Below are 81306 nucleotides of genomic sequence, written 5' to 3'. Positions count from 1 at the left end.
TGATCCCGCACGGTTGAGGGCTCAACCGTGCGGGATCACCACCAGAGGGGGCATCACGACATCGACGTGAGAGCGAGATCGCCGATCGGCCGTCACGGCGCGGACCGCGGCACGTCCGGGACGCGCTGCAGGTGCCGATCGTGCCGCTGCGAGGCGTCGGTGCGAGGTGCTCGCAGTCGGCGTGGACCGCCGGCAGGCAGGGGCCGTGCGGGGGAATGCCGGTGCGGTGGTGGTGCTCGTAGAGGGTGGTCGCTCCGCTGCACGTCCCCGGGCCTCACCTCCAGCCGCTTCGAGCGGCCGCTCGCCGAGAGGCGACTGCCGGATCGACCGTCACGTCCACGGCCGCCGGGTCCTTCGACCCGGCGGCCGTCGTGCGTGCAGGCGTGCTCAGACGGTGCCGCGCGGGCCCCGCAACTGCCCGCTGGAGGTCAGCTCGTGGGCCAGGTCGCGCAGCTTGACGCCGCGGTGCTGGCTGACGCTGGTCAGCAGGTCGAAGGCCTGCGCGGCGGTGAGCTTGTGCCGCTCCATCAGGATGCCCTTGGCCTGCCCGATCAGGTCGCGGCTGTCGATCGCGGCCAGCAGGTGCTCGCGCTGCTGCACCTGCGCCAGCGCCACCGCGGCGTGCGCGAAGGGCAGCCCCACCTGTCGCGACTCCCCGGTGAAGGCGCGCGGGGTGCGCGCGTACAGGTTCAGCGCGCCCAGGTCGTCGCCGGAGACGAACAGGCGGAAGCACAGCATGCTGCCGGCGCCCAGCTGCGCGGCGCCTTCGGCGAAGCGCCGCCAGCGCACCTCGCCGGCGACGTCGGGCACGTCGACGACCTCGGCCTCGAAGGCGGCGTCCAGGCAGGGGCCCTCACCGGTCTCGCTCTGCAGCTCGTCGACCGAGCGGGGCAGCTCGCACGAGGCGGCCCAGGCCTGCACCTGGGTGCGCTTGACCACGACGCTGATCGAGCCCTCCTGCGCGCCGGGGACCATCGCGATCGCCGCGGCCACGGCCTTCTCCAGCGTCGCCTCGGAGCCGGACTGCTGCTGCATCTGCCGGGCCAGGTCGGCCAGGGCGGCGACCAGGTCGCCCGGGCCTCCTGCGGAGCTGGGCCCGCCGGCGTGCTGGTCCTCAGCTGCTGCGCTCACGTGCCGCGCCTCCTTCCACGGGGACCCGGTGATCCGTTCACCCGGTGTCCCTGTGCCATCACACCACCGCCGGTAGCTGGAAGCCGCTGGCCTGCTCCCGTGGCCCTCGACTCACCGAGGGGCCGTGGAAGCGGTGACGGTGGGTGGAGGGGGCGGCTGGGACCGACTGACCGCTCGGGCCTCCTCGACGGTGCGCTCCAGGCGGGCGCGGGTGGTCGGGTGGGGAGCTCCGCGGTCCACGGAGCGCACGAGCGGAAGCCCTCCTGAGCCCCGCTCACCGCGAGGACCAGCCGCCGTCGGAGGCGATGGTCTGCCCCGTGACCCACTCCGCTTCGTCGCTGAGCAGCCAGGCGACGAGGCGGGCGGTGTCGGTGGGGGTGCTCCACCGCGCCCCGGGGTTCGCCTCGGCCACCGCGGCGCGCGTCCGGTCGTCGGCGTAGCCGGTGTCGTTGGGTCCGGGGTCGATGCAGTTCACCGTGATCGCACGGGGCACGAGGTGCACGGCCAGGGAGCGGGTCAGCTCGTGCAGCGCTGCCTTGGAGGCGATGTACGGCAGCTCGGCGGGCATGGCGCCGTGGTACTGCCCGGAGGTGAACAGCAGCACCCGCCCCCCGGGGCGGGTGTCGTCGTGCTGGGCGGCGAAGGCCTGGACGAGCAGCAGGCTGGCGCGGGTGTTGACCGCCCAGCTGAGGTCCAGTTCGGTGGCGGTGAGGTGTTCGAGGTCCTGGGCGCTGCTGCGGGCGTGGTTGGCGACGAGGGCGTCGACGTGGCCGAAGGCGTCGCGGGCGGCGGCGAGCACGGCCGCGGGTGCGTCGGGGTCGGCCAGGTCGGCGCTGAGGTGCTCGACGCGACCCTCCGCCCGCCGCAGCTCGTCGAGCAGGGCCTGCGGGCCGCCGGGGTCGGCGCCCCAGGGCTGCTCGGCGTCGTGGGGGGACCAGGAGTGCAGCAGCACCGAGGCGCCGTCGGCGACGGCGCGGCGGGCGACGGCGGCGCCGATGGCGGCGCGCCGGCTGGCCCCGGTGACGACGACGACGCGCCCGTGCAGGGTTGCGCTCACCCCCGGATCGTCCCCCTCCCCGGTGCGGCTCGCGACGGGCGAGGGGTGCGCGTCGACGGCGACGGGGGCGAGCGGTGGCGTTGCTAGGGTCGGACGACTCGTCCGGGTGTCCCGGACCCCGGCGGGCCGGCGAGGTCGGCCGGTCCGCCGCGCCCGCCCTCCCCGACCGTCCTGGAGACGCTCCGTGATCGACGCCCTCGGCAACCCCCGCTCCGTGCTGCTGCTCGGAGGCACCTCGGACATCGGCCTCGCCGTCGTGGAGCGGCTCAGCCCGCAGCGGCCGCTGGAGGTCACGCTGGCCGCCCGCCCGGGCGAGCGCCGCGACGCCGCCGTGGACCGCCTGCACCGGCGCGGTCACGTGGTGCGCACCGTGGACTTCGAGGCCACCGACACCGCCTCGCACGAGGGGGTCGTCGCCGAGGCGTTCGCCGCGGGGGACGTGGACGTGACGGTGCTGGCCTTCGGGGTGCTGGGCGACAACGAGCAGTCCTGGCAGGACGCGGACGCCGCCGAGCTGGTGGCGACGGTGAACTACACCGCCCCGGTGCGCCTGGGCGTGCTGCTGTCGCAGCGGCTGCGCGCGCAGGGCCACGGGGTGCTGGTGGCGCTGTCGTCGGTGGCGGGCGAGCGCGCGCGCCGCTCCAACTTCGTCTACGGCTCCTCCAAGGCGGGCTTCGACGCGTTCTTCACGGGGCTGCGCGAGGCGCTGCGCCCGTCGGGGGTGCGGGTCGTCGTGGTGCGCCCGGGCTTCGTCACCACGAAGATGACGGAGGGGCTGAAGGCGGCCCCGCTGTCCGTGTCCGCGGAGCAGGTGGCGGAGGTCGCCGTCGACGCCGTGCGCACCGGCAAGGAGACCGTGTGGGCTCCGGAGCCGATGCGCTGGGTGATGTCGGCCCTGCGCCACGTGCCCGCGCCGGTGTTCCGCAGGCTGCCGCTGTGACGGCTGCACGCGGGGGGCAGCAGCGCGGACGGTGACGAGCGAGGTCGATCTGAGCACTGAGGCGCGCACGCAGCAGGCGGCACGCGTCCCCCGGGCGCGCACCCGGGCGGGTGCCACCGCGCACCGCCCGCCCGAGGTGGTGCGCTCCAGGCGCTCCCGGCCCGGGCCGGACGCGGTGCTGGGGCTCCTCTGGGCGCTGGTGGGCCTGGGGGTGTTCTCCTGGCGGGTGGGCGTGCCGAGCCCGTGGCGCGACGAGGCCGTGACGGTGGCGGTGGCGAACCGCAGCGCCGAGCAGATCTGGCGGCTGGTGCAGCACGTGGACCTGGTGCACGCGCCGTTCTACTTCCTCGTGCACGCCCTGTCCGGGGCGTCGGCGACGGTGGTGCAGGCGCGCTGGCCCTCGGTGCTGGCGGCGGCGGCCACGGCCCCGCTGCTGCACGGGCTGGCCCGGCGCCTGGCGCTGCCGGCGACGGGCCCGCGCACGGCGCGGCTGGTCGGGGCGACGGCGGCGGCGCTGTGGCTGGCCACCCCCCTGGTGAGCCGCTACGCGCAGGAGGCGCGGCCGTACGCGCTGGCGACGCTGGTGGCGACGGCCTCGGCGTACCTGCTGGTGCGGGCGTCCGGTTCGGCGCGGCGCGGCTGGTGGGTGGGGTACGCCCTGAGCCTGCCGCTGCTGACGGCGCTGAACACGCTGGCGCTGATGGTGCTGCCCGCGCACGCCGGGTTGCTCCTGCTGCGCGGGACCGGTGCGCTCGCGCGGCGCCGCGGGGCCGCGGCCGGCGGGGCGGGCCTGCTGCTGGCGCTGCCCCTGCTGCTGGCGCAGAGCACCCAGCAGGGGCAGGTGGCGTTCCTGCGCCCGCCGCTGCTGCGGCAGCTGGGCGAGCACGTCGTCTTCGCGCTGGGTTCGCCGCTCACCGTGGCGCTGGCGGCGGGTGCGGTGGTGCTGGCGGTGTGGCGGGCGCGGGCCCGGGCGCTGCTGGCGGTGGGCCTGCTGTGGGGCGCGGCGCCGGTGCCGGCGCTGTGGCTGCTCTCGCAGGTGCACCCGCTGTGGACGACGCGCTACCTGGTGGTGGTGGTCCCGGGGACGTGCCTGCTGCTGGCGGCGGCGGTGACCGCGGCGCTGCCCGCTGCGCGCCGGGGGCGGTGGGTGCGGGGGCTGCCGGCGGCGGTGGCGCTGGTGCTGGTGGCCGGCGCGGCGCTGGCGGGGCTGCGGATGCAGCTGGTGTTCCGCGACGCGCGACTGGGTCACGCCGAGGACCTGCGCGGCACGGCGGCGTACCTGGCCGAGCACGCCCGTCCCGGCGACGGGCTGCTGTTCGTGCCGGACGGCGAGTACCGCTACCGGGTGCTGACCCAGCTGTACCCGGAGGCGTTCGCGGGGCTGCGGGACCTGGCCCTGGACCGGCCGGCGGCGGAGTCGGCGACCCTGGTGGGCACGGTGCTCCCGCCGCAGGAGCTGGCGGGGGCGCTGGAGGGCACCGGGCGGGTGTGGGTCGTCGGCGGCTCCGGGCCGGTGGTCACGGCCAGCGAGCAGGACCGCGAGACGCTGCGGCTGCTGCAGGAGGGGTACCGGGTGGCGCGGGAGCAGCACCTGCGGGCCTTCGGGGTGCGGCTGTACGTGGCGCGGGACCGGCCCGGGGCGGTGCTGGCGGCCTGACGGGGACGCCCGCCGACCCCCTCCGCCGCCCCACCCGTCCCTCCCGCCTCGTTCACAACACTTCCACCGTCGTCTAGTTTTCGTCCCTGGTGGAGCGTCGCCGACCGGCGGCCCCTCGCAACGACGGACGGAGCGCCCCGGCGATGACCCCTGAACCGCAGCGACGACGACCCCTGCCGGAGGCCCGCCGCGGCGGGGTCCCGGTGAGCCGCCGCGCGGCCCTGAGCGGCACCGGGGCCGGGCTGCTGGCCCTGCTGGCCGCACGGCCGGCGCAGGCCGCGCCGGCCGCGGTGGGCGGTGCGGGCCTCAACAGCGCCTCGGCGCTGCCGCTGCCGGTGTCGGGTTCCACGCGCTCGCTGCCGCTGGCGGCGGCCGGTGACGGCTCGGCACCGCTGCTGCGCACCGCTCCCGGCGGGGGTGCGGCCACGGCCCTGCCGGGCGACGGCGCCTCCGCGGGTGCCGAGCTGACCGAGGTCACCGTGGACGTCGACGGGGGCAGCCTGCTGGGCGTGGTGCTCGGCGGCGCGACCGCGGACGGGGCCGGGCCGGTGGCGGTGCGGGTGCGCCCCGCGGGCGGCGAGTGGGGTGCGTGGAACGAGCTGACGCTCGTGGACAGCGGCCCCGACGCGACCGCCGACGGGGTGGGCGCCGCCGGCGTCGTCGCCACGGAACCGCTGTGGACGGGCCCGCTGGGCGCCGCGCAGGTGCAGGTGCGGCTGCGCGCCGCCGACGCGGCCACGGCGCGCCTGGAGGTCGTCGACCCCGGTGAGCGCGACGGCGACGCACCCGCGGCGGTGGGGGTGGCGCGGCTCGCGGCGGCGTCGGGTGCGCAGTCGGTGGACGAGCGCGTCACGCTGGCCGCGCCCACCATCCGCACCCGCGCGGCCTGGGGCGCCGACGAGACCCTGCGCAAGTCCTCCGCCTCCTACAGCGGCACCCTCAAGGCCGCCGTGGTCCACCACACCGCCGACCCCGGCAGCTACACCCAGGCCCAGGTCCCCGCCGTCATCCGCGGCATGTACCGCTACCACACCGTCACCCTCGGCTGGGCCGACCTGGGCTACAACTTCGTCGTCGACCGCTTCGGCGGCATCTGGGAAGGCCGCGCCGGCGGCACCACCCGCCCCGTCGTCGGCGCCCACGCCGGCGGCTTCAACGTCGACACCTTCGGGGTGTCCATGATGGGCGACTACACCTCGGTGGCCCCCTCGGCGGCCTGCCTGGAATCCGTCGCGCAGGTCATCGCCTGGAAGTTCTCCCTGCACGGCATCGACCCCGCCGGCACCACCCGGCTGACCAGCGCCGGCGGCGGCACCGCCCGCTACGCCAAGGGCACCACCGTGACCCTGCGCACCGTCAGCGCCCACCGCGACGTCGGCTACACCGCCTGCCCGGGCAACGTCGGCTTCACCAAGATGGACGCCATCCGCACCCGCGTGGCCCAGCTCACCGCCGGCGGCGGCGCCAGCGCCTCCGAGGTCGCGGCCAAGTACGCCGCGGTCGGCGCGGGCGTGCTCGGCGCCCCCACCAGCGACGAGGGACCCGCCAAGAGCGGCGGGCGCTACCGCCACTACGCCATCGGCTCGATCTACTCGCACCCGTCCGCGGGGACGCACGCGGTGCTCGGGCTGATCCGGGACAAGTACGCCTCGCTGGGCTGGGAGAACTCCTTCCTGGGGTACCCGCTGACCGACGAGGTGGCGCTGCCCGGGGGGGCGTTCAGCCACTTCCAGGGCGGCTCGATCTACTTCTCGCCGCGCACGGGCGCGCACGTGGTGTTCGGCGCGATCCGCGACAAGTGGGCCTCCCTGGGCTGGGAGACCGGCCGCCTGGGCTACCCCCGCAGCGACGAGTACGACGTCGCGGGCGGCCGGCGCAGCGACTTCACCAGCGGCAGCATCACGTGGCGGGCGAGCGACGGGCGCCTGACCGTGCGCTGACGGTGCTGGGCGCTCCGCGGGGTGCGCGGCCCCGCGGAGCCCAGCACGTCACTACGCACAGTGATGCTGCCATGAGCGCTTCGTTACCGACTCGTGCCCTGTGGCACCTTGAGCCTCGGCCGTCGCTCGGGGAGGGTGGCAGGCGATGTCGGTCCCCGCTCAAGCTCCAGCCGTCAGGTGCCGATGCCCGTGACGTGCGTTGACCCGTGTGGGTGCGACCGCCTCTGTCGTCGAACGAAGGACCGAGCTGTCATGCGGTGGACCGCGAGTGCCCAGGAGACCGGCAACCGTCCCGGGACGGGCGGCGCGCTCTCACGACGCGCCCTGCTGCGCGCCGGGGGTGGTGCCGGGGCGCTGTCCGCCCTGGTCTGCCTGGCCGGCGCCACCGCCCGCCCCGCCGCGGCGGCCCCGGGCACGGCGCTGAGCAGCGGCACCCCGGCCGTCGGCGGCTCGACCACCAGCTACCCGCTGGCCCAGCACCCCGGCACCGCCGCCACCGCGGCGGTGCCCGCCCCGCGCGGGGCGACGACCCGCTCCCTGCACGCCGGTGCCGCGCTGAGCGTCGTGCGCGTCGAGGTCGCCGGCGGCCGGATGGTCGGCGTCACCTTCCCCCGCGGCACCGCCGCCGAGTCCGTCGCGGTGCGCACCCGCAACGGCGAGGGCGCCTGGTCGGCGTGGAGCGAGCTGCCGCTGAACGACAACGAGGCCGACCCCGGCACCTCCGAGGCCGACGGCCGGGTCACCGGCTCCGACCCCCTGTGGGTCGGGTCGCAGGGCGCCCTGACCACCGTCGAGGTGCGCCTGCCCGCCGCGGACGTCGCCCACGCCGAGCTGCACGTCGTCGACCCCGGGCACAGCGCCGCCGACGAGCTCGCCGCCACCTCGGCGAGCACCGTCCCCGCCGACACGTCCGAGGTGCTGCTGCGCAGCACCGGTGCGCAGTCGGTGGACGAGCGCGTCACGCTGGCCGCGCCCACCATCCGCACCCGCGCGGCCTGGGGCGCCGACGAGACCCTGCGCAAGTCCTCCGCCTCCTACAGCGGCACCCTCAAGGCCGCCGTGGTCCACCACACCGCCGACCCCGGCAGCTACACCCAGGCCCAGGTCCCCGCCGTCATCCGCGGCATGTACCGCTACCACACCGTCACCCTCGGCTGGGCCGACCTGGGCTACAACTTCGTCGTCGACCGCTTCGGCGGCATCTGGGAAGGCCGCGCCGGCGGCACCACCCGCCCCGTCGTCGGCGCCCACGCCGGCGGCTTCAACGTCGACACCTTCGGGGTGTCCATGATGGGCGACTACACCTCGGTGGCCCCCTCGGCGGCCTGCCTGGAATCCGTCGCGCAGGTCATCGCCTGGAAGTTCTCCCTGCACGGCATCGACCCCGCCGGCACCACCCGGCTGACCAGCGCCGGCGGCGGCACCGCCCGCTACGCCAAGGGCACCACCGTGACCCTGCGCACCGTCAGCGCCCACCGCGACGTCGGCTACACCGCCTGCCCGGGCAACGTCGGCTTCACCAAGATGGACGCCATCCGCACCCGCGTGGCCCAGCTCACCGCCGGCGGCGGCGCCAGCGCCTCCGAGGTCGCGGCCAAGTACGCCGCGGTCGGCGCGGGCGTGCTCGGCGCCCCCACCAGCGACGAGGGACCCGCCAAGAGCGGCGGGCGCTACCGCCACTACGCCATCGGCTCGATCTACTTCCTGCCCGCCACCGGCGCCCACTTCGTCAAGGGCCTCATCCGCGACAAGTGGAAGGCGATGGGCTGGGAGGGGTCCTACCTCGGCTTCCCGGTCACCGACGAGATCGCCCTGCCCGGGGGGGCGTTCAGCCACTTCCAGGGCGGCTCGATCTACTTCTCCCCGCGCACCGGCGCGCACGCCGTGCGCGGCCTCATCCGCGACAAGTGGGCCTCCCTGGGCTGGGAGACCGGGTTCCTCGGCTACCCCACCACCGACGAGAACCCCCTGCCCGGCGGCGCGTTCACCCACTTCGCCGGCGGCTCGATCTACTTCTCGCCCAAGGCCGGCACGCACGTGGTGCGCGGTGCGATCCGCGACGCGTGGGCGCGCCAGGGCTGGGAGACCGGCCGGCTGGGCTACCCCACCTCCGACGAGTACGACGTCGCCGGCGGCAAGCGCAGCGACTTCCAGGGCGGCTCGATCACCTGGACCCCGGCGCGCGGCGCGGTGGTCAGCTACCGCTGAACCGGCCCGAACCCCTCAAGGCCGGGCGCGCACGTGCCGATGACCGGCACGTAAGCCACGCACCCGACCCGGAGGTACCCGTGCGTCCCACGTCCCGACTGCGCCGACTCGTCACGGGCCTCGCCGCCGGCGTGACCGCCGCCGTGGCGGCCTGCACGCTGGCCGGGGGCACCGGCACGGCCGCGGCCGCCGAACCCACCTGGTTCGAGCCGGGCGCCACCTGGACCGGCGACTTCGGCGACCCCACCGTGGTGCGCGTCGGGAACACCTACTACGCCTACGCCTCGCCGGTGGGTGGTCGCGTGCTGCCCGTGCTGACCAGCACCGACCTGGTGACGTGGAAGGTGCGCGCGCGCTACTCCGACGACGGCCCGCCCGGCCGACCCGGTTACTCCGTGGCCGCCGATCCGAAGATCCCCGCCGAGATCAAGGCCGCCGCCCTGGACGACTGGGGCAAGTACGACACCAACGACGCGCTGGTGCGCCCGGCCTCGTGGGGCCTGGTCCACCAGCAGGGCCCGTGGATCAACCGGGACTACTGGGCGCCGGGTGTGTTCAGCATCGGCTCGACCTGGTTCGCGTACTCGCCGGTGCGCGTCTCCCCCTCCCGGTTCTGCCTCACGGTCGCCTCGTCGTCCTCCCCGCTGGGGCCGTTCCGCGACATCAGCGGCGGCGGGCCCATCCAGTGCGAGGACGTCAACGTGAACCCGGGCGGGTCGATCGACCCGATGCCGTACCACGACGCGGCCACCGGCAAGAACTACCTGCTGTGGAAGTCCTCCGGGAAGATCGACTCCCACCCGTCCTCGATCAAGGCGGTGGAGCTGGCCGCCAACGGGTTCCCCAAGGCGGGCGCACCGGTCGTGAAGCTGCTGGAGACCGCCCCGAACTCCTGGGAGGGCGACACCATCGAGAACCCGTCGATGGTCTCCTTCGGCGGCACGACGTACCTGTTCTACTCGGGCAACCTGTCCGACCCGCTGGACGCGCAGGGCCACAGCAGCTACGCCTCCGGGTACGCCGTCTGCCCGTCCGGGCCGCTGGCGGCGTGCCACCGCGTCTCGTCCGTGCCGCTGCTGGCCAGCGCCGGATCGGCGCAGGGCCCGGGCGGGTCGTCGGGTTTCGTCGACGCGAACGGGAAGCTGCGGATGGCGTACGCCACGTTCCGCCTCGGTGAGAACGTCGGCGGTCCCGTGCCGCACCCGCGCCGCATGAGCATCGCCACGCTGGTGCGCAACGGCGACGGCACGCTGCGCGTGGAGGGCGCCCCCGTCGCGGCGACGCCCGACATCGCGACCAAGTGGAGCTCCGTGGGCGGGGCCTCCGGGTTCCTCGGCTCCCCCACCAGCGCGATCCTGCCCACCCCGCGCGCGGGCGGCTACTACCAGCACTTCCAGGGCGGGTCGGTGTACTTCTCGCCGGCGACCGGCTCGCACGTCGTGCGCGGGCTGATCCGGGACCGCTGGGCCTCGATCGGCTGGGAGAACTCCCCGCTGGGCTTCCCCGTCAACGACGAGACGGCCCTGCGCGGCGGGGCGTTCAACCACTTCCAGGGCGGCTCGATCTACTTCTCGCCGGGCACCGGCGCCCACGTGGTGCGCGGCCTGATCCGCGACAAGTGGGCCTCCACGGGCTGGGAGAACGGGTTCCTCGGCTACCCGACCACCGACGAGCTGCCGCTGCGTGCCGGCGGGGCCTTCAACCACTTCGCCGGCGGCTCGGTCTACTTCTCCCCCGCCTCCGGCACGCACGTGGTGCGCGGCGCGATCCGCGACGCGTGGGCGGCGCAGGGCTGGGAGACCGGCCGGCTGGGCTACCCCACCTCCGACGAGTACGACGTCGCCGGCGGCAAGCGCAGCGACTTCCAGGGCGGCTCGATCACCTGGACCCCGGCGCGCGGCGCGGTGGTCAGCTACCGCTGAGCCACCCCGGCGCGGTGCGCGCCGGACGGGCGAGGGCCCCGCCACCCCGGGTGCCGGGGCGGCGGGGCCCTCGCTCGTCCGGCGCGCACCGCGTTCGCCTGCGATCCTGGACGCGTGCCGAACCGTCGTCGCCGGCCCGCCCGGTGCGCCCTGCTCGCAGCGGCGCTCTGCGCCGCGCTCACCTCCTGCACCGGCGGCGCGCCGACGGGGCCGGACGGCGACCCCGCCGGCGCGGGGACCGGCACGCCGCCCGCCGCCGCCCCCGGCCAGGCGGGCTCGACGACCGGCGGTGGGCCACCGCAGGAGGGCTGGTTCGAGCCGGGCACCACGTGGGTCGGCGACTTCGGCGACCCCAGCGTCGTCGTCCACGAGGGCACGTACTACGCGTACGCCTCGCCGGTGGGCGGGCGGTACCTGCCGGTGCTGACGAGCACCGACCTGGAGACCTGGACGGTGCGGCCGCGCTACAGCGACGACGGGCCGCCGGGGGCGCCGGGCTACGACGTGTTCGCGGACGAGCAGATCCCCGAGGAGATCCGCGAGGCGGGCCTGGACGCGTGGGCCGCCTACGACACCAACGACGCCCTCGTGCGCGACGCGAGCTGGGGCCTGGTCCACCAGCAGGGCCCGTGGATCGACCGCGACTACTGGGCGCCGGGCGTGGGGACGGCCGAGGGCACCTGGTTCGCGTACTCGGCGGTGCGGGTGGCCCCGGACCGCTTCTGCCTGACGCTGGCCACGGCCACCTCACCGCTGGGGCCGTTCCGCGACGTCAGCGGCGACGCGCCGATCCAGTGCCAGCCCGCCGAGCGCGATCCGCAGGGGTCCATCGACCCCAGCCCCTACACCGACCCGGCCTCGGGCCGGCGGTACCTGCTGTGGAAGGCCGCGGGGAAGCTCGACGTGCGCGAGTCCTCGATCCAGGCCGTCGAGGTCGGCGACGACGGGCTCCCCCTGCCCGGTGCCGCGCCCGTGACGCTGCTGGAGACGAACCGGGCCGCGGCGTGGGAGGGCAGCACGATCGAGAACCCGTCGATGGTGACCTTCGAGGGCACGACGTACCTGTTCTACTCGGCGAACTACTCCGGGGTGCTGGACGCCAGCGGCCGCAGCAACTACGCCAGCGGGTACGCGGTGTGCCCCGCCGGGCCGACCGCGCCGTGCGACCGCCCCGAACCCGCCTCCCCGCTGCTCGCCAGCCAGGGCACCGTCCAGGGCCCCGGCGGCTCCAACGGGTTCGTCGACACCTCCGGCACCCTGCGCCTGGCCTACGCGTCCTTCTGGCTCGGCGAGAACCTCGGCGGGCAGCAGCCGCACCCGCGCCGGCTGGGCATCGCCACGCTGCAGCGCCTCCCGGACGGGACCCTGGACGTCGTGGACGGCCCGGCGCCGGTCGAGCACGAGGTGCGCGGGGCGATCCGGGAGAAGTGGCTGGCCACCGGCGGGGCCGACGGCCCGCTGGGCCCGCCCACCACCGACGAGGTCGCCACCCCCGGCGGCCGGGGCGCCTACAGCCACTTCCTCGGCGGCTCGATCTACTTCTCCCCCGCCAGCGGCGCGCACGTGGTGCGCGGGGCGATCCAGACGGCGTGGGGCGACACCGGCTGGGAGGCGGGGCCGCTGGGGTTCCCCGTCAGCGACGAGTACGACGTGCCCGGCGGCAAGCGCAGCGACTTCGAGAACGGCTCCCTGGTGTGGGACGCCGCGACGGGCCGGGTCACGCGCGGCTGAGGCCCGTCAGCCGTCCGCGGCACCGTCCAGGACGCTCTGCGGGCTGGGCCCCGGCCCGGCGCCGTCCCACCAGCGCCAGCCGGGCACGGTGCGCTCGCCCGCGCTGACGTCGTAGCCGCCGGTGGGGAGCTCGTACTCCACGCGCACCAGGTCGCCCCACTCGCGGTACGGCGCGCCGGGCAGGAAACCCCGGTAGGGCGTCAGGGTCGCCACCTCCGGCAGCGTGGCGTAGGAACCGCCGCCGTCGATGAGGGCCAGCGGCGGGGTGACCTCGAAGGTGGCGCTGCGCACCATCCACGTCACCGGCTCGACCATCCCGCCCGCGACGACCGGGGGTTCGTAGCAGGGCAGGTGCAGGCCGATCGGCCAGTCCAGCAGCACGCGGGTGCCGGCGGGCACGACCTCCGAGACGCTCTGCCCGGTGCGCCGGTACACGTCGGTGACCGCGGGGACGGGCTCCGACCCCGTGCCCGCCGCCTCGTCGGTCCGCAACCGCACCCGCACCGCCACCGCTCCCGGTGGGGCGTCGGCGACCGGGCCGAAGCCGACCCGGCGCCACCCCTCCCCGGCGGGCGGCACCGCCGGCACCGGCAGCGGTTCGCCGTCGGCGCCGGCGAACTCGACGGTGACCGCGGCGGGAGCGCCCAGCACGTCGAAGGCCAGGGTGTCGGAGGCGCTGCGCTCCCCCAGGGACAGCCACGGCGTGCTGACCTCCGCACCCGGCACGCCGGACCAGACGCCCACCCCGTCGGGAGCGGTGTCCAGCAGCCCGGCCGTCTGCTCCCCGTCCGCCGCGGGGGCGGTGCCGCCGGGCGCGTCGGCCGCGGCGGCACCGCCCGGAGCGGCGGTGGGGTCCAGGGTGCGCTGACCCGTCAGGGCGACCGCCGCGTCGGCGAACCCGCAGGAGGCCCCCGTCAGGGCGGGCAGGGCGTCGGAGGCCACCGACCAGGAGTCGCGCAGCCGGTACGCGGCGGCGGCGACGCTGCCCGCCTGCACCAGCACCGACCCCGCCAGCACCACCGCGACCGCGGCCGCCACCAGCTCCGGCCACGCGTCGCGCACCGGAGCGCTCGCCCCACCGCTCGCCCCACCGGGCACGGCCGCCCGGGGGCGCCGGCGGCGGCGCAGCAGGACGGGCAGCACCACCAGCGCCGACAGCGCCGCCCACAGCAGCGGCTGGCCCAGCAGCGCCGGCAGCTCGGGGTCCACGCCGTACGCGGAGTACTCCACCTGCGCGTCGGGACCGTGGAACGCGGCGCCCGCCACGGCGACGACGACGACCCACAGCGCCAGCAGCGCCCAGCGGGTGGGCCGGCGCCGCACCAGGACCACCGCCGCGACGACCGCCAGCAACGTCCCCACGCCCGCCAGCGCGCCGAAGTGGTGCGACCACTTCGTCGGCGAGACGGCCAGGACGCCGAACCCGGTCAGGGCTGCGGCCACGGGCACCACCCACGAGGTGCGGGGCCCGCGCGCGCGGGTGGCCCGCAGCAGCGCCGCGGTGACGCCGGTGAGCAGCACGAGCGTCAGCAGCACGACCACCTGGCGGGCGTAGCCGCGCTGGTTGGGGTCCACCCCGACCGTCAGGGCGGCGTAGCGCTCGGCCTCCTGCCACCACGCCAGGTTCGGCCCCACCTCGTCGTGCACGCGCAGCGCGGTCAGGGCGGCGGCCAGGCTCGCGTCGGCGAACACCAGCGGCGAGGCGACGCTGGCGCACGCCAGCAGCAGACCCGCGGTGGGCAACGCGCCCAGCCGGCTCTCGCGCAGCAGGGGCCACCACCGCGGCGCCAGCACCAGCAGCAGCCCGGCGGACAGCAGGCCGGAGGCCGTCACCGCCACCGCAGCGCCCGCGGTGGCGGCAGCCAGCCCGAGCAGCCACACCCGCCGGCGGGCCACCGCCTCCAGCACCAGTGCGAGGGTGGCGGTGGAGACGAGCACGACCAGGCTCTCGGGGCGGGCGGAGGTGTTGAACGGCCACCACCAGGCGAGCAGGACCACCGCGGCCAGGGGGCGGGTCCACAGCGGCGGGTCCTGCACCAGGCGCGGCAGCACCACCCGCGTCAGCAGCAGCCAGGTGCCGATCCCGCACAGCGCGGCGGGCAGCCGCACCGCCCACGGCGCCGCGGACACCTGCACCACCGCGGCCAGCAGCAGCTGCTGCAGCGTGAAGGGGATCTCCGGGACGGAGAAGTAGCGCACGACGTTGCCGACGGTCCCCGTCAGCTCGACGCTGCGCGCCTCCAGCACGTAGTAGAAGTCGTCGGTGTGCAGCGGGCCGACACCGGCCCACAGCACCAGCGCGGCGCTGACCACCGCGTCGCAGGTGAGCGCCGCCCCGCGGCGCCACCGGCCCGGCACCGCCGGGTCCAGGCGCGCGGGACGCTCCCCCGGGTGCCCGCGCCCGGCTCGCCGGCGCCGGGGCGCCGGGCCCGCGGCGAGCAGCAGCACGAGCACGGCCAGCAGGGCGGTGACGGCGTGGGCGACCAGGACGGCGACCTTCAGCGCCCCGGGCCGGCTCTCGAAGCGCGCGTCGGGGTGCGCCACCACGGACGGCGCCGCGCCGCCCGCACCGGTCCCGGCGGTGACGTCGGTGACGAAGGCGGTGACCTCCGGCACGGGCAGCCCGGGCGCGGACGCCAGCGGCTGCCCGGCGGAGCCGTCGGTGACGGTGGTGCCGTCCTGGTCGGCGACCACCCGCAGCACGCAGCCGGGGGTGGCCAGGCGCGGGTCGTCCACCGCGAGGTCGAGCAGCTCGCGCCCCGAGGACCGGACGAGCAGCCGCCCGTCGGCGACGGAGACGCTCAGCGACCGCTGCCGGCCGCGCTCGGAGCCGGTGGGGGCGGTGGCGACCAGGACCGCCTGCTCCCCCGGCGCGGTGCGCCCGGCGAGCGCGCCGACCGCCGCGCACGGCACCTCGGCGGTGACGTCCAGGGGCCGGTACGGCATGAACAGCGCCGTGGTCGAGGTGGGCGCCTGCCCGGCCCGCGGCCAGGTCACCTCGGGGGTGCTGACGACCACCGGGGCCAGCGGGACGGCCACGGACAGCAGGCAGGTCAGGGCCGCCAGGACGAGCGCGAGCAGGCGGCCCCGGGCGGGGGCGGTGGAGCTCAAGGGACGTCAGCCGACCGCGGTGGTGGTGGGGGCGACGGCGGTCGCCGCGCCGGGTGCGGCGGGGTCCACGCCGACGACCACGAACGGTCCGACGTCGGTGAGCGTGAACGCCGGGTCCTCGAACAGCGCGGGGTCGAAGGTCGTGGTCGTCCAGTCGGCGTTCGGCTCGGCGGGGAAGACGTCGCGGGCCAGGCCCACCTGGTACCCGTCGTCCGCCCGGCGCAGGACGAGCACGTCGGGCGCCTCGAAGGGGCCGTCCGCCATGCGGCTCAGCAGGTCGGCGGGGCCGGTGGCGGCGGCCCAGGACTCCACCTCGGCGCGGCGGGCGTCGTAGTCGGAGAGCGGGTTGGCGTAGTGCGGGGTGATCTGCTGGAAGCCGCGGTAGGGCCGGAAGGAGAAGACCTCGTAGTAGGCGCTGAGCACGACCGTCTCGTCGGGGGTCAGGCCCTGCGCGGCCGCGGCGGCGTCGACGGCGGCGAGGAGGTCGTCGGTCCAGGCGCCGTCCACGCTCTCGTCGCTCTCCCCCAGGGCGTTGGTGCCGTCCGCGGTGTAGTCGGTGTAGGCCTTCTCGATCTGGGGCGCGAGGTTCTGGCCGGTGGCCTGCAGCGGCACGACGAGCACGGCCGCACCGGCGAGCGCCGTGAGGACCTGCACCTCGCGCAGCCGCCCAGCCAGCGGTGAGCGGGTCAGCACCCCGGGCAGCGCGCGCCACAGCGCGGCGGCGCCCATCACGCCGGCGACGGCCGTCGTCTCCACCAGCACGGCCTCCATGCGGAAGGCGAGCAGGGTGGTGCGGGCGAGCAGCGCCGCCGTGGACAGCAGGTACCACAGGTAGGCGACGGCGACGACGAGCAGCAGCGGGGGCGCGACGGGGTCGCGGCGCACCGCGAGCACCAGCCACAGGGTTCCCAGCAGGAGGAAGGCGCCCCAGGGCGTGGGGGCCAGCATCGGCGTGGGCAACTGGGCGGAGATCAGCGGCAGGAAGTGCTGCGCGGCGGCGCGGCCACCGCCGCCGGTGACGACCTCCACGACGTAGGGCGCCCAGACGAGCAGGGCCAGCAGCGCGGAGACCACGGCGGCGAGCACGAGGGCGGGGACCCGGGTGCGCAGCGCGGCGGGACCGGCCCCGGCGCGCCAGGCGGCGCCGGCGCGCCAGGCGCAGGCGAGGGCCACCAGCAGCGCGGCGAACCCCGCGTAGAGGGTGTACGTCATGGCGCCCAGCCCCAGGGCGACGCCGACGGCGACCGCGGCGGCGGTGCGGGTGCGCGCGGGCACGTCCCCGAAGGCGCGCCAGGCGACCACGGCCACGACGGGCACGAACGCGGCCAGGCACCACGAGTACGGCTCGTCGACGAACGGCCCGGCCAGGGCCGGGTAGACGCCGACGGCCGTGGTGGCCAGCCCGGCGAGCAGGCCCCGCCGGGGGCCGACCAGCCGCGACCAGGCGAGCATCGCGAGCACCGGCACGATCGCGGAGGTCGCGATCCCGGCGGGCTTGAACGCCTCCCACGCCGGGGTGCCGGTCAGGTCCGCGAAGCGGCCGGCGAGCCAGAACCAGCCCGCGGGGTAGAAGGAGGGCAGGCCGGCGTAGTTCATGTCGGCCAGGTGCCAGTCGTCGGTGAGGCGCCCCAGGAACTGGGTGCGGAACACCTGGTCGTTCGTGTTGCCGCCGAGGTAGAAGCGGGTGCCCGCCAGCGGCAGGGCGAGCAGCAGCGTCGCCAGGGCGGCGACGACCACGGCGGCGACGGCCTCCGTGCCCCGCCACCAGCGCCGCCGCACGCACATGCCGAGGGCGGCAGCGACCACGGCGACGAGCACGGCGGTCGTGGCGGCGGTGCCCGCGTACGAGGGGGTGGTCGAGGAGAAGGCCGGCGCGTCGCCGCCGGCGCTCGCGCCCGCGAAGCGCAGGACGAGCGCGGTCGTCACCCGCTGCACGACGAGGCTGACGAGGCCGGCGACGACGGTGCCGGCCAGCAGGACCAGCCCGAGCCGGAGGAAACCGCCGCGCACCACCGCGTCGCGGCTGCGCACCCGGACCGCGGCGGCGTGCGCCGTCCGCTCCGAGAGGTCGTCGTCCTCGCGCGTCGCCTGCGTCACCCGTCACCCACCACCTCGAGCGCCGGTCACGGTGACCGACCGGTACCCGAGGGTAGGCCACGGCGCACCCGCTCCCCGCCCGCGCCGCGCGGGGGTGGGGAGGCGTCAGCGGGCGGTGATCACCGCACCGCCGGCGGGGGTCCAGGTGATCGAGCCGCCCTGGAAGTCGCTGCGCTTGCCGCCGGGCACGTCGTACTCGTCGGAGGTGGGGTAGCCCAGCCGGCCGGTCTCCCAGCCCTGCGCCGCCCACGCGTCGCGGATCGCGCCGCGCACCGCGTGCGCGCCGGTGGCCGGGGACCAGTAGACCGAGCCGCCCTCGAAGAGGGAGTACGCCCCGCCCGCGAGCCGGCGCTCGTCGGAGACGGGGTAGCCCAGCCAGCCGCGCTCCCAGCCCAGCGCGATCCAGCGGTCGCGGATCGCGCCGTGCACCTCGTGGGCGCCGGTGGCCGGGGACCAGTAGAGCGAGCCGCCGAGGAACTGCTGGCCGACGCCGCCGCGCAGGCCCAGGGCCCCCTCCTCGGTGGTCGGGAAGCCCAGGACGGAGGACTCCCAGCCCAGCCGGCCCCACGCGTCGCGGATCGCGCCGCGGATCGCGTGCGCGCCCGAGCGCGGGGACCAGTAGACCGAGCCGTTCTGGAAGAGCTGGTAGGACCCCTCCACCTGGGGCAGCGCCCACACCGGGCCGGTGGGTGCGCCGAGCACCCCGCCGGCGGCGCCGAGGGCGCGCCAGGTGGCGTCGATCTGGGCGGTGCCGCCGGGCACGACGGCCCACCAGCTGGAGCGCAGGGCTCCGCTGAAGCGGGCGACGGAGGCGCCGCTCAGGGTGGCGTCGCCGGTGGTGCAGCGCACCACGAGCTCGGTGATGCGCCCGCCCCACTCGCCGTTGCCGTCGCGGCGGGTGATCGACAGGGCACGGGGCTGCCCCCCGGCGGGGCAGCGGGAGGCGACGGTGGACACCGGCAGCTGGGCGGTCCAGCCGGCCACCGTGTCCTGCGGGACCTTCCCGGCCGGCGAGGAGAACTGGTCCTCCGCGGCGCGCAGGTACGGCTTGCTGCCGGTGGCGGACCAGCCGCCGTTGCTGGAGGAGAACTGGGTGAAGGCGGGGGCACCGGCGTACTCGCGGATCTCCCCGGCGGTGGCCCGCACGGCCGCGGTGGTCGCCGCCGGCTGCAGGTCGGTGACCGCTCCGGCGGCGGTGCGGGAGGCGGCGCCCTGGTACACCTGGCACGCCTCGGTGTCGCAGATGTCGTACGCGGAGGAGGGGGCGCGCAGGGTGGACAGCGCGTAGCTGCGCGCGGCGACGGCCTGGGCCTGCAGCGCCTCGGGCGCGAACCAGGCGGGCGACTCGCGGGGCACCACGCCGAGCAGGTAGTCCTCCAGGCTCAGGGTGTTGATCGGCGTGACGGGGGTGCTCAGCGGGAAGGAGATCGTCCCCGCGTAGCGGTTCCCGGAACCGTCCAGGCGCTCGACCCACACGCCGTCGGCGCCGGTGACCGTCGGCACGCTGGTCCAGCGCTGGGTCCAGACCTCCTGCCAGCCGGGCAGGAACGCCGTCAGGACGAGCGCCGTGCCGTCCCAGGTCACGCGCAGCCGCTGGCCCTGCGGGACGGTGCGGTCCCCCACCCGCAGCGGTGCGGCGCTGCGGGACTCAAGGAACACCTCCGGGCCGCTGAAGCGCGAGAGCTGCACGCGCACGGTGCGATCGGCGCGCGTGGCGGCGGTGGTGCCCGGGTAGTACGCCTCGAGGATCTGCCGGTGGTCCTGGCCGGCGACGGCCCGGGACTGCGCGCCCCACTGGGACATGCCGTAGCCGTGGCCGTAGCCGCGGCCGGTGACGGTCCAGGCGCCGGAGGCGGGGGCGGGGAAGGTCTCGGCGGCCTGCGCGGCGGAGACCGGCAGGGCGGAGAGCAGGAGGCCGGCGGTGAGGGCGGTGGGGACGAGGCGGCGACGACGCACGATCACCGAGTGTTAGTTAGTTGATACGCATCGTCAAGCGTCGTCCGCCACTCGTGACCCACCCGTGACGCGCGGGACCGCTCAGCACCAGCAGCCCCACCAGCACCAGCGCCGACAGGGGCCGCACCTGCGCCAGCAGCGCCCCGCCCGCCCCGCCCAGGGCCGCCGCCCACTGCAGCACCGGCAGCAGCCAGGGCACCAGCGCGACGGCGGCGGCCGCGCGCACCGCCCGGGCCCCGGCCGGCGCGAGGAGCAGCACCACGGCCGCCAGCGGGGCGGCCAGCACGTGGTGGCTCCAGGTGACCGGGCTGACCAGGCAGCTGAGCAGGCTCACCACCAGCCCCCACCGCACCCCCTCACCCGGCGCGGGGTCCCCGCCCGACGAGCGGCCCCGACCCGGCGACGGGTGCGGACCCGCACCGCGGCGCAGCACGACCACGGCGGCCACCACCAGCACCGCCCCCAGCGCCACCCCCGCGACCGAGGCGACCCCCGCCGGCACCCCCGCGTGGGCGAACGCCCCCGCCAGCGAGTTGTTGCTCGTCGTGCCCGGCGGCGCCACCCGCCCCGAGCGCCACAGCAGGTCGAGGAAGTAGCTGCGCCACGACGCCGGAGCCGCCAGCGCGCCCGCCGCGGTCAGCACCGCCCCCGCCACCAGGACCCGCACCGCGAACCGGCGCCACGGCCGCACGGCACCCAGCACCAGCACCAGCGCCGGCGTCACCTTCACCGCCGCCGCCGCACCGGCCAGCGCACCGCCCGTCCCCGGCGCGCGCCCGGCCAGCGAGGCACCGCCCACCAGGGCCAGCACCACCAGCGGGCTGACCTGCCCCAGCACCAGCGCCTCGCGGAACGGGTCGCTCACCACGACCACCGCCAGCGCCGCCGGCACCAGCGCCCGCGGCGCGCCGGCCGCGCGCAGCAGCCGGTGCCCGGCCGCGACCAGCACCAGCACCAGCACCGCGTCCCACACCAGCAGGCCGGCCCCCACCGGCACCAGCAGCAGCGGCGCGAACAGGACCGCCGCCACCGGCGGGTACACGAAGTAGTGCCCACGCTCGGTGACGCGGGCGTAGAGGTCCCGCCCGGCCAGCAGGTCCGCGGCGCCGTGCCGGTACACCGCCAGGTCGTACCCGCGCTGCCAGCCCTCGGCGCCGGCCCCCGTCGCCAGCAGCAGGGCGGACCACGCCAGGGCGGCGGCCAGCGGCGCCCAGCGCAGGACGGGCCCGGCCGCCCGCCTCACGCCCGGTCGGGGAAGACGAGCGAGCGGAACGTCAGGAAGCGGAAGACCGTCGCGATCGCCATGCCGACCACGTTGGAGGAGATGTTGTCGGCCAGCGGCGACGTCAGGCCCAGCACGTGCCGGGAGAACCACAGGCAGGCCAGCTGCAGCAGCGCGGCGATCACGCTGAGCAGCAGGAACATCGCGTACTCGCGGCCCGGGTGCTCGCTGCGCCGGTCGCGCCAGGTGTAGTAGCGGCTGCCGAGGAAGGCGACCGCGATGGCGACGACGCTGGAGACGACCTTCGACCACAGCGAGGGCACGTCCAGGACCAGCAGCAGCAGGTTGAACACCGCCACGTCCACGAGGTAGGCCGCACCACCGGTGACGAGGAAGCGCAGCACCTCCTGGACCCGGTGGTGGCGCAGCAGCGCGCTCGCGCCGCCGACGCCCCCCTGCCCGCTCACGCGTACACCGCCAGCAGCAGGACGGCCACCCACGTCAGCGCCAGCGCCAGCAGCACCCGGTCGTGCAGCGCCAGCTCCTCCGGCTCCTCCGCCTGGCCCCGGTCCACGTCCACCGCGTAGCGCAGCACCGCCAGCACGAACGGCACGACCGAGACGACCCCCCACCGGGGGCTGGACTCGTTGAGGAAGGTGAACGACCACAGCGAGTACGCCGTGACCAGCACCGTCGCGGACAGCGTCCACACGAACCGCAGGTAGGTCTGGGTGTACTTCTGGACGACCTTGCGCACCTGCCGCCCGGTCGCCTCGCCCTGGCGGGCCTCGGCGTAGCGCTTGCCCGCCGCCATGAACAACGAGCCGAACGCGGTGGTCAGCAGGAACCACGACGACAGCGGGATCCCGGCGGCCACCCCCCCGGCCAGCGCCCGCAGCAGGAACCCCGAGGCCACGCTGGCCAGCTCCACCACCGGCTCGTGCTTCAGGCCGAAGCAGTAGGCCAGCTGGATCGCCGCGTACACCGCCATGACGACGAGCAGGTCCAGGTCCCACAGGGCCGAGCCGACCAGCCCCGCGGCGAACAGCAGCACAGCCGTCGCGTACGCCGCGCGCGGGGAGACCACGCCCGCGGCGATGGGGCGGAAGCGCTTCTTGGGGTGGGCGCGGTCGGCCTCGACGTCCTTGGCGTCGTTGACCAGGTAGACGGCGCTGGCCACCACGCAGAAGGCGGCGAAGGCGATGGCCGCACCGAGGAAGGCGTGCGCGTCGAGCTGCGCGGCACCGGCCGGCAGCAGGGGCGCGACGACGAGGACGTTCTTGACCCACTGGTGCGGGCGCGCGGTCCTGACGAGCCCGGCGACCGCGTTCACCGGCGCACCCGCCGCAGCACCCGCGGGACGAGCGCGGCCACGGTCGCGCCGAGCGCGCTGCCGGCGACGACGTCGGTCGGGTAGTGCACGCCCACGACGACGCGCGAGAGCGCCATCGCCGGCACCAGCGGCGCGAGCGCGCCGCGGCCGACGAGGCGGCCGAAGGCCACGGCCGCCGCGGTCGTGGACGTCGCGTGCGAGCTGGGCAGGCTGAAGCGGCTGGGGGTGCCGGCGTGCACGAGCACCTGCGGGTGCGAGGGCCGCACCCGGCGGGTGATCCGCTTGAGCACGACGCTGGCGCCGTGGGCGGCGACGACCGCGGCGGTCGCCTCCACCCACTCGCGGCGGCGGGGCGCGTCGACCGCCGCGCCCACCGCGCCCGCCGCGATCCACACGGCGGCGTGCTCGCCGGCGAGGCTCATGGCGCGCGCGACCTGCACGACCGGTGCGTGGCGCAGGCGGCGCTGGACGGCGATCATCAGTCGGACTTCGGCGGTGGTGGGCACCGGGCCTTCGGGCTGCACGTCGCTCTCCGGGTCGTGGGGGGGACCGGCCGGGGTGGGCGCGGTAGGAGTGGGGGCGGTCGGGGTGGGTGCGCCGCTCATCCGCGCAGCCGCTCGACGGCCGCGGTGATGCCCTCGTCCGCGACGACCCGGCCGTGCTCCAGGACGACGCCGCGGTCGCACAGCTTCTCGACCATGTCGAGGTCGTGGCTGACGACGACGAGGGTCCGGCCCTCGTCGCGCAGCTGCCGCACCCGAGCCAGGCACTTCTGCTGGAACGGGGCGTCGCCGACGGCGAGGATCTCGTCGATGAGGAAGATCTCCGGGTCGGTGTGCACGGCCACGGCGAACGCCAGCCGCAGGAACATCCCGGAGGAGTAGAACTTCACCTCGGTGTCGATGAAGCGCTCGATCTCGCTGAACGCCACGATGTCGTCGAAGCGCCGGGCCGTGGTGGCCTCGTCCATGCCGAGGATCGCCGCGTTGAGGTAGACGTTCTCCCGGCCGGTGAGGTCGGGGTGGAAGCCGGCGCCGACCTCGATGAGCCCGGCGATGCGACCGCGGACCAGCACGCGCCCGGTGTCCGGGCTCATGACGCCGGAGATCAGCTTGAGCAGGGTGGACTTGCCGGACCCGTTCAGGCCCAGCAGGGCGACGGTCTCCCCCTCCCGCACGGTCAGGTCGACGTCGTCCAGGGCGTTGAAGGAGTCGCCGAGGTCCTTGCCGCGGAAGGCGGAGACCACGAGGTTCTTCAGGCTGCGGTCGTGCCGCAGGTGGAACCGCTTGCCGACGCCCTCGACCCGGATGCTGGTCCGGGTGCGGGGCCGGGCGGTGAGGGGTCCGGTCATCACAGCTCCTGCGCGAAGCGGCCCTCGAGCCGCCGGAAGGTGAACTGCCCCACCGCCAGCACGACCAGCGCGATCAGCAGCGACAGGGCGCCGTGCCACAGCAGGTTCGGGGGCAGCGTCGCGGCGGGTCCCGCACCCGGGCGGGTGGCGCCGTACCAGAACGCGTAGTGGAACAGCTCCACGGCGCTGGTCACGGGGTTCAGCTGGTACACCTGCCACAGCCAGCCCGGCAGCTCCTGGCGCACGAGGCTCCACTGGTACAGCACGGGCGAGGTCCAGGTCACCACGAGCAGCATGAGGTCGACGATGTTCTCGAAGTCGCGGAACAGGACGTTGATCGACCCGAAGAACAGCCCCAGCCCCGTCGCGAGGACCGCCACGACCACGAAGCCCAGGACGCCCGCCAGCAACTGCCAGGCGGTCGGCCGCCAGCCGGACACGAGCGTGCCCAGCAGCAGGATCACCAGCTGCGGCAGGAAGTGCACGGCCGCCACCCACGCGGAGCTCACCGGGAACAGCTCGCGCGGCAGGTAGATCTTCTTGACCAGCGCCGCGTTGCCGGTGACCGCCCGGGTGGCGTTGCCGAAGGTCTCCGAGAAGAAGTTGATGACGACGATCCCGGAGAACAGGTAGACCGCGTAGTCCTGGATCGCCTCGTTCTGCTGCAGGAACACCCCGAGCGCGAAGTAGAAGACGGCGAACTGCACGGCCGGCTTCACGTAGCTCCACAGCAGCCCCAGGAACGAGCCCTGGTAGCGCACGCGCAGCTCCTTGCGCACCAGCAGCTTCAGCAGGTAGCGCCGCTCGAGGACGTCGAGGAGGCCCCGCCCCCTGCCGGGGACGGTGAAACCGTCGAGGTCGTCGTCGTCCGCGCGGTGCCCGGCCGCTCCCGGCGACCCCGCCACCACCCCGCTCAGCGCTCCTCTCCCGCGCCCGCGCGGGCGACGTCCCCGTCCGCGGGCGCCGGCGACCGGGACTCGGCCCGGGCGCCGGGCACGGTGCTGGCGTCGAAGACCTCGTCCCACGCCTGCGGGGAGGTGAAGCCGGGCAGCGCCGCGCGGTAGGCGGCGGCCAGCTCGTCCCAGCGCGCCCACAGCTGCCGGTGCGCGTCGGCGCTGCGGCGCAGCAGGTCGCGGAAGGCGCGCGGATCGCGCTTGTACCAGGCCGCGGCCGTGCCGTCGGCCGTGGACACCACGGCGGAGTCGTAGTGCGCCAGGCGCCACCACGTGGAGTCCATCGCCGCGACCTGCTTCTCGGGGCGCGCCAGCGCCTCGGGGTCGGGAGCGGTCAGGTGCCGGGCCACGACCGCCGCCGCCCACGGCAGCAGCGTGAAGCGGTTCGGCGAGGTCGGCTCCTTGCCCTTGCGCGGGGGCTTGCGCTGGTGCGGGGCGGGGAAGGCGTCGACGTCGGTGGAGGTGCGCGCGTCGACGAAGTCCTTGCGCGCCGCGCGCACCTCGGCGGTGCGCGTGGGCAGCGTGGCGAGCAGGTGCTCCGGGCCGGACAGGACGTCCTGCAACGCCATCAGGCGCAGCACCTCGGTGGAGTACTGCATCGAGATGAGGTGCTTGACGTCGGTGAAGACGCTCTCGCGGAAGATCCGCCCACCGTGCGGGTACGGCGAGTGCAGCAGGGCCGCCACCAGGCGGTTGCGCTCGTGGAAGTACGCCTGCCAGTCCGTGCCGTCGTCCTTGTCGATCCAGGACACGTGCCAGACGGCCGCACCGGGCAGGCTCACGGTCGGGAAACCCGCCGCCGCCGCGCGCAGGCCGTACTCGGCGTCGTCCCACTTGATGAACACCGGCAGCGACAGACCGACCTCGCGGATCACCGAGACGGGGATCAGGCACATCCACCAGCCGTTGTAGTCCACGTCGACGCGCTTGTGCATCCACGGCGTCGAGCGCAGGTTCTGCGCCGACAGGTCGTGGCGCTCCTGCACGCCGGGCACCGACCCCCAGAAGAAGCGGTACCTGTCGATGCGCTCGCCGAAGGAGTGCATGACGCTGCGGTCGAACATGTCGAACATGTGGCCGCCGACCACGGTGGGCGTGCGGCAGGACTGCGCGAACTGCAGGGCGCGCAGCACGCCCTCCGGTTCCACGACGATGTCGTCGTCCAGCAGCAGGACGTGGTCGCTGCGGCCCTCGCGCAGCGTCTCGCGCATGCCGCGGGAGAAGCCGCCCGAGCCGCCCAGGTTGCCCTGGCGGACGATGCGCAGCTGATCGCCCAGCGCCGCGGCCACCTCGGCGAAGCCGGGCTCGTCGGCCACCAGCTGCGTGCCCTGGTCCATGACGTAGACGTGGTCCAGCACCGCCCGCACGTCCTCGGCGCCGGCCAGCGTCCGCAGCAGCGACAGGCAGTAGTCGGGGCGGTTGAACGTGGTGACGGCGATCGACAGCGTCGACGCCGGCGGCGGGGCCTCCTCGGCGACCTGCCAGTCCGCGCTGACCAGCGCGGTCTCCTCGGCGCCGGCGGCCACGTCGAACCAGTACCAGCCGCCGTCGCCGAAGGTCGCCAGCGACAGGTCCGCCACCAGCGGCTGCCCCGGCTGCACGGTGCTGGAGGTCACCCGCTGGCGCAGGCCGCGCGCGTTGGACTTGTAGACGGTGACGGTGCCGGGCGCGGCCAGCTCCACGCGCAGGCGCACCGCGCTCGCGGTGGTCCAGCGCCGCCAGTAGCTGGCCGGGAAGGCGTTGAAGTAGGTGCCGAACGACACGCGCGAGCGGGCGTCCACGACGAGGCCGCGGCGGCCGCGGACGTTCTCGCTGCGGCCCTCGTGCCGCAGCGCGAACGCCGCCGGGCCCACCTCGGTGGCCGTGGTGCCCGAGAGCTGGCCCCCGTCGTCGCCGGGGCGGCCGCCGGAGGCCCCCGGGGTGGAGACGGCGGAGTCGTGGTCGACGTACAGGGCCAGGTCGTCGGCGTCCGGGTCCTGCGGCAGGACGACCCGGTGCACGGTGCGCCAGGTCGCGCCGGGCAGCTCCACCAGCGTCGTGCTCACGCGTCCACCCCACCGCTCGTCAGCTTCGTGCTCCCGCCGAAGTGCGGGGCGAGCTTGTTGTCCACCGTGGACAGCGCGGCGCCGATGGCCATGTGCATGTCCAGGTACTTGTAGGTCCCCAGGCGGCCGCCGAACAGCACGCCCTCCTCGCCCCGGGCCAGGTCGCGGTAGGCCAGCAGGCGCTTGCGGTCCGCGGGGGTGTTCACCGGGTAGTACGGCTCGTCACCGCGCGCGGCGAAGCGGGAGTACTCCTTGACCACGACGGTCGCCTCGCGCGTGTAGTCGCGCTCGGGGTGGAAGTGCCGGAACTCGTGGATGCGCGTGTAGGGCACGTCCTCGTCGGCGTAGTTCATCACCGGGGTGCCCTGGAAGTCGCCCACCGGCAGCACCTCCTGCTCGAAGTCGAGCGTGCGCCACGTCAGCTCGCCCTCGGCACCGCCGAAGTACTCGTCCACCGGGCCGGTGTAGACGACCGGCACCTGCCCCACGACCGCGTCCCGGGAGAACTCCCCGTCGCGCAGGAAGTCGGTGTCCAGGCGGACCTCGATGCCCGGGTGGTCGGCCAGTCGCTCCAGCCACGCGGTGTAGCCGTCCACCGGCAGGCCCTCGTAGGTGTCGTTGAAGTACCGGTTGTCGTACGTGTACCGCACGGGGAGCCGGGTGACCGTCTCGCCGGGCAGCTCGCGCGGGTCGGTCTGCCACTGCTTGGCGGTGTAGCCGCGGAAGAACGCCTCGTAGAGGGGGCGGCCGATCAGCGAGATCGCCTTGTCCTCGAAGTTGTCCGCGCTCGCGGTGTCGACCTCGCCGGCCTGCTCGGCCACCAGGGCGCGCGCCTCCGCGGGGGACATCGCCTTGCGGAAGTACTGGTTGATCGTCGCCAGGCTCACCGGCATCGGGTAGACCTCACCGCGGTACGTCGAGTAGACGCGGTGGACGTAGTTCGTGAACCTCGTGAAGCGGTTGCAGTACTCCCACACCCGCTCGTTGGAGGTGTGGAACAGGTGCGCGCCGTAGCGGTGCACCTCGATGCCGGTGGTGGGCTCCGCCTCCGAGTAGGCGTTGCCGCCGATGTGGGAGCGGCGCTCCAGGACGAGGACCTTCAGCCCCAGCTCCTCGGCGCACCGCCGCGCGACGGTCAGTCCGTAGAAGCCCGACCCGACGACGACGAGGTCGGCGTTCACAGCGCCCCCCGACGTCGCGACGGGGCGGGCGCGTGCAGCAGCGGCAGGCTGTACCTAGGCATGATGCCGCTCAGGGTAACGGCCCTCCGCCGGGCCGAGGGCCAGGCGCGCCCGCCGCCCGGCGGCGCGCACACGGCACGCACACGGCGCTCACCCGGCGCGCACGCACCCCGCGCGACCTCAGCCGCAGGCCGTGATCCGGTACAGGGTGACCCCGCCCCCCGCGGCCACCGGCTCGAAGCCCGGCCGCCCCTGGAAGGCGCGGAAGGCGGTGTAGCCGGCGGGCTCCAGCCGGGGCGGGCGCCACAGCGGCCCGTCGTCGAGCACCCAGCGCACCCGGTTCCGCTCCAGGACCGGGCAGACCGCCGGGTCCACGCCGGCGTCCTGCAGGTGGTCGGCGAGGAACACCCAGTCGTCCGGGTAGTTCCCGCGCAGGTGCGGGTAGAGCACCTCCACCCCCGACAGGGCGTAGGCGAACGCGCTGCCGTCCCACGGCGTGCCCGCCACCACGTCCCCCTCGGGCACGTAGCGGTCCAGCCGCTCCAGGAACCGCTGCTCGGCCAGCGTGACCAGCGAGTTCCTCGGGTGCTCGGCGGCGTCGACGTTGCTCTTGGCCAGCTGGGCGGCGTTGCCCCGCACCTGCGGCACCGCCGCGCCCAGGGCCACCAGCACCGCGACCACCCGGACGGCGCGCCGGGCCCGCGCCGGGGCCCGCACGGCGCGGGCGGCGGCGGCGCCGGCCCAGCAGGTGCCCAGCACGGCCAGCGCCACGCCGGTCACCGGCAGGCTGGCGGCCAGCCGGCCGCGGTCGTTGTACCAGGGGGCCGTCAGCGCCGAGGAGAGCGGCGAGTCCACGGAGGCGGCCAGCACGTCCAGGGCCGCCACCACCACGTGGCCGACGACCAGCCAGCGCCACCGCACGCGGGTGCAGGCGCGCACCGCACCGAGCAGCACGAGCACCCCCACCAGCCAGCCGGCCCCCGAGCTCGCCGGCGCCCCGCGCAGCGCCTCCGCGACCGCGCGGGCCACCGAGCGGGTGGCCGGCCAGTCCGCCGTGGCCATGCCCCGCAGCGACGGCCACGCCAACACCACGGCACCCGCGGCCCCCAGCACGGTCAGCGCCGCGACCAGCAGCACCACGCCGTGCTGCCGGGCACCGCGCCAGGGCAGCAGCAGCGCCGGCAGCACGGAGACCACCGCCAGGACGGTCGTCAGCAGCAGCACCACGAAGAAGGCCCCCGGGTGCGCCAGCGCGCACCCGGTGGCCGCCGCCGCGGCCACCACGAGGGCGCGCGGACGCTCCCCCGGCACGGGCGGGCCGGGCGAGCCGCGCCCCCCCGCGGCCAGCGCCAGGCCCCCCAGCACGGCCGGCACCAGGGCGGTGCCGAGCACGAAGGGCCACAGCCCCCCGCGGTCCACGTACCACGGGAAGGCCACGAAGCCCTGCGCCAGCACCGGCGCCAGCAGCATCGGCAGCGGGCGCGGGCCCAGCACGGCGCGCACCAGCGACGCGGCCGACAGCGCCCACACCACCCCCGGCACCACGGCCACCAGCGCGTTGGAGGCCAGCACCGGGGACGTCGGCCCGGCCACCAGGGCCGCCAGCCCGTGCCACGCGGACGGGTAGAAGCCGCCCGACTGCGGGGAGGTCAACCGGGCCACGTCGAAGGGCGAGGCGCTGCCGGTGTCCAGCACCCGGCGCACCGCGTTGAGGTGGAAGATCGTGTCGAAGGCCTGCGAGACGACGTCCGGCCGGCCCAGCCCGCGCACCGACGTCGCCACGGCCAGGGCCGTGGCGATCGCGGTGCCGGCCAGCAGCGCCGCCACCGACCGCCCCTGCGGGGCCGCCGGGGGCGGCGCGGGCAGCCGCCGGCGCAGCAGCCGCGGCACCAGCCGGCCCGCGAGCGCGGCGGCACCGGCCACCAGCAGCGTCCCCGCGGCCACCGGGCCCAGGCCCCAGCGCACCCCGGCGAGCGGGGTCACCAGCGAGCAGGCGCCCACCACCGCCACCGTCAGGGCCGGGGCGGCGCTGACCAGCAGGACCCCGCGCAGGCGCAGCGCCCACCCGACGGCCAGGCCCGGCGCGAGGACCACCGCCACGGCCAGCGCCAGCACGGGCAGCGCGGCCAGCCACTGCCCCGCGCTCGCCGTGCTCGCGCTGCTCGCGGTGCCGACCACCGCCTCCCCCAGGGTCGTGCCCGCGATCACCGGGGCAGCTGCTCCGGCCGGGAGCGGGCGATCAGGCGGCGGTACGCGACGGTGCGCACCCGCGCGGGCACGAAGCGGTACCCGCCGCGCACCACGACGTTGCGCACGGCCTGCGCGGGGGTGGTGAAGCCCTCGGCGCGCAGGTGCCGCTGCAGCCGCAGCTCCGAGCGCCACAGCCGCAGCCCGCCGCGACGGGCGTAGGAACCCGCCGCGGCGTCGGCGCCCACGCGGTACTTGACGAGCGGGTCGGGCAGGTTCTCGCAGCGCGCCCCGGCCGCGATCATCCGGGCGAACAGCCAGTAGTCCTCCATCAGCGGCAGGTCGCGGTACCCGCCCGCCGCGGCCACCGCCGAGCGGCGGTACACCACCGTGGGGTGGTTGAAGGGGTCGTGGAACCGGGCGTAGGGGGCGATGCGCTCACCGGTCGGGGGGGTGCGCCTGCCCACCACGTCGTCCTCGTCGGCACCGATCTCCCACAGGCCCGTGCCGACCAGGTCCGCCCCGGCCGCCAGCAGCGGCAGCTGCCGCGCGAAGCGCTCCGGCAGGCTGACGTCGTCGGCGTCCATGCGGGCCACCACGTCGTGGCGGCAGGCCGCCAGGCCCGCCTCCAGCGCCGAGGCCAGGCCGACGTTGCGCTCCAGCGGCACCAGCCGCACCGGCACGCCGGCCGCACCGCCGCGCTCCAGCGCGGCCAGCAGCTCGTCCAGCTCGGCCGGCACGGGACCGTCGCGCACCACGACGACCTCGTCGGGGCGCAGCTCCTGGTCCGCGGTGACGCTGCGCACGGCGCGGTGCACCAGGGCGGCGTCGTCGGCCGCCCACACCGGCAGCAGCACCGAGAACGGCGGCAGCCGCCCCGGCGGCAGCGGCGCGACCGCCCCGACGCGCCCGGCGCGGCCCGCGGCGGCGTCCTCCACGGCCACGACGTCGGCGCTGACCTCGCCCAGCCCCGCCAGCACGTCCGCGGTGGCGGCCGGCGGGCGCGCCGCCTCGGCCAGGCCGCGCACCAGGCCGCGCACCAGCACCCCGCGCGCGGACGACCGGCGCAGGGTGCGCCCCCAGCGCAGCAGCGTCGCGCCGCCGTACAGGACGGTGTCGCGCGCGCCGAGGGTGCGGTACCGCGTGAACAACCACGCCTTGTTGCGCACCTCGAAGCGGAAGCGCTCGCCCGGGTCGGCGTCGGTGCCGCCGAAGACGCGGGTGCGGTGCTCCACCACGCTCGCCGGCGCCGCCACGCCCCGCGCGTGCCGCAGCAGGCGGGTGGTGAACTCGAAGTCGTCGTTCCACAGGAAGAACGCCGCGCGCGGCAGGCCCGAGGAGCGCACCGCCGCCGCCTCCACCAGCAGCGCCACGAAGGACGCCGAGCGGATCGGCACGCAGCCCGCCGCCGCGGCGGCCCGGCGCTCGGCGCGCGAGGCGCCCGCGCGCGGACGGGGGGTGTTCATCGGGTGCTCGCGCCCGTCGTGCCACACCACGCGGCTGGCGACCACGACGGCACCGGTGGCCGCGCGCGCGGCCAGCGCGGCGGCCAGCGCACCGGGGCGCGGGACGGTGTCGTCGTCCATCAGCCACACCAGGTCCGCGGCGTGCCGGCGCAGCGCGCGCGCCAGGCCGGCGGCGAAGCCGCCCGCCCCGCCGGTGTTGCGCTCCAGGCGCACCAGGTCCACCAGCAGGGGGGCGTCGGCGGCCCACGCCCGCACCGCCTCGCCGGTGCCGTCGGTGGAGGCGTTGTCCACCACGACGACCGCGTCCGGGCGCCGGGTCTGCGCCGCCAGCGCCGCCAGCGCCTCCACCAGCAGGTCCCGGCGCTGGTGGGCGACCACGACGGCGACCACGCGGGGACCGGGGGGTGCGGCGGGGGGCGCGGCGGGGACGTCGGGCACGGTGCCAGCCTCCCAGGCGGGCGGGGCGGAACCGCTCACGACCCGCTCCCGGCGCGCGGCGCGGGTGCCCCGGCCACCTGCAGCACGGCGCTCGCGGCCCGGTCGGCGGCGGCGGCCAGCGACCCGTGCCGCAGCGCCCAGGCCCGCAGCCGCTCCCGCTGCGCCGCGTCCGGGCGCCGCCAGCCGCTCAGCGCCCGCGCAACCGCCGCGACGTCGTGCTCGACGGCCGCGCCCAGGTCGCCGGCCAGCACGGCGTCGCGGCCGCTGCCCACCCCGGCGAACAGCACGGGGGTGCCGCAGGCCGCCGCGGCGGCGATCTTCGTGGGGGCCATGAGGTCGTAGCCGCTGCCGGGCACCAGGGACGCCAGCGCCACGTCCGCCTCCCGGAGCAGGCGGGCGGACTCGGCGGGGGCCACCGTGCCGGGCAGCTCGACCGCGCCGGGGGCCAGCTCGGCGGCCAGCGCCCGCAGCCGGGAGGCGTCGACCCCGCCGCCCACCATCACCAGCCGGGCGGCGGGGTCGGTGCGGGCCACCTGCGCGAAGGCGCGCACGAACACCTCCGCGCCCTGCCACTGCGACATGGTGCCGCTGTAGACGGCGCGCAGCCCGGGCGCGTCCGGCACCCGGTCGGCGGGCCGGAAGACGTCGACGTCCACGCCGTTGCCGACGACGTGCACGCGCTCGCGGTCCACGCCGGCGCGCACGACCTCCTCGGCCATGCCGTCCGTGACGGCCAGCACGGCCGCCGCCCCGCGCAGCGCGGTGGCCTCGGCGGTGCGCAGCGCCGCCAGCACCGGGCGCGGCGCCCCGGCGGCCACCGCGCCCAGCGACCACACGTCCGGCACGTAGGAGACGTAGGGCACGGCGCGCAGCCGGCTCGTCAGCCGCGTCGCCAGGCCGGTCGTCGGCGGCGGCTCGTGCACGACGACGTCGGGGCGCCGGCCCAGCAGCAGCCGGCCGGTCAGCGGCACGTCGAAGCTGAGGTACGGCAGGTAGCCGCGCACCGCGCCGTCGGCGTCGCGCAGCACGGGGGCGCGGCGGGTGCGCACGCCGTCCTCGTCGGGCGGGACGGGCCCGCGGGGGGCGGTGGTGAGGACCTCCACGTCGCAGCCGGCGGCGGTCAGGGCGCGGGCCAGTGCGCGCAGCCGGAACGGGGCGGCGCCCACGTCGGGCGCCCAGGTCCGGGTGGCGATGCGGACCAGGGGCGACACGGAGCGGGACCCTACCCGGACGCGCCACGGTCCCCGGACGGGCGCGCGGCAGGATCGCCGAGTGCGCATCGCCGTCGTGACCACCTGGTACCCCAGCAGCGCCGACGGCGTGGAGGGCGTGTTCGTGCGCCGGCACGTCGAGGCGCTGCGGCGCGGGCACGAGGTGCGCGTGCTGCACCTGGCGTCCCGGCCGGCGGCGCCCGAGCCGGGCGTGGACCGGCTGGTGCTGGACCGGCGCTCCCCGCGGTCGGTGCGGGCCGCGCTGGCGGCGGCGCGGGAGGCGGCGCGCGGCGCGGACGTCCTGCACACGCACGTGTTCTCCACGCTGCTGCTGCTGAGCCCGCTGGCCGGGCCGTGGCGCCCGGCGGTGCCGTGGCTGCACACCGAGCACTGGTCGGGCGTGTCCGACCCGGCGTCGGCCGGGCCGCTGTGGCGGCGGGCGGCCGGTGCGCGGCGGGTGCTGGGGCGCCCGGACGCGGTGACGGCGGTCAGCCGGTACCTCGCGGACGCGGTCGTGCCCTTCCGCCGGGACGGCACCTGCCACGTCGTGCCCAACGTGGTGCCGGCCCCGGCGGCGGTGGTGCCGCCGCCGGGCGGGCCGGTCCTGCGGCTGCTGGCCGTGGGGAACCTGCGGCCGGTGAAGGACCCGCTGCTGGCGGTGGGGGTGCTGGCCGAGCTGCGCCGGCGGGGGGTGGACGCGCGCCTGCGCTGGGTGGGGGCCGGGCCGCTGGAGGCGGCGGTGCGCGAGCGGGCCGCACGGCTGGGGGTGAGCGGGTCGCTGGAACTGCTGGGGCGGCGCGCGCCGGCGGAGTTCGCCGGCGAGTGGGCGGCGTGCGACGTGTTCCTGCTGCCCAGCCGGCACGAGACGTTCTGCGTGGCGGGCGCGGAGGCGCTGGCGGCGGGGCGCCCGGCCGTCCTGGGCGCCCGGGGCGGCGCGCGGGACTTCACCGGACCCGGCGTGCACCTGGTGGGCGAGCGCGGCCCGGCCACGTTCGCGGACGCGGTGCAGCGCGCCGCGGCCGAGCGCCTGCCGCCGCAGCGGATCGCGGCGCCGGTGCGCGAGCGCTTCTCGCCCGCCGCCGTCGCCGCCGCCTTCGACGAGGTCCTGGCCACCCTGCCGCCCCGCCGCTGACCCGTCCCCACCCCCACCCCGCCACACCCCACGGTGATCATGCACGGTTGAGCACTCAACCGTGCATGATCACGGTGGAGTGGGGGTGGGGCGAGCGGGGTCAGGCGAGGCCGGACAGCTCGGCCTGGACGGCGAAGTCGGGCACGGCGGCGACGACCTCGTCGAAGGTGCCCACGGCGCGCACCCGCCCGGCTTCCAGCACGACGACGGCGTCGCAGTCGCGCACGGTCGACAGCCGGTGGGCCACCACGAGCACGGTGACGCCCCGCAGCCCGGTGACGGTCTCGGTGACGGCGGCCTCCGTGGCGGCGTCCAGGGCGCTGGTGGCCTCGTCGAGCACGAGCACGTGCGGATCGGCGTACAGGGCGCGGGCGATGCCGAGGCGCTGGCGCTGCCCGCCGGACAGGCGCAGCCCCCGCTCCCCCACCGGGGTGCGCACCCCCTGCGGCAGCGCGGCGACCACCTCGGTCAGCTGCGCGGCGGCCAGCGCCCGTTCCACGCGGGCGAGGTCGACGTCCTCCTCGCTCCAGCTCAGGGCGACGTTGCGGGCCACGTCGGCGTCCAGCAGGGCGACGTCCTGGGGCACGTACCCGACGCGCTGCCGCCACGCTCCGGTGACCTCCTCCAGCGGGCGCCCGCCGACGAGCAGGCGGCCGCCGGTGGGCAGCAGCAGCCCCAGCACGAGGTCCACCAGCGTCGACTTGCCCGACCCGGAGCGCCCCACGACCGCGACGCGCGAGCCGGCGGGCACAACGAGGTCGACCCCGTCCAGCGCCGGCGACGCGCTGCCGGGGTAGGTGAAGGAGACGTCCTCCAGGCGCACCTCGACCGCCCCCGCGGGCAGTCCGTCGGCGTCGCCGGTGGGGGTCAGCGCCGGCGCCGGCCCCTCGGAGGCGCCGGTCTCGCGCAGCGCGTCGAGCACCTCGTGGGCGTTCGGCTGGTGGGCGTGCATGGTCGCGAAGACGGACTGCAGGCGCGTCAGGCACGGCACGACGCGGAAACCGGCCACGGCGAACAGGCCGATCGCCGTGACGGCCTGCGTCAGGCCCTGGGTCAGCACGGCGACGGCGCCGACGACGAGGAACCCGCCCAGCAGCGCCGCCTCGAGCACGAACCGCGGGCCCACCGAGTAGAAGAAGGCCATGCCGCGGGCGCGGGCGCTGCGGGTGCGCACGTCGCGGGCCACGCCGGCGAGCTGCTCGCCGCGCCCGCGCAGGGTGATCTCCTTCGTCGCCGCGAACGACTCCTGCACCAGCCGGACGGTGTCGACGCTGGTGCTGACGGCGGTGCGCCCGGCCGCGGCGGCCCGGCGGGCGATGACCGCGTAGAGCACGAACGCGACGACGGCGAAGTACGCGGCGGCCACCAGGGCGGTCTGCCAGGCGGCGACGAGCACGACCAGGCCCACCGCGGCGAGGCTGGCGACCTCGGCCACCAGGCTGGAGAACGGCATGAGGAAGCCGTTGAACGCCTGGTTGAGGGACTCGTCCACGGTGCGCACGGCGCGTGCGGAGCTCGCCCGCAACCGGTAGCTCCAGGACGCGGACAGGTAGGCGCGCACGAGCCGGTCGGCGACGTCGACCTCGTGCGCGGCGAAGCGCACGACGCCCCAGCGCACGAGCACGAGGCTGGCCACGCTCTTGACGACGAGCAGCGCGCTGACGACGACGACCAGGAGCACGAGCGTCCCGGTGCCGATCTCCCGCCCGACCCCGGGCAGGGCGACGGCCAGCCGCCCGCCGCCGCCCACGGCGACGGGCAGCAGCACCGCCAGCAGGCCCAGAGCGACGACGTCGAGCACCGCCAGGGCCGCCTGGGCTGCGCTGTAGAGCGTGACGAAGCGCCCGCTGCCGGCCGGCAGCAGCCTCAGCAGGGCCTGGACGGTCCGGAGCAGCTCGCGCACGCCGGCCATCCTCCCCGACGCCGCGGGTGCGACCGGCCATGATGGTGCGGTGACGAGCACCCCGCACGACACGCCGCGCGGCGCGGACCCCCGCCCGGACCGGCACCCGGCACCGTGCGCCGACCCGCACCCCGGCACGTGGGTGGTGGTGCCGCTGTACCGGGAGGCGGGCGTGGTGGGCGACGTGGTGCGCGAGGTGCGCACCCGCTTCGCGCACGTGGTGTGCGTCGACGACGGCAGCCCGGACGACTCGGCCGCCGTGGCGGAGGCGGCGGGCGCGACGGTGGTGCGCCACGGCGTGAACCTGGGCCAGGGGGCGGCGCTGCAGACCGGCATCGCCTACGCCCTGCGCGACGAGCTGATGACGTCGGTGGTGACCTTCGACGCGGACGGCCAGCACCGGGTGGAGGACGCCGAGGAGATGGTGCGCCGCCTGGAGCGCGAGGAGCTGGACGTCGTGTTCGGCTCGCGCTTCCTGGACCGGCGCACGCAGCTGGACCCGCTGCGCCGGGTGGTGCTGCGCCTGGCGACGGTCTACACGAACCGCTCCACGGGGGTGCGCCTGACCGACGCCCACAACGGCCTGCGGGTGCTCTCGCGGCGGGGTGCGGCGCACCTGCGCCTGCGGCACGACCGGATGGCGCACGCCAGCGAGATCGTGGAGCAGGTGGGCCGGGGGGGTCTGCGCTGGGCCGAGCACCCGGTGGAGATCCGCTACACCGACTACTCGCGCTCGAAGGGGCAGTCGCTGCTGAACAGCGTCAACATCCTCGTCGAGACGCTGCTGGGCTGAGGGGACGCCGACGTGGGAGGGACGCCGTGCTGCTGATCCAGCTGCTGCTCATCGCCGCCGTGCTGGCCGTCGGGGTGCTCCTAGTGCGCAGCACCGCGGGTGCCCGGCACCAGGCGGTGCGCCGGCTGCTGCTGGGGGGCCTGGTGCTGCTGGCGGTGGCCAGCATCCTGGCGCCGGGGGCCGTGACGGCGGTGGCGCAGGCGCTGGGCGTGGGCCGCGGCACCGACCTGCTGCTGTACGGGTTGGTGGTGGCCTTCCTGGGGGTGCTGGTCTCCTCGTACCGGCACCGGCGCTCCATGGAGGAGCGGCTGACGCAGCTGACGCGGCGCCTGGCGCTGGACGAGGCGGAGCCGCCGTCGCTGGCGAGGGTGCGCCACGAGCGGGCACCGGCTCCCGGGCCGGAGCAGACACCGCCCCCCGCCTGAGCCGGGCTCGGGCGGGGGGCGGGCTCGCCGGTGGCCGGTTCAGGCCAGGGCGGAGCGCACCTGCTCGAGGACGACGTCCTGGACGGCGCCCGTGCCGCCGAAGACGAGGGCGGTGCCGACCTCGAGGGGGTCGCCCTCCTCGTCCAGCGTGGCGCGCGCGTCGGCCTGCAGGTCCCGCAGCACGTCGGCGCTGGCGGTGGGCAGCTGGTCGGGCCGGGTCAGCAGCAGCGGCCCGCCGCCGTAGGCGAGGAGCGCGGAGCCGGCCAGGGCGTCGGCCCACCCCTCGCCGGTGGCGATGCCGACGATGGTGGTGGCGTCCTCGAAGAAGCTGCTGGAGGTGAACTGCCGGGCGATGCGGGCGGAGGTGTCGTAGCGGTCCGCTCCCGCGATGGGCGCCCAGCCGCTCTGGCTGGACACGGCGACGGCCGCGGGCCCGCCGATGGCGATCTTGGTGGCGAAGTCCCGCTCCGCGAGGTAGCCCGCGGTGGCGCCGCCCAGGGAGTTGCCGTCGCTGAGCAGGACGACGCCGACGCTGTGCTCGGTCTCGTCGTCGACGACGCCCATGAGGGCCCCGGCGGCCAGGCCGTCGGGGAAGTTCCAGCCCGTCACGAGGGAGACGGTGCTCGCCTCGGGCAGCCGCCGGGCGACCTCGACGGCGGTGCCGAAGCGGTCCGCGCCGGCGATGCGGGTGACGGTGCCCGCGACCCCGAGGGAGCGGACGGACTGCTCCACCGAGGGCGACAGCGCGGCGGCGCCGCCCAGCAGGTAGACGGTGCCGCCGGGGGCGAGGACGTCGCGGATCGCGGCCGCGACGGAGGCGTCCAGCCCGCCGCTGGGGGTCAGCAGGAGCGGGCCGCCGGCGTCGGAGGCGAGGGGGGCCGCGGCGAGGGAGTCGGCGAAGGAGTCGGACCGGGCCAGGACCACGGCGTCCGCGCGCTGCCCGGAGAACGAGCCGGCGGCGGCCACGGCGGTGGCGATGCGGTCGGGCCCGGCGACGCGGGCGACCGAGGCGGCCTTCAACTGCACGTCGACCGGGTCCGCCCCGGCGGGCGCGGCACCGCCGCCGACGACGGCGACGGCGAGTGCGGCCGCGAGGGCCAGGGAGCGGGGGCGCAGGCGCATGGGGACCTTCCGGGGCGGTGTGCGTGGGTGCGCGCGGAGCGCGCAGACCCGACCGGTGTCGGACCGGGCGGGCTCGACCTTGAGGGACAGGGTGGCACGAAGCACCGACGTGTGAGCCACCTCACGGCCCGGGGCGTCGCCGGGCCGCTCACCCTCCCCGCCAACCCCACCTCGTTCTCACTCCGCTCTCGGAGCACTACTGTGCGCTTCATGCGCATGACTGTGATCGGGTGCGGGTACCTCGGCGCCGTGCACGCCGCGTGCATGGCCGAGCTGGGCCACGAGGTGGTCGGCGTGGACGTGGACACCGAGAAGATCGAGGCGCTGCGCGAAGCGCGCGCACCGTTCTTCGAGCCGGGACTGCCCGAGCTGCTGGAGCGCGCCATGGCCACCGGCCGGCTGCGCTTCACCACCGAGGTGGCCGAGGCCGCCGGCTCGGCGGTGCACTTCGTGTGCGTGGGCACCCCGCAGAAGAAGGGCGAGTTCGCCGCGGACATGCGCTACGTGGACGCCGCCGTGGACGCGCTGCTGCCGCACGTGGGCGCCGGCGAGCTGGTGGTGGGCAAGTCCACCGTGCCGGTGGGCACCGCGGGGCGCCTGGCCGCGAAGGTCGCCGAGAAGGCCCCGGGCGCGGCGCTGGCGTGGAACCCGGAGTTCCTGCGCGAGGGCCACGCCGTGGACGACACCCTGCACCCGGACCGCCTGGTGTACGGGGTGCCCGAGGGCCCCGAGTCCGAGGCCGGCAAGACCGCCAAGGCGCTGCTGGACGAGGTCTACGCCACGCCCCTGAAGCGCGGCACCCCCACGATCGTGACGGACTACCAGACCGCCGAGCTGGTCAAGGTCGCCGCCAACTCCTTCCTGGCCACGAAGATCTCCTTCATCAACGCCATGGCCGAGCTGTGCGAGAAGGTCAACGCCGACATCACGCAGCTGGCCGACGCCATCGGCCACGACGACCGCATCGGGCGCAAGTTCCTCAACGCCGGTCTGGGCTTCGGCGGCGGCTGCCTGCCCAAGGACATCCGCGCGTTCATGGCCCGCGCCGGGGAGCTGGGCGCCGACCAGACCCTGACGTTCCTGCGCGAGGTCGACTCGATCAACATGCGCCGGCGCATCCGCATGGTGGACCTGGCCCGCGAGGTCTGCGAGGGCTCGCTGATCGGCAAGCGCGTGGCGGTCCTGGGCGCGGCGTTCAAGCCCGACTCCGACGACATCCGCGACTCCCCGGCGCTGAACGTGGCCGCCCAGATCCAGCTGCAGGGCGGTGACGTGGTCCTGACCGACCCCGCGGCGCTGGACAACGCCCGCAAGTCGCTGCCGAGCATCTCCTACGCCGAGACGGTCCAGGAGGCCGTCACCGGCGCGCACGTGGTGCTGCTGCTGACGGAGTGGAAGGAGTACCGCCAGCTGGAGCCGGCGGCGATCTCCCACCTGGTCCGCGAGAAGCGCATCCTGGACGGGCGCAACGCCCTGGACCCGGCCCGCTGGCGCGCGGCCGGCTGGACGTACCGCGCCCTGGGCCGCCCCCGCGCCTGAGCCCCGCACCGCTCCCGCTCCCGCTGCGAGCGGGAGCGGTGGCGGTGCGGGTGTGAGGGAAGTGCGCGGGTCCGCGGGTGCCGGTGCGAGGGCCTGAGGGGGACCCGACGAGGACGCGGTCCGGTTCCCCGGGAGCGGCGTCCCGGGGCCCTACTGTGGTCGGGTGCCCGCGCAGCCCCCCACCCCCGACCCGGCGCAGCCCTCGCGAGGGCGGGCCCCCGGGCGGCCCACCGCGGTGCGCCCCCCCGGTGCGGACAGCGCCGCCGGCGTGGACGGCGGCACCCGCGCGCTGCCGACGGCCGCCGCGGCCCCCGCGCCGCAGGCCGGGAGGGCGGGCTACACCGCCACGACCTACGGGCGCCCCGCGCGCCGCCGCCCCGCGCGCGCCGCGGCGCAGACCCCCGGCCGCGAGCAGCGGCTCGCCGAGCTGGGCCGGCCGGAGCGGCCCGGGCAACCGCGGATGGAGCCCCGCCCCCCCGCACCCGCCGGTGCGCCACCGCGCGCGCCGCGGCGCACCGCGGTGCGGCGACGGCGCCGGGTGGTGGCCCTGGCGCTGGTGGCCGCCGTGGCGGCGGCGTACCCGCTGGCCCTGGGCTTGCGCGGCTGGTCGGCGGTGCAGGACGTGGCGGCCGTCCCGGCGGGCGAGCGCCCGGCGGACACCCCCGGCACCACCTACCTGATCGTCGGCAGCGACTCCCGCGACGGCATGAGCGCCGAGGAGCTGGCGGAGTACTCCGCCGGCGGGGACGACATCCTGGGGCAGCGCACCGACACGATCATGCTGTTGCACGTGCCGGAGTCCGGCCCGTCGGCCCTGGTCAGCGTGCCGCGCGACTCCTACGTCCCGATCCCCGGCCACGGTTCCGGCAAGATCAACGCGGCGTTCTCGCTGGGCGGCGCGCCGCTGCTGGTGCAGACCGTGGAGCAGGTCTCGGGGCTGCGCGTCGACCACTACGTGGAGACGGGCTTCGCCGGGTTCGCCGAGGTCGTGGACGCCGTGGGTGGTGTGGAGATGTGCCCGGAGGCCGCGGTGCAGGACGTGCGCGCCGGGCTGGACATCGAGGCCGGCTGCCAGACGATGGACGGCGCCACCGCGCTGGGCTACGCGCGCTACCGCTACTCCGACCCGGCCGGCGACCTGGGCCGTGCGCAGCGGCAGCGCGAACTGCTGGCGGCCATCGTCGCGCGGGCGGCGTCCCCGGCGACGCTGCTGAACCCGTTCCGGGCGTTCCCGCTGGCAGGGGCGGCCGGCGGTGCCGTCAGCGTCGACGAGGACGCGTCCCCGGCTGCGCTGCTGACGTTCGCGCAGGGGATGCGCTCGGCGACCGGCGAGGACGGGATCTCCATGACGGTGCCGGTGTCGGACCCGAACCTGCGCACCTCCTCCGGCCTGGCGGTGAAGTGGGACACCGAACGGGCGCTGGAGGTGTTCGCGGACCTGGAGGCCGACGACACCGAGGCGTTGCGCTCGCTGACGACCTCCTGAGCCCGCCGCGCCCCCCGGGGGCTCGACCGGGGGTCAGAGCATCGTCAGGCCGACGACGGCCTCGGTGAGCATCTGGTCGTGCTGCTGCTCGTCGAGGGACCCCTCCCCGAGGCGGTGGTCGAGGACGCGGCTGACGAGCTCGACGGCGTCGGTGCGGGCCACCGTCGCCCCGCGGCCGCCCACGGCGGGGAACACGGCCAGCTCCCGCCCGTCCCCCCGGCCCGGCCCGGCCAGCCACGGGCCGCCGCCCTCCCGCTCCACGAGCCGGCGCACCTCGGCGGGGTCCATGGCGAGCACGGCGTGCGCGAGTCGGTCGAGGTCGAGGACGTCGGTCTGCTCGTCGGCCATGCACCGATCCTGGCACCGCGCGGCCGGGCGCGCCCGGCGGCGGTGACCGCGCGGGTGGGCCCGGCCGGGGACGACGGAGGGCGCGGGCGGCGGCTCGCTGCCGCTGCCCGCGCCCTCGTGCTCAGGAGGTCCGGGGAGGACCGGTCAGAACGCGGTGACCGCGTCCAGGGCGTTGACCAGGCCCTGGCCGTAGAAGCCGTTCACGTCGGCGGGACCGGCGCAGGTGGCGGTGCTGATCGACTCGCCGGCGGCGGAGACGCGGCGGTAGGTGAACTCCGCCGGCACCGGGCAGGCCACGTCCTCGGCGGTGCCGAGCAGCAGCGCCTCGGTCAGCGCCGGGTCGAGGGTCAGGGTGCCCGGGTGGGCCGGGTCGTTCTGGCCGTACTCGCTGACGATGAGCGCGGCGACGCCGGCGGCGTGCGGCGCGGCCATCGAGGTGCCCTGCAGGTACTGGTAGTAGGCGTTCTCGCCGTCCTCCGTCTGCTGGCGGACGACGAACGGGGTGGTGGGCTCGCCCTCCTCGTCGACGTCGCCGTTGGCGATCGCCAGGTCCTCCGGGTAGGCGGCGAGGATCAGGCCGGTCGGGTCGACCCGGTTGTCCGGGGTGTCGTAGGCGTCGCCGCCGGGGGCGGCGACGTCGGCCTGCTCGGTGCCGTAGTTCGAGTAGTACGCCTTGCGGCCGGACGGGCCGGTGGAGGTCACGGTGACGACGCCGTTGCTCTCGGCGGGGACGCTGAGGCAGGTGGAGTTGTCGATGGTGCGCTCGCGGGCGTCGACGGGGTTGCCCTCGGCGTCGACCGGGTAGTCCGGGCTGGAGGTGTCCACGCCGGGGGCGCCGAGGTCGGTGGACTCGTTGCCGGCCGCGCCGACGGGCAGCACGCCCTTGCTGCGGGCGTAGTCGATGGCGCGCTGCACGGACTGCACGATGACGCGCTGCTCGGCCTGCTCCTCGGGGGAGTCGGCGGGGTTGGCCTGGCAGTTGTACAGCCACGGGTCGACGTAGAAGCTCATGTTCACCACGTCGACGCCGGTGTTCGCGGCGTAGGTGAGCGCGTCGAGGGTGGGCTGCAGGAAGAAGTACCCGGAGTCCTGGCCGGCGCGGATGTTCACCAGGGTCACGTTCGGCGCGACACCGGCGATGCCGAGGTCGTTGATCGGGGAGGCGATGGTGCTGGCGACGTGGGTGCCGTGACCGTCGCCGTCGACGTCGGCGGGGTCGACGCAGCCCTCGACCTCGCACTCGCCGTCGATCTCGGGGATGTCGGTGACGAAGTTCCGGCTCGCCTCGGCGTCGAAGTTCGGGGCGATGTCGGGGTGGGAACCGTCGACACCGGTGTCGATGACGCCCACGGTGACCTTCCGGCTGCCCGGCTGCACCGCGTGGGAACCCTCGGCGGTGGCGTCGATGGCGTCCATGTCCCACTGCAGCGGCGCGAGGGGTTCCGCGTCGGGCTCCTTGCGCTGCAGCGACTTCAGCTGTGCGGTGGCCTCGGCGGCGGCGCGCTCGGCGGCGGTCAGGCGCTCGATCGCGTCGGCGTCGTCGGCGACGTCGTCCGGGGCGCGGCCGATCTCGCGGTTCACGGCGGCGCCGACGAGACCGGCGGCGGCGGCGGCCTTCTCGGCGAAGTCGCCGGCCTCGGCGCGCACGAGCGCGTAGCCGACCTCGGGGTTGCTGGACAGGACGGTGCCTCCGGCGGCCTCGATGGCGGCGCGCGCGGCGTCGTCGGCGGTGCCGGTCTCGTAGAGGACCACGTACTCGCCGGTGGTGGTCACGGCGCGCGAGGCGCGCTCGACCGCCCCGGTACCGGTGCTGGTGGGGTCGGCCGAGGACGCGGTCTGCGTGGCGGCCAGGGTCGCCGCGACGAGTGCCACGCTCACCGCGGAGGAGAGGACGATCTTGCGCACGAGGCCTCCTGCCTGGGGGGACCGGGCGAGCGGGTTCACCCGTCCGGCGCAACAACGTGGCTGAGTGTGGTGCTCATACTGCCCACAGACAAGGGGGCACGCTGGGCAGATCGCCGATCGCGACCTCCCCGTGACCGTCCCCCTCAGCGGCGGACGAGTTCCAGCAGCCCGTCCAGGAGCCGGCGACCGTCCATCCGCAACCCGTCGTGCTGGTAGGCGTTGGTGACGAACGTGCGGGCACCGCGCACCTCGCGCGCGGTGCGGGCGCTGAGGGCGTACGGCACGAACATGTCGTCGACGTACACCGCCGCCGCCAGCGGCACGGTGTTGCGGGCCAGCACGTCCGGGTCGTACAGCGGCGGCAGGTCGGCGCGCTCGGCGAGCAGGTCCGCCGCACCGCGCAGCGGCACCAGCGCCGGGTCCTGCTCGAACTGCCACGGGTACACGTGCTCGCCGGTGAAGCGGAACGGCGCCCCGGCGGGCGCGTCGAGGGAGAACCCGGCGAACTCCTCGCGCACCCGGTGCGCCGACCAGGCCGTGGCCCCGCCGGTGGCCGGCCCCTGCGCGTAGATCGACTCGTGCAGCACCGCGTACAGCGGGTGCGCCGCGAACGAGAGCCGGCGACCGGCCTCCAGGAGGAACCGCTGGCGCAGGCGGCGCTCGCCGCGCACGGTGGTGAAGGGGTCCTCCAGCACGAAGTGCAGCGCGTCGAAACCGGACTGCTGACCCAGCGCGATCCCCAGGGTGCGGAACCGGGCGGAACTCAGCCCCTCCCCCGTCGGCAGGAACTCCTCGGTCCCGTCCAGGTGCTGCGCGACGGCGCGGGCGACCGCCTCGTCGCGCGGGTAGCGCGCGAAGAACTCCTCGTTGCGCACCGCGGTCTGCGCGTACGTGGCGCGGTACACCTCGTCGGCGCTGCAGCGCAGCCCAGGCAGCCCGGCGGTGACGAGCGCCCCGGCGAGGCCCTCCGGCGCCTGCGACAGGTAGCAGGTGATGACGAAACCGCCGTAGCTCTGCCCCAGGGCCCACCAGGGCTCGCCGTCCTGCAGCGCGCGGCGCAGCGCCTCGGCGTCGGCCACGATCGCGTCGGCGCGGAAGTGCACCAGGTGCTCCGCCTGCGCGGCGGCGTCGCCGACCTCCCCCAGGGACTGCGCGTCCAGGGGCGTGGAGCGACCGGTGCCGCGCTGGTCCAGCAGGACCACGCGGAACTCCTCCAGCGCCCGGTCCAGCCAGCCGCCCACCACGTCCGGGCGCGGCGCAGGGTTGCCCGGGCCGCCCTGGAAGAACACCAGCCGCGGGGCGCGCTCGCGCCCGTCGCGCACGTACTCGCGGGCGAACACCTCGACCGCCCCCGGCGCGCGGCCGGTGCGGTCGAGCGGGACGGTGAGGACGTGCTCGTGCACGTCGTGGCCGTCGACGCGGTGGGACTCGGTGGCGAGGCCGGTCGCCGGGGCGGGGACCACGGCGTCAGGCGCCGAAACCCGTGCCGGTGCGCCGGGCCCGCGCCCGCAGCTTCTCCCCCTTGTCCACGGCGGTCTGCCGCAGCGACTCCTGGAACTCCACGACCCGCTCGCGCAGGCCCTCGTCGGTGGCGGCGAGGATCCGCACGGCCAGCAGCCCGGCGTTGCGGGCCCCGCCGATGGAGACGGTGGCGACCGGCACCCCGGAGGGCATCTGCACGATGGACAGCAGCGAGTCCATCCCGTCCAGGTGCCGCAGCGGCACCGGCACGCCGATCACGGGCAGCGGGGTGACGCTGGCGAGCATCCCCGGCAGGTGCGCGGCGCCACCGGCCCCCGCGATGACGACCCGCAGCCCGCGCTGCGCGGCCGAGGCGCCCCAGGCGACCATGTCGTGCGGCATGCGGTGCGCGGAGACGACGTCGGCCTCGTAGCCGACGCCGAACTCCTCCAGCGCCTTCGCCGCGTCCTCCATGACGGGCCAGTCGGAGTCCGAGCCCATGACCAGGCCGACCTCGACCGCCTGCGCGCGTGCGTTCACTCGTCGATCTCCCCCGCGATGAAGGCCGCTGCGTGCCGGGCGCGCGCGCGGACGGTTTCCAGGTCGTCGCCGTAGACGGTGACGTGGCCGAGCTTGCGGCCGGGCCGCTGCTCCTTGCCGTACAGGTGCACCTTGGCACCCGGGTCGTGCGCCATGACGTGCAGGTAGGAGCGGTACAGGTCGGCGTGCCGCTCCTCGATGCTCGCCGGGCCGAGGACGTTGACCATGACCGTCCAGGGCGCGCGGGTGGACGTGTCGCCCAGCGGCAGGTCCAGCACGGCGCGCAGGTGCTGCTCGAACTGGCTGGTGACGGAGCCGTCGATGCTCCAGTGCCCGGAGTTGTGCGGGCGCATCGCGAGCTCGTTGACGAGCACCTCGCGCCGGCCGTCCCGCTCGACCTCGAACACCTCCACGGCCAGCACGCCGGTGACGCCCAGGCCGCCGGCGACGCGCAGCGCCACGTCGGTCAGGGAGGCGGCCAGGTCCGGGTCCAGGTCCGGGGCGGGGGCGGTGACCTCGTGGCACACCCCGCCGCGCTGCACGGTCTCCACGACGGGCCAGGCCGCGGCCTGCCCGGAGGGGCTGCGGGCGACGAGGGCGGCGAGCTCCCGCACGAACGGCACGTGCTCCTCGGCCAGCAGCGGCCCGCGCCCGGCCCAGTCGGCGAACCAGGCGTCGGCGGTGGCCCAGCCGGCGTCGTCGGGGCCGTCGAGCACGAGGACGCCCTTGCCGTCGTAGCCGCCGCGCGGCGTCTTCAGCACCACCGGCCAGCCGGCCCCGGCCGCGAACGCCTCGACGTCGGCGCGGCCGCCCACGCGGGCCCAGCGCGGGCACGGGACCCCCAGCTCGGTGAGCCGCTCCCGCATGACGATCTTGTCCTGGGCGTGCAGGAGGGCGTCGGCCCCCGGCTGCACGCTGGTCAGCTGCGCCATCGCGCGCAGCCCCTCGGCGGGCACGTGCTCGTGGTCGAAGGTGACGGCGTCGCACTCCGCGGCGAAGGCGCGCAGCGCGTCCAGGTCGCCGGCCGCACCGACCGGGGCGGGGGTGATCACCTGGGCGGCGCTGACGTCGGGGCCCTCGGCGAGCACCCGCAGGCGCAGGCCCAGGGCCACCGCGGCCGGCTGCATCATGCGGGCGAGCTGGCCGCCGCCGACGACGCCCACGACGGGGAAGCCGCCGGGTCGCGGGTACGGCGCGGGATCGGGGCGGGCGCTCGCGGAGGGGGCGGGAGGGGCGGCGTCGGAGGGGGCGCTCGTCACAGCAGGGAGGGTAGGCGACGGGCGGCGACCCCCGTGCCCGGCGTGTCGGCGAGCCGGACTGCACGGCGTGTCGAGGCGCTGAACACCGTCCGTGACGGCCCCTGGGTCCACCCTGGTTCCGGGATGCCCGTACCGGACGGGTGGTGAATCCTGGGGTCCGTTCCGTGGACCCGCGGAGCGTCCCACGGAGGGGGAACCTGCAGTGCTCACCGTCATCGCCTGCGTGGCGCTCGTCGTCGTCGGCATCCTCGGTGCCGTGAAGATGGAGGACCACCTCGACCCGTCGAAGGGCCGCAGCCGCGCCGACCGCTGACCACCGCGTGCGGGGTGCTCCCAGGTGGATCCGTCAGACTGCGGGCTCCAGACGGACGAGCCCCGCGCGCGGCGGGGCGCGATGAACGGAGCACCGCCCCCCGTGGCTTCCCAGACGGCTGACCCGCCCCCCGGCACCCCCCGCCCGGGGCTGATCGCGCGGTTGCGCGACACCTACGAGGTGCTGGCGCGGGAGGCCGCGAAGTTCGGCGTGGTGGGGGCGGTCGCCTTCGTCACCGACTTCGGCGTCTTCAACCTGCTGAGCTTCGCCGGCCCGGGCGGCGTGGGCGTGCTGCACCACAAGCCGCTGACCGCGAACGGCATCGCCATCGCCATCAGCGTCGTGGTGGCCTGGCTGGGCAACCGCTACTGGACGTTCCGGCACCGCCGGCGCGCCTCGGCCCCCCGCGAGCTGCTGATGTTCGCGCTGATGAACGGTGCGGGGCTGCTCATCAGCGCGGCCTGCCTGGCGTTCACGTACTACGTGCTCGGGCTGCGCGGCCCGCTGGCGTCGAACATCTCCGCCAAGGTCGTCGGGGTGGGGCTGGGGACGCTGTTCCGCTGGTGGGCCTACCGCCGCTTCGTGTTCGTGGACGAGCTGCGCGACGAGGGCTGGCAGGCCCCCCGGCCCGGGGAGGCGCTGCGGCCCCCGGGGACCTCACACCCCGCGCAGGTGGACGACGTCGGCCGCGGCCAGGCTCGCCCGGGCCCCGTCTGAGCTGCGCACCAGGAGCCGGCCGGTGCCGTCGACGTCCTCGGCCGTGCCCGTGAGCACCTCGTCGCCGGGCAGGTGGGCGCGCACGGGCGCACCGAGGGTGAGGCAGGCGGCGCGGTAGGCGGCCGCGGTGGCCGCGGGGTCGGCGGCCCACTCGTCCAGCCGGGCGCGCAGCGCCCGCAGGTAGCGGCGCAGCACGGTGTCGCGGTCGGTGCTGCGCGCCCCGGCCAGCACGAGGGACGTCGGCGGCAGCGCGGGCGGCGCGCCGGGCGGCCCGGCGGCCGGCTGCGGCAGCTCGCCGGCGCGCTGCGTCACGTTGAGCCCGGCGCCGAGCACGACGGCGCCGCCGCGCACCTCGGCCAGCACCCCGCACACCTTCCCCGGCCGCCCCGGCCCGCGCACGAGCACGTCGTTGGGCCACTTCAGGCCCGCGTCCACCCCGAGGGCGCTCACGGCGTCCACCACGGCGAGGCCGGTCAGCAGCGGCAGCCACGACCACGCCTCCGGGTCGGCGGCCGGGCGCACCAGCACCGACACCGCCAGCCCCGCGCGGGGTGGCGAGGACCAGGTGCGGCCCAGGCGCCCGCGGCCGGCGTCCTGGTGCTCGGCCACGAGCACGGTGCCGTCGGGGGCGTCGTCGCGGGCGCCGCGCTCGAGGAGGTCGGCGTTGGTGGAACCCGTGCGCGCCACCACGTCCAGCGCCGCCCACCCGCCCGGGCCGACGAGGGCGCGGCGCAGCGCCGGCACCCGCAGCGGGGGTCGCTCCAGGTCGCTCCAGGGTCCAGCGGCGCCCGCGGCATCCACGCCGCCCACCGTAGCGGGGGTGGGCGCAGCGACCCGGTTTCCGCTTCCGGGCCCTCGTGTGGTGAGGTTCGCCTACCCTTATCACGCCGACCCGCGAGGAGCTCTCCCGTGCCGCTGTCCCCGTCCCGCCGATCCCTGCTGCTGACCGCCCCGCTGGCGGCCCTGGCCGCCACCGCCGCCTGCGGCTCCGAGGCCTCCAGCACCGCCCCCGACACCACGGGCGCCGCCGGCACGACCACCGGGGACGCCTTCCCGGTCGAGGTCGAGCACGCCCTGGGCACCACCACCGTCGAGGCCGCCCCCGAGCGCATCGCCACCTGGGGCTGGGGCTCGCAGGACGTGGTGTGGGCGCTGGGGCTGCAGCCGGTGGGCATGCCCGAGACCACCTACGGCGGGGACGAGTCCGGCGCCTACCCCTGGTGGGAGGGGTACTACGACCCCTCGGTCACCACGAGCATCGGCGCGAGCGAGACCGGGGAGGTGCCCTTCGAGAAGATCGCCGAACTGACCCCCGACCTGGTGCTCGCGGTGAACTCCGGCCTGACCGAGCAGGACTGGACCACCCTCACGCAGATCGCCCCGACGGTCGCCTACCCCGAGCAGCCGTGGCAGACCAGCTGGCAGGACCAGGCCACCCTGATCGGGCGGGCCGTCGGGAAGGCGGAGGAGGCCGAGCGGCTCGTCGCCGAGGCCGAGGCCGACCTGGCCGACCGCGCCGCCGCGAACCCGCAGCTGGAGGGCAAGTCCTTCGCCTACGTGTACGCCACGGCCGCGGGCCTGTCCGTGTACCTGCCGGGCGACTCGCGCGTGGACACCCTGCACGGCCTGGGCCTCGTCGACGCCCCCGGCGTCACCGCGCTGGCCGAGTCCTCCGAGGCGTTCTACGTCGAGGTCGCCAAGGAGCGGGTGCGCGACCTGGACTGCGACGTCCTCGTCGGCTACGGCGAGATCAGCCTCGAGGAGCTGACCGCCGACCCCGTGTACGCCACGATGCCCGCCGTCGCGAACGGCGCCGTGGTGTGGCTGACCGACGAGAACCTCATCGCCGCCACCTCCACCACGCTGCTGAACCTGCCCTGGCAGATGGATCGGCTCGTGCCGGAGCTGGCCGCCGCCGCGGACGCCGCGCAGGCCTGATCGCGCGGGCCCGCCCGCACGGCGCCCCGGCGCTAGGGTCGGCGCGGTGAGCACCGCACCGCGCCGGCCCACCGCCCTCGACGCGATCGCCGAGGAGCACTTCTCCGCCCTGCTGCGGCTGCAGCCGGCCCTGGCGCTGTCCGTGGGCGCACCCGACCCGGCGCCCGGCCTGGGCGACCGCTCCCCCGCGGGCCTGGCCGAGCTGGCGGACCTGGCACGCGCCACCCTCGCCGCCGTCGACGCCGCCCCGGTCACCGACGACGTGGACCGCGTCACCGCCGCCGCGCTGCGCGAACGCCTCGGGGTGGAGCTGGAGCTGCACGGGGCCGGCGAGGACCTCGGTGAGCTGAACGTCATCGCCTCGCCGGTGCAGGACCTGCGGATGGTCTTCGACCTGGTGCCGACCGCGAGCGAGGGCGACTGGGCCGACGCGGCGCGGCGGCTGGCCTCGGTCCCGGCGGCGGTCGACGGCTACGTCGAGAGCCTGCGCGCCGCCGCGGCCCGCGGGCGGGTCGCCGCCGCCCGGCAGGTGGAGGCGTGCGCGGCCGAGGCCGCCTCGTACGCCGCCGGCGACGGCTTCTTCGCCGCCTTCGCCGCCTCGGCGGCCGTGGACGGCACACCCCTGGACGGCACGCTCGCCGCGGACGTGGCCGGCGGTGCGGCCGCCGCGGCGCAGGCGTACGAGGGGCTGGCCGCGTTCCTGCGCACCGAACTGCTGCCGCTGGCGCCGACCGCCGACGCCTGCGGCGCGGACCGCTACCGGCTGTTCTCGCGGCACTTCCTCGGCGCCGCCGTCGACCTCGCCGAGACGTACGCGTGGGGCCTGGACGAGGTCGCGCGGCTGCGCGAGGAGATGGCCCGCACGGCCCGGGAGATCACCGGCTCGCCGGACGTGGCGGCCGCCGCGGCCGCCCTGGACGCCGACCCGGCCACCGTCGTCACCGGCGCGCCGGCGTTCCGCGACTGGATGCAGCAGCGCTCCGACGAGACGGTGCGGGCCCTGGCGGGCAGCCACTTCGACATCCCCGAGCAGGTGCGCCGCCTGGAGTGCCGCATCGCCCCCACCACGGGCGGCGGCATCTACTACACCGGGCCCAGCGAGGACTTCTCCCGCCCCGGGCGCATGTGGTGGGCGGTGCCGCCGGGGCAGACGACGTTCTCCACCTGGCGCGAGGCGACCACCGTGCACCACGAGGGGGTGCCCGGCCACCACCTGCAGGTCGGGCAGGCCGCGGTGCGCGCGGAGGTCCTCAACCGCTGGCGCCGGCAGGGCTGCTGGGTCTCCGGCCACGGCGAGGGCTGGGCGCTGTACGCCGAGCGCCTCGCCGCCGACCTGGGGTTCCTGCACGGGCCCGGCGAGGTGCTGGGGATGCTCGACGCGCAGCTGCTGCGCGCCGCCCGCGTCGTCATCGACGTCGGCGTGCACTGCGGGTTCGGCGCGCCCGCCGAGGTCGGTGGCGGCGCGTGGACGTACGGGAAGGCGTGGGCGTACCTGACCAGCTGCTCGGGCAACCACGAGGACGTGCTGCGCTTCGAGCTGGACCGCTACCTGGGCTGGCCGGGGCAGGCGCCGAGCTACAAGGTCGGGGAGCGGCTGTGGTGGTCGGTGCGCGCGGAGGTGCAGCGCCGCGAGGGCGCCGCCTTCGACCTGGTGGCGTTCCACCGCCGCGCCCTGGACCTGGGCTCGGTCGGGCTGGACGTCCTGCGCGACGCCCTGCTCACCCCCTGACCCCCTCCCCCTCCCGCGGTGATCGAGGAAGTTGCAACTTCCTCGATCACCGCAGGGGGTGGGTGGGGGTGTCCACCCGGGGGATGAGCAGGGGATCCACACCCGGGGCCGATGCCCCTCACCGTCGGCGCGGCGCACCCTGGAGGCACCGGGCGGGTGGTCCGCACCGGGGAACCCGGGGGAGGGGTCGTCGTGGACGTGCTGACGGGGGTGCTGGTGGTCCTGGGGGCGCCGGCGGGTGCCGGGGTCCTGCTGGCTACCGCGCTGGCCGGCCGGGCCGCCGAGGAGGGCCGCCGGGACGGGCGGCTGCTGGTCGCCCCGCGCGGCGCCGGGTACGGCGAGGCGAGCCGGCTGGCGGTGCGGGCCGAACGCGCCGAGCGCGCCGCGCACGCCGAGGTCGTGCACCTGGACGAGCACCGCGCCCGCCGCGGGCGCACCCACCGCGCCGCCTGAGCGCCCGCCCGCTCAGGCGGGGCGTGCCGGGTCGGCCGCCAGGTGGGCCGCCAGTTCGAGCAGCGTGCCGATGCGCGCGTCCTCCCCGGCGGGGCCGGTCCCGGTGCGGTCCAGGTGCACCGCGCGCAGGCCCGCGGCCCGCGCGCCCAGCACGTCCACGGCGTGCTCGTCCCCCACGTACAGGACCTGCCCGGGGATGACGCCCAGGCGCTCGCACACCGCGAGGAACGCGGCCGGGCGGGGTTTCGCCACCCCCAGCTCCTCCGCGGTCAGCACCGGGCCGAGCCGGCCGGTCAGGCCCATCGCGTCGATCTTCGCGTTCTGCTGCTCGCGCGGGCCGTTGGTGAGGACCGCGGTGCGCAACCCGGCCGCCCGCACCGCCTCCAGCGCGTCGCCGACGTCGTCGTAGGCCACCCAGGCGCGTTCGTAGGCGCGCAGGAACCCCTCGGTGAACAGCGCGTCGAGCGCGGCGTCGTCACCGGCGGACAGGCCCAGCAGCGGCAGCACGTCGCGCAGCCGGCGGCGGCGCTGCTCGGCGAACCCGATCTCGCCCTCGCGCCAGGCCCGGAAGTGCCGCTCCTCGGCGGCCGCCCACGCCGCCTCCACCTCCGCGGTGCACTCCAGGCCGAGGGAACCCACCCACCCGCGCAGTCCGGCCAGCGTCGCCGCCGGGTGGTCGAGGAGCGTGCCGTCCAGGTCGAACACCACAGCCGCCAGCGCCACGCGGCGAGCCTACGGCGCCTCTCCGGCTCCGGTCCCGGTCCCGGCCCCGTCCCCGGGTGGCGGGGCGGCGCGGGCCAGGGCCGCGAGCGCCTGCGCCAGCGTCGGGGTGCCGGTGGAGCGGAACACCTCCGTCCCGTCGTCCGCGCGCACGAGCACCGTGGGCGTGCTGGTGACCCCCGCCGCCTCGCCGCGCGCGGGGTCCTCGACGACGTCGACCTCCGTCAGCCGGGCGCGCGGCACCAGCCGGACGGCTTCGGTGAGCACGGCGCGTGCGCTGCGGCAGGGACCGCAGAACGCGGAGCTGAACAGTTCGACGTCCACGCCGGGGGAACACCGCCGCACCCCCGCGCGCTTCCGGCGCGGCGGGTCAGGACGGCGCGTCGAGCGGGGCCGGCTCCGTCGGCTGCGCGCCGGGGCTCAGCAGTGCCGCGACCGCGTTCCAGCGCGCGACCTGGCAGCCGTCGGTGCGGTCGAACTGCGCGGAGACCTCCCGGCCGTCCCACGTGCCGGTCACCGTGGCGCGCTGCGGGCCGCCGTAGACCTGCGTGCAGGCGGTGTCCGGCGGCACGGGGGCGAACGGCTCCTGCGCGGCGGCGAGCGCCGCGCAGGCGGCCGCCGGGTCCGGGTGGGTCCCGCCGGCGGTGCCGTCCGCCGCGCAGGTGAGGGTCCAGGTGCTCGTGCTCCCCGCACCGTCGTCGACCGTCACCGTCAGGGACGACGGCTCGGACGGTGCGGGCGTCACCGCGCCGCCGGCCGTGCTGGACGTGCTGCTCACCGCTGGTCCTCCCGACTGCTGCTGACCGCACCCCGCGCCGCCCGCGAGCACCAGGGCGGTCAGGGCCACTGCACCCCGCGCGCGTCGCCGCACCGTGCCGACCATCGTCCCCTCCCGCCCCGGCGACCGCTGCCCGGTCACCGCTCGTGGTGGGACGCGGTGGCGCCCGCCGCGGTTCCCGTGCCGGGCGCCGGGGCGCTCGGCGAGGCCGTGGGGGACCCCCGTCCTGGGGGCTGACGCGGCCGCCCCGCGCGGGTACCGTGGGGCGTTTAGCTGCTGCGGGCTCCTCGGCTCGTCCCCTGAGAATCCTCCCGCGAACCGCTCCGTGATCGCAACGTTGTTGTCCTGCAACGGTTTCTGCCAGGATCTCCGGGCCCCCGGAACCCAGGAGGAACCGTGCCCGCCCCCGCCCGGGAAACCCCCGGAACCACCGGCGTGCTCGCCGCCGAGCAGCGCCACCTCGACCGCGCCCGCGCCGAACTGGCCCGCATGCGCGAGCACACGCTGTCCCTGACCGCCGACGGCGGCGACCCGATCGCCGACGCCGCCCTCGCCCGCGTCCTGGACCGCCGCGCCGCCGGCCTCGTCGACGACCCGTCCACCGCCCTGTTCTTCGGCCGCACCGACCACGACTCCGGCGAGGTCCTGCACATCGGCCGCCGCCACGTCACCGACTCCGCCGGCGACCCCGTCGTCGTGGACTGGCGCGCCGACGTCTCCCGCGGGTTCTACCGCGCCAGCCGCGCCGAGCGTGGCGACGTGCGGCTGCGCCGCCGCTTCGGCGTCGAGCACGGCCGCCTCACCGCCCACGAGGACGAGCACCTCACCGACCCGGCGCCCGGCGAGGACGAGCGCGCCTCCGCGATCCTCGCCCGCGAGATCGAACGCCCCCGCTCCGGTCCGATGCGCGACATCGTCGCCACCATCCAGCCCGAGCAGGACGCCCTCGTGCGCGCCGACGCGGCCACCACCGTGTGCGTGCAGGGCGCCCCGGGCACCGGCAAGACCGCCGTGGGCCTGCACCGCGCGGCGTGGCTGCTGTACGCGCACCGCGAGCGCCTCACCCGCCAGGGCGTCCTCGTCGTCGGCCCCAACGCCGCGTTCCTGCAGCACATCGGCGCGGTCCTGCCCGCCCTGGGGGAGGTGCGGGTCGAGCAGCGCACCGTCGCCGGCCTCGTCACCGCCCCCGGCGCCGGCCGGAAGGACGTGGCCGTGCGCGCCGCCGAACCCGCCGCGGTGGCCGCCCTCAAGGGCGACGCCCGCATGGCCGAGGTCGTCCGCCGCGCCGTCTGGTCCGCCGTGGGCGACCCGGCGCAGGTCCTCGACGGTGGCGCGTTCGTCCTGCCGCGCGGCTCGCGCCGCTGGCGGGTCCCCGGGTACCGGGTGCGCGAGCTGCTCGACGAGCTGGCCTCGCGGGGCGTCCGCTACGAAGCCGCACGCGCCCTGCTGCCGCAGCGCCTCGCCCACGCCGTCCTGCAGCTGTTCGAGGCCGCCGGCGACTCCCCCGACGACGCCGTGCAGGACGCCGTCGCCCGCAGCGCCGACGTCAAGCGCGCCGTGAACCGGCTGCTGCCCGCGCAGGACGCCGCGAAGGTGCTGCACCGGCTGCTGTCCGACGCGGAGTTCCTCACCGCCTGCTCCGGCGGCGTCCTCGACGACGCCGAACGGGACCTGCTGCTGTGGGAGAAGGCCCCGCGCAGCGCCGGCACCGCCAGGTGGACCGCCGCCGACGCCGTCCTGATCGACGAGATCGCCGACCAGCTCACCCGCACCCCCTCGCGCGCCCACGTCGTCCTCGACGAGGCGCAGGACCTCTCACCCATGCAGCTGCGCGCCGTCGGGCGGCGCTGCTCCACCGGTGCCGCCACCGTCCTCGGCGACATCGCCCAGGGCACCACCCCGTGGTCGGCGCGCTCGTGGCCCGAGGTGCTGGCGCACCTGGGCAAGCCCGACGGCCACGTCGAGGTCCTCGACCGCGGCTTCCGCGTCCCCTCCGCCGTCATCGACTACGCCGCCCGGCTGCTGCCGGCCATCGCCCCCGAGCTGAGCGTGCCGCGCTCGGTGCGCCCCGACCCCGGCCGCCTCGACGTCCTGCCCGTCGGCGGCGACGCGCTCGCCGCGGCCGTCGCCGTCGTCGCGGACCTGCTGGGCGAGGAGGGCTCCATCGGCCTCGTCGTCGCCGACGCCACCACCGGCGCCGCCGCGGCCGCCCTCGCCGCCGCCGGCGTGCCCGCCACCCGCCTCGACGAGACCGCCACCGGCGACGACCTCCCCGAGCGGGTCTCCCTCGTGCCCGCCACCCTCGTCAAGGGCCTGGAGTTCGACCGGGTCGTCGTCCTCGAACCCGCCGACGTCGTCGCCGGCGAGCCCGACGAGCGCACCGGCCTGCGCCGGCTGTACGTGGCGCTGACCCGCGCCGTGTCCGCGCTCACCGTCGTGCACGCCCTGCCCCTGCCCGAGCGGCTGCGCTGAGCCGTAGGCTCGCCGGCATGTCCGAGGTCCCCTCCGTCACCGCCGCCGCCGTCCCCGCCGACGCCACGCTCCTCGACGTCCGCGAGGACGACGAGTGGGTCGCCGGCCACGCCGACGGCGCCCTGCACATCCCCATGAGCGAGGTCCCGCAGCGCCTGGCCGAGCTGCCCGAGGGTGAGCTGCACGTCGTGTGCCGCGCCGGCGGGCGCTCCCTGCGGGTGGCGCAGTGGCTGGCGCAGAACGGCTACGACGTCGTCAACGTCGAGGGCGGCATGGGGGCGTGGGCGGACGCCGGGCGGCCCATGGTCTCCGAGACGGGGGACGAGCCCTTCGTGCGCTGACGTCGCGCGCTGGGGGTCTCGCCCGGGCGGTGGGGCGTCCCGGTCCTCGGGCTCTCCGCCCGCTGCCGGGTGCACCGGTTCGCCCTGACGGCGCGCGACGGGTCCGGCTCCCGGTGCCCGCACCCGGTGCAGCCCCCGGGCCGCCGACGGCGGGAAGGGTGGGGAGGGGTCGGCAGGGGTCGGCAGGGGTGAGGAGCTGAGGGGTCGGCGGGGGGTGCGGAGGCCGGCGTCCGGAGCCCGCCCGGCCCACTCCGGGCGAGGCGGTGCACCCGGCAGCGGGCGGAGAGCCGGCCGCAGCACCCGCCGACGGCCCACCCGACCCAGCCCACCCACGTCCTCAGCCGGCCCCGACCGCGCAGTCGCGAGCGGCTCAGGACACCTTCGCGACCCGGTGGGCGTACCCGTCGACGGTGCTCATCGGGGGGCGCTCGGCCACGTCCAGCAGGTGCGTCACCGGCGCGTAGTGCCCGTACTCGTCGCGCGAGAACTGGGTGAGGGTCGCGACGTCGCCCGTGGCGCCGAGGGCCCGCTCGTGGACGACGTGGCTGATCTGCGCGGCCATCCGCCCCAGCGCGGCGGTGTCCTGGTTGCCGTGCCGGCGGCGCCCCAGGTCGACCTGGGCGATGGCGCTGAGCCCGCGCAGGCGCAGGGTGTCGATGAGCAGCGCGATCTCCACGCCGTAGCCGCCGCAGAACGGGACGGCCTCCAGCAGCCGGCGCCGGCCGGCGTACTCCCCGGCGAGGGGCTGCACGACGCCCGAGAGCTCGGGGAACCACCTGCTGATGAGGGGCCGGGCCACCAGTTCGGTGACGCGCCCGCCGGAGGCGTGGCCCGCCCCCGGCAGCGGGCGGTCGTAGCAGCCCTTGACCAGTTCCACCGACGGGTCGGCCAGCAGCGGCCCGAGCAGGCCGGTGACCAGGTGCGGCTGCGGGTCCAGCAGGTCGGCGTCGACGAAGACGACGACGTCCCCGGTGGTCACCGTCAGCGACTTCCACAGGACCTCGCCCTTGCCGGGCCGCGAGCCCAGCTCGGGCAGGACGTCGTCGCGGTGGTGCACGACCGCGCCCGCGGCCCGCGCGACCTCGGCGGTGCGGTCGGTGGAGCCGGAGTCCATGACGACGACCTCGTCCACCAGGCCGGTGTCCTCGGCCAGGCGCCGCACCATCCGCACCACGCCGCCCACGGTCGGCTCCTCGTCCAGCGCCGGGAGCACCACGCTGACGCGGGTGCGCCCCTTGTCGGCCTGCAGGCGCTGCACCGGCCAGTCCCGGGCGCGGGACGTCGACCGGTCGAACCACGTCTGCACGGGCAGCTTCACGCAGCACCTCCTGATCGGGGTCCAGCCCACCGTCGCACGCGGACCGGCGCAGCGGCAGACGTGGGAGCAGGAGTTCACACGGGTGTCACACGCCGACCCCGGCGGGTCGCTGCTGGGCCGGACGGGTGGTCGGGAGCACTCTTGAGGGGGTGGTCCGGTCGGCTCAGGTTTGGCCGGGGCGCGGCTCGGGTACCTACGCAGCCGTCAGCACGGTGGCGGGTCAGGAGGACGGATGACGACGGGAGCTGGCCCGGTGCCGGCGACGCACTGGTCGTCGTTCGAGCACGACGCCGCGTCCGTCCCCAGGGCGCGGCGCGTGGTCAGGTCCGTGCTGGACGGTGCGGGGCTGGACGCCGAGGCGACGGCGGAGATCGAGATCGTCGTCTCGGAGATCGTGGGCAACTCCGTGCGCCACGCGCGGCCGCTGGGCGGTGGGGAGATCCACGTGCAGTGCCTGGTGGTGCGCGACGGCGGTGCGCACGTCGAGATCGCCGTGACCGACGGCGGTGCGCCCGGGCGGGTGGTCTGCCCGCGCGCGGTGGACGACGGGGCGACCTCCGGGCGCGGGTTGCGCATCGTGGAGGGCTTGGCGGACGAGTGGGGCGTCGTGGAGAACCTCGACGACCTCAGCCGCACGGTGTGGGCGTCGTTCGGGGGCCCGACCCGCCTGCACCCGCGCTGACCTGCACCCTTCCGAGTCACTTTCTGCTACGCAGGGGCACTTCTCGTCGCTCAGGGCGATAAAGTGGGGCTGACGCTGGAGAGCGCCGGCGTCGCGACCCCCGGGAGGGCCTGTGGACCGCTCTCCCGCCGGGGCCTTCGCCCCCGCGGCCCACCCCCCGGCCCACCTGCCCGGCCAGGGGCGCCGCACGGCGCTGGACGTGTCGGACCTGCGCGTCCTGGAACGCACCACCGTCCGCCTGGCCGCCGCGCTCAGCGTGCGCGAGGCCGTGGCCGTCGTGCTCGGCGCCGTCCAGGACGTCCTGGGCTCCACCAGCTGCGACGTCTTCCTCCTGGACGGCACCGGCACCGCCCTGGTGCCCGCCGGGGACGGCGTCGCCCGCACCTCGGCCGCCGGGCGCGCGCCCCGCCTGCCGCTGGACGCCTCCACCCCCAGCGCCCTGGCCGCCCGCACCCGCGAACCGGTGCAGCTGCGCTCGCCGACCGAGCTCGCCGCCCGTTTCGACGACCCCCGCAACGAGCGCCTCGTCGCCGCCGGGGAACGGTCCTGGGCGGCGCTGCCCATGCTCACCGACCGGGGGCTGACGGGGGTGCTGCGCCTGGGCCTGCCCCGCGAGGGCGCCCTGGACGAGGTGCAGCTGCTGCTGGCCGCCACCCTCGCCGGGCAGTGCGCTTGCGCGGTCGACCGCGCCCGCCTGTTCGACGCCGCCCGCGCGGCCGCCGGCGACGCCCGCCGCGCCGAGCAGCGCTACCGCACCCTCGCCGCGGCCGGCCGCCTCGACGTGTTCACCGCCGCCCCCGGTCGCGGGCTGACCAGCGAGCTGCCCGGCTGGCGCGCTCTCACCGGCCGCGCCGGTGACGTCGCCGGCACCGGCTGGGCCGCCGACGTGCACCCCGCCGACCTGCCCGCCGTGCTGGCCGAGGCCACCGCCGCGGCCCGCGAGCGCCGCGCCGGCACCGCCCGGCTGCGGTTGCGCACCCCCACCGGCTGGCGGTGGATCGCCGCCACCGCCCAGCCGGTGCGCGAGGACCCCGACGACCCCGGCTCCGCCGTCCTGGAGTGGGTCGGCGCCCTCGACGACGTCGACGAGCGGGTTCGGGCGCGCCGCCGCACCCGAGTCCTGCAGGCCCTGACGGCGGCGCTGTCCACCGCCGGCACCCGCGCCGGGGTCGTCGACGCGGTCCTGCGCACCTGCCTGGGCCTGCCCGGCACCGCCCGCGCGAGCCTGACGCTCGCCGACGACGAGCGCGGCCCCGGCGGCCCCCTCGCCGTGCACCGCCTGCGGCGCGACGGCCGTCGCGAGCACCTGGTGCGCGAGGACCGGCGCGCCGCCCAGATGCTGTGCGACGTCGAGGCGTGCGCCGCCGCCGGCGGTTGGTACGCCGCCGGGCCCGAGGGCGCCCGGGTGCTGCCGGAGTGGGTGCGCCCGGTCTACCTGCAGGCCCTGGCCGACGGCGACACCGCCTGGGCGGTGCTGCCGCTGAGCACCCCGCAGCGGCGCCTGGGCGGCCTGGTCGTCGGGTTCTCCGACGACGGGGCCGCCGACGAGGACGAGCGCGCGTTCCTGCTGGCCCTGGCCGGTCAGGCCGCCGCCGCGCTGGACCGCGTGGACCTGCTGGAGCGCGAGCGCAGCACCGCGCGCGTGCTGCAGGAGGCCCTCAAGCCCGGTTCCCTGGCGTCCGTGCCGTGGCTGCACGCGCACCGCGCGACCGCCACCGGCGCCGGGGCGGCCGTGGGCGGGGACTGGGCCGAGCTGCTGGACGTCGGCGGCGGGTGCGTCGCCGTCGTCCTGGGCGACGTCATGGGCCGCGGGGCGCGGGCGGCGACGGTGATGGGGGAGGTGCGCGCCCAGGTGCGTGCCCTGGCCCTGGTGGACCCGCACCCGGCCGCCGTGCTGCGGGGCCTGGACGCGTGCGCGGCGGCCACCGGGGCGGAGGACCTGGTGACCCTGGTGTACGTGCTGCTCGACCGCGACGGCGGGGCGCTGGTGGCCTCGGCGGGCCACCCGCCGCCGCTGGTGCGCACCGGTGCCGCCGCCCGCTACCTCGACGTGCCGGCGGGCCCGCCCCTGGGTGCCCTCCTGGACGGCGCCGGCGGTGCCCGCGACGCCGTCCTGGCCACGCGCCTGGAGCGGGGGGAGGACCTGGTGCTGTTCTCCGACGGCCTGGTGGAGACCCGCACCCGCCCCCTGGACGAGGGGATGGCCACGGCCGCGCGGCTCGTCGCCGCCGCGGGCGACGCCCCCGTGCGCGGGGTCGTCGACGAGCTCGTGGGCGGCATGACCCGCGGCGAGCTCGTCGACGACGACGTCACCGTCCTCGCGGTCCGCCGCGCCGACGGGGGCGTGCTCTAGCCTCGCCAGCGTGCCGTCGCCGCAGCCGTCCCCGACGCCGTCCCCGACCGTCGCCGTCGTCGTGCCGGCCAAGGACGAGGCCGAGCGCATCGCCGCCACCGTGGCGGCCCTGCGCTCCCTGCCGGTCGCCGACCTCGTCGTCGTCGTGGACGACGGCTCCTCCGACGGCACCGCGGCACTGGCCCGCGACGCCGGCGCTCTGGTGGTGGCCCACCCGCGCAACCGCGGCAAGGCCGCGGCCATGCGCACCGGCGCCCGCGCCGTCGCCGCCCACGAGGCGGCGTCCCCGCGGCCGGGCACCGGCCCGCGGCCGCTGCTGTTCGTGGACGCGGACCTCGCCGGCAGCGCCGCGGCGACGGTCCCGCTGATCGGTCCGGTGCTGGCCGGGGAGGCGGACATGACGATCGCGGTGCTGCCGCAGCAGGCCACCGCCGGCGGCGGGCGCGGCCTGGTCGTGGGCCTGGCCCGCCGCGGCACGCTCGCGCTGGCCGGCTGGTCGCCGCAGCAGCCGCTGTCGGGGATGCGCTGCCTGAGCCGTGCGGCGTTCGAGGCCGCGCAGCCGCTGGCGCGCGGGTGGGGCGTGGAGACGGCCCTGACGATCGACCTGCTGCGGGCGGGGTACCGGGTGGTGGAGGTGCCGTGCGAGCTGCACCACCGCGTCACCGGAGCCGACCTGCGCGCCCAGCTGCACCGCGCGGCGCAGTACCGCGACGTGGCCCTGGCGCTGGTGCGCCGGGGTGCCGCCGGGGCGCTGCTCCCGGCCCGCCGCGCCGGTGGCTGAGGCGCCCCGCCCGGCTCGCGCGCCCCGGTGCCGGCCCGCCGCGGTGGCCCCCGTCGCCGCCGCGGCCGTCGCGCTGCTGGCCTGGCTGGCCGTGGCCGTGGCCGGGCCCTCGGCGGCGGTGCCGCCCCTGGGGTCCGGTGCGCTGCCGGTGGACCTGGGCCTGCGTCCGTCGTCCGCGCTGGTCAGCGCCCTGCTGGTGGTCTCGGTGCTCTCCGGGGGCGTCGCGGTGCTCACCGGACTGGCCGCGGTGGCGCGGGGGTGGCGCCCCCGGGGGCTGCTGCTGCTCGCGGCCGCCGGCGCCGCCCTGACGGCCCTGGTGCCGCCCGTGGGCTCCGCCGACCACCTCAGCTACGCCGCCTACGGGCGCATCGCGGCGCTGGGCGCCGACCCCTACGTGCAGGCGCCCGACGCCTTCGCGGGCGGTGCGGACCCGGTGGCCTCGGCGGTGCGCGACCCCTGGCGCTCCACCCCGTCGGTGTACGGGCCGGTGGCCACGGCCGTGCACGCGCTGACCTCGCTGGCCGGCGGGGACTCGGTGCGCGCCACGGTGTGGTGCTGGCAGCTGCTGCTGGTGGTGGCGTGGGCGGCCGCGGCCGCCGGGGTCCACGCGGCGCTGCGCGAGGACGAGGCGCTGCGCGCCCGCGCCCACGTGCTGTGGACGGCCAACCCGCTGCTGCTGACGGTCGGGCTGGGCGGTGCGCACGCCGACGTCCTGGCCGGTGCGGCGTCGGTGGGGGTGCTGCTGCTGGCCCCGCGCCGGCCGTTCGCGGCCGGCCTGGTGCTGGCGGTGGCCGTGGGCACGAAGCTGCCGTACGGGGCGGTGGGGGGCGGGTTGCTGGTGGCGTGGTGGGCCGCGCGCCGCGCGGGCGGGCCGGGGGCGCCGGGCGCGGGCTGGCTGCTGCGGGGGCTGGCGGGGGCGCTGCTGCTGCTGGTGCCGGCGCACCTGTGGGCCGGCACGCACGCCTACGACCAGACCCGTACCGCCAGCCGGTACGTGTCGCTGGCCACGGTGTGGCGGCCGCTCGTGGACGCCGGCGTGCCCCGCGGGGTGCTGCTGCCCGGCACCCTGCTGCTCATGGCGCTGCTCGCGGTGCTGTGGTGGCCGCTGCTGGTGCACCGGCCCGCGGGCCCGTGGGGGCCCGCGGCGCTGCGGCGCTGCGCCGCCGGGGTCGGCGCCCTGCTGGCGCTGGGCTACCTGCTGGCCGCGCCGTACGAGCTGCCCTGGTACGACCTGCTGCTGTGGGGTCCGCTGGCGCTGGCGGCCGCCACCCCCGCCGGGGTGGCCGGCGGGTGGCTGGAGCGCCTGGTGGCGCTGCGGCTGGCGCTGCTGGCGCTGGCGTACGTGCCGGGCCTGGTGGACGGCATGTCCCCGGCCGTGCAGGCGGTGACGCTGGGGTACCGGCGCGAGGTGGGCCCGTGGGTGGCGTGGGCGGCGCTGCTGGCCGCGGTGGCCGTGGGCGTGCTGGCGCGCAGGTGGGAGCATGGGCAGCGCCATGGCCACCACCCCCGCCCCCTCCGCGCTCGCCGGTGAGTCCGACGAGCTGCTGCAGACCTCCGCCCGCGCCTCGCTGACCAGCGTGCTGCCCGCCCCCGGCAGTGCCGCCGCCGACGACCCCGACGCCGTGTACGAGGCGTTCGCCGGGTGGGTCTCGGCCGGCGGCATCGAGCTGTACCCGGCGCAGCAGGAGGCCCTCATCGAGGTGGTCTCCGGCTCCAACGTCGTCCTGGCCACCCCCACCGGTTCCGGAAAGTCGCTGGTGGCCGCGGGCGCGCACGCCGCCGCCCTGACCGCGGGGATCCGCTCCTTCTACACCGCGCCGCTGAAGGCGCTGGTCAGCGAGAAGTTCTTCGCGCTGGTGGAGACGTTCGGCGCGCAGAACGTCGGCATGATGACCGGCGACGCGTCGGTGAACCCCGGTGCGCCGATCGTGTGCTGCACCGCCGAGGTGCTGGCGAACGTGGCGCTGCGCTCGGGCGCGTTCGCCGACGTCGGCCAGGTCGTCATGGACGAGTTCCACTTCTACGCCGAGCCCGACCGCGGGTGGGCGTGGCAGGTGCCGCTGATCGAGCTGCCGCAGGCGCAGTTCCTGCTGATGTCCGCCACCCTCGGCGACGTCGAGTGGCTGCGCGAGGACCTCACCCGCCGCACCGGCCGGCCCACCGCCGTCGTCACGTCCGTGGAGCGGCCCGTGCCGCTGCACTACTCGTGGGCGACGACGCCGCTGCAGGAGACGGTGGAGGAGCTGCTGGTCACGGACCGGGCCCCCGTCTACGTCGTGCACGCCACCCAGGCCGCCGCCGTGGAGCAGGCGCAGGCCCTCACCAGCGCGAAGGTCGCCACCCGCGAGCAGCGCGACGCCATCGCCGAGGCGATCGGCGGCTTCCGCTTCGCCCCCGGCTTCGGCAAGGTCCTGAACCGCCTGCTGCGCATGGGCGTGGGCGTGCACCACGCCGGGATGCTGCCGAAGTACCGCCGCCTGGTGGAGACGCTCGCCCAGGCGGGGCTGCTGAAGGTCATCTGCGGCACCGACACCCTCGGCGTCGGCATCAACGTGCCCATCCGCACGGTGCTGTTCGCGGGTCTGACGAAGTTCGACGGCCGCCGCACCCGCCACTACCGGGCCCGCGAGTTCCACCAGATCGCCGGGCGCGCCGGGCGCGCCGGCTTCGACACCGCCGGCACCGTCGTGGTGCAGGCCCCCGAGCACGAGGTGGAGAACGCCCGGCGCGTCGCGAAGGCCGGCGACGACCCGAAGAAGCTGAAGAAGGTGCAGCGGGTCAAGGCGCCCGAGGGGTTCGTGTCCTGGTCGGAGGCGACGATGCGCAAGCTCGTCGACGCCCAGCCCGAGCAGCTCACCTCCCACTTCCGCGTCACCACCTCCATGCTGCTGAACGTCCTGCAGCGCCCCGGGAACCCGGTGGAGGCGATGCGCCACCTGCTGCTGGACAACCACGAGCCGCGCAAGCGGCAGCTGCAGCACGTGCGCCGCGCCGTGGAGCTGTTCCGCGCCCTGCTGGACGCCGGTGTCGTGGAGACGCTGCCCGAGCCGCTGCCCGACGGCCGGCAGGTGCGCCTCGTCGGCGACCTGCAGCTGGACTTCGCGCTGAACCAGCCGCTGTCGCCGTTCGCGCTGGCCGTCGTCGACGACCTGCTGGAGAAGGAGTCGCCCACCTACGCCCTGGACGTGGTCTCCACCATCGAGTGCACGCTGGACGACCCGATGAAGGTGCTGCTGGCGCAGCAGTCCAAGGCCAAGGGCGAGGCCGTGGCCCGCATGAAGGCCGACGGACTGGAGTACGAGGAGCGCATGGCCCAGCTGGAGGACGTCACCTGGCCCAAGCCCCTTCAGGAGCAGCTGCGCGCCGCGTACGAGACGTACCGGGCCGGCAACCCCTGGGTCTCGGACTACGAGGTGCGCCCGAAGTCGGTGGTGCGCGACATGTTCGAGCGGGCCATGACGTTCGGCGACTTCGTCGCGTTCTACCAGCTGGCCCGCTCCGAGGGCCTGGTGCTGCGCTACCTCTCCGACGCCTACAAGGCGCTGCGCCAGACGGTGCCGGAGGACGCCCGCACCGAGGAGGTCACCGACGTCGTCGAGTGGCTGGGCGAGGTCGTGCGCCAGACCGACTCCAGCCTGCTGGCGGAGTGGGAGAAGCTGCGCGCCGGCGACGACGTGGACGTCGTGGCCGCCACGGCCCCCGCCGAGGACGAGGCGCCGCCGGTCACCGCGAACGCCCGCGCCTTCCGGGTCCTGGTGCGCAACGCGGTGTTCCGGTTCGTGGAGCTGGCCGCGCTGGACCGCCCCGAGGAGCTGGCCAAGCTCGACGGCTCCCCGGACGAGGACACCTGGGCCGACCAGCTCGACGCGTACTACGAGGAGCACGAATCCATCGGCACCGGGCCCGACGCGCGCGGCCCGCACCTGCTGCAGGTCGACGACGGCTCCGGCCCGCACCCGAAGGGCTCCCCGCGCCGCTGGTACGTGCGCCAGGTCCTCGACGACCCCGCCGGCGACCGCGACTGGGCGGTCGTGGCCGAGGTGGACCTGGACGCCTCCGACGAGGCGGGTGCGGCGGTGCTGCAGGTGGCGGGGCTGCTGCGGATGTGAGCGCCGGCGGGGCGCGCCCGGCCGGGGCCTCAGGCCGCCCGGTCCTGCTCCCCGTCGTCCTGCTGGGCGTCGTCCTGCTCGCCCAGGAGCCGCGCCCGCCCGCAGCGCTGCAGCACCTCGGCCAGGCGCCACGCCTCGGCCCTGCTCAGGTGCAGGGCCATCTCCCGGTGGGTGCCCAGCCCGGAGTAGATCGCCACGCCCGACAGGTCCGGCTCGAACCCGTCGTCCTCGATCACGCTGAGGCAGATCCAGGGCTTCACGCCCGGGCGGAAGTGCGCCAGCCGCATCGGCGGCACGGTGCGCTCCCCGGTGAGGTAGGGCACGATCATCTGCACGTAGCTGAGGTCGTAGACCTCGGTGCGCCCCTCGGCGCGCAGGATGACGTCGTTGCCCTCGATGGTCACGGACTCGGCGGCGGTGGCCCCTAGCTGCACCTGGCTCATTCCAGCGCACGCGCTGCGATGACGCACGCCGGGGCCCGCCGCCCAGCCCGCCGCCTCAGCCGCCGGCCCGCTGCGCCGCCACCGCCTCGGTCGCGGGGTTGCGCACGTCCACCGCGACTGGCCGGCGGAAACCCGCCAGCCAGTCGCGCGGCAGGCTCCAGCAGGTCCCCTCGAAGGCCGCCGCGAGGGGACGCTCCACGTAGCGGTGCACCAGTTGCGCGGCGAGCACGCACAGCACCAGGGCCGCCAGCACCACGGCCACCCGGGCGGCGGGCGCGGTCGGCGGGTGCAGGCGGGAGGCCACGACGGCGAGGGCGCCGATGAGCGGCACGTGCACCAGGTACAGCGAGTACGACGGGGTGGCCACGGCCATCAGGGCCCGCGGCGTGCTCCAGCGGCGGGTCTGCTCCAGCGCGACCACGCCGTGCAGGACCAGGCACACGGCGGTGGTGACCCCCAGCAGGCGGTACTCGCTGCTGGTGGTGCCGGGCACGTGCAGCACCCGCAGCGTCAGCAGGGTCACCAGCAGCAGCACCCCCGCCGTCAGCGCGGCCGTCCCGCGGCGCAGACCGGCGAGCAGGCCGTGGGCCACGGCGGCCCCCAGGACGAACTCGAGGTTCAGCGGGTTGCCGAGGAACTGCAGGACGGGCCCGCCGGTGCCCTCGGGGACGACGTGCAGCACGACGTACAGGGTGGCGACGAAACCGGACCATGCGCCCAGCACCGCCCACAGGCCTCGGGTGGTGCCGGTCAGCAGGCCGAGGCAGAACACCCCGTAGAACACGACGATGTGGGTGAGGGTCCAGCCCACGAGGAGCAGCGGCAGCCCTTCCTGCGGCAGCAGCAGGTAGGAGGCCAGGACGTTCGGCGGGTGCTCCTGGCTGCCGTTGACGGCACCGGGGGCCACGAGGGTGATGGCGAGGACGCCCGTGGTGGCCAGCCAGTACAGGGGCAGCACCTTCACCAGGCGCCGCCACAGGGTCCGGCGCACGGGGCTGCGCCCCAGGCGGGGACCGGCGGCGGTGAGCACCATGAAGAAGCCGCTGAGGGTGAAGAAGACGTCGACGCCGATGCCGGTGACCAGGGTGCGGACCTCGTCCCAGACGCGGGGACCCTCGGTGAAGACCTTGCCCTCGAACCCGGTGGGGCCGGTGAGGTGGGCCAGCACGACCAGGAGGGCGCCGACGGCCCGCAGGGCGTGCACGGAACGGGTGGACAGTCGAGGCGGTCCACCCGCGGGTGGGGTGGAGGACGGCTGGGCGCGCGCGGGCTCGGGGGTGGGCATGGGGCTCCCGGTGTCGGTGGCGTGAGCGGCCCGGTCGCTCCCCCGGGAGCGAACTCTCGGCCCACGGGGCGTCACACAAGCACACGGCACACCCCGGTTTCACCTGTTAGGAGCACACTCGTGCGAAGTTTCGGCGCAGCGTGATCAGCTCGTTGCTGTCCGTCTCGAGCGATGAACCCCCACGGTCTCAAGGGGGGTTCCGCGCGTGCCGATGCCCCGTGCTGTGGAGCGGGACGACGAGCACGCCCGGCTCGTCGCGGTGGGTGAGCACACGCCCCCCGGCGGGGCCGCCGGCGACCCCGCGGACCTGGCCGACCTCGACGCCGTCGTGCGCCTGGCCGCCGCCCTCACCGGGTGCTCCGGGGCCGCGGTCAACCTCGTCGACGCCGACCGGCAGCGCCAGCTGACCGCCGTCGGCACGCCCTGCCGCGACGTCCCTCGCGAGGACTCGATGTGCGCGGTCGGCTTCCGCTCCGGCGCAGTCGTGCACCTCCCCGACGCCCGGGAGCACCCCGCCTACCGGGACAAGCCCCACGTCGACGGGAGCCTCGCACGGGTGCGGCTGTACGCCGCCGCGCCGCTGGCCACCGCCGGCGGGCACGCCCTGGGCACGCTGTGCGTGTTCGACACCGTCGCCCGCGCGCTGGACGAGACGCAGCTGCAGCACCTGCGCGACCTGGCCAGGGTCGTCGTCTCCCTGCTGGAGCGCCGCCGCCAGGCCCGCCGCAGCGCACGCCTGGCCGCCGAGGCCGAGGAGCAGCGCGAGCTCGCCGAACTCGTCATGGCCGAGGCCGCCCGGCGCGAGGAGCTCACCCAGGCGGTCCTGGCCACCGCCGACGTCGGCATCGTCGTCGCCGACCCCGACGGGCACCTGCTCATGTTCAACGACACCGCGCGCGCCCTGCTGGGCCGCGCCGCCGACGGGGACCTCGACCTCAGCGGGCACGCCGGCGCCTACGGCCTGCGCACCGCCGACGGCAGCCGCCCCCTGACGGCCGAGGAGCTGCCGCTGCGGCGGGCCCTGCGCGAGGGCGCCGTCGAGGACGCCCGCATGCGCATCGTCGTCCCCGGCCGCTCACCGATCACGGTCACCTGCTCGGGGCGCACCATGCGCGCCGACGACGGCACCGTGCTCGGCGCGGTCGTGGCCATGCACGACATCACCTCCCGGCAGGCCCGCGAGGCCGCGCTGCGCGCCGCGCACGCGGAGCTGGCCACCGCCCACGAGCAGCTCGCCGCGCACGCCGAGCGGGTGGAGGTCCTCGCCCGCGCCTCCACGGCCATCGCCACCGCGGACGACCCGCGCCTGGCGATCTGCGAGGCCGTGCGCGAGCTCACCGGCGCCGACGCCGCCTACCTGGTCCAGCCCGACGCCGACGGCGTCCTGGTCAGCACCGCCAGCACCGGGCTGGACGGGGTGGAGGTCCGCGTGGACCCCCGGTGCGACACCAGCCTCGTGCTGGACGCCCACCACGGCCGCGAGCAGCTGTTCGTGCCCGACGTCCCGGCCCACCCCCGCGCCAGCCGCGCCCTCGTCGAGGCGTGCGGGACGGTGTCGGCCGTGTGGCAGCCGGTCCTGCGGCGCGGGCGCGAACCCGTCGGCGTGCTCGCCGTGATCTGGCGGCGCCCGGTGACGGCGCTCGCCCCCGGGGTGCCGGCGGCGCTGTCGACCCTGGCGGGCGAGGCCGCCCACGCCGTCGAGCGCGCCGACCTGCTGGTGCGGCTGGAACGCGCCGCCGAGCGCGACGCCCTCACCGGGCTGCCCAACCGCCGCCGCTGGGACGAGGTCGCGGCCTCGGAGGTGGCGCGCGCGGACCGCACCGGCGTGCCGCTGACGTTCGCGCTGCTCGACCTGGACCGCTTCAAGGCGTACAACGACACCCGGGGCCACCTGGCCGGCGACGAGCTGCTGCGCGACTTCGCGGTCGCCGCCGCCGCGCAGCTGCGGGAGGTCGACACGCTGGCCCGCTGGGGCGGGGAGGAGTTCGTCCTGGCCCTGCCGGGCTGCGACGGGGCCGGTGCGCTCGCCGTGGCCGACCGGATCCGCGCGGCCGTGCCCCGCGGGCAGACGTGCACGGTGGGTGTGGCGCAGTGGGTGCCGGGGCAGTCGGCCGCCGAGGTGCTCGGCGTGGCCGACGCCGCCCTGTACCGGGGCAAGCTGGCCGGGCGCGACGCCACGGTCGTCGCCGGCCCCCCGGTCGTGCCGGACGGCGGTGCGGACGGGCTGGACCCGGCCGTCGATCACCTAGCGTGGTGATCCCCGAGCCGAGGAGGAACGGTGACCGCACCGCAGCAGCACGGCCCCTGGCACGAGCCCGACGCGCCGCGCGGCGGCCCGGTGCCCCTGGAGCCGGTGCGGCGGCGGGGCTCCGCCGCCCTGGTGCTGGCGGTGGTCGTCACCGCGGGCGAGGGGCTCAGTGCGCTGGCGGGGTTCGCGGGCGGTGCGCCGGCTCCGTTCTCGCCGTACGGCCTCCTCGTCGGCCTGACGGGGCTCGCCTGGCTCGCCGCCTTCGTCGTCACGTGCCTGTGGCTGGTGCGGGTCCGGCGCAACTCCGAGCTGGTGGCCCCGGCCCACCACCACGCGCGCAGCCGGGGGTGGGCCTGGGCGGGGTGGGTCGTGCCGGTGGTCTCGCTCTGGTTCCCGTTCCAGGTGGTCCGGGACGCCCTGGACGCGTCCGCGTCCGGAGCAGGGGCCCGGCGCGTCCAGCGTCGGCTGCTCGCCCTGTGGTGGGCGGGCTGGCTGGTGGGGCAGTCCTTCACCAACCTGGCTTCGCAGCGGGCCACCTCGTCCGTCCCGGGTGATCCGTCCACCACCGGTGCGCTGCACCTGGTCGGGTTCCTCGCGTTCGTCGTCTCGCTCGTCGCGTGGTTCCGCGTCGTCCGGGCCGCGGACGCCCTGCAGTTCCGTGCGGGCTGACCCCGCGACCGGCTCGGGCGGCAACCCCCACCCCCGGCCGTCAGGTGCCCGGCCTGTCCTTCCGGAGCTCCCACAACCCGTACTGCACGACGTAGGAGTACTCGTCGTGCCGCCAGGCCGGGATGAACCGGTACGACCACGGCGACAACCCCGCAGCCGTGACCGCGCCCAGCTGCGCGGTGGCGTCGTAGCAGTGCATGTCGACCCCCGGCAGGCCGTCGTCGGAGAACGCGCGCCGGGAACTGCCGGCTTCCCGCGCGGTGCGGTCCTCGACGACCCCCACCAGCAGCCGCGCCCCGGGCGCGCACGCGTCGGCGAGGTTCCGCAGCGTCCCGGTGAGATCGCGGCAGAACTCCAGGCACCCCACGGCGACGACGACGTCGAAACGCCCCCAGCCGCCCGGCAGCGGGTCGTGGAAGTCGTGCTGCTCGTACCGGCCCTGCGGCCGTCCGGCGCTCGCGACCTCCAGCATCCGCGCAGACACGTCGATGCCCGTGACGGAGACGTCCGGGGCGAGGTTCCTCGTCAGCTGCCCCGGTCCGCACCCGACGTCGAGCACCCGGCACTCGGGCGTCACGGAACGCAGCAGGAAGTCCGCGACGAGGGGGCCGTAGTGCTCGAGGGAACGCCACCCCGGCACGTAGTGCGGGGCGAAGTCGTCGTAGTAGAGCGCGATGGCCTCGCTCTCGTCGGGCCCCGTTCCGCCGTGCACGAGTCGATCGCTCCTCGGTGTTCGGACGGATCTTCGGGCCCCGGGTGGGGTGGGAGGTTAGCACCGCCTCCCCGGGGCCGCGCTCGCGGCGACGGCCCCGGAGAACCTCACCCCCGCACCGCGGAGGGCCACCGAACCGTGATCGTGGTGGTCTCCTCCGTGGCTGACGACTCCCACGTGTGCGACTCCCCGGGGTACCAGATGACGTAGTCCCCGGACTCGCGCAGCACCGCCTCGCCCTCGCGGAACCTGATCCGCTGGGAACCGCTGACCAGCACGCACAGCGACGTCTGCGGCTCCGGCTGCGTCCACTCGTCGTCGCGGGAACCGGGAGCCAGGCGCGCCCACTTCACCTCCACGTCACCGCTGGCCAGTTCCGGTGCGCGCCCGGCCTTGAAGTGCCCGACCAGCCAGCCCCCGTCCTCGGCGCCGTCGTCGTCCGCGTTGCCCGCGTGCCAGCTCACGACCCCGATCCTGCCGCCGCGCCGCACCACCGACCAGTCGGTGGTGCGGCGGTGGGTGTACGGCGGTGGACGTGGAGCACGCCCCGCCGGGACGCAGCGGCCGCGGCCGGGCGTTGCACCCGGCACCATGCCCGCACCCACCTCACCCGCCCGGCCCGCCCTGTCGCTGCTGGACCGCACCCGCACCACCGCCCCGCCCGGAGGCGGCGCGGGTGACGACGCCGCCGCGATCCGCGCGACGGTCGACCGCGCGGTGCGCGCGCAGGCGCTGGGCCTGCACCGCTTCTGGGTGGCCGAGCACCACGCCGTCCCCGGCGTCGTCGGCCCGGCACCGGCGGTGCTGCTGGCCGCCGTCGCCGCCTCGCTCGATCCCTCCTCGCCGCTGCGGATCGGCTCCGGAGGCGTGATGCTGCCGAACCACGTGCCGCTGGTGGTCGCCGAGCAGTTCGCCGTCCTGCAGGCCCTGCGCCCGGGCCGCGTCGACCTCGGGGTGGGCCGCTCCGCCGGTTTCACGGCCCCGGTGCGGGAGGCGCTGCGCGCCCCCGGTGCCGACGCGGAGGAGTTCACCGCACGGCTGTCCGACCTGCTGGACCTGCTGCACGGGCGCGCGCCGGTGACGGTGCGCCCGCGCGTGCCGGCGCCGCCGGTCACGGTGCTGACCACCGGTGCCGGCCTGCTGACCGCCGCGCACCTGGGGCTGCCCGTCGTCGTGGGCGGCCCAGTGCTGGAGGACCCGGCGCGCCTGGAGCAGTACCGGGAGCGCTTCGTCGAGCGCGGCCACGGCGGCCCGCGCGTGACGGTGCTGGCCGACGTGCTCGTCGCCGACGACGAGGCCGCGGCCCGGCGCGAGCTGCTGCCCCAGGCGTGGTCGCTGGCGGTCTCGCGCACCCGCGGGAAGTTCCCGCCGCTGCCGGCCCCCGGCGACGTCGACCTGACCGGCCTGACGGCCCGTGAGCGCCGCACGGTGGACGCGGTCCTCGCGCAGAGCGTCGTCGGCACCGAGGCCGAGGTGCGCCGGCGGGTCGGCGACCTGCTGGGGCGGCTCGGGGCCGGTGAGCTCCTGGTCGCCACGACCGTGCACGAGCCGGACCTGCAGGCCGAGTCCGACGCCCGCCTGGCCGACGCGCTGCTCGGCTGACGCGCTGCTCGGGTGACGCGCTGCTGGGTGGAGGGGTGCCGCCGCGGACCGCTGCGGCACCCCGCGCACGTGCTCGACAGGCACCCGCCCGTCGTGGAGGGTGGTGGGCGTGGCGGGGACGACGGTGTACTGCTTCGCGGCGTGGTTCGCGCGGCGCCGCCACGAGCTGCACCGGGCGGGGGACTGACCACCGGCTCGCAGCGCCCCGGCCGGGCGGTGGTTTCGCGGTGGTCGCGCGGGCGTGCCTACGCTGGGCCGGTGCCCGCCCGCCGCCGTCACCGACGCCCCCGCCCGGGGCCGGCGCCGGTGCGCTTCACCCTCGACGCCCGCGACCTGGTCGCCGACCCGCCGGCGCGCCCGTCGCCCCGCGGCGGCGTCCCCGACGCGGTGTGGGGCGCGTGGCGCGCGCGGCGCCCCGCCGGGGCGGCGGCGCGGCCGCTGACCCTCACGCACAGCCGGCCGGGGTCCGCGCCGGCACCGGGGGCCGAGCAGCAGCCGCCGTTCGACTGGCCCGAGGTCCTGGTGACCCTGCACCGCCACCTCCTGCTGCCCGGGGTGCCGCACGACGTCGAGATCGCCGCGATCGGCACCACCGTGCGCCTGGTGCGCCTCGACGGCGTCGAGGTCCCGCTGACCGACGCGGCGGCCCGGCTGCGCGCCCGCGCCCTGCTGAGCGGGCACCGCGTCGACCTCGTCCCCGAGGAGGTCCTCGGCTTCGCGCTGCTGCACGCGCAGCTGCGCGGGTTCCTCGACGCCCACCCGCCGGGCGGCGGTCTGGACCTGCGCCTGGTCCTGGCGGCGGCCGGTGCCGGGTTCAGCGCCGCCGACGTCGTCGCCGCGCACGCCGCGGGCACGCTCACCCCCGACCGCATCGCCTTCCTCGCCGCCCTGCTGGGCGACCCGGCCGGGCGGGCCCCCGACGGATCCTGGAGGACCCCCGCGTGAGCCGGCAGCACACCGACACCTGCGACGCCCTGGGCATCGCCCTGCTCGCCGGCGTCCCGGTGGTCCTGTGGGGGCCGCCCGGGCAGGGCAAGTCCTCGGTCGTGAAGGAACTGGCCGACGGCATGGGTGCGCACCTGGAGACGGTCATCGCCTCGATCCGCGAACCCAGCGACTTCGCGGGCCTGCCGGTCGTCGACGCCGCCTCGGGCACCGCCTCGCTGGCACCGCCGTCGTGGGCGGTGCGGCTGCGCGACGCGGTGGAGCGCGACGGGCGGGCGGGCATCCAGTTCTACGACGAGGTCTCGACCGCTCCGCCCGCCACGCAGGCCGCCCTGCTGCGCCCCATCCTGGAGGGCGTGGTCGGCGACCTGCGGCTGCCGGAGCAGGTGCGCACCGTCGCCGCGGCGAACCCCCCGGACGTCGCGGCCGACGGGTGGGACCTGGCCCCGCCCGTCGCGAACCGCTTCCTGCACCTGACGTGGAGCCTGGACGCCGAGACGGTGCGCGAGGGGTTCACGACCGGCTGGCCGGCCGTCACGGTGCCGCGCGCCGACGAGGCCGAGGTCGCGGCCGAGCTGGAGCGGGCGACGACCCTCGTGGGGGTTTTCCTGGGGTCCCGGCCGGAACTCGTCACGCGCCTGCCGTCGTCCTCGCAGGACGCGGGCCGCGCCTTCCCGACACCGCGCTCCTGGGAGATGGCGGCGCGGCTGTACGCCCACGCCCGCGCGGCCGGGGCGAACAGCACCGTCGTCACCCTGCTGGTCACCGGGACCGTCGGGGTCGCCGCCGCGGGGGAGTTCCTGACCTACGTGCGCGACCTGGACCTGCCCGACCCCGAGGAGCTGCTGCGCGACCCGGGTTCCTGGACCGTGGACCCGCAGCGCACCGACAGGACGTACGCGGTGGCGGCCTCGGTGTGGGCGGCGACGGCCGCGAACCCCACCGTCGAGCGGTGGCAGGCGTGCGGCCGGGTCCTCGCCGGGATCGCCGACGCCCGCAGCGCGGACATCGCGTACTCCTACGGCCGCCGGTGGGCGCAGCACCGACCGGAGGGCGCGATGCCGGAACCGGCGACCATCGCCTCCCTCGGCCCGATCCTGACCGAGCTCGGCCTGCTGACCCGCGACGCGTGAGGCCGCGGGACGGCGCGCCGGACGGCCCGGTGGGCGAGCGGGCCGCTCTGCGCCTGGCCGCCGGCCGCGCCCGCGCCGGTGAGCTCGCGCCGTACCTGGGCGCAGCCCTGTACGCCGTCAAACCCGTCGCCAGCACCGAGGTCCCCACCGTCGGGATCGACACCCGCTGGCGCATGTACTACAACCCCGGGTTCATCCTCACCCTCGACGTCGCCCAGGTCGTCGGCGTCTGGTTGCACGAGGTCGGCCACCCCCTGCGCGAGCACCACGAGAGGTTCGCGGCCTTGGCCGAGCCCGCGGAACGCCTGCCGCTGTTCAACCGGGCCGGTGACTGCACCATCAACGAGGACCTGCGCGCGGCGGGGATCAGCGTGCCCGCCCGGAAGGCGTGGTACCCCGAGCGCGTGCCCGGCGCCGCGGCCGGGATGACCGCGGAGCAGATCTACCGGCTGCTCGTGGGCGGGACGGCGCCGGGCCCGCGACCCGCGGGGCCCGGGTTCCCGGCGGGTTTCGACGACTGCGGTTCCGGTGCGGGTGGCCCGCGCCGCCCCTGGGAGGACGACGACAGCGGCCGCGACGCCGCCGGGGGCGACGACGGCAGCGTGGACGCCGGCCGGGCCGAGCTGGTCCGCCGGCAGACCGCGCGCGACGTCCTCGAGCACGCCCGCAGCCGGGGCCCGGTGCCGGCGGGGTGGCGGCGCTGGGCCGACGAGGTCCTGACACCGGTGGTGGACTGGCGCCGGGAACTGCTGAGCGTGACCCGCCGGGCCGCCGCCCGCGTCGCCGGGGTGCGCGACTACTCCTACGCGCGCCCCTCGCGGCGCGCCTCCGCGACGCCGGGGGTGGTGCTGCCCGCGATGCGGCAGCCGCGCCCGCCCCGGGTCGCGGTGGTCGTCGACACCTCCGCCTCGGTCACCGAGGACATGCTCGCGCGGGTGCACGCGGAGATCGAGGCGATCGTGCGGCGCAGCCGCGGCACCGGTGTGCAGGTCATCGCCTGCGACGCCGCGGCGGGGCGGGCGCGGCTGGTCCGGCGGGTGCAGGACGTCGCGCTGGTCGGCGGCGGCGGCACCGACATGCGCGTGGGCCTGGCCGCGGCCGCCGCGCTGCGCCCCGCGGTGGACCTCGTGATCACCGCGACCGACGGCGACACGCCCTGGCCCGCGCAGCCTCCCCGCGAGAACCCCGGCGCCACCCACGTGGTGCTGCTGCTGGACGGCGCCCGCGAGGGCGTGCCCGCCTGGATGCGCGGGATCGTCGTGGAGCGGGACCGGCCCGACGCCCGCTGACGACCCTCAGTCGAGGGGGACCTGCTCGCGGGGGTCCCACCGCCACACCAGGTCCCCCAGCTGCGCCCGCGCCAGGCACGGCCCCTCGTGGCCGGGTTCCAGCGTGCACACCACCCGGAAGCCGTCCACCCCGGCCTTCGCCTCGCCGTCCAGCCACGCCTGCTGCGAGCGTTCCGCCCCCGACCCGCCCGTCAGGCCCTCCTGGACGCCCGGGGCGGTGACGGCGCCGAGCGCCCGCAGGGTCCGCAGGGCCGCGACCAGTTCGGCCACCGGGCCGCCGGGGACCTCCGGCACCCACCGGCTGGAGGCGCAGGTGCTGCCCTGGCCCGGGGCGTCGAGCACCACCGGGTGGCCGTCGGGCGCCCGGTGGGTGGCCGTCACCGTCGTCCCGGCGGCCCACCCGCCGCGCGCGGAACGCACGAGCGCGTCGAAGGAGGCCGCCACGTCGAGCACCCGCCCGCGCCGCCGCTTGGCGTAGAAGCGGGGGTAGTGCTCGAAGCCGTCGACCCGAGCGGTCGGCGGCTCGGGAGCGCCCGCGGCCGCGATCCGCCGCTGCTGCCGCGTCCACTGCTCCTGGGCCGGGTCCCACCTGCGCACCCGACGAGCATGACACCCGGGACGGTGGTGGGACGGTGCCGCCCCGGGCCGGTGCGTCCACCGGCCCGGGGCGGTCGCTCAGCCGACGAGCGCGCTCTGCTCGGCGGCCTCGGCGGTCACGTCCATCTCCGCCACGCCGGAGCTGCGCAGCAGGTACCCGGGGACGCGCAGGCCCAGGCCGTCGCAGACGGCGTGGAACACCTCGGTGTTGTCCAGCACCGCGTTGAACCGCTCGGAGCCGGGGCCGGACGCCATGATGTTCACGTCCTCCACGGTGTGCACGCAGTTGGTCTCCTCCAGCGGCAGGTTGCCGATCTGGACGACCGACCCGGGGTCGCGCTCGGGGTTGGGCACGGCCCGCTCGGTCGCGGGGTCCTCCAGCGCCGGCTGCACCAGGACGGGGTTGTGCGCGAAGTCGTCCGGGTGGTCGGGGTGGTTCGACCAGCCGAAGAACAGCTGCACGTCCGGGTTCGGGTCGTCGGGGAAGCCGTCGCCGTCCGCGTCGACGTAGGTGGGGAACCCGGCGTCGGCGTACACGCCGTTCGCCTGGCGGGCGGGTTCGTCGTCGGCGGCGTCCTTCGAGACGCTGTGCGTGCCGGCGATGCTCATGGCGTGGTTGTGGTCGGCGGTGACCACGATGAGGGTGTCGCCGCGGTCCTTCGCCCACTCCTTGGCGACCCCGACGGCCTGGTCCAGCTCGATGGTGTCGTAGACGGCGCGCGGGCCGTCCAGCGGGTGCTCGGACTTGTCGATGGAGGCGCCCTCCACCATGAGGAAGAAGCCCTTGTCGTTCTGCTCCAGCACCTTCAGGGCCGCCTTCGTCATCTCCACCAGGCCGGGCTGGTCGGGGAAGTCGCCCAGGACCTCGGGGTTCGGGGTGATCTCGCGGTCGATGTAGACGTTCAGGTTGCCCAGCGCGAAGGTGCCCAGCAGCTTCTCCGGGGTGCCGGCGGCCATGACGGCCTCCAGTTCGGTGCGGGTGCCCGCGTAGGCGAAGCCCTTGTCCTTGAACTCCGCGACGAGGTCGCGGTCGTCGGTGCGCCGCGAGCCCTCCTGCGACTGCGGCAGCAGGCTCGCGCGGCCACCGCCCATGTAGACGTCCGGCATCTGCTCGGGCGTCAGCGCCTGGTCCATGATGGCCGCGTACTCCGAGCGGCGTCGGGTGTGCGCGAACACCGCGGCCGGGGTGGCGTCCTGGATCTCCGCGGTGGTCACGATGCCGATGGACATCCCCCGGGAGCGCTTGAGGACCTCGGCCATCGTCTCGACCCTGGGGCTCCTCGCCGGGTCGGGGTCGTTGCCGGGGTACACGCCCATGGCGTTGACGGCGGACTTGTGGCCGGTCATGTAGGCCGACATGGAGTTCGCGGAGTCGGTGGCGATGGAGTCGCTGCCGGAGGTCGTCACGTTGCCGCGGTGGTCCATGCGGTCCATCTCCAGCAAGCCGTGGTACTTGCCCTCGCTGATGCCCTTGGACAGGATCCGAGCGCCGGTGATGGCGGCCGGGCCCATGCCGTCGCCGAGGAAGAAGATGACGTTCTTGGCCTTCTTCCCGTCGGCGTCCGCCAGGACGACCTCGTGCCGCACCTCGGCGGAGGCCTGTCCCGCGGAGGAGGTGACCTCCGCGGAGATCGTGAAGGTGCCCGCCTCCGGGTAGGCCAGGCCCTCGTAGGTGACCTCGACGGAGTCCTCGGCGGAACTGCTGCGCAGCGGCGCGGGGCTCAGCAGCGGGGCGGGGCCGTCCTGGCCGGCGACGCGGATGACGATGCGGGTGGTCTCCGGGTCGACTCCGGTGGCCTCGACGCGCAGGTCGAACGTGGCGCCGACCTGGAATTTCGCCCGGTCGAGCGGCAGGATCCGCACCGCGCTGGTGGTGGTCCCGGTGCTCAGCGCGACGCGGCGGACGACGCCGGTGAAGGCGTGCGGGTCCTTGTGGTTCAGCGCGGCGGCGCTGACGGGGGCGGCGGCGGCCTTCTCGGCTCCGCGCAGCCCCGAGCCCCAGACGATGGCGGTGGCGAGACCGCCGGCGCCGGTGCCCAGCAGACCGCGGCGGGTGAAGAACCCCCCGCGCGCGCCGTCGCCGTCCTGCTCGCCGTGCTGGTGAGAATGCTTATCAGACAAGGGGTTCGACCTCTCGCGTGGTCCCCGGCGCGAGCCGTGGACGGGCCCGTGGGTGCGGGCACAACCTGCCAGCGGGTCGGGAACGCCGGCGCAACGCCGGGCGGCCGAGGGGTCAACGGGTGGTGGCGCGGTGGTTCACCCGCGCAACAAGTGCGCCGTCCGGTAGCCCAGCAGCTCGCGCAGCACGATCGAGGTGGACGTGCGCCGGATGCCCCGGCAGCGCAGGATGCGCTGGGTGATCTCGTAGACGTGGTCGGCGTCGCGCGCGACGATCTGGATCATCAGGTCGGAGTCGCCCGAGATCCCCACGCACTCCACGACCTCGGGGATGCGGGCCATGTCCGCGACCATCCCCTCGAACTCGTCCTGCTCCACGTCGGCGGTGACCAGCGCCCGCATCGGCAGCCCCAGCGCCTCGGCGGTGATGCGGGTGGAGTGCAACCGCAGCGCGCCGCCGGCGGCCAGCCGCTGCAGCCGGGCGTGCACGGTGCCGCGCGCCAGGCCCAGGTCGAGGGCGAGCTGCGCGACGGTCGCGCGGGGGTCGGCGTCCAGCGCGGCCAGCACCCGGCGGTCGACGGCGTCCAGGGTGGTCACACCGACCAGCCTACGTCGGTTCCGGACCACGGAACCGGTCGGATCGACCAGTCCCGCGGGCGGCTGTTGCGCACGTCGACGAGCCGGAGCTGTCATCGGGAGCATGACTGACGACAGCGCCACCGGGCCGGGGACCACCGCGACGGTGAGCGTGGGCGCCTACCTCGCCCACCGCCTGGCGCAGCTGGGCGTGCGGCACCTGTTCGGCCTGCCCGGCGACTTCAACCTCGCGCTGCTGGACGAGGTCCTCGCCACCGGCGAGCAGCGCTGGGTGGGTTCGTCCAACGAGCTGAACGCCGGGTACTGCGCCGACGGGTACGCCCGGCTGCGCCGCGGCCCCGCGGCGTTCGTGACGACGTTCGGCGTGGGGGAGCTGTCCGCCGTCAACGCCCTCGCCGGCAGCTTCGCCGAGGACGTCCCCGTCGTGCACGTCGTGGGGATGCCCGCCACCCGCGCGATGGCCGACGGTGCGCTGCTGCACCACTCCCTCGCCGACGGCGACTTCGGTCACTTCGTGCGCGTGGCCGCCGAGGTGACGGCCTCGGCGGTGGTGCTGCGCCCGCACGGCGCCGCCACCGCGATCGACCAGGCGCTGCTCACCGCGGTCAGCGCCTCGAAACCGGTCTACCTGGGGGTGCCCGCCGACGTGGCCGTGGCCCCGGTGTCCGCCGCGCCGCTGGCCCGCCCGCTGCGGCTGCTGCGCGGCGATGCGCAGTCGGCCGCGGAGTTCTCCCGGGCGCTGGCGCGGTTCCTCGACGGCGCCGCCGAGGTCACCGTCCTGGCCGGCCCGCGCCTGCACCGCCGGCACCTGGAGGAGCGGATGCGGGCGATCGCCGCGCAGAACGGCGTGCGGGTGGCGACGCAGTCGGCGTCCAAGGCGCTGCTGGACGAGTCGCACCCGGCGAACCTCGGCGTCTACGCGGGGGAGTTCTCCCGCTCGGAGCGGACCCGGCGCTGCGTCGACGCGGCGGCACCGCTGGTGCTGGCGGGTGCCGTCCTGACGGACTTCCTCACCGGCTCCTTCACCCACGCCTTCGACCCCGACGCCGCGGTGGACCTGCAGCTGGACCACGCCCGCATCGCCGGCGACGTGTTCCACGGCGTGCACCTGGACGAGTCGCTGCGGCTGCTGGAGGAGGTGCTGGCCGCGCGCACCCCCCGGCCGGAGCCGCTGCCCCGCCAGGACGTCGAGGTCCCCGCCGCCCACGTCCCCGCCGCCCCGGACGCGCCGCTCACCCACGCCGACCTGTGGCCGCTGCTGCAGGACTGGCTGGAGCCGGGCACGCTGCTCGTCGCCGAGGCGGGCACGTCCTTCTACGGCGCGGTGGAGCTGACGCTGCCCGACGGCTGCGACCTGCTGGGGCAGCCGGTGTGGTCCTCCATCGGGTACACGCTGCCCGCCACGCTGGGCGCGATGCTGGCCGCACCCGGCCGCGAGACCGTCCTGGTCATCGGTGACGGTTCCGCGCAGCTGACCGTGCAGGAGCTGGGCCGGCTGCTGGAGCAGGGGCTGGCGCCGACGGTCCTGCTGCTCGACAACGGCGGGTACACCGTGGAGCGGGCCATCCGCAGCCCCGAGGCGGACTACCAGGAGGTCGTCGCCTGGGACTGGACGCGCCTGCCGGCCGCGCTGGGCGCCCCGGCCACGCCCGTGCACCGGGCCGGCACGCCCGCCGAGCTGGTGGAGGTGCTGGGCAAGGTCCGCGCCGACGCCGGCCGCCCCGCGCTGGTGCAGGTCGTCCTGCCCCGCGACGACGCCCCCGACTCCCTGCTCCGCCTGGCCCGCAGCATCCGCTGACCCCCTCCCCTGTCCCCGCGGTGGGGGGGGGGGGGGGGGGGGGGGGCCCGGGGGGCGGGGCGGGGGGGGGGGGGGGGGGGGGGGGGGGGGGGGGGGGGGGGGGGGGGGGGGGGGGG

At 76.5% G+C, this 81306-nt stretch carries 64 protein-coding genes; 29 read left to right on the top strand and 35 right to left on the bottom strand.

The features are described 5' to 3' along the window. Window positions 1–387: 387 nt before the first annotated feature. Window positions 388–1131 (bottom strand): GAF and ANTAR domain-containing protein, encoded by a 744-nt coding sequence (locus tag ACRYM0_RS03985; RefSeq protein ID WP_432502363.1) that lies wholly within the window; start codon window positions 1129–1131, stop codon window positions 388–390. A 274-nt stretch (window positions 1132–1405) separates the two neighbouring features. Further along, entirely contained in the window at window positions 1406–2188 is a 783-nt protein-coding gene (locus ACRYM0_RS03980) for an SDR family oxidoreductase (protein ID WP_432502362.1), read from the bottom strand. Between the two features lie 184 nt (window positions 2189–2372). Between ACRYM0_RS03980 and ACRYM0_RS03975 the strand changes: the two genes are divergently transcribed. The 6 genes from ACRYM0_RS03975 (at window position 2373) to ACRYM0_RS03950 (ending at window position 12586) form a co-directional block, all read left to right on the top strand. After that, on the top strand, window positions 2373–3128 hold the full coding sequence (locus ACRYM0_RS03975) for a decaprenylphospho-beta-D-erythro-pentofuranosid-2-ulose 2-reductase (protein WP_432502360.1): 756 nt from the start codon (window positions 2373–2375) through the stop codon (window positions 3126–3128). Window positions 3129–3159: 31 nt separating this feature from the next. Beyond that, window positions 3160–4785 carry a hypothetical protein gene (locus tag ACRYM0_RS03970; protein WP_432502358.1) on the top strand — a complete coding sequence of 542 codons (1626 nt, stop codon included), beginning with the start codon at window positions 3160–3162 and terminating at the stop codon, window positions 4783–4785. Between the two features lie 143 nt (window positions 4786–4928). After that, window positions 4929–6725: an N-acetylmuramoyl-L-alanine amidase gene (locus ACRYM0_RS03965; RefSeq protein ID WP_432502355.1), complete on the top strand. Its 1797-nt coding sequence runs from the start codon at window positions 4929–4931 to the stop codon at window positions 6723–6725. A 252-nt stretch (window positions 6726–6977) separates the two neighbouring features. After that, on the top strand, window positions 6978–8933 hold the full coding sequence (locus tag ACRYM0_RS03960) for an N-acetylmuramoyl-L-alanine amidase (protein WP_432502353.1): 1956 nt from the start codon (window positions 6978–6980) through the stop codon (window positions 8931–8933). Window positions 8934–9013: 80 nt separating this feature from the next. Beyond that, a complete protein-coding gene (locus ACRYM0_RS03955; RefSeq protein ID WP_432502350.1) occupies window positions 9014–10855 on the top strand; it encodes a family 43 glycosylhydrolase in 1842 nt (613 codons plus the stop codon). A gap of 114 nt (window positions 10856–10969) precedes the next feature. Next, window positions 10970–12586, top strand: a complete 1617-nt coding sequence (locus ACRYM0_RS03950; protein WP_432502348.1) for a family 43 glycosylhydrolase — start codon at window positions 10970–10972, stop codon at window positions 12584–12586. Between the two features lie 6 nt (window positions 12587–12592). Here the strand turns inward: ACRYM0_RS03950 and ACRYM0_RS03945 are convergent, their stop codons facing one another. From ACRYM0_RS03945 to ACRYM0_RS03880, 14 genes are all read right to left on the bottom strand, one after another. Continuing rightward, window positions 12593–15697 carry an arabinosyltransferase domain-containing protein gene (locus tag ACRYM0_RS03945; RefSeq protein WP_432502346.1) on the bottom strand — a complete coding sequence of 1035 codons (3105 nt, stop codon included), beginning with the start codon at window positions 15695–15697 and terminating at the stop codon, window positions 12593–12595. A gap of 6 nt (window positions 15698–15703) precedes the next feature. Next, the gene (locus tag ACRYM0_RS03940) at window positions 15704–17794 is read right to left on the bottom strand and encodes an arabinofuranosyltransferase (RefSeq protein WP_432502344.1); all 2091 of its coding nucleotides are present in this window, start codon (window positions 17792–17794) and stop codon (window positions 15704–15706) included. A gap of 105 nt (window positions 17795–17899) precedes the next feature. After that, a complete protein-coding gene (locus ACRYM0_RS03935; RefSeq protein ID WP_432502342.1) occupies window positions 17900–19756 on the bottom strand; it encodes a SpoIID/LytB domain-containing protein in 1857 nt (618 codons plus the stop codon). A 10-nt stretch (window positions 19757–19766) separates the two neighbouring features. After that, window positions 19767–20993 carry a glycosyltransferase 87 family protein gene (locus tag ACRYM0_RS03930; protein WP_432502340.1) on the bottom strand — a complete coding sequence of 409 codons (1227 nt, stop codon included), beginning with the start codon at window positions 20991–20993 and terminating at the stop codon, window positions 19767–19769. Further along, window positions 20990–21439 (bottom strand): GtrA family protein, encoded by a 450-nt coding sequence (locus tag ACRYM0_RS03925; RefSeq protein ID WP_432502339.1) that lies wholly within the window; start codon window positions 21437–21439, stop codon window positions 20990–20992. The genes ACRYM0_RS03930 and ACRYM0_RS03925 overlap by 4 nt, the downstream gene beginning before the upstream one ends. Next, window positions 21436–22305 carry a decaprenyl-phosphate phosphoribosyltransferase gene (locus tag ACRYM0_RS03920; protein WP_432502338.1) on the bottom strand — a complete coding sequence of 290 codons (870 nt, stop codon included), beginning with the start codon at window positions 22303–22305 and terminating at the stop codon, window positions 21436–21438. Before ACRYM0_RS03920 ends, ACRYM0_RS03925 begins: the two co-directional genes overlap by 4 nt. Further along, window positions 22302–22829 carry a phosphatase PAP2 family protein gene (locus ACRYM0_RS03915; RefSeq protein ID WP_432502336.1) on the bottom strand — a complete coding sequence of 176 codons (528 nt, stop codon included), beginning with the start codon at window positions 22827–22829 and terminating at the stop codon, window positions 22302–22304. Before ACRYM0_RS03915 ends, ACRYM0_RS03920 begins: the two co-directional genes overlap by 4 nt. 77 nt (window positions 22830–22906) lie before the next feature. Continuing rightward, entirely contained in the window at window positions 22907–23656 is a 750-nt protein-coding gene (locus ACRYM0_RS03910) for an ABC transporter ATP-binding protein (RefSeq protein WP_432502334.1), read from the bottom strand. Then, window positions 23656–24561 carry an ABC transporter permease gene (locus ACRYM0_RS03905; protein WP_432502332.1) on the bottom strand — a complete coding sequence of 302 codons (906 nt, stop codon included), beginning with the start codon at window positions 24559–24561 and terminating at the stop codon, window positions 23656–23658. Before ACRYM0_RS03905 ends, ACRYM0_RS03910 begins: the two co-directional genes overlap by 1 nt. Window positions 24562–24569: 8 nt before the next feature. Beyond that, window positions 24570–26654: a glycosyltransferase gene (locus tag ACRYM0_RS03900; RefSeq protein ID WP_432502330.1), complete on the bottom strand. Its 2085-nt coding sequence runs from the start codon at window positions 26652–26654 to the stop codon at window positions 24570–24572. After that, window positions 26651–27835, bottom strand: a complete 1185-nt coding sequence (glf, locus tag ACRYM0_RS03895) for a UDP-galactopyranose mutase (protein ID WP_432502329.1) — start codon at window positions 27833–27835, stop codon at window positions 26651–26653. The genes ACRYM0_RS03900 and glf overlap by 4 nt, the downstream gene beginning before the upstream one ends. 180 nt (window positions 27836–28015) lie before the next feature. After that, window positions 28016–30043 carry a DUF6541 family protein gene (locus tag ACRYM0_RS03890; RefSeq protein WP_432502327.1) on the bottom strand — a complete coding sequence of 676 codons (2028 nt, stop codon included), beginning with the start codon at window positions 30041–30043 and terminating at the stop codon, window positions 28016–28018. Continuing rightward, window positions 30040–31965: a glycosyltransferase gene (locus ACRYM0_RS03885; RefSeq protein ID WP_432502326.1), complete on the bottom strand. Its 1926-nt coding sequence runs from the start codon at window positions 31963–31965 to the stop codon at window positions 30040–30042. The genes ACRYM0_RS03890 and ACRYM0_RS03885 overlap by 4 nt, the downstream gene beginning before the upstream one ends. Continuing rightward, window positions 31962–33137: a glycosyltransferase gene (locus tag ACRYM0_RS03880; RefSeq protein ID WP_432502324.1), complete on the bottom strand. Its 1176-nt coding sequence runs from the start codon at window positions 33135–33137 to the stop codon at window positions 31962–31964. Before ACRYM0_RS03880 ends, ACRYM0_RS03885 begins: the two co-directional genes overlap by 4 nt. Before the next feature lie 61 nt (window positions 33138–33198). On the opposite strand from ACRYM0_RS03880, the gene ACRYM0_RS03875 reads away from it, so the two are divergent. Next, window positions 33199–34269, top strand: coding sequence for a glycosyltransferase family 4 protein (locus ACRYM0_RS03875; protein ID WP_432502322.1), 1071 nt, complete (start codon window positions 33199–33201; stop codon window positions 34267–34269). A gap of 100 nt (window positions 34270–34369) precedes the next feature. Here ACRYM0_RS03875 and ACRYM0_RS03870 read toward each other — a convergent pair whose 3' ends face one another. Then, window positions 34370–36172 (bottom strand): ABC transporter ATP-binding protein, encoded by a 1803-nt coding sequence (locus tag ACRYM0_RS03870; protein WP_432502320.1) that lies wholly within the window; start codon window positions 36170–36172, stop codon window positions 34370–34372. 145 nt (window positions 36173–36317) lie between these two features. Here ACRYM0_RS03870 and ACRYM0_RS03865 point away from each other — a divergent pair, with 145 nt between their 5' ends. Together ACRYM0_RS03865 and ACRYM0_RS03860 are read left to right on the top strand one after the other, a co-directional pair. Next, window positions 36318–36965, top strand: coding sequence for a glycosyltransferase family 2 protein (locus ACRYM0_RS03865; RefSeq protein ID WP_432502371.1), 648 nt, complete (start codon window positions 36318–36320; stop codon window positions 36963–36965). 26 nt (window positions 36966–36991) lie between these two features. Then, complete coding sequence (locus ACRYM0_RS03860) at window positions 36992–37390, top strand: DUF2304 domain-containing protein (RefSeq protein ID WP_432502317.1); 399 nt, start codon at window positions 36992–36994, stop codon at window positions 37388–37390. A gap of 39 nt (window positions 37391–37429) precedes the next feature. On the opposite strand, the gene ACRYM0_RS03855 is transcribed toward ACRYM0_RS03860, so the two are convergent. Next, complete coding sequence (locus ACRYM0_RS03855; protein ID WP_432502315.1) at window positions 37430–38512, bottom strand: cell wall-binding repeat-containing protein; 1083 nt, start codon at window positions 38510–38512, stop codon at window positions 37430–37432. Between the two features lie 210 nt (window positions 38513–38722). Between ACRYM0_RS03855 and ACRYM0_RS03850 the strand changes: the two genes are divergently transcribed. Further along, complete coding sequence (locus ACRYM0_RS03850; protein WP_432502314.1) at window positions 38723–40051, top strand: UDP-glucose dehydrogenase family protein; 1329 nt, start codon at window positions 38723–38725, stop codon at window positions 40049–40051. 163 nt (window positions 40052–40214) lie between these two features. Then, on the top strand, window positions 40215–41537 hold the full coding sequence (locus ACRYM0_RS03845; RefSeq protein WP_432502311.1) for an LCP family protein: 1323 nt from the start codon (window positions 40215–40217) through the stop codon (window positions 41535–41537). Between the two features lie 33 nt (window positions 41538–41570). On the opposite strand, the gene ACRYM0_RS03840 is transcribed toward ACRYM0_RS03845, so the two are convergent. The 5 genes from ACRYM0_RS03840 to ACRYM0_RS03820 form a co-directional block, all read right to left on the bottom strand. Continuing rightward, on the bottom strand, window positions 41571–41885 hold the full coding sequence (locus tag ACRYM0_RS03840; protein ID WP_432502310.1) for a hypothetical protein: 315 nt from the start codon (window positions 41883–41885) through the stop codon (window positions 41571–41573). Between the two features lie 144 nt (window positions 41886–42029). Beyond that, window positions 42030–43790 (bottom strand): S8 family serine peptidase, encoded by a 1761-nt coding sequence (locus ACRYM0_RS03835; RefSeq protein WP_432502308.1) that lies wholly within the window; start codon window positions 43788–43790, stop codon window positions 42030–42032. Window positions 43791–43933: 143 nt separating this feature from the next. Continuing rightward, the gene (locus tag ACRYM0_RS03830) at window positions 43934–45253 is read right to left on the bottom strand and encodes an alpha/beta fold hydrolase (RefSeq protein ID WP_432502306.1); all 1320 of its coding nucleotides are present in this window, start codon (window positions 45251–45253) and stop codon (window positions 43934–43936) included. Between the two features lie 4 nt (window positions 45254–45257). Beyond that, window positions 45258–45752, bottom strand: a complete 495-nt coding sequence (gene purE, locus ACRYM0_RS03825) for a 5-(carboxyamino)imidazole ribonucleotide mutase (protein WP_432502369.1) — start codon at window positions 45750–45752, stop codon at window positions 45258–45260. 35 nt (window positions 45753–45787) lie between these two features. Continuing rightward, window positions 45788–46954: a 5-(carboxyamino)imidazole ribonucleotide synthase gene (locus ACRYM0_RS03820; protein WP_432502367.1), complete on the bottom strand. Its 1167-nt coding sequence runs from the start codon at window positions 46952–46954 to the stop codon at window positions 45788–45790. A gap of 511 nt (window positions 46955–47465) precedes the next feature. On the opposite strand from ACRYM0_RS03820, the gene ACRYM0_RS03815 reads away from it, so the two are divergent. Further along, on the top strand, window positions 47466–48080 hold the full coding sequence (locus tag ACRYM0_RS03815) for a GtrA family protein (RefSeq protein WP_432502304.1): 615 nt from the start codon (window positions 47466–47468) through the stop codon (window positions 48078–48080). On the opposite strand, the gene ACRYM0_RS03810 is transcribed toward ACRYM0_RS03815, so the two are convergent. Next, complete coding sequence (locus ACRYM0_RS03810) at window positions 48021–48881, bottom strand: biotin--[acetyl-CoA-carboxylase] ligase (protein WP_432502302.1); 861 nt, start codon at window positions 48879–48881, stop codon at window positions 48021–48023. The genes ACRYM0_RS03815 and ACRYM0_RS03810 overlap by 60 nt on opposite strands. A gap of 108 nt (window positions 48882–48989) precedes the next feature. Here ACRYM0_RS03810 and ACRYM0_RS03805 point away from each other — a divergent pair, with 108 nt between their 5' ends. The 3 genes from ACRYM0_RS03805 (at window position 48990) to ACRYM0_RS03795 (ending at window position 52200) form a co-directional block, all read left to right on the top strand. Further along, window positions 48990–50018, top strand: a complete 1029-nt coding sequence (locus tag ACRYM0_RS03805; protein WP_432502301.1) for an iron-siderophore ABC transporter substrate-binding protein — start codon at window positions 48990–48992, stop codon at window positions 50016–50018. A 46-nt stretch (window positions 50019–50064) separates the two neighbouring features. Next, window positions 50065–51747, top strand: a complete 1683-nt coding sequence (locus ACRYM0_RS03800; RefSeq protein ID WP_432502299.1) for a DUF885 domain-containing protein — start codon at window positions 50065–50067, stop codon at window positions 51745–51747. A gap of 111 nt (window positions 51748–51858) precedes the next feature. Beyond that, the gene (locus tag ACRYM0_RS03795; protein ID WP_432502297.1) at window positions 51859–52200 is read left to right on the top strand and encodes a hypothetical protein; all 342 of its coding nucleotides are present in this window, start codon (window positions 51859–51861) and stop codon (window positions 52198–52200) included. A 12-nt stretch (window positions 52201–52212) separates the two neighbouring features. On the opposite strand, the gene ACRYM0_RS03790 is transcribed toward ACRYM0_RS03795, so the two are convergent. From ACRYM0_RS03790 to ACRYM0_RS03780, 3 genes are read right to left on the bottom strand one after another with little or no spacing between them, the layout of a single operon-like run. Beyond that, window positions 52213–52923 (bottom strand): HAD family hydrolase, encoded by a 711-nt coding sequence (locus ACRYM0_RS03790; protein ID WP_432502296.1) that lies wholly within the window; start codon window positions 52921–52923, stop codon window positions 52213–52215. Between the two features lie 9 nt (window positions 52924–52932). Further along, complete coding sequence (locus tag ACRYM0_RS03785) at window positions 52933–53244, bottom strand: thioredoxin family protein (protein WP_432502294.1); 312 nt, start codon at window positions 53242–53244, stop codon at window positions 52933–52935. A 46-nt stretch (window positions 53245–53290) separates the two neighbouring features. After that, complete coding sequence (locus tag ACRYM0_RS03780) at window positions 53291–53698, bottom strand: SSI family serine proteinase inhibitor (protein WP_432502293.1); 408 nt, start codon at window positions 53696–53698, stop codon at window positions 53291–53293. 396 nt (window positions 53699–54094) lie between these two features. Here ACRYM0_RS03780 and ACRYM0_RS03775 point away from each other — a divergent pair, with 396 nt between their 5' ends. Together ACRYM0_RS03775 and ACRYM0_RS03770 are read left to right on the top strand one after the other, a co-directional pair. Beyond that, window positions 54095–56170, top strand: coding sequence for a HelD family protein (locus tag ACRYM0_RS03775; RefSeq protein ID WP_432502291.1), 2076 nt, complete (start codon window positions 54095–54097; stop codon window positions 56168–56170). Between the two features lie 17 nt (window positions 56171–56187). Then, window positions 56188–56511, top strand: a complete 324-nt coding sequence (locus tag ACRYM0_RS03770) for a rhodanese-like domain-containing protein (RefSeq protein WP_432502289.1) — start codon at window positions 56188–56190, stop codon at window positions 56509–56511. Between the two features lie 370 nt (window positions 56512–56881). On the opposite strand, the gene ACRYM0_RS03765 is transcribed toward ACRYM0_RS03770, so the two are convergent. Beyond that, complete coding sequence (locus ACRYM0_RS03765; RefSeq protein WP_432502287.1) at window positions 56882–57829, bottom strand: glucosyl-3-phosphoglycerate synthase; 948 nt, start codon at window positions 57827–57829, stop codon at window positions 56882–56884. Between the two features lie 232 nt (window positions 57830–58061). Here ACRYM0_RS03765 and ACRYM0_RS03760 point away from each other — a divergent pair, with 232 nt between their 5' ends. From ACRYM0_RS03760 to ACRYM0_RS03740, 5 genes are all read left to right on the top strand, one after another. Continuing rightward, window positions 58062–58511: an ATP-binding protein gene (locus ACRYM0_RS03760; RefSeq protein WP_432502285.1), complete on the top strand. Its 450-nt coding sequence runs from the start codon at window positions 58062–58064 to the stop codon at window positions 58509–58511. Window positions 58512–58623: 112 nt separating this feature from the next. Next, a complete protein-coding gene (locus ACRYM0_RS03755) occupies window positions 58624–60864 on the top strand; it encodes a SpoIIE family protein phosphatase (RefSeq protein ID WP_432502283.1) in 2241 nt (746 codons plus the stop codon). A 10-nt stretch (window positions 60865–60874) separates the two neighbouring features. After that, window positions 60875–61645 carry a glycosyltransferase gene (locus ACRYM0_RS03750; RefSeq protein WP_432502281.1) on the top strand — a complete coding sequence of 257 codons (771 nt, stop codon included), beginning with the start codon at window positions 60875–60877 and terminating at the stop codon, window positions 61643–61645. A 43-nt stretch (window positions 61646–61688) separates the two neighbouring features. Beyond that, window positions 61689–63176 (top strand): polyprenol phosphomannose-dependent alpha 1,6 mannosyltransferase MptB, encoded by a 1488-nt coding sequence (gene mptB, locus ACRYM0_RS03745; protein WP_432502280.1) that lies wholly within the window; start codon window positions 61689–61691, stop codon window positions 63174–63176. After that, window positions 63127–65754 (top strand): DEAD/DEAH box helicase, encoded by a 2628-nt coding sequence (locus ACRYM0_RS03740; protein WP_432502278.1) that lies wholly within the window; start codon window positions 63127–63129, stop codon window positions 65752–65754. Before mptB ends, ACRYM0_RS03740 begins: the two co-directional genes overlap by 50 nt. A 29-nt stretch (window positions 65755–65783) precedes the next feature. Here the strand turns inward: ACRYM0_RS03740 and ACRYM0_RS03735 are convergent, their stop codons facing one another. Together ACRYM0_RS03735 and ACRYM0_RS03730 are read right to left on the bottom strand one after the other, a co-directional pair. After that, window positions 65784–66188, bottom strand: coding sequence for a hypothetical protein (locus tag ACRYM0_RS03735; protein ID WP_432502276.1), 405 nt, complete (start codon window positions 66186–66188; stop codon window positions 65784–65786). 64 nt (window positions 66189–66252) lie between these two features. Then, window positions 66253–67482 (bottom strand): acyltransferase family protein, encoded by a 1230-nt coding sequence (locus tag ACRYM0_RS03730; protein ID WP_432502274.1) that lies wholly within the window; start codon window positions 67480–67482, stop codon window positions 66253–66255. Window positions 67483–67693: 211 nt separating this feature from the next. Between ACRYM0_RS03730 and ACRYM0_RS03725 the strand changes: the two genes are divergently transcribed. Both ACRYM0_RS03725 and ACRYM0_RS03720 read left to right on the top strand, forming a co-directional pair. Further along, entirely contained in the window at window positions 67694–69739 is a 2046-nt protein-coding gene (locus tag ACRYM0_RS03725) for a diguanylate cyclase domain-containing protein (protein WP_432502365.1), read from the top strand. 21 nt (window positions 69740–69760) lie between these two features. Next, on the top strand, window positions 69761–70399 hold the full coding sequence (locus ACRYM0_RS03720) for a DUF4328 domain-containing protein (RefSeq protein WP_432502272.1): 639 nt from the start codon (window positions 69761–69763) through the stop codon (window positions 70397–70399). A gap of 40 nt (window positions 70400–70439) precedes the next feature. Here the strand turns inward: ACRYM0_RS03720 and ACRYM0_RS03715 are convergent, their stop codons facing one another. Both ACRYM0_RS03715 and ACRYM0_RS03710 read right to left on the bottom strand, forming a co-directional pair. After that, entirely contained in the window at window positions 70440–71111 is a 672-nt protein-coding gene (locus tag ACRYM0_RS03715) for a class I SAM-dependent methyltransferase (protein WP_432502270.1), read from the bottom strand. A 107-nt stretch (window positions 71112–71218) separates the two neighbouring features. Next, entirely contained in the window at window positions 71219–71575 is a 357-nt protein-coding gene (locus ACRYM0_RS03710) for a cupin domain-containing protein (protein WP_432502267.1), read from the bottom strand. Between the two features lie 127 nt (window positions 71576–71702). Here ACRYM0_RS03710 and ACRYM0_RS03705 point away from each other — a divergent pair, with 127 nt between their 5' ends. The 4 genes from ACRYM0_RS03705 to ACRYM0_RS03690 all read left to right on the top strand — a co-directional run bounded on the left by ACRYM0_RS03705 (window position 71703) and on the right by ACRYM0_RS03690 (window position 76080). Next, entirely contained in the window at window positions 71703–72713 is a 1011-nt protein-coding gene (locus ACRYM0_RS03705) for an MsnO8 family LLM class oxidoreductase (protein WP_432502264.1), read from the top strand. Between the two features lie 258 nt (window positions 72714–72971). Continuing rightward, the gene (locus ACRYM0_RS03700; protein WP_432502263.1) at window positions 72972–73658 is read left to right on the top strand and encodes a hypothetical protein; all 687 of its coding nucleotides are present in this window, start codon (window positions 72972–72974) and stop codon (window positions 73656–73658) included. Continuing rightward, entirely contained in the window at window positions 73655–74791 is a 1137-nt protein-coding gene (locus ACRYM0_RS03695) for an AAA family ATPase (protein ID WP_432502261.1), read from the top strand. Before ACRYM0_RS03700 ends, ACRYM0_RS03695 begins: the two co-directional genes overlap by 4 nt. Continuing rightward, the gene (locus ACRYM0_RS03690; RefSeq protein WP_432502260.1) at window positions 74788–76080 is read left to right on the top strand and encodes a vWA domain-containing protein; all 1293 of its coding nucleotides are present in this window, start codon (window positions 74788–74790) and stop codon (window positions 76078–76080) included. Before ACRYM0_RS03695 ends, ACRYM0_RS03690 begins: the two co-directional genes overlap by 4 nt. A gap of 6 nt (window positions 76081–76086) precedes the next feature. Here the strand turns inward: ACRYM0_RS03690 and ACRYM0_RS03685 are convergent, their stop codons facing one another. The 3 genes from ACRYM0_RS03685 to ACRYM0_RS03675 all read right to left on the bottom strand — a co-directional run bounded on the left by ACRYM0_RS03685 (window position 76087) and on the right by ACRYM0_RS03675 (window position 79392). Next, window positions 76087–76677, bottom strand: a complete 591-nt coding sequence (locus tag ACRYM0_RS03685) for a hypothetical protein (protein ID WP_432502258.1) — start codon at window positions 76675–76677, stop codon at window positions 76087–76089. A 78-nt stretch (window positions 76678–76755) separates the two neighbouring features. After that, on the bottom strand, window positions 76756–78798 hold the full coding sequence (locus ACRYM0_RS03680) for an alkaline phosphatase (protein WP_432502256.1): 2043 nt from the start codon (window positions 78796–78798) through the stop codon (window positions 76756–76758). A 135-nt stretch (window positions 78799–78933) separates the two neighbouring features. Further along, window positions 78934–79392: an Lrp/AsnC family transcriptional regulator gene (locus ACRYM0_RS03675; RefSeq protein ID WP_432502254.1), complete on the bottom strand. Its 459-nt coding sequence runs from the start codon at window positions 79390–79392 to the stop codon at window positions 78934–78936. Between the two features lie 103 nt (window positions 79393–79495). Between ACRYM0_RS03675 and ACRYM0_RS03670 the strand changes: the two genes are divergently transcribed. Beyond that, complete coding sequence (locus tag ACRYM0_RS03670) at window positions 79496–81190, top strand: alpha-keto acid decarboxylase family protein (protein WP_432502252.1); 1695 nt, start codon at window positions 79496–79498, stop codon at window positions 81188–81190. The last annotated feature ends 116 nt before the right edge of the window (window positions 81191–81306 follow it).

Source organism: Kineococcus arenarius subsp. arenarius (assembly GCF_050871845.1).
Taxonomy (GTDB): Bacteria; Actinomycetota; Actinomycetes; order Actinomycetales; family Kineococcaceae; genus Kineococcus.
This window is presented reverse-complemented; position numbering and strand designations above follow the sequence as displayed.

Excerpts from the sequence above, each read along its gene's own strand:
- ACRYM0_RS03965 (WP_432502355.1), top strand. The coding sequence starts at position 4,929 with ATGACCCCTGAACCGCAGCGACGACGACCCCTGCCGGAGGCCCGCCGC.
- ACRYM0_RS03840 (WP_432502310.1), bottom strand. The coding sequence starts at position 41,885 with ATGGCCGACGAGCAGACCGACGTCCTCGACCTCGACCGACTCGCGCAC.
- ACRYM0_RS03855 (WP_432502315.1), bottom strand. The coding sequence starts at position 38,512 with ATGCGCCTGCGCCCCCGCTCCCTGGCCCTCGCGGCCGCACTCGCCGTC.
- ACRYM0_RS03770 (WP_432502289.1), top strand. The coding sequence starts at position 56,188 with ATGTCCGAGGTCCCCTCCGTCACCGCCGCCGCCGTCCCCGCCGACGCC.
- purE (WP_432502369.1), bottom strand. The coding sequence starts at position 45,752 with ATGGGCTCGGACTCCGACTGGCCCGTCATGGAGGACGCGGCGAAGGCG.
- ACRYM0_RS03730 (WP_432502274.1), bottom strand. The coding sequence starts at position 67,482 with ATGCCCACCCCCGAGCCCGCGCGCGCCCAGCCGTCCTCCACCCCACCC.
- ACRYM0_RS03725 (WP_432502365.1), top strand. The coding sequence starts at position 67,694 with ATGCCCCGTGCTGTGGAGCGGGACGACGAGCACGCCCGGCTCGTCGCG.
- ACRYM0_RS03910 (WP_432502334.1), bottom strand. The coding sequence starts at position 23,656 with ATGACCGGACCCCTCACCGCCCGGCCCCGCACCCGGACCAGCATCCGG.
- ACRYM0_RS03670 (WP_432502252.1), top strand. The coding sequence starts at position 79,496 with ATGACTGACGACAGCGCCACCGGGCCGGGGACCACCGCGACGGTGAGC.
- ACRYM0_RS03850 (WP_432502314.1), top strand. The coding sequence starts at position 38,723 with ATGCGCATGACTGTGATCGGGTGCGGGTACCTCGGCGCCGTGCACGCC.
- ACRYM0_RS03795 (WP_432502297.1), top strand. The coding sequence starts at position 51,859 with ATGCCCCTCACCGTCGGCGCGGCGCACCCTGGAGGCACCGGGCGGGTG.
- ACRYM0_RS03705 (WP_432502264.1), top strand. The coding sequence starts at position 71,703 with ATGCCCGCACCCACCTCACCCGCCCGGCCCGCCCTGTCGCTGCTGGAC.
- ACRYM0_RS03740 (WP_432502278.1), top strand. The coding sequence starts at position 63,127 with ATGGGCAGCGCCATGGCCACCACCCCCGCCCCCTCCGCGCTCGCCGGT.
- ACRYM0_RS03960 (WP_432502353.1), top strand. The coding sequence starts at position 6,978 with ATGCGGTGGACCGCGAGTGCCCAGGAGACCGGCAACCGTCCCGGGACG.
- ACRYM0_RS03760 (WP_432502285.1), top strand. The coding sequence starts at position 58,062 with ATGACGACGGGAGCTGGCCCGGTGCCGGCGACGCACTGGTCGTCGTTC.